At 44.2% G+C, this 115,343-nt stretch carries 68 protein-coding genes and 1 pseudogene (2 of these 69 running past the window's edge); 9 read left to right on the forward strand and 60 right to left on the reverse strand.

The genetic code is table 11. The annotated features are described in order from the left end of the window. The 20 genes and pseudogenes from AC4G47_RS14375 to AC4G47_RS14470 form a co-directional block, all read right to left on the reverse strand. Positions 1-11,675, reverse strand: partial view of an SDR family NAD(P)-dependent oxidoreductase gene (locus tag AC4G47_RS14375; protein ID WP_491106476.1) — the 5' portion only. 5,995 nt of this gene lie to the left of the window's left edge; the window shows 11,675 of its 17,670 coding nt (coding positions 1-11,675); it begins with the start codon at positions 11,673-11,675; its stop codon lies beyond the left edge, outside the window. A 41-nt stretch (positions 11,676-11,716) separates the two neighbouring features. Then, a complete protein-coding gene (locus AC4G47_RS14380) occupies positions 11,717-17,596 on the reverse strand; it encodes an SDR family NAD(P)-dependent oxidoreductase (RefSeq protein ID WP_491106478.1) in 5,880 nt (1,959 codons plus the stop codon). 35 nt (positions 17,597-17,631) lie between these two features. Then, the gene (locus tag AC4G47_RS14385; RefSeq protein ID WP_491106479.1) at positions 17,632-22,899 is read right to left on the reverse strand and encodes an SDR family NAD(P)-dependent oxidoreductase; all 5,268 of its coding nucleotides are present in this window, start codon (positions 22,897-22,899) and stop codon (positions 17,632-17,634) included. A 43-nt stretch (positions 22,900-22,942) separates the two neighbouring features. Then, a complete protein-coding gene (locus tag AC4G47_RS14390) occupies positions 22,943-24,184 on the reverse strand; it encodes an FAD-dependent oxidoreductase (protein WP_491106480.1) in 1,242 nt (413 codons plus the stop codon). A gap of 54 nt (positions 24,185-24,238) precedes the next feature. Beyond that, a complete protein-coding gene (gene fabD, locus AC4G47_RS14395) occupies positions 24,239-27,520 on the reverse strand; it encodes an ACP S-malonyltransferase (RefSeq protein WP_491106709.1) in 3,282 nt (1,093 codons plus the stop codon). An 874-nt stretch (positions 27,521-28,394) separates the two neighbouring features. Continuing rightward, a complete protein-coding gene (locus tag AC4G47_RS14400; protein WP_458122599.1) occupies positions 28,395-29,165 on the reverse strand; it encodes an ABC transporter permease in 771 nt (256 codons plus the stop codon). Further along, positions 29,165-29,923, reverse strand: coding sequence for an ABC transporter ATP-binding protein (locus AC4G47_RS14405; RefSeq protein ID WP_491106481.1), 759 nt, complete (start codon positions 29,921-29,923; stop codon positions 29,165-29,167). The genes AC4G47_RS14400 and AC4G47_RS14405 overlap by 1 nt, the downstream gene beginning before the upstream one ends. Before the next feature lie 15 nt (positions 29,924-29,938). Continuing rightward, positions 29,939-30,289, reverse strand: a complete 351-nt coding sequence (locus AC4G47_RS14410) for a DUF1048 domain-containing protein (protein ID WP_491106482.1) — start codon at positions 30,287-30,289, stop codon at positions 29,939-29,941. Between the two features lie 12 nt (positions 30,290-30,301). Continuing rightward, on the reverse strand, positions 30,302-30,649 hold the full coding sequence (locus tag AC4G47_RS14415; RefSeq protein ID WP_491106483.1) for a DUF1048 domain-containing protein: 348 nt from the start codon (positions 30,647-30,649) through the stop codon (positions 30,302-30,304). After that, positions 30,646-30,954 carry a PadR family transcriptional regulator gene (locus tag AC4G47_RS14420; RefSeq protein ID WP_458127258.1) on the reverse strand — a complete coding sequence of 103 codons (309 nt, stop codon included), beginning with the start codon at positions 30,952-30,954 and terminating at the stop codon, positions 30,646-30,648. The genes AC4G47_RS14415 and AC4G47_RS14420 overlap by 4 nt, the downstream gene beginning before the upstream one ends. Before the next feature lie 423 nt (positions 30,955-31,377). Then, a pseudogene (locus AC4G47_RS14425) lies at positions 31,378-32,956 on the reverse strand (APC family permease). Positions 32,957-33,039: 83 nt separating this feature from the next. Continuing rightward, positions 33,040-33,222 carry a hypothetical protein gene (locus AC4G47_RS14430; protein ID WP_491106484.1) on the reverse strand — a complete coding sequence of 61 codons (183 nt, stop codon included), beginning with the start codon at positions 33,220-33,222 and terminating at the stop codon, positions 33,040-33,042. 100 nt (positions 33,223-33,322) lie between these two features. Beyond that, on the reverse strand, positions 33,323-34,177 hold the full coding sequence (locus tag AC4G47_RS14435; RefSeq protein ID WP_491106485.1) for an SDR family oxidoreductase: 855 nt from the start codon (positions 34,175-34,177) through the stop codon (positions 33,323-33,325). An 11-nt stretch (positions 34,178-34,188) separates the two neighbouring features. Further along, the gene (gene uxuA, locus AC4G47_RS14440) at positions 34,189-35,229 is read right to left on the reverse strand and encodes a mannonate dehydratase (RefSeq protein ID WP_491106486.1); all 1,041 of its coding nucleotides are present in this window, start codon (positions 35,227-35,229) and stop codon (positions 34,189-34,191) included. Between the two features lie 19 nt (positions 35,230-35,248). Continuing rightward, positions 35,249-36,661 carry a glucuronate isomerase gene (gene uxaC / locus AC4G47_RS14445; protein WP_491106487.1) on the reverse strand — a complete coding sequence of 471 codons (1,413 nt, stop codon included), beginning with the start codon at positions 36,659-36,661 and terminating at the stop codon, positions 35,249-35,251. Positions 36,662-36,677: 16 nt separating this feature from the next. Next, a complete protein-coding gene (locus AC4G47_RS14450; RefSeq protein ID WP_491106488.1) occupies positions 36,678-37,691 on the reverse strand; it encodes a PfkB family carbohydrate kinase in 1,014 nt (337 codons plus the stop codon). Further along, positions 37,691-38,338, reverse strand: a complete 648-nt coding sequence (locus AC4G47_RS14455) for a bifunctional 2-keto-4-hydroxyglutarate aldolase/2-keto-3-deoxy-6-phosphogluconate aldolase (RefSeq protein ID WP_491106489.1) — start codon at positions 38,336-38,338, stop codon at positions 37,691-37,693. The genes AC4G47_RS14450 and AC4G47_RS14455 overlap by 1 nt, the downstream gene beginning before the upstream one ends. Before the next feature lie 37 nt (positions 38,339-38,375). After that, entirely contained in the window at positions 38,376-39,284 is a 909-nt protein-coding gene (locus tag AC4G47_RS14460) for an ROK family protein (protein WP_491106490.1), read from the reverse strand. A 24-nt stretch (positions 39,285-39,308) separates the two neighbouring features. Then, positions 39,309-41,096 (reverse strand): beta-glucuronidase, encoded by a 1,788-nt coding sequence (gene uidA / locus AC4G47_RS14465; RefSeq protein WP_491106491.1) that lies wholly within the window; start codon positions 41,094-41,096, stop codon positions 39,309-39,311. Positions 41,097-41,165: 69 nt separating this feature from the next. Beyond that, a complete protein-coding gene (locus AC4G47_RS14470) occupies positions 41,166-42,518 on the reverse strand; it encodes an MFS transporter (RefSeq protein WP_491106492.1) in 1,353 nt (450 codons plus the stop codon). A gap of 263 nt (positions 42,519-42,781) precedes the next feature. Here AC4G47_RS14470 and AC4G47_RS14475 point away from each other — a divergent pair, with 263 nt between their 5' ends. Beyond that, positions 42,782-44,011 (forward strand): helix-turn-helix domain-containing protein, encoded by a 1,230-nt coding sequence (locus tag AC4G47_RS14475; RefSeq protein WP_491106493.1) that lies wholly within the window; start codon positions 42,782-42,784, stop codon positions 44,009-44,011. Positions 44,012-44,118: 107 nt separating this feature from the next. Here AC4G47_RS14475 and AC4G47_RS14480 read toward each other — a convergent pair whose 3' ends face one another. The 3 genes from AC4G47_RS14480 to AC4G47_RS14490 all read right to left on the reverse strand — a co-directional run bounded on the left by AC4G47_RS14480 (position 44,119) and on the right by AC4G47_RS14490 (position 50,970). Continuing rightward, positions 44,119-44,682 carry a nitroreductase family protein gene (locus tag AC4G47_RS14480; protein ID WP_491106710.1) on the reverse strand — a complete coding sequence of 188 codons (564 nt, stop codon included), beginning with the start codon at positions 44,680-44,682 and terminating at the stop codon, positions 44,119-44,121. A gap of 374 nt (positions 44,683-45,056) precedes the next feature. Further along, positions 45,057-49,382, reverse strand: coding sequence for a putative Ig domain-containing protein (locus AC4G47_RS14485; protein WP_491106494.1), 4,326 nt, complete (start codon positions 49,380-49,382; stop codon positions 45,057-45,059). Positions 49,383-49,812: 430 nt separating this feature from the next. Beyond that, positions 49,813-50,970: a glycoside hydrolase family 88 protein gene (locus tag AC4G47_RS14490; RefSeq protein WP_491106495.1), complete on the reverse strand. Its 1,158-nt coding sequence runs from the start codon at positions 50,968-50,970 to the stop codon at positions 49,813-49,815. Between the two features lie 196 nt (positions 50,971-51,166). Between AC4G47_RS14490 and AC4G47_RS14495 the strand changes: the two genes are divergently transcribed. Together AC4G47_RS14495 and AC4G47_RS14500 are read left to right on the forward strand one after the other, a co-directional pair. Further along, entirely contained in the window at positions 51,167-52,063 is an 897-nt protein-coding gene (locus tag AC4G47_RS14495) for an AraC family transcriptional regulator (protein ID WP_491106496.1), read from the forward strand. Positions 52,064-52,200: 137 nt separating this feature from the next. After that, positions 52,201-52,998 (forward strand): DUF7402 domain-containing protein, encoded by a 798-nt coding sequence (locus AC4G47_RS14500; protein ID WP_491106497.1) that lies wholly within the window; start codon positions 52,201-52,203, stop codon positions 52,996-52,998. Positions 52,999-53,220: 222 nt separating this feature from the next. Here the strand turns inward: AC4G47_RS14500 and AC4G47_RS14505 are convergent, their stop codons facing one another. Continuing rightward, on the reverse strand, positions 53,221-55,125 hold the full coding sequence (locus AC4G47_RS14505) for a beta-L-arabinofuranosidase domain-containing protein (protein ID WP_491106498.1): 1,905 nt from the start codon (positions 55,123-55,125) through the stop codon (positions 53,221-53,223). 114 nt (positions 55,126-55,239) lie between these two features. Here AC4G47_RS14505 and AC4G47_RS14510 point away from each other — a divergent pair, with 114 nt between their 5' ends. Next, positions 55,240-56,103 (forward strand): AraC family transcriptional regulator, encoded by an 864-nt coding sequence (locus AC4G47_RS14510; protein WP_491106499.1) that lies wholly within the window; start codon positions 55,240-55,242, stop codon positions 56,101-56,103. Between the two features lie 96 nt (positions 56,104-56,199). Here the strand turns inward: AC4G47_RS14510 and AC4G47_RS14515 are convergent, their stop codons facing one another. Both AC4G47_RS14515 and AC4G47_RS14520 read right to left on the reverse strand, forming a co-directional pair. Continuing rightward, positions 56,200-56,811, reverse strand: a complete 612-nt coding sequence (locus AC4G47_RS14515; protein WP_491106500.1) for a GNAT family N-acetyltransferase — start codon at positions 56,809-56,811, stop codon at positions 56,200-56,202. 27 nt (positions 56,812-56,838) lie between these two features. Beyond that, positions 56,839-57,699 (reverse strand): DegV family protein, encoded by an 861-nt coding sequence (locus AC4G47_RS14520; RefSeq protein ID WP_491106711.1) that lies wholly within the window; start codon positions 57,697-57,699, stop codon positions 56,839-56,841. A gap of 142 nt (positions 57,700-57,841) precedes the next feature. On the opposite strand from AC4G47_RS14520, the gene AC4G47_RS14525 reads away from it, so the two are divergent. Next, the gene (locus AC4G47_RS14525) at positions 57,842-58,159 is read left to right on the forward strand and encodes a hypothetical protein (protein WP_491106712.1); all 318 of its coding nucleotides are present in this window, start codon (positions 57,842-57,844) and stop codon (positions 58,157-58,159) included. Between the two features lie 26 nt (positions 58,160-58,185). Here the strand turns inward: AC4G47_RS14525 and AC4G47_RS14530 are convergent, their stop codons facing one another. Together AC4G47_RS14530 and AC4G47_RS14535 are read right to left on the reverse strand one after the other, a co-directional pair. Beyond that, on the reverse strand, positions 58,186-59,241 hold the full coding sequence (locus AC4G47_RS14530; protein WP_491106501.1) for a Gfo/Idh/MocA family protein: 1,056 nt from the start codon (positions 59,239-59,241) through the stop codon (positions 58,186-58,188). Between the two features lie 82 nt (positions 59,242-59,323). After that, the gene (locus AC4G47_RS14535) at positions 59,324-61,609 is read right to left on the reverse strand and encodes a beta-glucosidase (protein ID WP_491106502.1); all 2,286 of its coding nucleotides are present in this window, start codon (positions 61,607-61,609) and stop codon (positions 59,324-59,326) included. A gap of 238 nt (positions 61,610-61,847) precedes the next feature. On the opposite strand from AC4G47_RS14535, the gene AC4G47_RS14540 reads away from it, so the two are divergent. Both AC4G47_RS14540 and AC4G47_RS14545 read left to right on the forward strand, forming a co-directional pair. Then, on the forward strand, positions 61,848-63,527 hold the full coding sequence (locus tag AC4G47_RS14540) for a sensor histidine kinase (protein ID WP_491106503.1): 1,680 nt from the start codon (positions 61,848-61,850) through the stop codon (positions 63,525-63,527). A gap of 3 nt (positions 63,528-63,530) precedes the next feature. Further along, complete coding sequence (locus AC4G47_RS14545; RefSeq protein WP_491106504.1) at positions 63,531-65,132, forward strand: response regulator transcription factor; 1,602 nt, start codon at positions 63,531-63,533, stop codon at positions 65,130-65,132. Between the two features lie 83 nt (positions 65,133-65,215). On the opposite strand, the gene AC4G47_RS14550 is transcribed toward AC4G47_RS14545, so the two are convergent. From AC4G47_RS14550 to AC4G47_RS14600, 11 genes are all read right to left on the reverse strand, one after another. After that, positions 65,216-68,584: a glycoside hydrolase family 3 C-terminal domain-containing protein gene (locus tag AC4G47_RS14550; protein WP_491106505.1), complete on the reverse strand. Its 3,369-nt coding sequence runs from the start codon at positions 68,582-68,584 to the stop codon at positions 65,216-65,218. 34 nt (positions 68,585-68,618) lie between these two features. Next, on the reverse strand, positions 68,619-69,527 hold the full coding sequence (locus tag AC4G47_RS14555; protein ID WP_491106506.1) for a nucleoside hydrolase: 909 nt from the start codon (positions 69,525-69,527) through the stop codon (positions 68,619-68,621). 65 nt (positions 69,528-69,592) lie between these two features. Continuing rightward, complete coding sequence (locus tag AC4G47_RS14560) at positions 69,593-72,223, reverse strand: glycosylhydrolase-like jelly roll fold domain-containing protein (protein ID WP_491106507.1); 2,631 nt, start codon at positions 72,221-72,223, stop codon at positions 69,593-69,595. A 283-nt stretch (positions 72,224-72,506) separates the two neighbouring features. Continuing rightward, positions 72,507-74,942: a glycoside hydrolase family 2 TIM barrel-domain containing protein gene (locus AC4G47_RS14565; protein ID WP_491106508.1), complete on the reverse strand. Its 2,436-nt coding sequence runs from the start codon at positions 74,940-74,942 to the stop codon at positions 72,507-72,509. A gap of 46 nt (positions 74,943-74,988) precedes the next feature. Next, entirely contained in the window at positions 74,989-76,101 is a 1,113-nt protein-coding gene (locus tag AC4G47_RS14570) for a glycoside hydrolase family 5 protein (protein ID WP_491106509.1), read from the reverse strand. Between the two features lie 141 nt (positions 76,102-76,242). Beyond that, on the reverse strand, positions 76,243-77,949 hold the full coding sequence (locus AC4G47_RS14575) for an extracellular solute-binding protein (RefSeq protein WP_491106510.1): 1,707 nt from the start codon (positions 77,947-77,949) through the stop codon (positions 76,243-76,245). Between the two features lie 51 nt (positions 77,950-78,000). Continuing rightward, positions 78,001-78,876, reverse strand: a complete 876-nt coding sequence (locus tag AC4G47_RS14580) for a carbohydrate ABC transporter permease (RefSeq protein ID WP_491106511.1) — start codon at positions 78,874-78,876, stop codon at positions 78,001-78,003. 12 nt (positions 78,877-78,888) lie between these two features. After that, positions 78,889-79,839, reverse strand: a complete 951-nt coding sequence (locus AC4G47_RS14585) for an ABC transporter permease (protein WP_491106512.1) — start codon at positions 79,837-79,839, stop codon at positions 78,889-78,891. A gap of 202 nt (positions 79,840-80,041) precedes the next feature. After that, positions 80,042-80,800: an SDR family oxidoreductase gene (locus AC4G47_RS14590; protein ID WP_491106513.1), complete on the reverse strand. Its 759-nt coding sequence runs from the start codon at positions 80,798-80,800 to the stop codon at positions 80,042-80,044. Between the two features lie 28 nt (positions 80,801-80,828). Beyond that, positions 80,829-82,058, reverse strand: a complete 1,230-nt coding sequence (locus AC4G47_RS14595; RefSeq protein ID WP_491106514.1) for a cytochrome P450 — start codon at positions 82,056-82,058, stop codon at positions 80,829-80,831. A gap of 34 nt (positions 82,059-82,092) precedes the next feature. Beyond that, positions 82,093-82,341 carry a ferredoxin gene (locus tag AC4G47_RS14600; protein WP_491106515.1) on the reverse strand — a complete coding sequence of 83 codons (249 nt, stop codon included), beginning with the start codon at positions 82,339-82,341 and terminating at the stop codon, positions 82,093-82,095. Between the two features lie 229 nt (positions 82,342-82,570). Between AC4G47_RS14600 and AC4G47_RS14605 the strand changes: the two genes are divergently transcribed. Continuing rightward, positions 82,571-83,137 carry a TetR/AcrR family transcriptional regulator gene (locus tag AC4G47_RS14605; protein ID WP_491106516.1) on the forward strand — a complete coding sequence of 189 codons (567 nt, stop codon included), beginning with the start codon at positions 82,571-82,573 and terminating at the stop codon, positions 83,135-83,137. A gap of 110 nt (positions 83,138-83,247) precedes the next feature. Here AC4G47_RS14605 and AC4G47_RS14610 read toward each other — a convergent pair whose 3' ends face one another. From AC4G47_RS14610 to AC4G47_RS14640, 7 genes are all read right to left on the reverse strand, one after another. Next, the gene (locus AC4G47_RS14610; RefSeq protein WP_491106517.1) at positions 83,248-83,562 is read right to left on the reverse strand and encodes a DMT family transporter; all 315 of its coding nucleotides are present in this window, start codon (positions 83,560-83,562) and stop codon (positions 83,248-83,250) included. Next, positions 83,559-83,906: a DMT family transporter gene (locus AC4G47_RS14615; RefSeq protein ID WP_491106518.1), complete on the reverse strand. Its 348-nt coding sequence runs from the start codon at positions 83,904-83,906 to the stop codon at positions 83,559-83,561. Before AC4G47_RS14615 ends, AC4G47_RS14610 begins: the two co-directional genes overlap by 4 nt. Before the next feature lie 1,059 nt (positions 83,907-84,965). Next, positions 84,966-85,538 carry a sugar O-acetyltransferase gene (locus AC4G47_RS14620; RefSeq protein WP_491106519.1) on the reverse strand — a complete coding sequence of 191 codons (573 nt, stop codon included), beginning with the start codon at positions 85,536-85,538 and terminating at the stop codon, positions 84,966-84,968. Between the two features lie 35 nt (positions 85,539-85,573). Beyond that, the gene (locus AC4G47_RS14625) at positions 85,574-86,755 is read right to left on the reverse strand and encodes an MFS transporter (RefSeq protein WP_491106520.1); all 1,182 of its coding nucleotides are present in this window, start codon (positions 86,753-86,755) and stop codon (positions 85,574-85,576) included. Positions 86,756-86,763: 8 nt separating this feature from the next. Then, entirely contained in the window at positions 86,764-87,798 is a 1,035-nt protein-coding gene (locus AC4G47_RS14630; RefSeq protein ID WP_491106521.1) for an ROK family protein, read from the reverse strand. Positions 87,799-88,035: 237 nt separating this feature from the next. After that, positions 88,036-89,469 carry a response regulator gene (locus AC4G47_RS14635; RefSeq protein WP_491106522.1) on the reverse strand — a complete coding sequence of 478 codons (1,434 nt, stop codon included), beginning with the start codon at positions 89,467-89,469 and terminating at the stop codon, positions 88,036-88,038. 63 nt (positions 89,470-89,532) lie between these two features. Beyond that, entirely contained in the window at positions 89,533-91,284 is a 1,752-nt protein-coding gene (locus AC4G47_RS14640) for a sensor histidine kinase (RefSeq protein WP_491106523.1), read from the reverse strand. A 178-nt stretch (positions 91,285-91,462) separates the two neighbouring features. On the opposite strand from AC4G47_RS14640, the gene AC4G47_RS14645 reads away from it, so the two are divergent. Next, complete coding sequence (locus AC4G47_RS14645) at positions 91,463-92,515, forward strand: right-handed parallel beta-helix repeat-containing protein (RefSeq protein WP_491106524.1); 1,053 nt, start codon at positions 91,463-91,465, stop codon at positions 92,513-92,515. Between the two features lie 143 nt (positions 92,516-92,658). On the opposite strand, the gene AC4G47_RS14650 is transcribed toward AC4G47_RS14645, so the two are convergent. The 14 genes from AC4G47_RS14650 to AC4G47_RS14715 form a co-directional block, all read right to left on the reverse strand. Further along, positions 92,659-93,729 (reverse strand): right-handed parallel beta-helix repeat-containing protein, encoded by a 1,071-nt coding sequence (locus AC4G47_RS14650; protein WP_491106525.1) that lies wholly within the window; start codon positions 93,727-93,729, stop codon positions 92,659-92,661. 146 nt (positions 93,730-93,875) lie between these two features. Continuing rightward, the gene (locus AC4G47_RS14655; RefSeq protein WP_491106526.1) at positions 93,876-95,465 is read right to left on the reverse strand and encodes a glycoside hydrolase family 43 protein; all 1,590 of its coding nucleotides are present in this window, start codon (positions 95,463-95,465) and stop codon (positions 93,876-93,878) included. Continuing rightward, complete coding sequence (locus AC4G47_RS14660) at positions 95,462-98,632, reverse strand: heparinase II/III domain-containing protein (protein ID WP_491106527.1); 3,171 nt, start codon at positions 98,630-98,632, stop codon at positions 95,462-95,464. The genes AC4G47_RS14655 and AC4G47_RS14660 overlap by 4 nt, the downstream gene beginning before the upstream one ends. A 34-nt stretch (positions 98,633-98,666) precedes the next feature. Then, the gene (locus AC4G47_RS14665; RefSeq protein WP_491106528.1) at positions 98,667-102,191 is read right to left on the reverse strand and encodes a COG1470 family protein; all 3,525 of its coding nucleotides are present in this window, start codon (positions 102,189-102,191) and stop codon (positions 98,667-98,669) included. 32 nt (positions 102,192-102,223) lie between these two features. After that, positions 102,224-103,927, reverse strand: coding sequence for an extracellular solute-binding protein (locus tag AC4G47_RS14670; protein WP_491106529.1), 1,704 nt, complete (start codon positions 103,925-103,927; stop codon positions 102,224-102,226). Positions 103,928-103,958: 31 nt separating this feature from the next. Then, positions 103,959-104,912 (reverse strand): carbohydrate ABC transporter permease, encoded by a 954-nt coding sequence (locus AC4G47_RS14675; protein ID WP_491106530.1) that lies wholly within the window; start codon positions 104,910-104,912, stop codon positions 103,959-103,961. Beyond that, complete coding sequence (locus AC4G47_RS14680) at positions 104,912-105,814, reverse strand: ABC transporter permease (protein WP_491106531.1); 903 nt, start codon at positions 105,812-105,814, stop codon at positions 104,912-104,914. Before AC4G47_RS14680 ends, AC4G47_RS14675 begins: the two co-directional genes overlap by 1 nt. Before the next feature lie 261 nt (positions 105,815-106,075). Further along, the gene (locus tag AC4G47_RS14685; RefSeq protein WP_186327937.1) at positions 106,076-106,912 is read right to left on the reverse strand and encodes a carbohydrate ABC transporter permease; all 837 of its coding nucleotides are present in this window, start codon (positions 106,910-106,912) and stop codon (positions 106,076-106,078) included. Position 106,913: 1 nt separating this feature from the next. Further along, positions 106,914-107,849 (reverse strand): carbohydrate ABC transporter permease, encoded by a 936-nt coding sequence (locus tag AC4G47_RS14690; RefSeq protein WP_440131306.1) that lies wholly within the window; start codon positions 107,847-107,849, stop codon positions 106,914-106,916. Between the two features lie 62 nt (positions 107,850-107,911). Continuing rightward, complete coding sequence (locus AC4G47_RS14695; RefSeq protein WP_491106532.1) at positions 107,912-109,225, reverse strand: ABC transporter substrate-binding protein; 1,314 nt, start codon at positions 109,223-109,225, stop codon at positions 107,912-107,914. Positions 109,226-109,404: 179 nt separating this feature from the next. Beyond that, positions 109,405-111,144, reverse strand: coding sequence for a cache domain-containing sensor histidine kinase (locus AC4G47_RS14700; RefSeq protein ID WP_491106533.1), 1,740 nt, complete (start codon positions 111,142-111,144; stop codon positions 109,405-109,407). A 23-nt stretch (positions 111,145-111,167) separates the two neighbouring features. Then, on the reverse strand, positions 111,168-112,778 hold the full coding sequence (locus AC4G47_RS14705) for a response regulator (protein ID WP_491106534.1): 1,611 nt from the start codon (positions 112,776-112,778) through the stop codon (positions 111,168-111,170). A 302-nt stretch (positions 112,779-113,080) separates the two neighbouring features. Then, positions 113,081-114,586: a glycoside hydrolase family 32 protein gene (locus AC4G47_RS14710; protein ID WP_491106535.1), complete on the reverse strand. Its 1,506-nt coding sequence runs from the start codon at positions 114,584-114,586 to the stop codon at positions 113,081-113,083. 11 nt (positions 114,587-114,597) lie between these two features. Beyond that, positions 114,598-115,343, reverse strand: partial view of an MFS transporter gene (locus AC4G47_RS14715; RefSeq protein WP_491106536.1) — the 3' portion only. Its footprint extends 490 nt past the window's final position; 746 of the gene's 1,236 nt are visible here — the last part of the coding sequence; its start codon lies off the right edge, out of view; its stop codon occupies positions 114,598-114,600.

Here is a 115,343-nt window from a genome sequence, read left to right on the forward strand (position 1 = left end):
TCCAACGCCCGCATGGCATCCTCAGGATGTATGGAGCCAATTCCCGACTGATTCAGTCTTTGCTTAAAAGCGGCAGGCACCTGACTGGCGATGCCGGTCTCAGCCCAGTAACCCCAATTCATCACTTTTACAGGGAATTTCCAGGATTGTGCTGCAGCACTCATGCCATCGATAAAGGCACATCCGGCGGCATATCCGGCTTGTCCAGCTGGTGTGGTGAACGAGCTCATGGAAGAGAAAAACAGCATGAAATCCAGAGGCTCCTGTCCAAAAATGTTCATCATGTTCATACTGGCATCCAGCTTGGATGACAATACATTGCGGAAATAATCTGGAGTCATCTGAGACAGACTTTGATCCATCAGACCTACGGCAGCATGCACGACCCCGTGAATGGCTGGCGCCAATGATCTGATCTGGCGGTATGCCTCCTGCAAGCTATGCTTGTCGGCTGCATCCGCAGAAATATACAGCGGTTCGGTTCCCAATTCGCCAAGGCGTCTGCATAGCTCTCCGATCCGTGCATCGACCGCTCTTCGGCCAATCCAGATAAGCCGCGCCTGATAGCGCCGAATCAGATATTCACTCCATGCTTCCCCAATGCCGCCCGCACCGCCAATAACGACATAGACGCCATTTTTTCTGAATGCTTCATGCGAGTCACCCATAGAGCAGACGTTCACAAGTATACTTTCATACCCTTTTCCATTCCGCCAGGCGCGCGTATTCCCATCCCATATCCCTGGAAAATGGCGTTCGGGATGCGCTCCGATGTCATGGACATCATCCACATCCAGATGGCAGACTCTCCAATCCGGCATTTCTTTGGCGAGGGTACCTGCCAGTCCGCTAATTCCGGCGTGCGCAGGATAGATCGTTTCTCCAGCCAATACGTTGCAGGCCCTCTCCGTTATAATGGTCAGATCGAGTCTGCGTGCATCGTAGCCCAGGTTCATCAAGACTTTAATGAGGAGAAATGTCTGAAACAATCCCTGGTTCTGCTCATTTATCACTTCCACAGCATGCTCCGGCCCCTGAACGATGCTTGAGGGCGGCACAATCCAGATCAGACGGCTGATTACGCCATGGCGTTTTAACTCGAGTTCTAGTTTTGTTTCTGGTACATTGCCTTCAACTGCAACAGGTCGCAGGCCGGGATGCCATTGCTGAATAACGTCCTGCTGCCTCGACGTCCCACCTACGATAATCCCCGAACCACCGAAAGATATGGGCATAGGTTGGGTTACATCGGGATTGGTCGATACTTCTCTCCAACTTGGCGCATAAGTCATCGCTCCCGAGAGTGGAATCTGTGTCAGTGTCTGCTTCTCCGAGGTGGCGTAAGCTATGGTTTCATACGGTATTGGCTTCGCAAATGTGTTGGACTCTTCCTGAATAACGCCGGATGGTTCCCCAGGGTACGGTCTGTGCAAAATCGTCAGCCCTATGAATTGCAGGACTATTTTTCCCTGGTCGTCACATAGATCGATCTGCACTTTGCTAGCCGTTCCGGAAGAATCCTGTTCCGGCAAAAGACGCACCCATGCCCAGACGGAATCCGGGCAGTCTCGATAGATTACAGCCTGATCCAAGGAAAAAGGTGTAACTCCCCCTTCCTTGAATTGCGGCAATCCGATGCATGCCTGTATAGCTGAATCCACCAGAGCCGGATGCAGACCGTACTCCTCAGCAGTGGATGCAAGAGATGGCGGCAGTTTCAATTGTGCGATGACTTGCCCCTCTCCAATATGAAGACGCTGAATCCCCTGATGACCCGGTCCATAAAACAGGCCGGACTGCTCAAAGAAACGGTAACATTCAGCAGCCGTCATCGTTTGTTTTCCGCATTGCAACAGTAAGGATTCCAGATCGATCGTTGGATAGGAAGCTGCTTGACGAGTGGACGTCGAAATCGTTCCTATCTGATGTACATTTCGTTTGGATGGTTCGGATTGTACGGTTCTCTGGTTGTTTTCCCCGCTGGTTATTTCATAACGGATCTCACCTGTGTCCAGCGGAGTCAATCCCAATTGCGCCTGGAGCCTGCTCGGTGTGACTGAATGCAGTTCCATCCCCAGCGGCACAGTCCAGTAGATGTCGCGAAAAACAATAACCCTGTCCTGCCGGGATGTATCTGTCGGAATAACCTGTTCCAGCGCTGCCCTGGCCATTTCGAGGCAGGCGGCCCCTGGCATGATTTTACGATTGTGAATGACATGATCGTTCAGAAAAAATTCCTGTCCGCTCCACTCTGAACTGAAACGAATCCCTTGCAGATCCGATGTATTTCGCTGGAGAAGCGGGTGAAGATAAGATGTCGGTACAGGTTGTCCCGATTTTTGCTCTTTCTGTTCAGGCACCCAATAACGTTTTGTGGCAAACGGATACGTGGGCAGACTGATTCGCTGGGGCGTCCTTCCCGTGTAACCTTCAGACCACGGAACCTCAAGCCCCTTCGCCCAAAGATCCAGCAGCTGTCCATACTTGCGTTTGCGGACCCAGCTTTTTACCGTTTCCTGCATATCTGCATCCTCTGCCAGTGCAGCGATGGAGGCTCTGTGGGACTTTATTTTGCCTCGATAGATGTTGTCAGCCTTCTGTGGATCATGAATATAAGCGTCCAGCCGGTCTTCTATTTCAGCAATGGAAGTTGCCACCAAAGCCAGTCGCTCTTCCATCGCCGCACGCCCTGTCTGAAGTGTGTACGCGAGCTGAGGCAGATGACGATCTTCATATCGTCCCGATTGCAACACCGCCAGCAATTGCCGAGCCTGTTCCTGAAGTCTTTCTTCGGTTTTGGCTGACAGTACGATGCATACCGAAGTAGCTTTGTTCATTGAGTCCCCGTGAGCTGGATGAAGGGTCCTATCAGAATTGGCTACCGATTCAACCGGAATATACTCTTCAAGCAGCACGTGTGCGTTTACGCCTCCGAATCCGAAGGAACTCACTCCTGCACGTCTTGGTAGCGTTCTGCCAGCAGAGTCATCGAGCGCTTCCCATGCTTTATTTTCATCGACGATGTAAAAAGGACTTCCTTCCAATTGAATGTAAGGGTTAGGTCTCTCATAATGAACTGTCTTCACGAGCGTTTTGTACTTCATTTGCAGCAGTACCTTAATGACCCCGGCAATGCCTGCAGCAAGCTCCAGATGTCCAATGTTGGTTTTGATGGAGCCCAGTCCGCAGGAGGATGAGGTTGTCAGATTGGGTTCCGCAGTTGCAAGAGTCTCCTGAAACGCGATCTTCAAGCCATTAATTTCAATGGGATCACCAAGAGGCGTGCCTGTTCCGTGAGCCTCAATGTATCCGATGGTAGAAGGGTGCACACCAGCCTTTGAATATACGGATTTAATCAAGTCGGCCTGTGCTCGCGGATTCGGTGCGGTGAGCGATGCAGCCCGTCCACCATGATTTTCATCCGTAGCACGAATCAGGCCATATATGTGGTCACCTGCTTGCTCAGCGGCCCGTAACCCTTTCAAAAATATCATGCCAACGCCTTCTCCGCGTACATATCCGTTAACCTCATCGGAGAACGTTTTACAACGTCCATCTGGACTCAGCATACCCGCTTTATTGAAACTGATATGATAGTCCGGGTCCAGAATGGTATTAACTCCACCCACGATAGCAGTATCACAGTCTCCATTTCGTATCGCCTGAACAGCCCTGTGAAGTGCCACCAGCGAACTGGAGCATGCCGTCTCCACGGGTTCACTTGGACCGTGTACATTCAGGAAAAAGCTCATTCGGTTAGGACCTACGGAAGCCACATGGCCTGTGGAAGTATATCCTTCGATTACGGTATCCGCCTGTGCCAACAGACGATGATACCCGCTGCTCGCAGTGCCAACAAAAATGCCCATTCGTGAACCGGACAAGCTTGGTGGTGCATAACCCGCATCTTCAATTGCTTTCCAGGCATACATCATCAAAAGCCGCTGCTGCGGGTCCATCAATTCCGCTTCACGCGGGGAAATGCCAAAGAAGCCAGGATCAAATTCGGCGACACCCTCCATAAATCCGCCCCATTTGATGTTGGTTTTGTTATGAGCCTGATCGGGATCTCCGTAATAGGCTCTCCAGTCCCACCGATCTGGTGGAATTTCTGAGATGCAATCCCGTCCCTGAAGCAGGTTATCCCATAATGCATCAATGTCCTTCGCCATCGGAAAACGGCCGCTCATGCCAATAATGGCGATGGGTTCCGTTGCCTTATGATTTTGATGATCGGATTCAGGCAGGCTGGCTTCTCGATGGCGTTCGGAGGATGATATTGAACCTCCCATTTGTTCTTTCTGCTCAGTGGAATCTTCCGTTTCCTTCGGAAATGGATATGGGTTACGGATCGAAAGCGAATCAGCCTGTTCCACCTGTCCGAGCAGATTAGAGGAGACACCTTCTGTTTCATTCTCCTGTGATGAGTCATCAGCATGCAGTCCCACGGTGTCAATGTGCTTCTCAGGCAAAAGTGTATCCCACTGTTTCGGATAGGCTCCGACAAGATGTCCTGTTAAAGACCTTAAGGTGGAGTGCTCAAAGAAAACAGTAGGTGTAAGTTTAAGCGCATAGTGCTCATTAAGAATACCGGCGAAATCGGTAAACGAAATGGAATCGAATCCATATTCGCCAAATTCGACATCTGGAAAGATGTCGGTCCGGTTTACCTGCAGCAACTCTGACATATGATCCGTTAAAGCGTCTTGGACTCTGGAAACGAGCAGCCGTTTTCGCTCATCTTCTGTCGGCCATGTTCGTTTTTGCGACTCAGGAATGTCGCTTGGGACGGCAACAGACGTCATGGATTGTGAAGGAGCTGTTGACACGTTCCATATCGACGGCTGATCCACCAAACCTGCGGAATCTGACATCACACCTGACAGAAATACGTCCGGTTCACCGTAAAAAGCCAGAACTTGGGATGAACCGCTGTTCATGGCCATATGCAGCAGTTTGATTCCGATCGAGGTGTCCATCGGGCGCATTCCCCATTGGCGGCGAATTTTCTGTTCCGCTGCTACCCCTGGTTGCATGCGTCCTTCCCTCCAGAGCGGCCAGTTGATTGCGAGCGTTGTGCCGTTACGCTGTCCGTTCCGAACCAGCACATCTCGGTATGTGGCGTAGGCATCCATAAAAGCATTCGCACAGGCGTAATCCGCTTGACCCGGATTGCCGGTCACAGCAGCGAGCGAAGAGAACAGGACAAAAAAATCGAGCGCCATGTGGGCGGTCGATTCATCGATCCATATCGTGCCGTCCACTTTGGGAGCTAAGACGGATCGAAGTTCTTTTGAATCTTTGAGCCGTAAGCCACGATCTTTCACGACACCTGCCGCATGAATAATGCCGTTCAGTTCACCGTAATCAGACTGAATTTCCTGTACCAGTCTCTGAACTGCTTCACGGGAGGTGATGTCCGCTTTCCTGTAAACTACGTGATTTCCGTTCAACTGAAGCTGTTGAAGATGGGCCTGCTGCTCGGCGTTTGGAGTCGAACGGCCGTTTAACAGAATCGTGGCATTCCTGATCTGATTGACAAGCGTACGTGTCAAAGCTAATCCGATTCCGCCGATGCCTCCGGTTATCAAATATACCCCACCGTCTTTCCAGGACAATGAATTGCCAGCGGAGTGAGCAGACAGCTCATGCCAGACTCTTGTCTGCCTGATGCCGGAAGCCGGATAGCGGGCAATTACGTTTTCTGAATGACGGCTCTCAGAAGCCATTTTATCGATCAGTTCTCCTGTTTGTATGGAGGAGTGCAGCTGAATGAGCTGACATGTCAACTGTCGATGCTCTCTAGAAGCCGTCAATAGCATTCCGCCAAGACCATTGAGCAGTCCGCCCTGTCCCTCTTCCTCGAAAGGAATAACGAGCTGAATAAGTGTGCTTCCGGTTTCCGTGTTCACCATTTGTCTAATTTCTTCGAGCAAGTGTGCAGCCGATTCTGTAAAAAATCTTGCAAGCGGGTGCAACAATGCATTATTTTGCTCAAATCGCTCTGCGGATGCAAATGTGTCCGTTGCCAGTCGCACGTAGCGAGCGTGAGGAAACGATTCACGCAATGAAGATAGCTGCCCTGTAAAATGATCCGAAATCAAGATCAGATGACTGTTGTACTTAGCGGTTGATTGGTCGGAAGAGATCTCAAGCGGCTTCCATTCCGGCGCCATTAGAATCGGCCTCACTTTTTCTTCCTTCTGTGTATCGAAATCTTTCTCCAGAACACGCGGCGTAAATCCGGTCATGCGTATACGTACCACTCCGTCCATGTCGCACAGATCTACATCCAGCTTGTGAATTTTGCTGTCTCGGCTGTTTCCTGAACTGTACGCGGCAACCGCCCACATCTCCGCTGTGCAGGGACCCAGAATATCCAACTGCTCCAGCGCAAACGGCAGCGCAGGCCTACCGGAGGCAGCCTGGTCCGTCACAATGCCGAGCAGATATCCGATGGTGACCTGAAGTGCCGAGTCCATTAAGCTGGGATGAAGAGTATATTCTTCACCCGAAGAGGTCAGGGATTGCGGGAGTGACAAGTGTGCTATGACACGATCCTGCCCAACATATACGGACTGTATCCCGCGTAAGCCCGGCCCAAGGACGATGCCAGTTTGAGCGGAGGCAGCGTAGAATGCTTCGGCATGGACCGGGCTGGGTGTGCAGGCCGCAAGTTCGGTTTGAATGTCCCGCTCCATCTGAACTGGAAAATTGGCAAGCATGACTTGGCCCTGACTGTATACCTGTTTATGTTGATCGCTTTCCTTTCCCTGCTCCTGACAAATTTCAAAGTGCATCGTTTCGTCTCCCTCTGTCTGCTCGACAGGACGAAAACGGATGGCATAGGAGGCTGATGTTTCATTCAGAATTAACGGGGCAGACCAGATCACGTTTCTCAAGCGAATCATCCTCGAATCCGAGAAATCACCCCATGCCGTATCTGCTGCAAAGCATACCCACTCCAAATGAGCTACACCCGGAAGCACCTTCATCCCCTTCACCAAGTGATCCTTGAAAAAGAATTCCTGACCGCTGAAAGTAGACGAATATTGCAATTGCTTTATACTGGATGTGTTTCTGTGAACCAGTGGATGCAGCACTGTTCCAAAAGCATGTTCGGCACTCGACGGCTGTTTAACCCGCTGAGTTTCTTCACGTGCCGGTACCCAGTAATCGTCCCCTGCAAAGGGGTAAGTCGGGAGCGGGATACGCCGTGCAGAGATTGGAAACAGCTCGTCGAAAGAAAGATCATAGCCCTGGACATACATTTCGCAGAGGGCTGACAAATGCTCCAGATAAACAGAGGAATCTTCCGTTTCCCGGCATTGCCGTATACATTCGGCGGCGTATCGCATCAACGAGGCGTTGCCACGTAGTTCGTTTCGATTAACGAATCCGCTGGTTACTGAACTGCTCTCCCCTTTTGCAAGCCACTCACTGAACTGATCTGCAAGCTGCTCTCCGTTGCGGGCAATGCAGATCATCCGATGGGCCAAGTGAGGTCTGCCTGTAAGTAAGGTATAACTCATGTGCAGACTTTCCGCTGCGGAGTTTTCCTTCGCATAGGATACAAGCTGCTCAGCTTGCTGACGTAATTGGTCCGCAGTACGTGCTGACAGTGCAATCAGATATCCGGGCCGCAGGTCGGAGCTGGCAGCCGGACGCGGGGGTGCCTCTTCAATGACCATATGGGCATTGGTTCCGCTGAATCCAAATGAACTGATCGCGGCCCTTCTCCTCTGGCCTTTTTCGGTGTCCCATGGCTTGGTCTCCGTATTGACATAAAAAGGGCTGTCGCCAAACGCAATGTTGGGATTAGCTTTTTCCATATGCAGCGAAGCTGGAATGTGCTTGTGACGCAAGGAAAGCAAAACCTTGATCAATCCGGCAATGCCCGCTGCGGTTGCCAGATGCCCGATATTGGTTTTGATGGAGCCCAGCGCACAGTATTGCTTCTGATCCGTATATGAGGAAAATGCGTTAGTGAGTGCCTGGAACTCGATCGGGTCCCCGAGCCGGGTTCCGGTTCCATGCGCCTCTACCAGCTGAATGCTGGCCGGATCGATACCGAAGCGATCATAAACCTGTTTCTCCAGAGCAGTCTGCGATTTGGCGCTTGGTGCAGTGATTCCGTTGGTCGTACCATCCTGATTGATGCCTGTTCCGCGAATTACGCCATGTATGTGATCTCCATCACGTACAGCATCACTGAGTCGTTTCAGCAGAACCGCTCCAGCTCCTTCTCCTGGCACAAAACCGTCTGCCCGTTCATCAAACGAATGACATCGCCCGGTGGTTGATAACATGCCGGCACGGTTGGCATCCATATAGAACTGGGGAGTCGATTGAATAAACACCCCGCCCGCAAGCGCCATTTCTGTTTCCCTCGCCCACAGTGACTGACACGCCAGATGAATCGCCACCAACGAGCTGGAGCAGGCGGTATCTACCGCAATGGCAGGACCTTTCAAATCGAGATAATAGGCAATCCTGGCTGGAATGATGGACCCGGCTTTCCCCCAGAACGACTGAGCCGGAGGCTGTTCACCCACCAGCTGTCCATAATCCATTTCCGTACAGCCTACGTATACGCCGCATTTACGACCCTGCATCGAGACGCCGGCATAACCGGCATCCTCGAACGTTCTCCAGGCTTCCTCCAGAAAAATCCGTTGCTGAGGGTCCATGTAGGCCGCTTCTTGCCCGGAAATGTTAAAAAAGAGTGGATCAAACGCTTGAATGTTATCCAAAAAGCTGCCCTGGTCGCAAAAGGAAACATCCGCTCCATAATGCTTGGCAAGATTCCAGCGCTGTTCGCGTTGGATCAGGTCATCTCCCTTTTCGAGATGCTCCCACAATTCCGCTACGTCGCGTGAACCCGCAAATCGGCCGCTCATCCCAATGATCGCCACCGGCTCATACGTTGTCAGCTCTTCGCTTTTGTTTCCTTCACTTTCAATCCGGACTCGGGTGGTGACATCAGCTGAATCAGCTGGAAGAGCGGCAGCGGCAGACTGATAGCGCATATATTCCGGCACGTTAATGACAATTTTTCCGATATTTTTTCGTTGATCCATGCAGCGGTAGGCTTCCTGCAATCTGTCCATCGGGAATGTCTGACCGATCAGGGGACGGATGACCCCTTCTTCTACCCAATGCATCATCTCTTGCCTGTATTCCGCGAGCATTTCGGGTTGCTCCATGCCCAGCTTGCGCAGATCCAGACTGTAGAAGCTCTGATTGTGATTGAGTCCCGAGAGGTTGACTGCATGGGCGCTTTTGAGAGCTGTCATCGCGATCTCGATGTATCTTCCGTTCCGCGCAAGACAGTTTAATCCTTTTTGCAGCGCCTCGCCTGGGAGGGTATTTAGAATGACATGTACCCCTTCTCCGTTCGTGAGCCGTTGTATTTCCTGTTCAAAGTCCGTAGTGGCATAGTTGATTACATAGCTGGCGCCCATTTCCCGCAAATAATCAAGCTTGTGTTGCATGCTGGCCGTGGCGAAAATTTCTGCACCAAGATGGCGGGCAAGCTGAATGGCTACAAGTCCGACACCTCCGGTTGCCGTTTGGATCAAGACCCGTTCGCCGGGTTGAATATTGGCTTTGCGGAAGGCGGCAATGACGGTCATGGCTACGACGGGCAGCGAGCAAGCTTCCTCATGAGTAAGCCGATCAGGTTTGGCAAACACTTGCTCTGCTTTACACGTAATGGCGGTGGCATGCGCTCCGAGAGAGGCATCTGCATAGAACACTACCTCATCGCCGGTTTTTACCGTTGTAACGGAGGCCCCTGTTTCGACTACAATACCTGCTGCCTCAAAGCCTGGTGTAAAAGGATACGGCGGCATGGTCGGATACAGACCCCGAATACAGAGCAAATCCCCAAAATTCAGGGAAAACGCTCTGACCGAAATGCGCACTTCGTCAGGTCGCAACTCCTGCACAAGGGTCTGATGAAGCTGAAGATCGTTGATCTCCGAGGGGCTTTCAATATGTGTCCGATAAAAATAAGAACCCGAAATTTTGACATTCATTTGAGTATTAGGTGCTTCCACGTTGCTGTTCGCAAAGGGAGTCGATTCATCATTGACAGATGTGGAAGGCAGTGATGTGCCCGGAAAAATGGTTGTCGTTTTATCTGATGCCATTGCAGCTACCGGTTCTGACCCCCAAGTCTGACTCTGAACAAGCAGCGATTCAATCGTTTTTCCGTATTCCTGTAAAATGTGTTCTGCCAGACGATCCACATTGTTATAGTCGAACAGCACGGTCGTTTGCAAGGTCAGTTTGCACTTCTGATTAAGCACGTTGACCAGATGGACGGCAATAATGGAATCGACGCCATAGTCCGAGAAGCTGCGATTGTTCTGGATTCTGGACTGCTCCATCTTCAGGTCCTCCGCGATGCTTTCACGGATCGCCTTTTTCACAAATTGTTCAGTCATCTCCGCGGTGATGATCCCATGATCCGCAGCGGGCTGCTCCTGTTCATCGAATGATTCGTTCTGGTGTACGATATCGGCAGGACGACTGGGTTGAAAAACGTTTTTAACAACAGGTGCAGAACCGTTAGCGCGAATGACGATACCGTCACTTTTGGCGGCAATGATGTGCTGTCCATAGCGGTCTGCCTGTGCTGACGGGTAATGAACGGAATGATAGCCTTCCCGCTGAAGCATCTTTCTCCAGTTTGCGGCTGACAACGCCGGACACCCCGGGATGCGGACATTCTCATCCTTGTACTGCCACCAACCCTCCAGCAGTCCGAAGGTCAGGTGATTTATTACGGTTTTGCGCGTAATCTCGTTTAACAGCAATTGTCCATCCTTTTTGAGTGATGCCTTGATCATGCGAAGTGTGTCTCGGATATCCGGGGTGGTATGCAGTACGTTGCTCGCAATAATGAGATCATACCTACCCGGTTCGATGCCTTGCTCGGTAAAAGGAATTTTCAAATCGGCAATTTTGTATGTCAAATAGGGTACCGAGGGGCCATACTGTTGTTCAGCATGCATAAGAAAGGCACGGGATATATCGGAATAACAGTATTCCTGTATCTTGTGTGCGACAGGTTTTAACTTTTCAAAAACGACTTCGCTTGTGCCTCCCGTACCGGCGCCGATTTCCAGAACGCTTATTTTCCTGTGTCCTGTTATCTCGGACGTAAATTCATTGATTACGCTCAGTGCCTGTTCCGCAAGAGTTCCGTTGAAATAATCGGCAATGGCATGATGTTTATAAATACCTTCAACCATATGCATCGACGAGTCGGGAAACATCACCTCGGTAGCGGCCCTATGTCCTTTGAGAATGTCCGGAAGAGCACGAATCATCGAATCGGCCAATCTCGCATAAGCGCGCACATCGGGATGCGAGATCCAGCCCGGAAGTCTGCGCTCCCATTCCTCCCAGGATAACCGGGCCCATGCCGCATTCTCTTCTAATTGGAGGCTTTCAACCGGACCAGGCAACTCCTGGGCATATTCGGCAAGCATCAGGCGACTTTCGATCAGCCATTTCTGATAGAATGGGCGGACCGTTTTTTCAAACACAAAATGTTCGTCCATACATCCCGCATTGTGCAGCTGCCCCCATAATAACCGAATAAGAAGCCGTTCGATGCTGCTCATCTGCTCCTGAACCGAATCCATATGTTCTGTAATGATCATCTACTACACTCCCTTTGCATATCGGTCAATGTGCACTTGATCTAACGATATACCGTTAACATTTGTTTTTCATTTAATACAAGCATTTCGGGTTTGCGGGTCATCTTGAGTATGACGGCCTGTTGCAGGGAACCTGACATTAGCCATTCCAGAATGGGATGGGCTTCCTCAGCTTCGATAGAACCAATGCCTTTCTGATGCATGCTTTGCCTTACCTGCTCAGATACGACCGAACCGACGCTGCCCCAATATCCCCAGTTGACCACTTTAATCCGTCCAGGCCATTTCCTGTTCATCTGCGAGGCCAGGGCATCGGCATAACAGCAGGCAGCTACATAGTTGCCCTGACCTGGCAGTTTCATCAAGGAGTTCAGCGAAGAGAAAAACAAGACAAAATCGGGTTGCTTCCGAAGCCGACTTATTAATGCATTCACTTGTTCACTAATTTGAACTTTGGCAGACAGCACGTTGTTGAAAGTCTCCTCATCCATACGCGCCAGGCTTCTGTCAGACAACACTAGTGCAGAGTGGATTATTCCATTCACCTGTCCAAACCGCTTTATGACAGACTCATAAGCCTGTTCCAGACGACCGGGGAGCGAAGCGTCTGCCTGGATATAAAGAGGCTCCGGCCCCAATAGGCCCAACTGTTCGATTTCACGGCGAATCTCGGGACTCATGGGGCTTCTTCCTAGCCAGATCACCTGGGCGTTGTAGGTCGCAATCATATAACGTGTCCAGACTTCGCCAATTCCTCCGGCTCCGCCAATAACCAAATAGACCCCTCCCTGCCGATAAGCGGCTAGTGGAACGGAATCGTATTCTACAGGCACTAATTCCTGACGATACCATTCCTGATCCCTCCACACATATGCGTTTCCGTGGGGGTCCGGGGTCATATCTTCAATAGCATCCATTGGGAGAATTTCGCCCCCATTCATATCAATGACGCGAATGGCCCAATGGGCATATTCCTTAGCAAGTGAACCCGTCAACCCATGAATAGCTGCCTGGTCCGGGTCGATGGTATCATCGAAGGAAAGCGCTTGAGCATTCGTTGTAATGACTGTGAGGTGAAGACTTCTGGAGCCGTATCCCAGGTGCAGAAGGCTTTTGACAAACCTGAAGAAACGAGTAAGTTCGGGTACGAAGCTTTCCTGTTCTTCCCTGATTGTTTCTGTCATGCGATTCTCGGACGGTCCAGGGCGACAAAGCCAGATCATATGATCGCAATCTCCTTCGGCCGCAAGCATATCCACCATCTGTGCCACAGATGGCTGTCTCGGAAAGACAATCTGCCGAAAAGCATCGTCTCTCGGGAAACGGATGTTCATGTCGGCATTTTCGCAGAGAATTAGAAGTCTTTCCGTCGGATACACCTCAGTGTTGGGAATGCCTTCATTTACTGATTGCTGCTCTAATGGGGCCCACACTGTTGTAAGAACAGCCAATTTAGCATCATTTTCGGCTGTTGCCGCTGCCGCCGACATGGTCAGATCTCGTGTCCAGGGCTCCAGTGCATGCAGATTATTTAAATGATCCCCGAACTGGTTAGTCAAGGCAGCTTCCTCTCCGGTCCAATCCTGCTGGGATTGGGGCGCTGCAGACCACTTCCGTAACGCCAAACCTTCAAACTTCGCGCAAATCAATCCATCCTCACTATAGAGCGTGAGGTCATAACGAGGCATGGAATTCCCAGGACCACTGCCCGCGGTATAACGGACTTCTACCCACATCACAGAAGAACATGGTCTGTAAATCTCCGCTTGTTGCAGTGCATATGGCAGCCAAGGCTCAGACGAAAGACCTTCTTCTTCCTGGCTCATATCCATAGCAAGTGCAAGACATGCCTGAAAAGCTGAATCTAGCATGGATGGGTGGAGTCCGTATTCCTCCAGGCTTTCTGTACCCGTCATGGGCATGACTAATCGTGCCATAACGCTGTGCTGTCCTGTATATAAATGTGAGATACAGCGGTGAGTGCTTCCATAAACCAGACCTATACGAGAAAAAAATCGATAACCTTTCTCAGATGGAACAATCTTGTTGCCATGACGCTCATGCCAATCAGCAGGTTGGAATAGAGGCGTGTCCCCTGTGGAGCGGATTAGGGAAACAAATCCTTGGCTGCATAATACAGATGGAGCCTCCGCTTTCGCATTGCTCGTAATTTCAAATCGGTATCCCTGCTGGTGTCGCTCGGCCTGCAATTCAAGATGTACAGACAACAGCTGATCCTCTACAGAAGCTGGATTCAGCCATACCAGATCATGCAGACGAATATGTTCGTTGCCGTTTTGCTGTCTGTTATGTTCTTCGGGCGGCAGGGAATGCCGCAGAGCTGCTGCAACCATCTCCAGATGAGCCGCTCCGGGTAATATGCTCACTCCTCTTACTTGATGATCACGCAGAAATGATTCTTTTCCGGTAAAACGTGAGCTAAACCGCTGACTGCCCAAATAACTGGTGTTTTTATGCAGCAGCGGATGCAGCCATTCTGTCTGGCTTGGCGCTACTGCGTTCGTGGTTTCAAAACCTTCATTCCCCGATGAGGAGGATAAAGAAGGTATCATGTAATGTTCTTCCGCAAAAGGGTATCCCGGCAGGCTGATTCGCCGTGGTTTAGCCGTTCCATACCACTGCTGCCAATCCAGCTTCATTCCCCGAACCCATTGCTCCAGAAGCCGAACCGTTTTTCGTTTGCTCATCCAGCTGGCTGCCAGTTCCTGCATATCGTCATCGTCTACAAGTCGATTGTCATTCCGTGCAAGATCGATCTCTCCGGTGAATATCTGTTCATGTGCCGTTTCCCCCTTGAGATACGCCTGCAATTTGCCTAGCATCTCCTTGATGGTATACGCCGTGAAAGCGCATCTGCATTCCATCTCTTCTCTTCCGGTTTGCAGGGTGTAGGCGATCCTTGCGAGATGTAAGTCCGTATAAGCGTTGTCCTGAACGGCTTGCGCAAGCTGTCTCACCTTTATCCTGAGGCGATCTTCGGTTTTTGCGGATAGAACGATCATTACCGGTGCATCGGAATCCCCTACCATCACCGATTTCTGGTCCACCTTGTTATCCATCCTATATTCTTCAAGAATGACATGAGCATTGGCGCCGCCTGCCCCGAATGAGGAGATACCCGCAATCCGTGGATATTCGCGCATGCCTTCAGGTGTATCCAGTACGGGACGAATCCATGGAGTCATGTGCTGCTGAACGTGAAATGGGGTTTGACTGAACCGGATATTCGGGTTGCTGCTCTCTGCATGCAGTGAAGGCACCAGGCAGCCGTGACGCATTTGCAACAATATTTTGCTGACCCCGGCGATGCCGGCTGCACTCTCGGCATGGCCGATGTTCGACTTCACCGAGCCGATTGCACAAAATTGTCTATCCGCTGTATGTTTCTCAAATGCCCTGCGCAAGCCTTCGATTTCAATCGGGTCACCCAGTGCAGTGCCAGTGCCATGTGCCTCAATATAACTGATGGTCCGGGCATCTACTCCAGATCGTGAGATGGCTTCGCTGATCACCTTTGCCTGCTGGCCGGGATTGGGCACGGTGTACCCTTTTGTTCTACCCGCTGCATTAATCATGCTTCCTTTAAGGATGCCGTAAATAAAATCCCCGTCGGCCTCCGCCAGATGAAGCGGCTTGAGCAGTAATGCACCAACACCTTCCCCGTCCACAAAACCGTTGGCTCCCTCTCCAAAAGGACTGCACTCGTTGTCTGGAGACAGCATGACTTTTTCGGACAACCTGACATAATGAACCGGGTCAACGATCAGATTCACACCGCCTGCGATGGCTAGGTCGCAGGTGCCGTTGCGCAGACTTTCCATTGCCAGGTGAATGGCCGTCAAGGAGGAAGAGCATGCAGTATCCACGGCCAGACTTGGCCCCGTGAAATTAAACGTGTAGGATACCCGATTAGCTATGGACCAAAAGGAAGCTCCCGTAGGATAGTTGCCATTCATTACGCCTGCGTATACACCGACTGTACCCGCATCGGCAAGAGCCTGAGGCGTATAGCCTGCATCTTCGATGGCAACATAGACCGTTTGCAGGAACTGCCGCTCCTGAGGGTCCATTTGTTCGGCCTCTTTAGGAGAAATATGGAAGAACAACGGATCAAAGTGATAGATACCACGAATAAATCCTCCCCACTTGCTATAAGACGTTCCTTTTTGTCCTTTCTCTGAATGATAGTGGGTTCTCCAATCCCAACGTTGCGAAGGTATTTCAGTAATGCAATTTTTGCCCTGCATCAAATTGTTCCAAAATTCAGCCATATCATCAGCCTGAGCGTAACGCCCGGCAAGCCCGATGATGGCTACTTCACCTGTTGCCTCAGATGGTCGTTGCTGCTTGTAACTATCAGTTAGGTGAGTGGCAGCTTCTGCCGAAAATTCACCAATATTCAGTTCAGGCTCTGTTATCGATTCCGTTAACCCGAGCATCGAGATCAGTTCAAACCTGCGCTTTTCCACAAAATGGTTGACCAGTGCGTCAAGGGTTGTATATTCAAAAAAGAGCACGCTGCTCACATGCTCTCCCATTTCCTTATTTAGCTGCTCAGTTAACTGAATGATGAGAATCGAATCCAGCCCATACATTTCTAGAGCTTCAGCGGGATCGATCTGCTCTGGTTCTACATCCAGAATGGCACCGATCATATTTTTTAAATACATCATGCATGTTTGTTTTAATTCCCTGTCATCTACAGCAGGCTCTTTCGGGGTTAACGCGTTTAAGGCTGGTTCTAGTTCTTGAACTGTAATAGTCTCTTGTGGCTGTAAAGGCTCTTGCCTTCCAGCTGTGGGCAGCATCTGAGCCGCTGATGAAAAGGTGTGTTTCTGCCGGACCATTCCGTCACTTGCTGCTCTTATAATTTGCTGGCCCAGTCCTTCGGCGGTAGATGCCGGAAATTGTACGTCAAAGTAACCCTCCAGCTCCAGTGCCGCTTTCCACTGATCCGGATGCAGCAGCGGCGTGCCGGGAATACGCACCTGTTCGTCTTCGAACAGCCACCACCCGGTCAGCAAGCCAAACGTGACGTGGTTAAACAGGGAATCCTCAATAATTTCGTTGATTAGCAGTTTACCTTTCAAGGTCAACAGCGCTTTGGCATTGCGCAAAGTATGGCGGATCTGACGTGTGGCGTGCAGTACATTGGTAGCCACAACCAGGTCATATCGTCCCGCTTCAATTCCCTGAGAATGCAAGGGCTCTTCAATATTGAGCAGACTATACGTAAGGTAGGGGTAATACGGCCCATATTGTTTCCTTGCATGCTGCAGAAAAGATTTGGAGACGTCCGTGTAACAGTATTCTTGAATAAGTTCACGGTAGGGCTCGAACTTTTGAAACAGCATGGAGCTTGTTCCTCCAGTTCCCGCGCCAATTTCAAGAATGCGGATCTTGCGATTGCCATGCCCGGGGAAATCCCTGATCAGCTCGATGGCTTCATCTGCAAGCAGTGCATTGAAATAATCTGCAATTGAATTTTGCTTGTATATTCCCTCCACTCTTGACATGGAGCCACCCGGAAACATGATCTCTGTTGCGGACTGTTTGCCTGTAACAATGTCGGGCAGCGCCCGGATCATCACGTCAGCGAGCTCCACCCTTGCTCTCATTCCCGGCTGCGTAATCCAGCGCTCCTTGTGCTCCTCCCAATCAGACCAAATGTTGGTACTTTCGAATTCACCGAGTTCCGGGTTACGCTGAAGAATACGAAGCGTGTGGTCCATCCATCGTTGGTATGCAGGAAGCACACCAGGATAAGAACAGTGCGAAGTTCCTGCCATCGTTCTAACATCTCCAAGCTGTTCCATCTGAACAATCAACACATGCATCAGTATCTGGTTTAATGAATTCCACAGCTTGTGCTGTAAGGATAACCGCTCATTATCTTGCATGATTTCGCCCTCCTGTTGGATTACACGTTTCATGCCTAATATACTGTCATGAATTCTTGCTCGCTGATCGCGTATGGCTTTGCCTCACCAATGATTTTGACCAGTCCCAGTTGAGGAAGTGAACTGGCCAGAAGCAGTTCTAGCGCAGTCATCGCTTCGGGAGGCTCAATCGAGCCAATGCCCTGTTTGGCCATCCGCTCACGATAAGCTGGAGAAGCCACCGTTCCGGTGCTTCCCCAATACCCCCAATTAATGGTTTTAACAGGGTATTGAAGACGACGATGAAGCCACTGGGCGAATGAGTCCTTGAATGTACACCCGGCCGTATAATTGCTTTGCCCGGCAGGTGTGGCAAACGCATTGATGGAGGAGAAAAACAGCATAAAATCAAGGGGTTCCTTCTCAAAGACCTCGAGCATTCCCGCGCATACGTTGACTTTTGCATATAATCCTTCATTGAATTGTGACAAGTCCATTTTCATTACACTGCTGTCTCTCAGTGCAATGGCAGCATGAATAACACCATGAATTGCTCCATGGCGTTGTTTGATTAACCTGTAAGCCTCATGCAAGGCCTCAGGACTGCCTGCATCTGCTGATATATATTCTGGAGCCGGACCAGTTAAAGCAAGCCTTTTCTGCTCTTTTGCAATATCGGGGTTGAGTGGTGTTCGTCCGATCCAAATGATCTGAGCGTTGTAGCGACTAATCATATACTCGCTCCAAACTTTACCCAATCCGCCAGCACCGCCTATAACGACATATACGCCGCAGCGACGATAAGCCGATTGCTGGATGGAGGGCAGCTTAACAGGCAGCAACTCGCAGCGATGCCACTGTTTGGCCCGATAGACAGTCAGATTGCTCCAAGTATTCTCAGGCACAATGGGTATGCCGCTCAGCGATGGCAGACTTCGATCTGCAAAATCCAGATCAACGACTCGGAACGTCCAGTTTTTGTATTCTTTGGCCAAAGAACCGAGAAAGCCATGTATGCTTGCATGGAGCGGATGCACTTCATCCTGCGCATGAATGGCTATGGCACTAAAAGTAACTACGGTCCATTGGAGAGGGATTCTGTCATACCCTAGCTGCAATAGACTTTTGACCAAACTGAATACAATAATCACGCCTTCCTGCTGGCTCTGAGTGATCGAGCGGGCATCCTTCCCTTCTGCGTTGCCTAACCCCGAGACCCACACCAGATGGTCAAACTGTCCGCAGTTTTCCAGTCTTTGGGCCGTTTGCTCCACAGTTTCGCCAGGCTTCAACAATATCAACGAAGCTCCCGGATAGTGCTGTCTAACCTCATCAAGGTATCCGCTCATCTCTACTGTCTCTGCAACAATGAGGGCCGTTCTGAGGCTCTCGAAAGAAATCCTGCTGTCTTTCTCCGATGGAAGCACGCTCCACACAGGAGCCAACAACTCTGTACCAGGTGGAAAATCTTCGTGCAAATCCCTCGTGATCGTTACCCGCTCCGCATCCTGCATCACTTGCTGCTGCCTCGTCTCTCCCGGCATGCTGCGGCACATGTAATTCCGAATCCGGACACAGACGGTTCCTTCAGCGTCCATTAGATCCATGTCCAGCCTCGCCACATTGCCTCCCATTGGACCACCATCACTGAAACGCACATGAACCCACATCTCCGCTGTACACGGTAACAAGCAATCCATTTCTTCCATATAAAAAGGAAGATTCGTTCCCTTCGCTTGATCCTGAAGGGTGGCGTTATCGTCAAGCAACAACATCGCTGTCTGCAAAGCCCCATCCATCAGGCTAGGATGCAGCGCATAATCGCCCAATGTATGCTCTATATGGGAAGGGATGTTCAGATGTGCCAGAGCCTGACCCGAACTGATGTACATTCGCTCAATCGCCTGATGACCTGGTCCATATTCCAGCCCTTGTTCTCGCAAGCAGCCATAGATGGTCTCATGATCCAACAAACTCTCCTCTCGCATTGCTGCAATCAGAGACGAAATATCAAGACGATCAACAGGGGCCAACGATTTCAAGGCGACGCGGCCTGTTCCGCAGCTTAGACGATTTGGGGATTCGCTTCCTTCCGTACTGATCTCATATCGCAGAATTCCCCGTTCCGTGTCTTCGTAATGTAGTCGAACGGATACCTCAACCGGACGATCATCCACGAAAATCGGACTTGTCCAGGCTGCATTCTTAATCTGGAACGCTTCAAAGGAGGATGAAGGCGATTGGTTTACACTGTGAAAAGCCATGCGGGCCATCTCCAGATAAGCCACACCTGGAAGTACCCGTTGTCCTCGAACCCGATGATCGTTGAGAAAGAATTCATGCCCTGTAAAGTCCGAACAGAATCTTGTGTCCTGATTACCCGAAAGGTTGCGGTGAAGCATTGGATGAAGCCGATCATGTTCTTTTTTGCTTTCCGTTTCTTGGAAGGAATCCTTCGCATTTCTACCAAAGTTGGCAGACCAACGGAATGTTTTTCTTTGAAATGCATAACGTGGCAACCGTACTTTCTGGTAAGGCTCCTCTTCCGCCAGCTGACGCATATCGAGCTCCATGCCGGACAGCCATAATCGCAGTACATTTTCGTGAAATGGTAATTCCAAGGTCACTTCCTCTGCTTCTTGTCCGGTCTGCTTCATCCAATCTGTGGCTTTTTCTGAATGAGGTTGAGGTATCTTACGATCCTTTTCATTTTCACTACTGGATTGAAGGAAGTCATGTAGAAATTGGACTGCGTTGTCCTTTCCACCTGTCCGCTGTTGGTGCTGACGAATAAGTGTGTATGCGCGTTCTGGCAGCATGAGTCCGGAATTCTGGTTCAACTGCGCTGTGATCCGTGAAAGATCATGATGTTCCCCTGTCTCGTGCAACAACATCTCGATAATGTCTCTCCGGGTAATAACCTTATCTGCCAGAAGATCAAGCAGCTCCTGTACAGCCGGAATGTCTGACTCTTCAGATACCTGAAGCTGCCACTTTCGTTTTACCCTGCGTAGCGCATCCATGACTGCAATGCATAACACAGCCGACATGGAACGGGAAGATTCGCTTGTACTGCTGCTGTTGGGCGTTGGTTGCAACTGCCATGGCATGGTTGTTCCCGTGCTCTTCTGCCATTCGTCATTCCATTCATTTATGTAGTTCCTGAACGTATACTGATGCGTGTATAAACGAAGCGCACGATTCATCAATTCGTCTCGGAACCCGTCGTAAGCCTGTTCCTCCACGATCCGTACAGATTGAATCAAATCATGTACATAGGAATCATCAAAAGCAAAGGGCATGATTGGGGAGGAGCTTCCCTCTTGCATGACAGGCCATATGGGGCTGCACAGTCTCACGTCTTCGGCACGCTTCTGCTTGAGCAGAACGGAGATCATATCTTCAACAGAAATGTGACCTCCAATGACCCATGCAATCAGCATGCCAATTCCTGTTCCCTGAACCCACCGAGGGGCAAAACCCAGTTGAATCAAGGAAGCAGCATGAACATATCCAGCTATAAAACAATACAGCTCTCGCCGGTCTTCATGCCACGTATCCTGATAATATCCTGCCATCAAGTCTTCCCATTCTTCCCTCATGCCGTTTGCTTTTAATGCTGCCTCGATTTGCCTTTCCGCCTTACGCAGTAATAACTGAGACGTATGTCCAGAGCATTTCAATTGGGCGTATCCCTCCCATGTGGGACTCTGAATGTTCAGATACCCTGCGGATGCTCCAATTTGCATGCTGCCGTAACAGTCGGAATTCAGCAATGTCCCGAGCTCTTCCTGGGTGTTAACCCATCCGCCAAATCGATATTTGAAATGCTCTCTGCCTTTAAGCAGCGACAGGCTGATGGCCCGTAGAGTATCTTCTGTATTGGAATGCCTGTCGAACCACTGCTGCCAATCTGCGACATGCTCCTGCAAGCTTGCTTCCGACTTGGCAGACAGCAGAAATAATCGGGATGGCTCTCTGGAATCCTGCTGGACGGATAGCTTGGAGGGAACATGTGGTTTGGGAGCAGGTTCGTAGTGTTCAACCACAACGTGGGCGTTTACACCTCCGAAACCGAATGAACTGATCCCTGCACGCAAAGGCTGCCCCTGTTCCCGACTGTGCCAAGTCTCTTGTTTTCGTGCAACCTCCAGGGGGGTACGCGAAAAAGGAATCATCGGATTCAGCGTTTTCACATGAAGAGTGGCCGGAATTTTCCGATGTTTCATCATCATCATCACTTTAATAAGACCAGCTATGCCCGCTGCACTCTCCAGATGACCGATGTTCGTTTTAACCGATCCGATCTTACAGAATGACCGATCCGGGGTATAGTGCCGAAATGCCTGGGTTAACGCCTCGACCTCAATCGGGTCCCCTAGCGAGGTACCAGTCCCGTGTGCTTCGATATAGGTAATGGTGCGAGGATCGATATCCGCAGCCTTCCACGCAGCTAAAATGACATCACGCTGTGCCTCCATGCGAGGTGCCGTAATGGATATACTTTTCCCCGTGTGGTTGACAGCAGAGCCTTTAATGATGCCATAAACCGTATTCCCTTGCTCAACGGCTTCCTCCAATCGCTGCAGAAGCAATACAGCGACCCCGTCTCCCGGGACGTATCCGTCCGCGCTCTGGTCAAATGTTTTGCACTGCCCTGTTGGGCTTAACATTCTTGATTGGGAAAAGGAAACATATTTGAGCGGGTCAAGATTCAAATTTACGGCAGAAGCCAAGGCATAATCACATTCTCCCAGAATCAGGGCGCGTCTCGCCTCGTGAATAGCCACGAGTGAGGAAGCGCAGGCCGCATTAATCGGCAGGCTCATTCCACTGAAATTAAACGCGTAGGATATCCGGTTCGCAAGCAAGCTCTCATAATTGCCAAGACAGGCATAACTGTCTGCCTGCGAGGCTTCCATTTGCTGCAAATAACCCGCTGTCATCACCCCGGTATAAACAGCTGTCACCTTCTGCTGAAGCTCCGACAGAGAAATGCCCGAATCCTCGATGCAATGCCATGTATCTTCGAGGAGCAAACGCTGCTGTGGGTCCATGCTCGCAGCCTCGCGCGGGGAAATGTTAAAAAAGCTGTGGTCAAAATCATATGCTCCTTCCACCACCCCGCACCATTTGCTTGAGGTTTTGCCTGCGTCATTCAAGTTTGGCGAATAAAACTGCTCCAAGTCCCAGCGTTCCGGGGGAATCTCGGAGATGGAATTGCGGCCTTGAATCAGGTTTTCCCAAAATGAATCATATCCGCTGGCTCCCGGGAAACGGCAGGCCATACCCACAACGGCAATTTCCGTCCTTTTGCTTCCCATCTGAATGTCTCCTCTCCTTTTGTATCCGCATACTGACCTTTCATCAAGGCTTCATAAGTCCCGCAAAGCGCAGCATGTGTGAGAATGACGGCGGTTTGTCACTGTATCCCGAAGTAGTAAGCATTTGTTCCTTCAGCAGATTGGGACACTTGCCGATTCGACGAAAAGCAGCATTGCGAAGCGTTACAAAAGCACGGTTCTTCACAAACCAGCAATAGGTATGAGCTGTGCTGTTGCGCTGGATGAGACGCACATATTTTCTTCTTTTTTTCTCATACAGGCGAAGCTGACTTTCCGAGCAGTTATCGGTAATGAGCGCTTCTTCCAACGTATTCGACAGTTCGACAGCACCCTGAATCGCCAGATTCATTCCCTGTCCCAGTGCCGGACTTAGAGCATGGCATGCATCTCCTAGCAGAACGGCGCCGTTAATCGCCCATTTTTCGGTATGCAGATAATAGGCCGGAATGGACTGAACCTGTTTGAAATCCATGATCTGCGATATTTCTTGCTGCAAGTGCGGACACAGGGACAGCAGCATGCCGCGCAACGACTCGATACCGTCCTCCCGGATGCGCTGCCATATATCCTTTCGCAAAGCGAGGTAGATCCGCAGCCTTTGGCCGGGCAAAGGAAAGACTCCGCAGCTTACACCTTCGCCAAAGAAAAAGCTGGCCTCTTCCCTGGTTTTTGTGACATCGTGAAAAGTAAAAGCAAACATTTTTGCCATCTTTTCCTCATAGGGATAAAGGTGATATTTAAGCCCCAGCTGATCACGAATTTTGGACTTGATGCCGTCTGACCCGACAAGGATTTTGCTGCCGATGCGTACTGTTTTGCCCGCCGAATCTGCTTCGATTCCGCTCACATAATGATCGGTGAACAACAGTTTGCCTGCGTTCATGCCGGGGTAGAAGCGTACATTGGGCATTTCCTCAATGGAATTAAACAGGCTTTGATGAATGTGGTGATGGTCCCCGTTCAGCGCATAACGCACAGGCATGTCCATTTCTTCATAGCTGCCCGTAAAACAGTTGACACCCCCAAGCGTGCCGTAGTTTACCCGTGCTACATGAGCGCAGTGTTTGGTTACTTCAGGAAGAACACCAAGCTTGTCCAACAGATCAATCGTTACCGGCTGAAGAAAGTCGCCTTTTGGAATGTTGGGAAATTGTTTTGAGCGTTCAATCAACACTACCTGTCGACCTTTTCTGCCCATGGCAAGTGCCAGCGCCACGCCTGCAATACCCGCCCCCACGATAAGCACTTCACTTTCAATATCCATTCGATTCCTCCTTATTGGCTTGTTTCACTGCTCATCTAATGGTGCTGGACCGTTTTATACCTGTTGAAGCAGGCTTTCGTTAAGCAGTTGGGCTGTTTCTTCCATTAATTTCTCTCCGATCAGGTGCACATGGCGCTGTGTCCAGGATTCAAGTGTTGTTCCTCGTACCCACTGATTAAAAGCACCGAGTGCCGGACCGCAATATACCTGAAAGTTCACCCTGTGCTGATGATTCTCATCCCCCTGAAGCGCCAGTTTGGCGGAGTGCTCCAGATACCATTTGAAGATAACGGCCATTCTGGCCTTGGGACTACGTTCAGCAAGTGCTTTCTCTTGGGTCGTAAGAGCGGATTCCATCTCCGCGTAAATGGTGTCAAAGCTCCTTTTGAAATACTGCTCCTGAAGCCTTGTTTTTGTTTTCTCATCAATCTCGTCGATGCTGTCATACTGGCGATACAGCTCATGTAATTTGTTAGCACGTGCAGGAAAATAAACCCCTTTCTTCAGCACCTGTACCTTGCCTCCCAGTTCAAACATGCCTGCTGCGGGCGCATATCCGGTATCCTGGACGTTGATTTGCTGAAGCAGTTCCTTTACGAGTTGGCTAGTATTGGCTTCGACTGTACATTGATTAATTGAGCCGGTCAGAATAAAGTCCGCCCCCATGACGAATACTGCCGCAGCCGCTTGGGGTGTACCAATACCTCCAGCTGCACCGACCCGGATTGCTTTGGCGTAGCCGTGTTTTTTCATCATCTGATTGCGCAGGGACAGCATGGCAGGCAGCAGGGTCATAGATACTGCACCATCGGTATATCCGGCACAGTCGGCTTCTGCACAGATGTCATCCGCCATCGGCAATTGCCGCGCCCATTGGGCCTGTTCAGCGGAAATGCGTCCTTCAGCCAGTAATTGGTCCAGCATATGTTGCGGAGGTGGACTCATAAACAGCTCTGCCACCTCTGGACGAGAGCATTTGGCGAGAAGAAGATGAGATGAAGCCACAGTACCATCGGATCTGCGATAGATTCCTTTGACCCGATAGTGGACAAGTGCTGGAGTCATGCCCAGAAATCCTTTTGCTTCGATCTTGTTCAGGCCCAATCTAAGCATTAACTCGATCATCTCTTCCTCGCGCTGAGGGTGGAGAGGATCATGAAGCACATTTAATCCCCAGCAATGTTGGACAGGCAATTCTTGGCGGATGGACATCACCGCCTCTTCCACCTCTTCAACGCGCAGTCCGCCTGTTCCGAGAAAGCCGACCATACCAGCTTTTGCAAGTGTTGTGATCATCGCCACAGATGAAATGCCGCCAAACATGCCTCCCGCAACGTACGCCAGCCTGGCACCATAATCCTGCCTGAATTCAGCGCTGCCCATCCGTTCAGATCGGAAACGCCGCGAACTGCTGAACGGATGGGCAGCGGTCTCAGACACTCGCAATGATTCATCCTTCGGTCCGTCCTTTATCACTGCGGGTGAAGCCGCAGGCGGTTCGACAGATAATTTCTCCACAAAAAGTGGCTGAGTCTGAGCCTGGACAGCCTTTACGAGTTTGCTTAGAGCCGTCCCGGGTCCTATCTGTACAATGTCGTTAACCCCTTTTCCCATCAGATATCGAATGGTATCGGTCCATTGCACAGAGGACGTCAACTGCTCCACCATGTTGTGTTGGAGATGATCGACTGTATAGGGTCTTGCCCCAACATTGGAAATAACGGATAGCGTCGGGGCAGCAAACTGAAATTGCTTGAGATATGCAGCAAATTGCTGCTTGGCTGCTTCCATATATCTGGAGTGAAATGCGCCGCTCACATTCAAGATGACGTAATTGGATGCACCTTCCTGCTCAAACACAGATTTCGCCTGGACTAGCAAGTCCTGCGGACCCGAAATAACGATCTGACTGGGACTGTTCATATTGGCGATATCCAAATGGTCAAGGCCATGCTGCGCAAGAATCTTACCCACCTCATCCGCCTGCAGCCCAATCACAGCAGCCATCCCACCGCCCTCTGACCTTCCCATTAATTCACCGCGGAACTGGACGATACGTAGTCCGGTTGCAAAATCAAACACGCCTGCAGCCAGTAACGCATTAAATTCACCCAAACTGTGTCCCGCAGCATAGTCCGGCTTCCCCTGTTGCTCAAGTTCCCTGTAGTACATCAGGGCATTGACGGTGTACAGGGCCGGCTGGGTGTATTCCGTTCGTTTGAGTCGGTCTCCGGGGTCCTCAAGACACAGCTCTCGTATGGAATATCCCAATATTTCATCTGCGGTGCGGACCAAGTCCGGATAATGATTCCAAACGTCGTGCCCCATGCCCTTGAACTGCGAGCCTTGCCCTGGAAATACATAAGCCCTCATGCTCTGCTCTCCCCTCTGAATGTTCATGGACGGCTGTTGATATTGCCTGGCCACGCTCTCCAATTGTTCCTTATCCCTGTAAAAGGGAGATAATAATACGACCGCCGCTGATGAAGATCGTTTGTCTGCAAGCCGCTTCACAAAACCTGCAAGCGTACCGCCCGGACTGATATCGATATAGTGATGCGGTCCGGCAGATTCAAGCTTTTGTATTGCTTCGCGAAAGAGAATTGGTTTTCGTGCAACCTGCCAGAAGTGATTTTGTGCAATTCGGGCAGCCTTCCCTCCAGTCATACAGGAGATTAACGGTATATGAGGGGCGGCAAATGTAAATGCCTGCAAATCCTCTGTGTATGCTGTCTCTGCCCTATCAATCCATTGAGAATGATAGGCAAAAGAAACCGGGAGCATCTGACTTAGCACAGCATGCGATGTGAGCCACTCCTGTGCTTTTGTCAGTGCATGCCCCGGTCCGGAAATAACAAAATGCCCGTCATAATTGACGGACACCAAGGTACAATATTCAATTTCCGGGAGTTGCGGATATAAAGATGCATCTCCCAATATCGCTAACATCGCACCAGAAGGGCAATGTTGCTCGAATCGTATTGCCTGCTTCATAACACAGCGCAAGCCATCTTGTACACTGAATACGCCCGCAATGGCAGCGGCGGCAAATTCCCCAAGGCTGTTGCCGAGGACGTAATCAGGTATCACACCACGAGTCAACAACGATTGGGCAAGTGCATATTCGACCATATAGATGGCGGGATGCGACAAAATCGTACGTTCGAAGCGGTCCTCATCGGTCGACGATTCGCCGTACATATACTGGACGATGGACTCGCCCCCGCATTCCAAAACCGTTTGATCCAGAGTGAGCATCGTTTCCCTGAACAATGCATCCTGCTCAAACAGCTCCTTCCCCATCCGCGGATACTGCGATCCTTGTCCAGAGAACATAAAAACAACGGAATCGCTCAGTCTGAGCACCTCCTTACAAGCGCATCAATAGACATATCAAATAAACTCCGTTATCCGATGATAAGGGACAGAGTGTTGTGATTAAACATAAAACTATCATCCTATGTGCATTTTCCTATCTTCAACGTGCCGAAACAACGATTGAATTAGTTGAAATGCTTGTTGAATATACTATACCCAATTTTGTAATTTTTGTAAATGATGGATTGTGTAAACAGAGGTATTGTATATCGTAAAATGATGAATCACATAGTAATATGAAAATAAATAGAGAAAAATGGTTTAATTTTGTTTCGGTTATCTTTCCATAAATAGGAGATATAGCTGGTTAAACGAATAGAAAACAATTAAATATATGACATTAAATGTAGTATTTTTCTGCTATAGTCGAACCACCCGTGCGGACCTCTCATTGAGTCAGATGTTCCATAACGATGTGAAACTGTCGTGTATTATGGTACATATTGAGGTTTGCGAACCGGTTTATTTCCCTGTACCGGATCGACTGAGCCGAATAACCGGAGCCACTCAGCCTTAGCCGGTAGTATATACCCATCGGGTATAGCACACTAATCTGCCCGTTAGCTGAAAAAAGCAGCCGATCACATGGATCAGCTGTTTTCTTGGCATTTGTTGAGTTATCGTTTTCCGTCAGTTGAATGAATATTTTACTTTCACAATTCCCGAATCCCCTCTTCTCCAATCAACAATTAAAAGTGGAGTAATGGAACATCACTTCACATCGACGGCCATGATCTCAACGAGTAAAACTGGTGGAGGTGCACTTTGACAGTGCGGAAGGCTCTTTACTTGATGTTTTTATTGACCACTAGCATTTTAATGCATACAAACATTAAGCTGCATACCGTTTGTATGCACGCGCCGCAAAGATATAAGCTACGAACATGATCCCGAGGCACCATGTCAGAGCGACCCATATGTCATTGCCCACCGGCTGTTCTGACAGCAGGGCGCGAATAGCTTCAACGATCGAGGTCACCGGCTGATTTTCAGCAAAGATCCGAACAACTTTCGGCATCGACTCGGTCGGGACAAACGCCGAGCTGATGAATGGCAGGAAGATCAAAGGATAGGAAAAGGCGCTCGCACCTTCCAACGTTTTTGCGGACAGTCCCGCAATGGCTGCGACCCAAGTCAGAGCCAGCGTAAACAGCACGAGTATACCTGCTACGGCAAACCAAGATAGCACCCCCGCCGAGGAACGAAATCCCATAATGAGCGCTACGAGAATGATGACTACAATAGAAATGACGTTGGATACCACCGAGGTTAGCACATGCCCCCACAGCACAGTGGAACGCGCAATCGGCATGGAGCGGAACCGCTCAATGATGCCCCGTTGCTTATCCATAAACAGACGATAAGCAACGTAAGCCACCCCGCTCGCAATAGCCATGAGCAGTATGCCAGGCAACAGGTAGTTCACATAGTTTTCCGTACCGGTTTCGATTGCGCCACCAAGCACATAGACGAACAGCAGCATCATTGCAATCGGGGTGATACAGACCGTGAGGATGGTATCCATACTGCGGAAAATATGGCGCATGGAACGACCAAGCATAACGCTCATATCGCTGAAGAAATGTTTTATTGTTGTCTCCATTAAAGGGCCTCCTTTTTACCGATGATTGCGAGGAATATTTCCTCTAAAGTTGGCTGTTTTTCAACATACTCTACCTTTGGGGATGGAAATAGCTTTTTTAGTTCCGTGAGCGTGCCGCCCGCGATAATCCTGCCCTCGTGCAGAATAGATATTTGGTCGGCAAGCTGCTCGGCTTCCTCTAAATACTGTGTGGTCAAAAATACCGTCGTGCCGCTGTCTGACAGTTCCTTTACAATCTTCCATACTTCGATACGTGCCTCCGGGTCAAGCCCAGTGGTTGGCTCGTCAAGGAAAATGATCTGCGGTTTACCCACAAGGCTCAAGGCGATGTCAAGCCTACGGCGCATACCACCCGAATACGTAGATGGCTTACGATTGGCGGCGTCGGTTAAGCCGAAACGTCTCAGCAAATCGTCCACAACTTGATGCGGATGATCCAGATGCCGCAGCTTGGCAATCATGATCAGATTTTCCCGTCCGGTCAATATCTCGTCTACAGCGGCAAATTGCCCGGTCAGACTGATCACTTGCCGCACATTTTTGGGTTTTGACACAACGTCAAATCCGTTCACGGTGGCGGTGCCTCCATCTGGTTTGAGCAAAGTGGTGAGGATTCTAATAATCGTCGTTTTGCCTGCGCCGTTAGAGCCAAGCAGGGCGAAAATTTCACCTTGCTTCACTTCAAAATCGACACCCTTAAGGACTTCTGTATCCTTGAATGACTTTCGCAGACCCTTCACTTCAATTGTGTTTTCCATCCCGAAGGCCTCCCTTTACTTTGTTTGATCCGTACCCTTTTTCATGGCCTTTCTAGCTTCTTGGTCAACAGATTCTTGATAAATGTCCGCATAAGTTTTTGAATCTTTGATTAGATCATCGCAAAAAGCCGCTACATCACTGCCTGTAACTTCGAGCACGCTTTTCCCCGAGAGCGCGCCCTCTTCAAAAAGATCGACAATTCCCGAGAGCAACCCCGTCCCGTTAGTTAGCTCAACAGGGCCGACTTTAAAGAGATATTTTTGAATCTCTTTATAAACAATCTGATAATCTTGCGGAAGTCCTTTGACACGCGCCACATGTGCTCGCCACTCTTTTTTTCCTTCAATAATATCTCGGATTTTCAATGTGCTCTCCTCCTATTTACCTAATTTTTTAACAACATTATTGTTGAGTTGCTCGCGCCATTTGTCCCGATAAGATTTTGCCCCTTCTTCGCCAGCCAGTGCAGAACAGAAGCCTTTGATATCGTCACCTAAAACCTCTTGGATACGCTGCCCATCCGCTGCGGTTTCTTCTAACAGGCCAAGCACACCGTCCAAAATTGGCATGAGGTTGCGTCCGGTAAAATCGGAGTGTGGCCAAAGATGGTCATTAATTTCTTTCCATGCCGCTTGATAATCCGCCGGCAGTTTTTTGACTCGCGCTTCAAAAGCTTTGAATTCTTTGGTCATGTCGTTTCCGGTGATTTTATCCCAAAAATTCATTGTTTTCTCTCCTTTAACTCGTTCATTTTTGATGATACGAATTCCCATTTTGCCCAGAACTTCCGCAGTTCCTCATGCCCTGCTTCATTGATGGCGAAAAACTTTCGCGGCGGTCCCATTTCGGAAGGCTTCTTGGTGGTTTCCACTAACTTGTTTTTCTCAAGCCGGATCAGGATCGTGTAAACCGTTCCCTCGACAACATCTGTGAAACCAAGGGCATTCAGTCGCCGCGTGATTTCGTAGCCGTATGTTTCTTGGCGGCTTATAATTTCAAGAACACAGCCCTCAAGCACGCCTTTGAGCATTTCCGTTAAATTTTCCAGCACAATCACCCTTTACTATTCTGTATGACTGGTATGCAGTGTTACTTACTACTGCTATAAAGTAACACGTAGTAGATGATAAGTCAATAGCCATTATGACTGACATGCATTTTACATTTTCAACTATTCTTCCCGCTAGCCTAATGAAGAAAAAAGTGAAATCAATTATTACTATTCGTTGTCGGAACAATTCTTGCCCTTTTCGGTTAATCGGTACAAGTTCTTGATCCTCGGCTCGAGGCTAGAACTTGTACCGATAAAATAAAAAAAGCCGCTATTTTAGCGACTTTCAATGGGGCTATGTTTGTTGTCCCGCGGTATGCCCGGTTCAATTTTGCTTGCTTCCTTCTACAATGACTTATAAGAACAACATCTGATACTTTTCTGTTTCAAAATGCTGCCATCCTATTTTTTTAAATGGTATGGGACTGTCGTGATAATCACATTTCTCCGGTAGAGCAGGTTAGCACGGATTAACAGGCTGGACTGATTGTGTAGAATGTTTTGCCATCCTTTTTTCGGAATAAATTGAGGTATAATAACCGTCACCTGATAATTAGATTCATTGGCCTTGCGTTGTACCGTATCAATGAATTTGGTGAGAGGGTGCAGAATACTCCGATAAGGAGAATAAAGGGTCACTAGCCGGATATCTGGTTGCCATGCTTTCCATTTCTTCTCAAAGTTCGCCTCATCTTCCCGTTCAAATTGAACATATACAGCTATAATTTGATGAGGAGACAGGGACTTGGCATAATTCAATGAATTCTCCACCACATGGGTAATACCAGCAACCGGGAGTATGACTACGTTACCCTCAATTGGGATTGCGGGCTCGCAAGACGTCAAACGAAGCTGGTCTGCGACAGCATCATAATGCTTACGAATACGGTAAAAGATCAGAATAATCAGTGGCAGAAAAATTAGCACTGACCACACTTGATTGAATTTGGTCAGGAAAAACATCATCGCTACAATAAAGCTGATTAAAGCAACCACTTTGTTTATTATAAATATTAAAACCCAACCTTGAGGCTTTTGTCGAATCCACTTCAGCAACATACCGGTCTGGGATAATGTAAATGGGATAAATACCCCCACCGCGTAAAGTGGAATTAGTTGCTCCGTCTTTCCCTCAAAAACAATGATGAGTATAATCGAAAGAACACCCAAGCTGATGATTCCATTCGAATAACCCAGCCGATCTCCCCTAACCGTAAACATTCGTGGGATATACTTGTCCTTCGCCAAGTTGACAGCCAGCAGAGGAAAAGCAGAATAACCGGTGTTCGCAGCCAAAATGAGAATCAAAGCTGTCGTTCCCTGAATAAAGAAATACATAAAGTTGCGTCCGAAGGTTTCCTCGGCAATTTGGGATACAACCGTAACATCCATCTTCGGACTGACTTCGTAGTAATAGGCCAATACGACAATTCCCGAGAACAACAAGGCCAACAGCGTACCCATGGCCATAAGCGTCTTGGCTGCATTGTTCGGTGCCGGGCTCTTGAAAATTAGGAATGGCGTTTGAAATGGCCTCTACCCCTGTCAAGGCAGAACTCCCTGAGGAAAAAGCCCGTAACAACAAGAACAAGCTTATACCGGCGACAGGAGTACCTATCGAAGTATGGAGTTCAAGAGAAACTTGACCTGTAATAATACGGTATAAGCCCATTCCAATCAGAATAAAAAGCGCAAGGACAAACAAGTAGACTGGGTAAGCAAGCACCGAAGCAGACTCAGTGACACCTCTAAGATTTAATAAGGTGATTAACACGACAAATACAATTGCAATAAGCACATTATAAGAGTGGAGACTTGGAAAGGCTGAAGTAATCGCATCTGTACCTGCTGACACACTAACAGCTACTGTAAGAATATAATCCACGAGTAGTGAACCTCCAGCTACGAGGCCAGCATACTTACCCAAATTTTCCTTGGAAACAACATAGGCCCCCCCACCCTGGGGGTATGCATATATAATTTGTCGATAACGTTCGCCTGGGACCCGAAAGTTTCAATGCTACAGTTTATTCCGATGATTAATAGCTATGAGTTAATTGAGGATCAACTTTTCTCTTTTGCTTGATTACACGTAATAAAGGGAAAGCTCATGAATTCATGAGCTTTCCCTTTATTTTTTAGCTTGTCTGATGGTTTTGGCGGGTGCTCTGCCCCAATTGCCTTCAAGTGATTTGCTATCTGTTCAGGTGTCCACACTACCGTTTTCACTTTGCGATAATCGATCATCAGCAGATCCTCCCCGATGGAATGCCTGTTGAATCCAATTTAGGATGCTCGCCCGCTAAATTAGCGACTTCAATGGGAATATGTTCTTGTTCTTCGACAATTAAACACCAGCATAAGAGGAAAAACCACCATCTATAGGTAGTACTACGCCAGTTACAAAACTAGCTGCTTGCTCACTAACTAGGAATAATAATCCGCCAATTAATTCTTCAGGCTCTCCAAATCTTTCCGTTGGTGTACTGTTAAGGATTTTCTGAGCTCTTGGCGTTGGGGTACCATCTTTATTGAATAATAATGCTTTATTCTGGTGGGTAACAAAAAAACCAGGTGCAATCGCATTGACCCGAATACCCGTTTTTGCAAAGTAAACCGACAGCCATTCGGTAAAGTTACTTATAGCTGCTTTCGCCCCACTATATGCTGGGATTTTCGTTAACGGTGTGTAAGCATTCATAGATGATATGTTAATAATGCAGGAGCCCTCTTTCTCCGTCATTGCTTTAGCGAATACTTGGGATGCAAGGAAAGTACCTCGAAAGTTAAGATCAAACACGGAGCTAATCCCTTCTTCTTCAAGATCAAAAAAAGTTTTCTGCTCCGGACTGCTATTTGCTTTCTCAACATCGTAAAATTCATCGTCTGTTGTTCCAAGCGGATGATTTCCACCTGCGTTGTTCACTAGAATATCACACGAGCCTAACTCTTTTTCTATAACTTGATTTGCTTTCTCAAGTGAATTTCGATTCAATACATTCGCACTTACACCAATTGCTTGTCCGCCTGCTGTAACAATATCTCGGGCTACCTTATTTACTGTTTCCTCGTTACGACCAAGAACCGCTACTTTTGCTCCACATTCAGCCAAAGCTTTGGAAAAATAAGAACCTAATACTCCGTTGCCTCCTGTGACAATTGCAACTTTATTTGATAAATCGACCTTGAAAGGAATTTCCAATTAGATCCCTCCTACATTTTATTGACAGCTTCCCATAATCCGGTAAGATATGTTGCGCCCAACGCACGATCATAAAGTCCGTAACCTGGTTTTCCTGTCTCTCCCCAAATCATTCGGCCGTGATCTGGGCGGATCGGTCCGGTATAATCAAAATCCTTCAGGGCCTGAATAACTTCATACATATCAATAGATCCGTATTCAGAGACATGAGCGGATTCCTGAAATGATCTTGGTCCAGTCAGCTTAACATTGCGTGCGTGCACAAAGTGAACACGGCCCTTTCGCCCGAAGTAACGAAGCATTTCAGGAAAATTGTTATTTGAGTTAGCGCCGAGCGAACCACTGCACATCGTTAATCCATTATAAGGACTGTCAACAAGAGAGATTAGTCGCTCTAAATTTTCTTTATTTGTAATAATTCGCGGCAGCCCAAAGATATTCCAAGGCGGATCATCCGGATGGATGGCCATCTTTACCCGGACTTCCTCAGCAATAGGAATGATTTCCTTCAGAAAATACTCAAGGTTTTCCCAGAGCCTTTCTTCATCCACATTTTTGTAATGTGCAAAGAGTCTGTCAAGGTCCTCTTTCTTATAACTCGTATCCCAGCCGGGCAGCGACAGCTCCCCAGTTAGAGGATTCATTTTTTCAATCACATCTTCTTCATATATTAATGCTGTTGAACCATCAGGCAAGACATAATCTAAAGATGAACGAGTCCAGTCAAATATAGGCATAAAATTATAACATACCAGCCCTATGCCGGCCTTGCTTAAGTTACGAAGCGTTTCTTTGTAATTTTCAATGTAATGATCTCGCGTCGGAAGGCCAATTTTGATATCCTCATGCACGGGAACACTTTCGATGACAGAAATAGATAGACCAGCTTCTTCAACGGCATGTTTCAGTTCCATAATTTTATCCAGTGGCCACGCTTCACCAACTGGAATATCGTAAATGGCGGTCACGATACCTTTCATACCTGGAATTTGCTTGATGTATTCAAGCGGAATGGAATCTGACTTTCCATACCAGCGAAAACTCATTTGCATGCTTATCCCTCTTCCTTCTTTAGACTTCGATCGTAAAATAGTTTTTGGCATTGGAATAACATATATTTTCGATTAGATCCTTCAGCAATTCCTGGTCGTTAGGGATTTCTCCTTCTTCGACCCATGACCCTATCAAATCACATAGAACTCTGCGGAAATATTCGTGCCTGCTGTAGGATAAGAAACTTCTTGAATCCGTCAGCATCCCTATGAAATGAGCAATCAAGGCTTGATCCGCTAAAGCGGTCAATTGGCGAAGGATGCCGCGTTTCGTATCATTAAACCACCAGCCGGAGCCAAATTGGATCTTGCCCGCAATCCCCGCTTCGGTTTGAAAATTCTGAATGGTGCTTCCAATCAAATCATTGTAAACCGGATTCAGATTATAAATAATGGTTTTTGGTAGAGAGTCTTCCAGATCTAGTGCATTAAGAAGGGCATTCAAAGGAACCGCCACTTGCCCTTGATCACTAATGGAGTCAAAACCGGCATCAGGTCCTAATCGATTGAACATTTTTTCGTTATTATTTCGAGCAGCTCCAAAGTGCAGCTGCATAGCCCAGCCTCTTTGTTTATAACACTTGGCTAAGAAGATTAGCACTGCCGTTTTGAATTTGGTTTCGTCCTCTTTTCCGATGCTGCTGCCCTTACGACCAGCTTGAAAAATGGGATCAAGCTCATCCTCCGCATACGTAGCGTAAGGAATTTCAGTTAGTCCATGATCGGCAATTCTCCCACCTTTCTCATGGAAATAATGAATTCTCTCTTCCAATGCAGTCAAGTAGTCAGCAAATGTTAAACATGGCTTTTGTACAGCTTCTTCAAGGTTATTTACAAATGCCCCAAATGTGTCCTTACTGATCTCCAATCCTTTGTCCGGACGAAAGGTTGGTAATACCTTCACATGAAAATCGGGCAGTTGTTTGATTCGATCATGATCATGCAGGTCATCTGTGGGGTCATCCGTTGTACAAATTACGTTTACATTGGAGCGTTTAATCAATTCCTGAACCGAAAATTCAGCCTGCTGCAGCTGATCATTACAAAGATGATAGATTTTCTCCCAATTACCTGCATGAAGCAGCTCTGTTATACCAAAATAATTTTTCAACTCGATGTGAGTCCAGTGATACAGCGCATTACCAACGGTATAAGGAACAGTTTGGGCCCACGCTTCAAACTTCTCCTGATCACTAGCGTCTCCCGTAATGTAATGTTCATCAATTCCATTCGATCTTAGTGCTCTCCATTTGTAATGATCACCTGAAAGCCACAGCTCTGTTATACTCTTGAATTTTTTATTTTCAGCGATTTCCTTCGCCGATAAGTGACAATGGTAATCAAATATTGGCATGTTTTCAGCATAACGATGGTATAACTCAGCGGCTGTTTTACTTTTCAGCAAGAAATTGTTATGAATAAATGATTCCATGATCACACCTCTTTTTTTAGCGCCCTATAGATAATGAGCCGTTTATGAATTTTTCGACATCATCAACCGAAACGATGCTGGCATCACCTTTAATCGTATGTTTTAGTGCGAAACAGCCTGTTGCAAACTCAATTGCTTGCTGCGGGAAAATATTATTGATTAATGAATAAATGATTCCAGCGGAAAAGGCATCTCCTGTCCCTACACGATCAATAATATCAACGTCAACCGGATTAGATTGATAAATCTTATCACCATCGAACAGCATGGCATGTACTCGATGATGATTCACGGACAATTGCTCCCGTTTCGTCATGGCCACATATTTGACGCCAAATTGTTTGTGAATTTCCTGCATAATCTCTTGGTATTCGCTCACGTTTGGCTGCTCGCTCAGGTTGTCCTTTAAGTCCTCTCCCTGTTCATTCAGAAGATGAAGCGGCTCAATGCCAATGCATACATCGACGTAATGGATCATTTCTGTCACTTTTTTACGGGCCGTGTCAAATGACCAAAGCGCGCTTCGATAGTTCAAATCACAGCTGGTGGTTAGTCCCATTTCTTTAGCTTTTATTAGTGCGTGTAGGGTTAGCTCAAACAAATCCTCATGAAGAGCCGGAGTGATCCCGCTGATATGAAACCAGTCCGCTTCAGCAAATATGCGATTGAAGTCGTATTCTTCTTTTTTCGATGCAGCAAACGCGGAGTCTTTTCTGTCATAAGTAACCGCGGAAGGTCTTACAGAGTATCCTGGTTCCAGAAAATAAATTCCCAACCTGCCTTCACCATAGAGCACATGATCCGTTAAAACGCCAAACCGATTTAACTGCTGTTTCGCACTCTTGCCCAATACATTCTCAGGCAGCTTGGTCACGAAAGAACTCGTTAATCCAAGTTGGGCCAGGGAAACGGCCACATTCGCTTCGCCACCTCCATAGACGGCGTCAAATGTATTTGTTTGTTCAATCTTTTGGTAGTCTGGCGGTGATAAACGCAGTAAAACTTCCCCCAAAGTGACCACCTTTGTCATTAAAATTCCCCCTTCAGAGAGCTCAGCTTATCCTTAAAGGCTTGGGCTACCCGCTGAACGGAAGTAAAGTCATTATTCCCAACTTCCTTAACAAGCGCACTCCCTATGCCAATCGCAAAAGCCCCATTCTCCTTCCATTGCTTTAGATTATCCAGGCTGACGCCACCCGATGGCATCATCTCAACATGAGGAATTGGGCCTTTCACGTCTTTGATAAAAGAAGGACCTAATAGACTTCCAGGGAAAAGTTTGACAACATCAACGCCAAAAGAAAGAGCCCCTAAAATATCTGTTACGGAGCCGCAACCCGGCAAGTAGGGTACGGAATAACGATTACACATCTTGGCGATTTCCCCATCCATATGAGGACTGACAATATAACGAGCTCCCTTTAAAACGGCAGCTCTTGCTGTTTCCGCATCCAAAACCGTACCAGCTCCGATAATCATGTCTGGATAACCCAGACGGACCAGATCTGCAATGGCTTCCTCTGCTCCAGGAGTAGAGAAGGTCACTTCTACCGAACGTATTCCGCCCGCAAAGGCTTGTTTAGAAATTTCAACTGCCTCATGTTTATTATTGCCGCGGACAACAGCTACCAAATATCCCTTATGCATCTCGCTAAGCACTTCAAACTTGGGTAACATGGATAATTCCCCTTTCATCGCGTTGTAACACCATAGATTAAAAAGCGGACATACTCTTCTCTTTACTTACAAAGAAATGATATAAAGCGCCATACAGATTGGCATCATTATGAAATTTACTTGAGACAACTTTAGGACGCGATGTATGAAGAGGATTGACTCTAATAATTTCATCAATCGCCCATTGAATTCTTTCCAGTACAATTTTCTGAATGCTAATGCCTCCACCGATTGCAAAAATTTCCGGGTCCAAAATATAACTTATATTCAATATTTGCGTCGCTAGGTGTAAACAGTATTCTTTAAAAATGGCGTCAGCTTCTTCATCCCGTTTATGAATATATTCAAATACGGCCTCCCCATCAGTAGGATTGTCCAGATTTTTAATATGGGCAATTCGTCTCACCATTTCGACAGCGGAGCACTCCAGGCCGAAATAGTCTGCTTTCTTTGCACTAGTATCCAGTCGGGTCATTATATAGCTCACTTCACCTGCAGATAAATGGAGTCCTCGGTGAATCTTTCCATCTATAATGATTGCCCCTCCGACTGCACTTCCAAGAACGAGAACAACAGAATCCTTATATCCCTTAACGCTTCCAAGCCATAACTCTGCCAACGCCGCGCATTTTGCATCATTCTCAATCGAGACTTCTTTACCATATTTATTTTCGATCTTTTCTTTTAAATTGACTTCATGTAAAAAGGGAAATGATCCACCATTTGAAATTAGACCTGTACTTACATCAATAGTTCCAGGGCAGCTAACAGCGATTCCTTTTATAGAGATTAAGTCATGTTCCTCGATAATCGTAAACAGCACTTTGTCGAAGTCTTCCAGATTCGTCCTCGGAGCAATGGATTTTCCTTTTGAAATAATTTCAGCTACCGAATCCATTAAGGCATATTTTATAAAGGTGCCCCCTATGTCAATAACTAGATACATAATGATCTCCTACTTCTTCATCCCTTAGTTCTTGTAATAAAAATCAGGTATAGTTGTCCACCGTCTTTTAAGTTCATGTGCGATGGCTTTAGGTTTACGATCACGAGTGAAAATACCCTTTTTATTTCCTTGTACACGAATGATTCCTTGGCTCGTTGCAAAATCAGCAAAGTTCCATACTTGTTCACCAACAAACTGTTGAAATTCATCAAATACTTCATGGTTCGCTTTATAAAAAGCTACCTGGTATTCCTCTGTGAACATAATGGGTTCGACATCGTGTAATCCAGCAACCGTGTCCGCTCCATATTCCGTCATCATGAATGGTTTGTCTGGACATCTTTTTAGCCATCCCTGGAATTCCGTGCGAAGTTGTTCTTTTGCTGATTCTAAGTCACCCCCATCGACATACCAGCCGTAATAACGATTAAAAGCAAGGACATCTATTAACTCCGCAACTTGATCCTTTTCAGGTGAGGATTCAATTTGAGTGACGATTGTAACAGGACGCTTTTGCGGGTCAAGGTCTCTGGTTAATTGAACTAGCGGTTCAAAATATTCATATGCTCCCCTTTCCTCTGAAGCAGGCTCATTTGCTATATTCCACATCACAACTGAAGGGTGGTTTTTGTCTCGTTGAATAAGCTCCCTGATAACCTCTTGATGATGTTCGAATGTATGAAGCTCGTCCCACGTGTTTTTAAGTTCTCCACCACGATGTAGCACCATCATGTTAAGGTGCATCCCCACCGCTGGTACTTCATCAATGACAACAAACCCTTCCCGATCTGCAAGCCTCATGATTTCTTCAGAATATGGATAGTGTGCGGTACGGAACGAATTCGCTCCCGACCATTTCATCAAGTTAAAATCCAAGATATTGGCGGCTTCATCAAACCCTCTTCCACGAAAAGGGGTATCTTCGTGTTTACCATAGCCTTTGAAATAGAACGGTTTATTGTTGATCAGGAATTTACTCTCCCTCACCTCAACGGTTCTCACACCAAATGGCTGTTCATAAACATCAATCGTTCCATTTTCATCTCCCAGTTCAATCCGAAGATTGTACAAGTAGGCATTCAGAGGCTCCCAAAGGGTAACGTTTGGAATCGTAAATGTACTGGATTTTCCTTCAGACTCTGCAACAAGTAAGCCCGATTCATCTACTACCTTTGCTTTGACAACGGCTGATCCATGTACATCAACAGCGTAGTGCACTGTACCATCCAGTTCAGTTACAATCGTGACATCCTTAACATACGTGGTCGGTGTTGTATATATTTTCACGGGGCGGTGCAAACCAGCATAGTTAAAGAAGTCAAAATTAGGATGGTTTCTAACAACTTTCCCAACACCAGGAACATGCTTCTCTGTTACAGAACCAACGGGTAATGTGGTCTTGTCCACAATATTATTCACCGCAACGGTTAATCGGTTTTCCCCTTTTTTTAAATAACGATTAATCTCCGCTTCGAAGGGTAAGAAACCTCCTTTGTGTTCTACAACGAATTCTCCATTCACATAGACTTTTGCAAAATGAGTGGCTGAACCAAACCGCAAAACCACTCGTTCCTCAGTAATCATATTGGGGATAGTAATATGACGCTCATACCACACCCAACCGACATGGTCACGGATCTTTGCACTCACTGCCATATCATTATATGAACCGGGAACTGCCATTGAGCTACCATCCTTCAATCGTTCCTCTTGCCAATTCTTTTCAAAACCGATGCCTGGATCCAACTTAAAGTTCCATATTCCACTGAGATCTATAATGTTACGTGTTTCGGTAAGTGTAGGATAAAGCATTTGATAGTCTCCTTTTTGATAGAATGTATGAAATGAAATTCTTACATTAAAAGCGATTTCATAACAATGTTAACGCTTTCTGTTTTCATCTACAGCGCTTGCAAGTTGAATTGTGCGTTTCTTGTTTAACGGATACAAAAAGGCAATACATATAAAAACTAATAAAAGTCCGATTGCGGGTGCTAATGTCGCTAATGAACGAATCCCATCCAGCGTCTTTGCGGTTTGTGCCTGAAGTTCAGGATTGTAGCCAACCGCTGCTACCGCTACGCCTCCGACGCCGCCAGCTACCGCCTGCCCTACTTTACGCGAAAAAGAATAAATAGAATAAATGGTCGCATCTTCTCTCAAACCCGTTATATGTTCATGATAATCAACTAAGTCCGTAATAAATGCCCAGCTTATTAAGTTGAAGAGACCATATCCGAACATCCCCAAGGCTACGATACTAATATATTGAATTGCTGACAGATTGGGCAGCAGATATAGAACAAAGTAAGTCATTGTCGCCAATAAAAATCCTGCAGAAGCTACTTCTTTCTTTCCGAATTTAGCTACCAAAGGTTTGACAAGCGGCATGCCTATTAATACCGTTGCTGACTGAACAAAGTTAAGAACACTAAGCAGCTGCGCATTACCAAAATAATCCTTAAACAAATAAGTATTCACTGTGCTCACTAACATTAAATTGACTAAGAAAATAAGTGATGCAATGAAAAAAACAATTAATGGTTTATTTTTAGCAATGCCTTTCAAGGTTTTTCCCAAATTCCCTTTCGGTTTGTGTTCTTCATCCAGGACGACCCGTTCAATGGTTAATTTATAACAAGCCATATAACTTGCAATCGACAAAATCCCGAGAATGACTGCTCCCATTAAGAAGCGATTGGCGTTAGCCTCATTATTCACAAACATAACTAGCGGACCAAAAACACCAACGATCAATTGAGCTAGTGTCGCTCCAAGCGATCGCCATGTAGATAGGGTTGTTCGTTCTACAGGGTCTTCTGTAATCACGGAAGCCATTGAACCGTATGGAATATTAACTGTGCTATACAACGTGCCCCACAGGATATAGGTTACGTAGGCGTATGCAAGATAAAATCCGTTGGACATTCCTGGTATGTGAACAAACATTAAAACCCCTGAAATGACAAGCGGGATAGACATTCTATATATCCAAGGTTTAAATTTTCCGTGCTGACTAGCTTTTCGAGTATCAATGAAGCGCCCCCAGGTGACATCTGCAATAGCGTCCCACAATCGAGCAAACAAAAATAATCCCCCTACTGCAGCAGGGTTAATATGAAATACATCAGTGTAATAAACCATCAAAAATGAAGACACTAAGGCAAAGAAAAAGTCATTTCCAAAATCACCAAACAAATATCCTAGCTTATCCCTGAATCCAAATGGACGCATAGAAACCCACCTCTTAATATATATTGGCCATAACCAGTTGCTTGCATGTAATAGAATGGATGATTTGATAACGCTTTAATAATTAAAAAAACGAATAATAATTTATGTTTTGTTGATCCCCTATTCCTCCTAAATTCAATTGTTGAAATCGATTTCATAAAAAAGTATAATCTCTCTTATCAGTTTGTTATGGTAAATTTCTCAGATAAAAAGTAATATTCACATTTAATTTCTTCTCTTTTATAAAAAAAGGAGGTTTTAACGTGCATAACTTCGAGCAAGAAGATATCGAATTTATATGTAACTTGGCACATAATATATATGGAATACCTATTTATTTTTTTAACAACAAAGATGAATTGGTTTATGAAGTAGCTTCGGATTCTCGGCATAACCCTATGTATACTTCCACCCCTGCCATTATTACAGACATATTTTCTGGAATGGGAGTTCAACCATTTCCGATCATTCGGGAAACCGTCTATCTTGAGAAGTTTTTCGCAATCAGTGTCCATTCTAATGATCATTGGAAAGGAACTATAGTGGTAGGTCCAGCCATTAATTTTAAGATGACCGAAGAGACAATTAATGTCACCTTAAGAGAACTGTTTACAAGAGGAAATAAAGAGGAAATGATTCATTATTACAATAATCTTGAAGTAATAAGCAATTTTAATTTTATTAATCTAAGTATGGTTATTTATTTTCTGCTCTATCAACAAAAGCTAGAGTTGGCCGACATCTTACTTAATAATGAAGGCTTCGATAAAGAAATGCTGGAGATCGAAAATCCGTACCCTCGCATTATTGATGGACGTCTTAATAATTTAATACACACAGGAATAGATAAAGAAAAGAAACTTTTAGATTTTATTCGGTTAGGGAGAAAAGATAAGGTATTAGAAACTTTTCATGCTATTCATAAACAAGGAAAAAAAAGCGTTTTATCAAAGACCAGTTTTTTGAGAAGTCAAAAGAACATAGCCATTTCCCTTATCACACTAACCACTAGAGCAGCAGTAGAGGGAGGATTGTATCAAGAAATTGCCTATAATCTTAGTGATTTGTATATTCTAAAAATGGAGGAATTAACGGAAAGTAGAGCAGTAGATGAATTAATTGAGGATGCCTTAATCGATTTTGCTGAACGAGTTGAAAATAGTAAAAAACACAAATACTCAAAGCCAATAAATGTTTGTCAAAACTTTATTTTCAACCATCTGAATGAGAACATTACGATTTCTCAACTAGCCGAATTAACTTCACTGAATCCAAATTATTTATCCAATCTTTTTAAAAAAGAAGTAGGAATTTCAATCCTTCAATTTATTCAAAAGACCAAAATAGAGGAAGCAAAAAATTTATTGGCTTATTCTAGTTATTCTTTATCAGAGATTTCTGCTCTCTTGAACTTTTATGATCAAAGTTATTTTGCGAAAGTTTTTAAAAAATTTTCTGGATGTACGCCTAAACAATTTATAAATCAAATATAAAAAACACGAACTTATACCAATAAAATAAAGCCGCTAAAATAGCGACTCCATGTTTTTATCCCCGACAGTTGTGGCTTACTAACAGTGACAAAGTTACAACATTTTCATTAACGTTTGGCCCAGCCTTTACCAGTTAGGAAATTTTTCATAAAGGTTCTTGGGTGACGAACAAAACTACCTACTGCTGACTCAGACCATGCTTTGATCTGTTGAGTCCCCACGCGAGTCGAATAATATAATTTAGTTGTTTCGTCATATTGTTTAATAATTTCTTTAGTATAATTGTTATATTTGTTTTCATGATAAATGGCCTCCAAAGGAAGCCTAGGCTTTAAGTCGTTGCGCTCATTTGGATATCCAACAACAACACCGAATACTGGGGCCACATACTCCGGAATATCTAACAAATCAGATATCCCAATAATACCGTCTCTAACCCCACCAATATAACATACGCCTAAGTCCATAGATTCAGCAGCAAGCACCAGGTTTTGAGCTGCTAACGTAGCATCAATTGCACCTAGTAGTATTGCATCTATACTTTCTATGGTACCCGAAATATCAATATTCAGATCTTTTGAAATTTGTTTATGACGATTTACATCAGCACAAAAAACAAAGAAATACCCACCTTCCGCGATAAATTTCTGACCGCCTGCCAGATCAGCTATTTTTAATTTTAGTCATAGTCAGTTACACCAATAATTGTATAAGCTTGTTGAAAACTTGCGGAGGAAGTTGCTTAAGCAGCCGTTACTAACTGCCTAATCTGTTCTTCAGTTAAAGCTTGATCTGTAAAAGATCGTACAGACATTCTTATCTGTACTGACTTAAATTGTTATCCTTAGTTTTATTATCGATGTACAAAAAAACCAAGTACCTGTCTCACAATGTGACAAGTACTTGGTTTTTACAGGTACCACATATATTTTTCTGAATTCAGGTATACAATACGCCCACATTGTCGAACTGATCTAGGGCAGCCTGCAGCAACAAGAGGTCTCCATTTTTGAATCGATAAATCCCCTGAATCCCTTTTAAAAAATTATGGCTTGATGTGTCCAGTCACGTTTACGATTAGCTTCCCCGTAGTCTTGTGGCCATTAGGCTGTGTTGCTTCGAAAACAATGATTTGTTTAGAACCGACATCCTTATCTCCAGGTCTCCAGCGAAGAGTGCGATTTTCAAAAGTTGCTCCTTGCGGCGATTTTTTTACAGTTACATTCAGACCGAAGCCGTCTACAGGCACAAGGGTCTCTACATCAAAAATAAATTCACGACCTCTGACTGCCTGCTGCGGTTTCAGATTGCTCAGTTGCACCTTCCAGTCTTGGCCATAATCAATACCTTGCTGGACTTCCTCCACCGTAATGTTGACCAGACGTGTCACGAGGGTTTCAGCAAACTGATAGGTAATGACTGCGTGGTACTCACCGGCATCCCCATCCTGCGTATGCCATGACCAGGTTCCATTCTGCCATTCTGCTGCTGGAGGGTAATCTCCAGTCACTTGGACCGAGGCCCCTTCCGCTTTGGGCAGGAATGAAGCCGTCTCACCTTCGCGTATGTGTATATCTCGGATCAGCGGAATGCGATCAAGGCTTTCTTTCACTTGAGTTGTCTCCGAAGCGGAAGTTCCAACGATCCATTCTTTCGTTTTCACCGATGGACTCGCATGATACGGGTCACTGGCTTGCACCTTAATCATGTATGAACCTGGTGTGGTGGGCACCCAACTCAGTTGTCCTTTTGTTTCATCCCACTGCGCTCCTTCCGGCAGTCCATGAATTTGATAGGTCACATTATCACCTTCCGGATCATATGCTCCCAAGTCTGCACGAATCTCTTTGCCTTTTTCATAAGGTGCCAGCACTTTATCATCACTTGTAATCTTGAGATTGGCTACATTGGCTGTATTAGACACCTCGTTCACCGTAGTCATTGCAACACCAGCATAAAGCTTGTCACCCATTTCGAATGTAATGGAAGGCTTTGATGTTTTTTGGTATGTCTTACCACCGTCCAGTGAAAATTCATAACGGATGGTACGGCCTGTTTTGATAAGTTTGTAATCGATGGGGACCTTCTTGTTGTTCATGTCTCCAGCCCAGTACCCGGTAATGCTTTCTCCCTGATTTGCCGTGTGACTAACCAACAGAATATTGTTATTATTCGGGAAGTGCCGAAGCTGGACATAGTTGGCTTTGGTCAGGTCCAGAGAGTCTGTCAGTAACAGTGAAAAGTATTCCTTATCTGTTTTGGTCGTTTCAAACGTTTCCAGCCTTCCTTCAATCTGGACATCTCCCGTAACTTCCTGATAAGCAAAAGTCGGTGAAAAATGATTGCTTCCTGCAGAGATGATTGCTACCGGAACACCCGAATCATCCAGATCAACCTGTCCCTTGGCTTGGCCTAAATGTTGGATCTGGTAATCCGGCTCCTCGCCCTTCAGTCCATTGGCGCGGAAGGTTGGCGGATTGTTTTTGTCATAATGAAATGTTACTTGATTAAGACCAGGCTCACGGGAGACCGTCAGAGCAACACTGGGCTGATCGATTAGCTTATAACCATTGAGCGCAGGAGCATTAAGGGTTACCACCTGTCCCGGAGAAGCTGGTATGGATTCCACCTTAAGCACCTTGTTGTCAGCGACAGACGTAACGGTTACATCGTATACAGGTTCCTCTCGCATAATCTCAAGTACGACAGTCTGTCTAGGTTGAACCTGGACCACAATATCCTGTTTCCCGGAAGCATGGTATACTTTTCCGCTGATCAGATCTTTCGCCTTCTTGATACCACGTGTATCTAAAAAGTATACTTTACCTGTTTGCCCTTTGCTGGCATCATCTTTGGACTGATTCATTCCTACGGCATATTTGCCATAACGAACTTCGCTGAATCCGTCAGCACGAGTATGCGTATACGTTTTACCTTCCGGATGGGTCTCCCCGTCCTCATAGGTATAGATTCCACCTTTACTGCTTGCCACAACATTGGCTAGTCGGTCTATTCGGTCTGTCGTAAAATGAATACGCGTAAAATTATTATATTGCCAATTTGCTCTTCGATAGTTGAAGGTAACATACACCTGATCTCCTTTATTCTTAAACACCACAGCTTGAGCATCCGGATCTGCCCATGCAAAATCAGGGTGTCCTTCCTCCATTGGAAGAAGCAATGATTCGCCCTTCTGCTGCATCTCCTGCTTGAGTTGTTCAGCTTGCTTATAGTAGTTCAGAATCTCTTGTAACTCGATTACTCGTGTATATACATGGGGTGTTCGATCTCGTACAATTTGCTGTTTTACCGTTTCGGCATAGGCGTGGTTATCCTCCATGTATTTGAGCAGGATACGAAGTGCTCCTGTGCTTCCACGCTTCAGAGCTGTATAGCCTCCGATTGGATAGGCGATTTTTTGACCGTTGGCCGCATTGCGGGATCCGCCATACATTTCACTGATCAATACGTTCACCCCATCCGCGGTGACGGAAGGACGAAGGAAATATTTTGCCGATTCGTAGGCTTTAAGCGATTGTTCTCCTAAGAGGTTCTCCACTTCCGGTGAACCTGCAGCACTCTCGGCATAGGCATTGATTACTTGAAGCAGAAGCAATCCATACTCTCCAGCCCAGCCTCCGTGGCTTGCACCCCCTTCCAGACCTCCCCCCTGATCGGAGAACCATTTCTCGCCATCGACCATTTCACCGAGTTTATATTTCAATTGATGCAGGTAGCGGCCTGAATCCTTCGCGTGATATTGCTCCTGCACATCTGAAGGCTGACTGATATGGCTAAGTGACATGCTGTCGAACATTAATTGTACAAGCCGGTTGGCATCATAGGCGAACCCAAAATCCTGATTCGCCGTTCCGGCGCGGGTACTTGGATTATAAAAGTCACCTTTTGCCGGGCTATACTGATAGTCACGAAGCTTGGCAAACATTTCAATATAAGCTGTCCGCCGAGGCGTATCTGCTGCGCCGTCCAGATCGTAATCCTCTTTTTCATCCAGGAATGCGGCATATCGTTGTTTGATGATCTCATCATCGCTATTCATAATATAATGATGCAACTGCAACAGCGTTTGCACCATGGCGTCAGTTCCAAGGGACAGAAGCGGCCAGGACTCTCCAGTTCCGCGTTTTCCACTGCCATCAAGTGCTGTACCTATCCACTGATAGGCATTCTGTCCTGTCGTGGGTACACACCATGCTCCTTGACTGTCTTGTGCACGTGCCATGAAATCGTACAACTTGAAGATCCGATCCAGCATTTCCTCACTTTGAAAAAATTCTCCTGACCACGGATTCATGTATGCGTTGGCGAATATTTCGGATGCCATCATCGGAGACCAATTTTGGAAATTGATTGCCGGACCAGTATATTTCTTGGCCCACGCCTCTCTGGACGTTCCATTAAATTTCGAGAGTTCAGCAAGCGGTGTATACGTGACTACAGCGCCTTCAAGAAAATCATTATTTTTTGTTTTGAACGCTTCATACTCCTGACCATAGATCTGCCAGGACATAATGAGTTCAAGCAGCTCCTTACTCTGACTCTGCAAATGACTATAGGCGTCCTTGTCTACATCAGATTGGGCTGGAGCCCCTACAGGCATCTCACCTGTAAAGTCATCATCAGGTGTATAGAACGGATTCGCATGGGTGGCGGCAGAATATATATATTTACTGTTCTCTTTCTGATGACCATACGAGTTATTTCCATATGCTGAAAATGTACCTGTGCTCATAATGCTCAGCCTGACGGTTCCATCTGCATGCACCATGTCTTTCGGAATAATATACGTATCATAGTAATATCTCCCCAGAAATGGTGCTCCGGCTTGATAGCCATTATCCAGTTCGGAGAACTCTCGCCCAAAATGCGGATTTAAAATGGAGTTGTCTCCATCGGGACCATATAACATTAAATTGCCACGGCCTTGCTGCGAGCCGCTAAGACGGATAGATAAATAGTTTTGTTTGGCTGGATCCGCTTTTAATGTGAATTCGAGCTTCCCGTCCAACGATAGATTCGGATCTGGAGAAGGTTCAATGTAACGATATGTCAGCCCATGTCCCAATCCACCTCCAGTTAACCTACCGTCTGTTCCTTTATATTCAGCCTCGGCCACATCATCCACACCTGATACACTTAATTTTTGCTCAAAATTGTGCGCTTCCTCAGAGATGTTATTCCCAAAATGAATAATATCAAGGGCGTTAGACTGGACTTTTAGTGCATTATTTTCGACCGGGGAAGCGATATTTCCTTGGACACTCCCCATAGGGCTTAGCAACGACCAAGTTAAGGTAAAGGCAAGGGTTAGCGAAAAGAACTTTTTGGATTTTGTATATTCGAATCTCACAATTTCTTCCTCCTTTTCAGACAAAAAAGTCTGTGTCCCGTTCCGTTAGAGCACTTGATTCATACCAGATGTGATGTTATCAGTGATCCCGTGACTTCAGTTTTGGACCATCCCCTCTCCTCAGCGTACAAGCACCAGAGAAATTGTTTCTTTACTGTTTCCTTATCGGTCAATGACAGCACCACCCACACATTAAAGCGTTTTCATTTTATCATGAGAGATATGTGAAAAGTTTCGTCAAATTTAACAAAAGTACCGTTCTGTTTCACTTGTAATGATGGGTTTAGAGACCTCTTGCAGAAGTAAAGCATTCCTTTCTTCGAAGCCATAATAGATCTATAAATTATTATTTATTTTCCCTAATTAGATAACATGATAAAAGGAAGCCAGATTAATAAGCTCCCTTTTATCATGTTATGAAGTTGACAGATCACCACAAATATAAGTCGTTTCCTTTCAATTTGAAAATGGCTTCCATAAAATAGTAGTCCCCATATATGATGGACTGGTGATGTTCTTTTGCATGATAGGCTGCTGAGCCATTTTTCAGGATGCAGTCACAGTCTCTGCTCCAGTCTGTCCGATGTTCATCCAGCGTCTTCAACAGCTTCAATGCTGCATTAAGATAAAGATCCTTTTCATGCTCGCCAACTGCTTTTGAAATCTCAATGAGTCCGCAAGCAGCAATGGCAGCTGCAGTTGAATCTTCATAGGCTGGTTCCTTCGGTTGTCTGAAATCAACAGGAATGATACCCGTCTCCGGAATGTTTGCGATAAAATAGTGTGCGATTTGCTTGGCAGTGTTCAGATAGTTCTCATTGCCTGTATGAATGTAACTCATCATGAAGCCGTACAATCCCCAGGTCTGGCCTCTGGTCCAGGATGAATTTTCTTCGTAACCCTGCCCGCCGTGCGTTTTGACAACGCCGCCTTGGAAAGGATCAAATTCTACAATATGATGTACAGAGCCATCAGGACGTACAAAGGTATTCATTACGGTATCCGCATGTTTGATTGCAATTTGTTTAAACCGAGGATCGCCCGTTTCTTCGGTAGCCCAGTATAAGAGCGGAATGTTAAACATGCAGTCGATAATCGCCCATCCTCGGGTGTCTTGTTCCTCCAAATCATTCCAGGCCCGAATGAACTCTCCCACTGGATTGTAACGACCTGCGAGTAAGTTAGCAGCATGTAGCGCTCTTTTTCGGGATTTTCGATTTTGAGTGATCTTGAAGTTTGCTACGCTGGTAGGCAACCACATAAACCCAACATCATGATGCAGACCAGAATACTGCTGAAGCCCTGCATCCAGTTTATCTTCAGAAATATTGGCGTACTCCTTATACTTTTCCTGACCCGTGACATGGTACATCTGCCACATCATGCCGCCCCAGAATCCATTGGTCCACCAATTGATGCCATCTGCGCTCGTGCTACTCGGATTGGACGTGGATCTATCATCATGTGAGCCATTAATAGTTGTATAAGGGATTTTATGTTTTGACTTTTCGCTAACCCAGTCCATTTTATCCGTAATTTTGCTAATAACGTCCTGTAACCATACATTGGATTTTTCTGCTGTCAGCATCGTTTATATCCCGCTTTCCATATAAAATAATGTTTATCCCACACCCTGTTTTCCTACTATTGAAGCGTTTTCAGTATATCATGTGGAAAATGTAAAAAGTTTAGCTCTGTATAACAAAAATCATGTTTTGTTTCACTTGTTATATTTGGATAAGGGGTGATACAATTTTATAAAACATGGAATATGGAGTGGTGTTATGGCACTCGGTTTTGAAGCAGTTCCTTTCAAAGGACAACCTATTATATATTCAGGCTCTCATGTGACAAGGAACCCTAGCATTGAATTCTATCATTGGCACCAGTGTTGTGAATTGCTGGTTGTGTACAGTGGTGCAGGCATCGTTGTGATGAATAACCAGACGTATAAGATCAAAAAAGGTATGATATTTGTGTTTCAACCCTTTGAAATTCATAAAGTATACGCCAAAATGACGGACGACTGTGTATACGAAAGAACGGTGATTCATTTGAATCACACCGTCATTGATCAGTATTTAAGCGCATTTCCACTTCGCCGGGAATGGTTTGACCTTTTATGTAATGCTAATAATCGCGAGCGGGCGTTTGATTTTAGTGACCATTGGGAGCTATTTATTCAGGTGTTTGGGGCGTACGAGCGAATCGCGCATACCGATCGCGGAGCTTCACAAGAGGAAATTACCGTTTTCATGCTTAGCTTGCTTAGTGCGATGGAGAATCTTATTATGCCTTCATTAGAGGCCCCATCATTGACACGGCGCAAAGAGGAATACTCGGAAACCATAATGAACTGGGTGGAAACTCATTATATGGAATCGGATATTTTGAACAAGCTGGCTCACGAACTGCATCTGACAAGATCTTATGTATCGCGATTATTTAAAAAAGAAACCGGCAGCAATCTGAGTGAATACTTGACCGCTAAACGAATTAAAGTTGCTGCGCATTTGCTGGAGAGCACGTCACTATCTGTGGAAACGATTAGCATTAGAATCGGTTTTCAAAATGTTTCCCACTTCATTTCCTGTTTTAAGAAGACCTACGATGTAACCCCATTAAAATATAGGGTGAACACTAAAAAAATCAGTGCAAAGGCTGCACTTCGCGAAGTGTAGAGATTTATCACTGTGAAACTAAACGGTATTTTTGTCAGATGAAGCTGGATTAATTGCGTTGGCATCATGTTACACTGAGAGTGGTCTACGTTTAATTTATCTTTGACCAGACTATATCTTTCAAATGGAGGTTACCTATGGTTCAGTTAACACTAAAAATTCAGAGTGAAGATGGAAGCATAATTGCAGAACATACGGATACAAGTCAGACTCATCTCGTATACGATCATCCGTACCAACCAGGAGATTCCATCCTACTCCGAAGTTCCAGGGCTAACGTTTATTTATATGTTCAGCTTGATGATGTCTTAAATTCTGATTTTGTATATCTGTCCGGGAATGAGTATCGCTTGAGCATTCCTTTTAATGAGAAGAAAACCTCCTACTCTCCCAAGTCATTCACGGGTAAGTTACATCTGTTGAGTGTTCGAGTTGCCTCTAATGAAGAAGTCAGTGCTTACAAGAATCTGGCGGCTAATTCACATGATCATCATACGAACTCCACGTTGTACCCCCATGCTTCAGCAAATGTAGAGACTCGCGGTGAGGCGGTGTTCGCTGCCCGAAACGCTATCAACGGTAATACAGTAACATATTCTCACGGAGAATGGCCGTTTGAATCATGGGGGATCAACCAACGAGCAGATGCAGCGTTTACACTTCATTTTGGACGGCTTGTAGAGATTGACCAGATTGTGTTGTTCCTGAGAGCCGACTATCCACATGATAACTATTGGAAGCAGGTGACTCTGTATTTTTCCGATGGGAGTTCTCATACAGCATCTCTTGTCAAATCCGGCAAAGCGCAGACTATTTTGCTGGAGTCTAAACGTGTAGTGGAATGGGTAAGACTTACCGAATTGATTCAATCGGATGATCCTGCATTGTTCCCGGCACTGACCCAATTCGAAGCGTACGGACGAGAAGTTCAATAACAAGCATATTTCGCTAGATGTTTATAAAAAGCCAGCACGATATCCACAACAAATATTCGCCTGATTCCTTTTAAAAGATTATGGATTGATCCGTCCAGTCACGTTTACGCTCTTTGGACACTCCCCATAGGGCTTAGCGGTGACCAAGTTAAGGTGAAGGCAAGAATACGACTCTGTTTCACTTTTAATGATAGGAGGCTTGTCTTTAGAATGTATTTGTTGCTACGTTTTTGCTGAGCTTTCTGATATTGACTTCAACGGAAAATAGATGGTGTATTGCTGATCCTTGATCTCGTATAAAGGAATAAAACGGATTCGCGGATTATCTCCCCACGTCCGGTAATAGCCCGTGTTCCACCAACTGTGATTGCGCTCTCGATCCGGTTTCAAGAAGGTTTCCGGTTGCGCTGTTCTTCCCCGGAGAACGCAATCTTCGCCCACCAGTCCTGCCAATACGATGGGGCCATCCAGAAAAGCGTACGTTCCTGATTCTCCTGGAAGTTCCTCCATCGTCAGCGATTTTGGAAGGGTGACCCGAATGATGTCTCCATCCATCCATGTTCGTTCCAGTTCTGCATAAGATGCCGCTGTCCACTCACCTTCAAAATCAGCGCCGTTTATTGCAATTTCTGCTCGCCCCTTCACCCACCATGGAAGGCGTAATACAAGACGAAATGCCGTATCTTGAGAAGACGTAATCTGAATTTCATAGATTAAACTTTCCGGCCGATGTTCGGGAATCGGGGGAACATGCACTTCTGTAATGGCCCTCATTCCTTCCACATTCCAGCCATGAAGTGGGTATACACCTTGTTGTCCATCCTGACGGATCGTCATACGAACAGTGCTGTCACCAAGAGTGGCCGTCATGGATGCAGGTAACCATTGTAGCACGGCGATGCCTTGCTCATCTTTCATAAATATTTCTTCGGTGTAGGATGCATTTGCTTGAATTAATGTCCCATGGCAGCACCAGAAATGTTGTGTAGGCGTCCCCCAATTTTTGGAACTTCCTGCTCCGATGCCTAGAAAGTATGAAATCATGCCGGTGCTGTCATGCTGGTGGGCCAGAACGCCATTGGTAAATCTTCGTTCCCAATAATCAGCGTACGCGATATCTCCTGTCCACCGAAGTAGCGTATGACTTAATCGCATCATGTTGTAATTTACACAATGTTCCTGCCCAACGCCCATACGGGTCAGATGACCTCGGGGCATCCACAGCTCGGCATCGTCCCCCGCTCCTGTGGCGACATAGCCCCGATCTGTAACGGCGCATGCCCAGAAAGCCTCGACAACCTTACGGTAACGTGCTTCTCCTGTAACTTCCCACGCTCTGGCTGCACCGAGAATCTCCGGAATTTGGGTATTTGCATGCTTGTTTGTGAGCACATCCTGGCCCTCCAGCAATGCATCAAAAAATCTCTTTCGTTCATACCGCTCGATCAGTTGACGATGTTTAGGGTCTCCGGTAATACCGTATAAATCCGCCCATACCTCTAACATGCCACCAGTCTCTATATCCAGCAGAGCATCCATTTGCTCGCGATCCAATTCACTGCTCCATTGATCAAACCACTCAGCCATGCCGTTGATAATTTCCAGCGCTTGCTCGTTCCCCGTAAACGAGTACATTTCTAATAGGCCCATCAGCAGCTTGTGCACTGTATAATGCGGTGCCCATACCCATTTGCCTTTGGCCGCCCGATACATATACGTTTCTGGGAAAGCGGCAAGCCAGCCGGTGCCAATTGCAGTTTGACACCGACTTAGTCCTTCAACGATCGCATCGGCTTTCGATTTGATAACCATATCCTTAGTCTGGGCATAGATACGGGCTGCTGCGGATAACCAATGTCCCATCATGTGTCCTCGCAATTCACAAGTCGGAGACTCCCATCCCCAATGCCAGTGCTCGGGACCATCCATTGAGGTCATTGTTACACTGGTTGTGCCTCCATTGCCACTGTAACTCCACAGGCCTGCTTCCAAATTAAAATTGCGTAGCAAATTTTCATTGGTGAGACTCATTACATAGGTTCTGTTCAAATCAAAGCGGCGGTGAAGTGGTCCTGCTTCCAATTGGATACTTCCAATTGGTAGTTCAGAGAAATGCGCTCGATTCATGATAACCCTCCTTTTTTTTATTCGACACTGCTAGTTTACAATGTTATTTTAAAAGGGAGAATGAAGAAAAATTCAGATTACATATAATTTATTTGTTTAAAAGGGGGAACTATCTTGGAGCACAATCTGTATATGCAGGCAGACCGTTTTCCTCTTGTCAGAGATGTGGGATGGAGCCAGACTGACAAATTGTATACACACCCGGATCGTGTACTGGAATATGACGTTTTTTTGTATGTTTCCCACGGCTCGATGCAAGTCATCGAAGAAGGAACAACATATGTGATCCAGAAAAATCATCATCTATTTCTCAAACGTGGATTGCATCACTGGGGGATGCCACTGACAGATCCGGGGACCTGCTGGTACTGGATTCATTTCAACATGCCTGACGATTCGGTGGAGCAGTACAGAGAACATTCGCCTATTCCTGAACTGGAGTATTACGGTCAGGAACACTATAATTATTGGATTCGGTTGCCAAAGCACGGAACATCCCATTTCCATTCGCGTTTGGCTGCAAGACTGGAGGCTTTGGTTGCAGATTATCGCACACCAGGATCGCACAGCATGACACATGTTAGTCTTCGTGCTTGTCAGCTGTTTCTTGAACTGCGACAGGCGATGGATGAAGGTTACCGTTCAGGCAAAACGGATACGATTGCCGGACGTGTGGTTACGTATTTGATGCACCACACCGAAGAAAACTTTGATTCAAGTCGACTTGCGCAGTATATGAACCTCAATTACAGTTATTTATCCGCTGCTTTCAAAGCACATACCGGGCAGACGATTGTGGACGTCCATACACGACTTCGTATAAATAAAGCTATGGAATGGATGCGGAACAGCACGTTGAATATCTCACAGATCAGTGCACAACTCGGGTATCAAAACCCTTTTTATTTCAGTAAAGTGTTCAAAAAAATAACCGGGGAGCCTCCTTCTTCGTACATGCGACATTTATACAAACCATGACCGAAAATGCGTTAAACGGTCAAAAAGCATAAAAAAGCGCAAGCTGAGGGTTTTTACACCGCTGTAGCTCGCACTTTGCTCACCGAATTAGGACTTTCAGTTTAGCTTTTTGACCATTCGATACAATGATACAGTAGGTTTCACTATTTCAGAGGTAATTTCATAGCCCAGTTTGGCGTATAGTTTGGCAGCAAGATGATTCTCTTTTTTGACTGTAAGGGAACTTAGGGGATACCCCTGTTTAATCGCCTGCTCTTCTGCATGCTGAATGAGTTGGGAGCCTATCCCCATGCCTCTGCTTTCAGGCATAGCTGCAAGAGTTGCGATATGATACTCTCCTTCGAATCCTTCCTTCAGTGTGAGTGTTGTGAATAAGGCTTTTGGATGCAGCAGATTGTAAGTGATCAGTCCTAGTTTTCGGTATGAAAACAGTTGTTTCGCCGTAGAGGAGGCCAATTTTTCCAGAACGGTAATGGGTAAACACGTTATCATTCCAAGCGATTGGTCACCCATTTTTGCTTCATAGGCAAATTCATGACTAAATCGATTGTTCTTAGACCTCCATAGCATTCTAAATGTCGCATCAGCAATGCTTTGCTTACTTGACCCCACAATAGAGTGTGCCATATCTCCAACTGCCATTAAATTGAGTTTGGCTCCAACATTGGAATGTGGATCGGCCTGCGAGATTGAGATGTCTGTCTTCATGTTGATCAATACTCCTTTCCAGTTCCCTCACAAATTCAAGTAGCTTATCGCAATGGTGTTCGGACCAGTATGTGAACCTATTACACACCCACCCTCAATAACTATCACTTCTTTAAAGTAAGCATGCTCAAGTATGCTAGTTCGAACTTTATCTGTCATTTTCTCCGCAACTGTTTGAGCAATGATCAAGAGATTGGGACAAATCTGATTTTTTTGAGTTGAAATTTTTTGTATAATGCTTTCCAAAGCCTTATCCATTTTGCCGCGATACTTTTGAACGGACCGTACCTCTCCATTAATGATATTTAATATTGGTCGCACCCTTAGCACATTACCAATAAGATGCTGCATACTACTAACGCGACCTCCTTTATGCAGATAGTCAAGTCTATCTACCAATACTTCAATCTTGACCTTTTCCCTCACATGCTCTATATCTGCCAACACCTCTTCAATCGTTTGACCCATTTCTATTGCACGTGCGGCACGAAGCGCTAACATGGCATAACTTGCTGATAAATGCATGGAGTCAATGATATGAATCCGTCCATCAGGGAACTCTTTAGCTGCAATATGTGCATTTTGATTGGAAGAAGATACTTTGGATGACATGCTAATATATAGAATTTGTTTACCTGCGAGAATCTCTGCTTCAAAGATTTGATAAAAGTCTGAAGGAGATGGAGCTGCTGTTTTAGGGATGACCCCTTCTTCCTCAGAACGACGATACAGTTCTGCTGGAGTTATCTCAATATTATCTTTGTAAGTTTGAGAACCCAATATTACATAAAGGGGCACAACAGTTATATTGTATTGCTGTAGCCATTGGTTCGATAGGTCAGCAGTGCTGTCGACTATCAGTTTAATAGTATGGTCTGTTCTCATCATATTCACCCTTTCAGCCTTCTATATCAAAATTAAACAATCATCGATCTCTGCGAACTGATATCCAGATTGTATGGAAGTATATAATAATATCAAATGATATAAAATTGTATCATTTGATATTATTATAAAACCACATTTTTTTATTTGCAACTTTAATCATTTTGTCGACGAAACTTTACTTGTTTATCCTTCCGGGATGACTGCGTTCGCTAAACAAGATGCTTGGATATGTTCCCTTATCGGAATTTCCTTAGGTGTACTTCTAATGCTTTTGTTCCTTGAGATAAACAACATAGACCCTAAAAAGTCATTTTTGCAATTATGTAAAGGGATTTTAGGCCCTGGGACGGGAAAAAAAGAAGTCGCTAATTTGGCGACCTCTTGGCCTCTTCCTAGGAAGGATCGAAGAAATTATGGATTTATGGTAGTGCCATTCAATGTGCCAACGTATTCTATATGAACAATGGCAGTCAGAAGAAGGAATCCTTATCTGATATTATTCCCCTCTTCATACAATTTAACGTTGTGGTTCGCCGCACTGTCATACGTATCAAATACTAATCGAAGCGTTTTTACATTATCCGAACCGCTGGTCTGGAACTCGGCACCTGTATTTAAACACTCAATAAAGTGGGTTTGGAGTTTACGGTGACTATCCTCGTAGTTTAGCTCTGTTCGTTCGGCATAAACCTTCTCCACGCCGGTGTTATCGATGATGGACAATCTTCCATTTTTATAAAGCTTGATGGTCGCTATATCCCCTTCGATGATGAGTTGTTCCTTATGATCTGGAAGTGTTTGCTTCGGCAAAGGTTCGCTCAGTTCGCGACGGGTTGCCCAGCTCATATCCATAAGACCAACATAATCCTTATATCCCAACATAACCATCCCGCTGTCTTCCCCGTTTGTGTAGGTGCTTATCTTGCTGGTCTCTGCATACAGACGCTCAGGCTCACCGAACAGAAAGCGCCAAGTATCGAACCAGTGAACACCCATTTCATAGAACAATAAATGAGGCATGTCCCTGAAAAAAGGTTGCGGCAGTTTCTGTTCCAGAGAAAATCTCGGGGAATAATAATCCGTATGAATATAACGAATCGTATTCAGTTTACCCACCGTATTTTTCTCCAGCAACTTTTTAATCAATTGGAATGGTTCAAGCCAGCGCCAATTCTCTGTCACCATCAAACGTACGCCTGCTTCTTCTGCAATTCGTACCATTTCCTCGGCTTCTTCAATGGAACGCGCAAATGGCTTTTGACACATGATATGTTTCCCTGCAGCAGCAGCCAGTTTCACTAGTTCCAAATGTGTGTCAGGTGGCGTGATTATATCCAGCACATCCAGATCTGCTTCTTTAAGCATAGTTTCGATATCCGAATACCGGAATGCTGGCGGAATGTTAAACCTGTCCGATTTGTCATTGAGTGCTACAGCATGGCGATCACAGATTCCAGTTATTTCGGTATCAGCAATGAACTGCCAAGCCTTAATATGTTTTTCTGACCAGTACCCCATACCTACGATACCGATTTTCCACATACCTTTCACCTCCTCAATAATAAAATTTCTAAGCAAAACCTAATGCTGAGCTTATCAGTTACCTTCTCTTTAGAAGACTTATTTATTTAATGATCTCCTCTTTTCGCTTCACTGCACTGTTGAGTTGTTCCAAAAGTAACTCAAGAGCTTCATCAGTGATCACACCAAATGCTAATAATGAGCGGAGAGGCATGTATCTTGCCAATGCTGCAAGCATTGTAGGGGATACTTCATCGGATGAAGTATCCGATTTTTGCGCCAAACCCTCCGTTTGGGCAAAGACTGGAGCTGTTTTTGGATTTGCCATCAACTCTCCCATTGTTGTATTACGGTGAATAACAGGAACGATCATGGTTGTAGATTCAATAACGAGATTTGCTGTCAATGGGATATTACGCGAGGAAGATCCGATCCCTATTTCATATTCTCCTGAATCCGCATTCCAATCATTTATCTCCATGTCATAATAAGCAAAGCTCCGTTTATCTAACATAAACGATACAATCTGTTCTTCATCAGGCTCAAGCGCTACCTTGACAAACCCTTTCAATTCTTTCTCCGGGCGGATAACTTTGGAAGCAATCGCTTTAACGTACAGTTGGACAATTTCCTTCCCATAACGTTTTCCGGTATTTTTGACTTTTAAGCTAACTTGAACGCTCTCTTGATCCGTTAATTGTTTTTTATCAATGACAAGATCTGAATACTCAAAAGTTGTGTAGCTTAACCCGTAACCGAATGGAAAGAGTGGTTCTATATCCTTCGCATCGTAGTAGCGGTACCCGACAAATATGCCTTCTCTATATTCCACACGGTCTCCTTCTCCAGGGAAGAAGGGATGTGAAGGGTTATGCTTCAAGTTCATAGGGAAGGTCTCTGCCAGCTTTCCACTAGGATTCGCGTCCCCGTAAAGCAGATCCGCAATGGCACCTCCTGCCGCTTGTCCCCCCAAATAAGCCTCAAGAACGGACTTTACCTGCCCAATCCATGGCATGACCACTGGAGAACCATTACTAAGAACTACCACGATATTCGGTTGTACAGCAGCTATGCGTTCAATCAATTCAATCTGGTTCTCTGGCAAATTTAAATGTGTTCGGTCGTAACCTTCAGATTCATAGGCATCCGGAAGTCCAAGGAAGACTACGGCTGACTCCGAAAATTCTGCAATTTCAACAGCTTCTTTCAGTAACATTTCATTATTATCGTCAGAATTTTGGTCATAACCCTTCGCAAAACGAATTTTGGATCCATCGCCGGCAGATTTCGCTATTTCTTCCAGTGGGCTATCAATCTTCGTTGGGTTAATATGCGAACTTCCTCCTCCTTGGTAGCGTACATGCTCTGCCATAGCACCTATAACGGCAATCCGGGACAGCTTTGAGAGAGGAAGGAGTTGGTCCTCGTTTTTGAGCAAGACCATGGTCTCTCTTGCCGTTTCACGAGCTAGCCTGTGATGTGCTTCCTTATCGATCACTACATTCATTTTTTTATTTTCTGAAGCTTTGAAAATAACTGTTAACAGTTCTTTTACTGTGTAATCAAGCGTTTCAAGTGATAAATTCCCGTTCCGTACTGCATCAATGATGTTCTTTTGACTGTATCCATTGCTTGTAGGCATTTCTAGGTTCATGCCTGCCGCAACACTATTCACAGCATCATTAACCGCACCCCAGTCGGAAACGACAAAGCCCTCGTGCCCCCATTCTTCTCTCAAAATTCCGGACAATAACGCTTTATTCTCAGAGCAATACGTCCCATTGACTTGATTATAGGCCGACATAACCGTCCAAGGCTGAGCTTTTTTTACTGCCATTTCGAATCCGGTTAGATAGATTTCCCTAAGCGTTCGTTCATCCAACACAGCATCCGTTGTCATTCGGCGGTGTTCCTGGTTATTGACGGCAAAATGCTTCAAGGAAGTTCCGACGCCCTGACTTTGGACACCGGAGATGTGAGCTGCGGCCATTTCACCAGTAAGATAGGGATCTTCAGAGAAATATTCAAAATTTCTTCCACACAACGGTGAGCGTTTTATATTTGCCCCAGGACCCAGCAGAATAGACACACCTTCCGCCTGGCTTTCTAAACCAAGGGCTTCACCTACTTTATGAATCAAATCTCCATTCCAAGAGCTGGCAAGTCCTACCGCGCTAGGAAAACAAGTTGCGGGTACACTCCCATTGACTCCCAGATGATCTGCATCTCCGCTCTGTTTCCGCAAACCATGAGGTCCGTCCGCCAACCAAATCGCCGGAATGCCCAACCTTTCGATTGCTTTTGTTGTCCAAAAATCTTGACCTGAACACATACCAGCCTTTTCTTCCAATGTCATTTCTGCAATAAGAATATCGAGATCTTTATGCATTGCAGTACCCTCCTAAATGTGCAGCTTATTCCTACCATTCCTTATACCAACTGAATAAAAATAAATATTCATTAAAAATTACTAGTAATCTAGAGTAATTATATAATCTGGCAATAACACTCGATATAACGGGTTACAAAGATGTATATCTCATTCTTAAGTTCCAGTTTTGTTGTATTGTAAACGGATACATATCCGGCTAAAATAAATAGGAGAATGCAGTAAAGGACTTGATGCCATGTTTACACAATATCGAACTTTCATTCATGCATTGGTGTTAATTTTACTTTCGACCACTCTGCTCACAATTCTGTATTTATATACAATAAATACAAGTATGTCTACTATTAAAGAGGAAATTCAAATCAATAATCTAAATCGATTACGGATTCTCGTGAATAATCTGGATAATAATGTCCAACAATTAAGTATGCTGAGCATTGCTATGGAAACAGATTCCAAAATGGAATTATTATCTTCTATTGACGTAATGAACGATTATGAAAGAGACCATTTGATTCAAGATCTCATGGAAAAAATGAAACTCCAAAGTTTCACAGAAGGTTGGTATAATCATATTTCCCTATACTCCCCACTAATTGGCCAGTGGATTAGCCCGTCATCGGATCAAAAGCCCCCCCCGTCTAATGATAATTTTGATCAATGGACGTTGGACCGAGCACACACCCTATTTACTCTAAGGAGGCCCCACGAGGGATATACGATCGAAGTGACGTTTCCACAAAACAATCTTCAGAAAATACTGGATTCTGCTAAAGTGGAAAATAATGACCCCTTTTTCTACCATCCGAATTTTCCAATCATTGAAAGTGGTTCATCCAACACCAATAGGATTGAAGAAATACTCCATAATCTCTCATCTACTGGGCTTGATCATTTGGAAGAAGGTAGTGTGGAGATATTAATTGCCAAAGAAAAATATATGGTCAACTATATGAAGTCGAGCACCTTGGGATGGTATTTAATAGACTATGTCCCGCTGGATCAAGCATTTCAGCCAATTACAAAGACCAAGAGATTTTTCTATTTGGCTTGCCTAGTGTTGGTGTTGACTAGTATAATCCATGCTTTATTTCTTTATCGAAAGGTTCAGGTCCCTATTCTTACTTTACTTAAAGGGGTTCGTCATTTGAAGAAAGGATCTTTTTCACACCGTATTGAGAAATCCAGTCGGAATGAATTCGATATTATATTTCAAAATTTCAATGAAATGGCAGAGCAAATTGAAGAACTAATCGAAAAAGTCTACAAAGAAAAAATTGTATCTAGAGAAGCCCAAGTCAAACAATTACAAGCTCAAATTAATCCACATTTTCTGTATAATTGTCTGTTTTTCATTAACAATATGAACCGTTTAGGTAATGAAGAAGCCATCACTGCCATGACAGAAAATCTGGCAGAATATTTCCGTTACACAACCAGGCTGAATGATCCGCTAACCACACTTGATAAAGAACTGGCTGTGGTGGGAAATTATCTTAGTATTCAGTGTTTACGGATGACTCGATTGCGTTACGAGATTCATCTTCCCGATTCAATGAAAGAACTTCTTGTGCCAAAGCTACTTATTCAACCCTTAGTGGAGAATAGTGTGATCCATGGAATAGAAAAAAAACAAGCCGCAACTTTTGTGCGAATTGAGTGTATCGAAAGCGGAGAACAGTATCGCCTTATCGTTGATGATGACGGAATTGGAATGACCACCGACGAAATTCATGAGCTGCTTTATCAAATCAAGCAACAGCTGGTAGATACAATGGGTTGCGCATTATGGAATATTCAGCAACGCATGGACATCTTTTTTAAAAAGCCAGCAGGCATCAATATAGATAAGAGCCCTTATGGTGGCTTACGTATCGAGTTGTATTGGCCTAAGAAGAATTTACTGGAGGAATGACATATGTATCAATTGATGATTGTAGATGACGAAACCTCGGTTGTTGAAAGTTTATCGTTGACGATCCCTTGGGAAGAATACGGAATCGAGGTGGTTCATAGTGCATATTCTGCCCAAGAGGCACTGCACATCGCTTCTAAACATGCAATTGATATTATTATTACAGACATTAGAATGCCAGAAATGGATGGCCTGGAGCTCATTGAACGTGTCAAGCATTTTTCTCGCAAGGTACGTGTTATTATCCTTTCAGGGCACGACGAGTTCGAATATGCCAAAAAAGCTATGAAGCTTGAAGTTTTAGATTATTTACTTAAGCCCATTAATTTTACTGAACTTATCCATTCGGTTCAAAAAGCCATTCAAGACATTGAAAATGAGTGGAAAGATATTAGTTCGCTTAATCGTATCCAACAGACTTTGCATGCTAATTTACCCTTATTGAGAAGCCAATTGTTGAATGATTTGTTAAACAATAAAAGTATTCCTCAAATATATCTTGAGGAGAGATTGTCTACTGTCGGTGTTTCATTCCGATTAGGCGATAGTTACTTGATGATGGTAATAAGAATGGAGGAAGATTTCTCCGGATATGAGCTACATTCCCTGTCACTGCTTGAATATGCCGTTACAAACATCGCTGAAGAAGTCTTCCTGGAACTATTCGATCTGTGGCACTGTATCACCGAACAAGGTTATTTAGTATTTTTGGTTAAAAGTCCTGACCAGCAGGCACTTAAAATGGTAGAATCATTGGCTCTCAAACTACAAAACCATGTCCAAAAGTTTCTGAGGGGCTCACTATCTATTTGTGTTAGCAAACCCGGTCAGTTTCCCGATGGCTTGCATGGCCTCTACCTGTCATCAGTGAACGCTATCAAGCGTAATATCGGTCACAACAAGAGTTTCTTTTTGACCCTTGAGCCGATAATTCAAGAGCCTCCACAAGAGCGAATTCTTGCTGAAATGCAAACTCCCCCACTGTTTCCCTTCCTATTGGATTCAGGCGATTGGGAAGAGGCTCTTGCCAAGATAGATCGAATTTTATCCATTAACAGCTCTGCCCATGAGTATACGCAAGATCAACTTTTTTCCATATTACTCTACCTTTCTTCTTCGTTTGCTCTACTCTTCATAACGGATAGCAATGAGATTAATGAAGAACTTAATGAAGAATTAACGCTGCTTCTTCGTAAAAAGGGTCATCTCTCAAAGCAACGCATTTACGAATGGGCTAAAAAAAACATGGCATGCTTAAAGCACAGAACTGTTGCCAATGTAAAGGATTCACACGATCAAATCGTAGCTCGGATTCGTACATTCATTCAAAAACAGCTTTCCTCTGGAATTTCGATACAAGATGCGGCCGATCATGTGGGCATGCATCCTGTGTATTTATCCAAAGTTTATAAAACAGTGACAGATGAAACGATAGGTGACTATATATATCGGATCCGGATGGAGCGTGCGGTTCAGTTTCTGAAGAATACGGACATGAAGGTGTCAGAAATTAGCAGTCAGCTTGGCTTCCTCGCGGTCCCTCATTTTATTAAGATTTTTAAAAAGGAATTCGGAACTACACCACAAGATTTCCGTAATCATTGATTGACCTTTCCATGAAGAACCTTCTGAAATCATCAGCAAAAAGACCGTTCTCCACGAACGGTCTTTTTTTGAATTTATAATTATTATGTCAGTTGAATACTGTCAACCCGGATATCTTCTTTATTAAATACGAGATACAAATCGGAAGTCCTGTCAACCTGAGATATTAAATCAGATTGAATCTCGATATATCCTAATTCGTGAAGAGTTGCACCACTTCCGTCATTGCTAGGTACCTTGTAAGTTACAGGTTGCGTTTCAGAGAATGACAATTGTGCTAAGGTTTCTCCATCGGATGAACCCAGTTTAATTATGATCGTGGATTCTTCATTTGTAGAAGCAACTCTTAGTTTAATGCCTCTTGCATGAGTCAGGTCAACATTGGGGATAGCAACCCATGAATCCATTCCAGCAGACATGACTGCGTAGTATTCACCTGAACAAGATATGGTTCTTTCTTTGGATACTTCGCGATAAACCAAATTATTCCCAGCGAATGCGTGCTCCCAGACATTTTTGGCTTTGGAAAGGTTGAGTTTCTCGATATGTGAACCTTCAACCGCGAGCACTCTCTCATGCTCAATTTCCTCAGCAGATTTGCCAATCATAACATCATAAACACCTGTTTCAACAACGTTTTGTTGGCTGACAATATCCCATATTGAAAAATTCTTAGGATTTACTAATAGGGTTACTGTTCGTGTTTGACCGGCAGGAAAAGCAGTCTTTGCAAACGCGGCCAGCTTTTTCTTGGGCACAAAGGCTCCGTACTTGCTGGATTTATTTCTCATATATAGTTGTACAACCTCTAAAGTGTCTATGGTACCCGTATTTGTGACGTCCACTTGTACACTAAAGCTTTCATTCGCATTTACTTTCAAGGGTACCTGGAAATTATCATATCTAAAGGTTGAGTAACTAAGTCCATATCCAAACGGATAAGTAACATCAGCATCTGTATACATATAAGTCATTTTCGTGGCTATGGGATCACCGTTATCCATGTCAATGGTATACCTTGATTCAACATCACTCAGGCTCATTGTACTTCCTTCCGGAATATTGTACGGATTGATTTTGGGGAAGGAAGACATATCCTTGTACCAAGTACTGGTCAAACGCCCTGTTGGAGCGTATTCGCCGTAAAGTACATCTGCGAGAGCCTTTCCATCATACTGACCACCGTAAGACTGATACAATATAGCGTCGACATCATCGTTATTCTGTATCTTCTCCATGGCTACTGGATAATTGGAAGCGATGACAACAACCGTTTTCTTACCTTTTGCCTTGAAAGCTGCAGCTGTACGGTCAACCAAGGTGTACATATCGTTGCCCATATCAAGGTACGCACGATCACTGCCTTCTCCCGAGTTGATCTGGGGACTTGCGCCAACAAATATAATCGCATAATCATTACGATCAGCCAACTGTGTTGCATTTGCTCCCGGCTGCTGCACAATATGTTCTTTAAATACAAATGAACTTTTATCACTGGCTTCTCTATATGTGTCTACCGGTGTATCAAACGTAACACGATCTGCAACACGCATATAAGCAGCCATGCTTTCGCCGACCTCAAAATCACCCAAGATCCCGCCACCCGTTGAAGACAAAGTCTTGTAAACAGCACCATCCACAGAACGATATGCATCCTCCGTAACTGTTGAATATCTAAATACGGAATCAACCGAACTATTTATATCTCCCGTAGCTATTGGCTTATCTGCGTTAATAGATGCACCACCAGTAGGACTAACCAAGGGTCTAAACCAAAAAGCGATTTCTTTGGACAAATATTTACCATTGGCTAAAGAAGAAAAACTATATGCATCCTGGCCCCAATCAATAACGGCAAATGCTTCATGATCGGTTACATATCCATCAGACTCCGGCAACCTATATTTATATACGGCATCTGCAACCGGTTTTGGGGTTGCTCCTGTTGTAACTAATCCATCTGATGAAGTTACCTTTGTGACAGTCAAAAAGGTATTATTATGCATGGATTGCAAAGCGATAATCCTTTCTCCAAAATCTACGGAAACATTGGATGAGCCTAATACGTCCTGGATAGCCGAAAGTCCTGTATGACCTGCTCCTTCTATCATCGACGTACTAGCAGCGTAAAAGCCTTTAAGTCTTACATCTGCCATAGGTCCTACTACGGCAGCTTTCGTATTTTTCTGTAGTGGAAGGGTGTTATTATTCTTAAGAAGTACAATTCCTTCATGTGCCGCTTGAAGTGCAATTTGCTGATTTTCGACTGTATTTTCGTTTTGTGGTTGCTTCATTAAATGATTATAGGGATAACCAATGGGATAACCCTCTTCATCCTTCATGTTAAAATAACCTATTCTAACCATCATCTCCAGGGTTGGGCGTACTGCCTCCTTTAGGGTGCTTGTATCAACCCCAAACAGTCCTCTAGCATAAGCTTCCAAACTTTGGGCCTTATTTGCGCTTCCAGGACTTCCATCAAAAATGAAGGTTCCTTCGGAAGAACCAATTTTGGCAAATAGCGCACTTTGATGCTGATTGTCAGGTATATATGTTGTATCAAATCCGTTGCCCATGCCTGTAACCATTGGATGCGGCGAATTAAAGTCCGTAATCATAAGTGTACTGAATGGATTAATTCTCTGAGCAAGCTTTATATCCGGTGAAATGGGGTTGGGAACCCCATTAGTCCTGCCATAAGAAGTCATAAAACCAATAATAGAACCATTTGTAAGCTGCTTCATAAACGGTGGTAACGTATACTCATACATTCCACGTGCGCTTATATAATAACTTCCCGTCATTCTGAACCATTCTGAAAAATAGTTCGGGTAGTGTTTACTTTGGAGAGCTGCTTTCAGATAAAAATCATTCGTTATATCATTATCTTTAACATTGACTCCACTTACTCCTGAAGCCCACTCACCAGCCATTTCACTCGTTAGCAAGGGGTCTTCTGCAAAACCTTCTTCAAAACGACCAACCAGAGGGTTTATACGTATATCTGCAATGGCTGTCCATATCAGTATTTCGTTTATTTGATCATTGGTAACAGAGCCGCGTTTCTCATTTCCAATCACTGTTCCAATTTTATGTGCAAGGTCGGTATTCCAGCTTTGACCTACCGTAATAGATGCAGGGAAATCAGTGTAAACACCTTGCACATGATCCCTTCCATTAACTTCTAAGGGCAACTCATAGCCTGCATCGACTTGAATTGAAATAAGCGGCTCTGAATCTTGCGCTCTGTTATCAGCTTTTCTGGGATTCGCCATGAGCATAAGATCTTCTATACACAGATCATTGTCCAAGATGTTATTTACAAAATCCTTCAAATATGAAGGATTTCCGTCAAAGATTGGTTTTCCAGAAGAGTCTCTAACCGGCACATAGCCAGAAGTTGTATCTGTTGAAGCATTTGCTTTTATCACATGAGTTAATTTATTCTCCATTAGTATTCCTCCTCGTAAAAATCAATATTTTTACCTACACTCCATACTGGAGAGCCAGCTTGGCGAACATATCTTCAAGCGTAAATCTTGGATCGACATAATGGTATACTCTAATCTGGTGGCTATTCGAATTGTGTAGGTATGACATGTCCTCCGAGAACTGTGGCGCTGGCTTCATCTCGTAGCCGAATTGATGATCATCAATCAGTAGACTGACCGCGGGAGAATCGCCGAGGCACCAGCTCTCGCCTTTGGGCCAGTCACCGTTCGGCATCATTTTTGCCACCCAGTCATTGTACTCAACAAGTTGATTGAAAAGATAACGCCCGATTTCTCCGTAAGGTCTAACCTTGAGTGCCAGCTCAGCGATCGTTACACGAATGGTGGAGTAGGCGGTTAGCGGTACCTGCCAGAGGTCTATGCTTGCTTGGAACACAACATTGGCCGCATTAATGTCGTTGTAGAGATTGAATTCCCCGCCTCCTTCCGGCCAGTGTCCGCCGCCGATCCAGATCGCTGTCAACCGGTCCGCAATGGAGGGTTCCATCAAGTAAGCCGATGCCAGGTCAGTTAAGGGTCCAAGGAAAACGACATACAGTGGAGTTGGATCATCCGATAGTGCTTCGCGAATGATTAACTCTGCACCTTCCGAAGGCTGCGGAGTGTGTTCGTCTGAGATACGATCTTGTGCACCTTTGAACACCGGAACCTGTTCATCGAGATCCATGAGGGAAAGCACTTTCTGAATTTCATCATAGCTATCCTGCATAGAGGTGGTCGATTTAAGATTACCGAAATGTGCAGCGATGAGCCCCTTGATGATAAACCGGGGTGTCAGCAGGGCATGCACAATTGCAAATTGATCATCGGCTTCATTCTTGGCATCCGTGTTCATGATCAATCGGATCTTCTTACTCTGCGGTACATCGTAAGGCAGCTTCATTGCTTTCATCACTCCTGAATTTAAATGTGGGTCTCTGTTGTTTCCGATTTTGAAATACTAGCCTGTCACTCACTGTACAACTGCACAGGTCCTAACAAACCACTGGGATCCAACTGCCCGAGACGAGAGAAGAAATCCGGTGTTTCGAACACCAGCGTATTGGTGATCTCAATGACAAGTTTATTTCGGCCTTCCCTGACCAACCCACTTAGGTTAAACCGATAAGGGGCAGATAAACGAATGCCAGCGGAGACATCATTCAGGTATACTTCTGCCGTCTCGAATGCTTCCCCAAGATCCAATACAGGCTGCATCCCGGATAAGGAAGACCAATCCAAATCATTCTCATAACGAATGGTTCCTGAAAAAGTAGGCAACATCCCGGATCTGCTGAGATCCGACAGATTGTCTAACTCTCTCCACGGGGAGAATGCTGGATACTGCTCGGAAGTTGCGATAGATACATTCCATGGGCCTTGGATGGCCTTCATCCGTTGGCCTGTTGACAACGGCTTGGATGCAGTCTCTATCCCATCAAGTGCCGGTCTGGCGATCACAATGATGGTTTCTGATTTCGGCAGATTGAGCCCAAGCAGAGAGCCGTCTCCTTCTTTTACACATTCCGTTTCCAGCACCTGATTAATATAGGCATCGTAGAACTGTACACAACCAGTGACCGGAAGCACCACTTCGGTATTGATATCCTTATCGGGATGTTCATTGAAGAACATAAAGACATTCATATCGGAATGTTTGACATGGTAACAGCGCAAGTACGGCTCATCACCCTTCACATGCACTTCATAGTATCCAGCCGACTTCAACCTGTCTGCAAGCTTATGAAGAGATACGATCTCTACCCGATCATTCGAGGTGAGACGGTCCAGCACATCACCAATGTTTCTCCCTTCACTCGATCGGCTTGGCAGGTTCTCTAAGAAGAAGACAGGAAGTCCCTGTTCCCCAAGTTGATTAATTCGGTACAATACATCGAGCGGGAGTGCTTCGCTATAAGGAATAATGAGACAATCAAAGGTTTCTTCATGTACATGGAGCTTGCTGTCATGCATACTGACTCCGTTGATAATCGTATCGCAAGGGAGAACATCACAATCGATTTGTTTTCTCATCAGTTCTTTAACAGGCTTGTGGAAATACATGAATTCACCGGACCATTCCGCTTCGGCATGATAGAGAACTGCCGCCGTTGCCACATGAGTGCCGCCTGAAAGGAGGTGGCTTAGACGATTTGTATATTGGTTCAAGAGCCGATAGTAACGGTATTGCGGGTTTTTTCCTTTGGCATACAAATGTGGTGGGCAATCCTGGTCCGGGTAATCCTTAGGGGAAAAGGCGTGCGGCACGAAATGGTTGACACCCCTTACGAGCATATGATCCGTCATCCATTTCATAAGCTTCAGGCCTGCAGCCCAACCATAAGCACCGAATACCTCCGCCAAAGTCCGGCCTTTCTTCTTTGGATCCAGATGGGCCAACGACACTGCCATCTTGGCCATACCATAATTGAAGAACTCCGTGTCACTCTCCCCTGCTGCCCCTTTAGTTGAGATATCGTCAAATCCAGGCTTCAACTGCCAGAGTACGACATCCAGACCGGACATGTCCTGTCCTCCAAGGGCTCGGTAGAAGTGGCCTGCACCGCTTCCGAGGCGGGCATGAACATTACTGTCTTCCAGTACGTGACCGATGTACTCCACCCCTCGCTCCCGGCACCAGTTACCAATTTGTTCAGTGAAGTTCTCCGCATAGAGCCTGCTCACCAGATCCATATACGTAAAGCGTATCCGTGATGTACTCTCGCCGCCCTTATGCCATAGAAGAGGCAGATACCGTTTGTAATCCGGACCAAATTCCTGTTCTAGCAGATCAAACATTTCCGTGCACCATGGAAGCGTAACGTCCTTCTTGCCAGGCTTGGAGTTGAAGTCCCAGGTATCTTTGTCGTTATAGAACCCCGGCTCATCGGAGAAGAATCCGGCCAAGGTATTGCCAAAGTCATTCGGGTACCTCTCATAGAAGGCTTCATGAACAGTGTTGATCAGAACTCGGACGGAGTCCGCAATGAGGTGGTTGATATAGTCCTTTTTCTCTGGATCTCCGCCATGTTCGGTTTCGATCAGTGAGAAGATCCGCCAATATCCCTCGGGTACATCCCAGAATAATTTCCCGTTCTCTACCTGCTCCGTCAGATCAACAGTCTCTTCCGTAAGTTCACCCGTGACAGAATCCCTCTTAACTGCGATAACTGCAAAACAGGTTCCTCCGTTACTAAAGCCTGGTACGTACGGCAAGGTGGATATTAAGAACGAAGAGTTGTTTCGCGGTCCGACCGCATCAATATGGTTTTCGTAAATAAAAAGACGGCGCAGTTCTCTTGCGGCTCCCTCCAAACGTCCTGCCGCATGCCCGGTCGGGAAATGGTCATCATCCAGAATCCATACACGCATGCCTCGCGTTCTCGCTTCTTCCATAATCACATCGATATCCTTCCACCATTTCGGCCCAAGAAAGTCCGGATGTGGTCTGGACTCAATGCATACTTCCTTAATTCCCGACTTGTAAATTCGGGCTATTTCTTCTCGAAGTACGTATTCTTCTTCTCCATGCTGCCAAAAGAAAGGCAAAATATAATTCTCTTCTGTTCCAGCTAATACTTCCCGAAGTCTTTTTGCCACTGTTAGTCCACTCCTATCCAAATCGAGTTGCCGTAGTCAGATACTTTACGTATGACCTCTGACTTTATTGTAAAAGTTGATATAAATGCATGATATAGTGAATTACAAAGATCCATATCTCATTCTAAAGTAGTAAATTTGAATTAGATAAACATTCTGGGAAGACACGACTTGCATGCTGAACAAACAAAAAAAACAGGATCGCTGCGAACGAGCAACTATCCTGTTGAAATCAATTGTTTATTGTTTGTTGTCCGAAGGGGACAAAATACATTACTTCACTTTAATGATCCTCACTTGCATAGATGTTAACCGTCTGGGACTTACATCCCTCTGCGCGGATTGTCACTGAGATATTGCCCACACCGGTCGGACGTACAACCGCTAGTGCTCTGCCTTCAAAGGTAGTACACTCCGTATCAAAGAAATTCCCTTCGGGGGTTGGGCTGGCGCTGCCGAACCCTTGTATAATGCCGGGGCCATCGACTTCTACAGCCACTTTCCGGTCTGCAGTGTCATACAGGGTACCATTCTGGTCTACCAGGCTGATCATAACAAACGATAAATCGCTATCGGAAGCAAGTATATTCGTGCGATCCGTCTCCGCCCTAAGAAAAACATTTCCGACAGCTGAGCGTAAGGTCATTCGGCCGCTCTCTTCTCCTCCGGAGTATGCGATCGCAACCAACTCTCCCGACTCATAAATGGTGTCGAACATCGCGATAAACCGGTTGGCCTCCCCTGCATCCGCCTTGCCTACCTTCCTGCCGTTCAGTAGAAGCTCCACTTCATCCGCACCCGTGTATACTTCCACCTTGACGGATTTTTCCTCGAAGCCGTTCCACGTCCAACTGGACACGGAATCGCTCCAGCTCCAAGCTGTCGATTTTGCTTTTTTTCCATAATGCTCAGGCCGGTGAACCGCAATATAGGGATCTTTTCGCAGGCCAAACACGATTTCACGATAATAAGATATCGGACGGCGGTTTCCGATAATGTCTATGTCCCCGCACCAACCGGTTAGCCAAGGATACAGCACTGGACTTTGACCAACCCCGTCTGAGTCGTATTCAATTCTTCCGACCCCGGCTTCCCCAAGGTAATCCCAGCCCGTCCAAGTAAAATCGCCGATCACATGACTGTTTTGTTTTACGATTTTCCAAATTTCATCAATCCGATTTGGAAAGGATTCCGTCCCTACAATAACACGGTTAGGAAACAACTCTTTGTCCATCTCGTATCGTGAATGCCCATAGTTATAACCTGCAACGTCCACGCAAGCGAACGACTCAGCCGTACGCTCCGCTGCTATATTACTGGTAATTGTCGAGTCGATTTGCTCCTGAAACCAATTCATTAAGGTATTGAGGTCAGTGTCTTTTTTGCTGTCTTGATTACCGCTATAAAGCCTTCTCAGAACTTCATCCCATGAGGATATCGCGAGTTGAATGGAATTGGTAACCAACCGAGTAGGATCAATGGCGCGTATTTTCTCCGTGATTTTACGTCCCCACGTCGAACCGGCAGGGCTACCTGTATCCGGAATTTCATTGCCGATGGAATACATGATCACGCTTGGATGGTTGAAATTCTTATCAACCATCAATTGAATGTCTTTCTCCCACCAAGTCGGAAAGTTAAGTGCGTAATCGAAGTCAGTCTTGGGAAAGGTCCACATGTCGAAGCTCTCGTCCATGACCAACATCCCCAACCGATCACAGGCATCGATAAGTGCCTTGCTCATCGGATGATGTGCGCTGCGCAGCGCGTTGAATCCCGCATTTTTGAGAATTTCAACACGACGCTCCTCAGCTCGACCAATCGTAGCGGCTCCGATCACTCCATTATCGTGATGGATACATGCTCCACGTAATTTAGCAGTCTCACCATTGATAATGAGTCCATTCCATGGATCAATGGTCAGTGAGCGAATGCCGAAGCTCGTGATTTCTTCATCCAGCATCTCGTCACCGGATGTCACCGTTGTTCTACACGTATACAGATTAGGCTGTTCTACGCTCCAAAGCCTCGGCTCCTTCACATACAGACGTTGGCGGAGTGTTGCTGAATCCCCCGCAAATATCGTGACTGGCGTTTCGTCTCGGGCGATGACGCTTCCGTTCGCATCCAAAATCTCGGTCAATACTTGCGCCGTAACAGTATTGACTCCTTCATTCTCGACGATCGTAGCGACACTGGCTACGGCGCGATCTTCACTGATATCCGGTGTGGAAACCTTTATGCCATCCAGCGAAATATGGACCAGATTGCCGATGATCAGCTTCGTATCCCGGTAGATGCCTGTTCCTGAATACCATCGGGAATCCTTATTGCTATGGGCGATGACCTTGATTTCATTCTCAACGCCATACTTCAGGTACGAGTCGGCTTTGACGTAGAAGTTGCTGTAACCGTAAGGATGCTGACTAGCAAAGTCGCCATTAATATATACCACTGCCTGGTTATAAACGCCCTCAAATTCAATCGTGACCCGTTTGTCGCGATACTCGGACGGAACAAAGAAACATTTCCTGTATTCGTAAGTACCCTCCGGATAAAAACCGACACTTCCTTTACCGCCGTCTTTGATCCTTTCCTTCTCTATCATAGCATCGTGTGGCAAAGCTACTGCTTTAGGCTGTTCTTTTCCATACCCGATATCTAAGAAGTTGGTTCTCGAACCTACCGTCCAATTATCATTAAAAGAAGTCCTTATCATACCGTCATCTCCTTCCCTATTAAAAGTCTCTCAAAATACTATATGATTAATATTTATCCGGCATCCAGCCCAGCTCGACGCATTTTCCCCAATCCCACGAGTCCCAGCCCTCCCATTCGGATCCCTGTCTTGTATCATGCAACTGCTTGTAGCTCCAGTAGAACCAGCCTTGTCCGTTTTCCCAGGCATGAAGGAATGCACTTGACAGTTTTTGTTGTACTTCTTTTTGCTCTTCAGAGCTCAAAGTCTTAAAGTTGCTCTCAATGGTGGATAGACACCATTCACCTACAATTACCGGGAAATATTCTTGCATCTCTGCTACGTCTTTCGCAAAATTATTGTAGATATAGGCAACGAATTCATCTACGTTCTTTGCTAAACCGGTATAAGCTGCCATTCTTAGATACATATGCGTATCAAGCACAACGTTTACGAATTCGGGTTCCCTCATAAAGTCCTTCCATTCGCGAAGCCGGAATCCATCATGGAATACAATGACCTTCTCTTCTGGAAGATGCTTTCTCATTCTTCTATACGCATCGATGTAGAAGCTTCTTAAAAACTCGCTCGTTACTGGACCCGATCCTTCCGATTCAACCTTGTCCACGGCAAGGTAATGATTTTTAGTTTGTGCCCACAATTCTGCATTAATAGGTTCATTGATGATTTCGATCCCCCACAGACCCTGTCGGTTTGAATATCGTTGAGCAAGACGTTCCAACACATTCAAGACGAACTTGACTCCTGCTGGATCGTAACTCCACTTGCAAACCCCGCAAATTCCGCCGTTATCAAAGCCATTTTGGCTTCCAGGCGCTGTATGCAGATCGATCAAGATCTGGAGATCGTGCCTCTCCGCCCAATCAAATGCTTTGTCGAGATATTCAATGCACCCAACATAAGGGTCAACATCGCCAAAAATAAAGTGAGGTATCGGAATTCTTACCGCATTCAATCCTTTATTGGCGATGTATGCAAAGTCGCGTTCAGTAATAAACGTGTTCCGGTGCTGTTTATAACGATCAAGTTTAATTTCATGTGGAAGAGTTCTGCATAACCAAGTCTCGTCCTCGCACTGTGTTCCCTCAAACATTGTCGGATTCATCCATTTCTCTAACACAAGCCAATTTCCTAGGTTAATGCCCTTTACTTTCTTCATATTAAATCAACCTCACTTTTATATAGAATGAAGATTAGTATGATTTTTGATAATTCGTGGTAAAATGTCCGTCCCCAAAGACGAGCATTTTACCACGGATAAACTGAAAGACTCAACTCAGAAGTGAACCTTCTTGTTACCTTACTTAACGGATTCGTACCATTCATTGACTTCTTCCGTAATATCATCTCCACCAGAAGATTTCCACTTTTCAACAAAGCTATCGAAAGCACTAGGATCTTGTTCCCCATAAATAATTTTGGTGTAGGTGTCCATTTGCATTTTGTTTAGTAATTCGTTCCTTGAGGTCATTTTTCGAGTCGTTGCACCTTGGAAATACTCTGGCACGTCTGCAGAGAGTTGTTCCGAAATCACTTTTAACGCATCGTAACTGTACGCATCTAATGGATTCTCGATGCCGCTTATTCCAGCTGTTAACATTACAGCGAGATCCTCGATTGTTGCTTCTTTACCCTCAATAAATTTGTTTTTGATTTCTCTGACTTTAGATTGGTATACGGGCACCCCAGGAAGTAAAAATTTGGTTGTAGTGATAAACCCGCCAGGGATATCCTCTGTTTTAGTGCTTGGTTTGCCATCTTTGATCACATAATCGTAACCTTCTTGAAATCCTTTGAATAAGGATAAATCTCGTTTGTCATAGATTGAATATAATGTATTCATATAATGGAAGAACGCTTGTAGAGATTCATCTGAAATATCCTTACTGATTAAGATTGCGCCATTGTAATCATTGCCAATCGTCCGCATGTTTTTCCCATTGATGCCTGCAGGGATTGGATATGGTCGAAATTCTGCTTTCGGGTCTGTTTGTACCATCATGGACCCTGGATAGCTCATGAGCCAGCTTTGCCCACCAACGATTCCAACTTTTGCGGCAGCAACATTTTGAACAATTGTATTGAAATTGTGGAGAGCAATATCGCTTGGTAGATACCCTTTTGTTTTCCAATCACTCATTTTCTCAAGTGCCATTTTTATACCAGGCTGAACAGAGCCGTATTGAAGTTTACCATCCTCTCCCGGGTACCATCTCTCGGGAATCGCTCCAAACATTCCAAAAATCCATGACGTATCACCTATGGGCGAACCCAGCATCTGTGTGCCGGATGTTACATAATCCAAGGCAAGGGTATCTTTCTTACCATTTCCGTCCGGGTCCTGATTGGTGAAAGCATCCATGACAGATTCCAGTTCTTCAATTGTTGTAGGCGCTTTCAATTTTAATTTGTCCAACCAATCCTGACGTACCCACATTACAGATTGTGTTCCGAAGTTGTCGTAGATAATTGGCAAAGCTAGCTTTTGCCCTTCTTGGGTGAATGGTAACCAGGCCGACGGTACTTCACTCATCGCTGCTTTATAAGTGGGGGATGCATATTTCTCAAATGCTTCGCCTACATCCAATAATTTGCCTGACTTTAAAAATGTATTGATTGTATCAGCGCTATTTGCTACAAACACATCCGGTAATCGTTCTCCTGATGATAACAAGAGTTTAAGCTTGGTATCGTACGCATCGCCATTCATTGGTGCAGTCCATAAGGTTTTAATATCTACACCCAACTCTTCTTTAGCCCATTGATAATGAACATTGTTTTCGATAGTTTCTCCGTTTTTGAATACCATCGTGGGGTCTTCACCCCGAACTATATTTAGTGTGACGGGGAGATCCATCTTCCCGTTAACGATACTGACTTTTGTGTTCTTCTCACCATTTTCATTTCCCTTGTTGCTCGCGTCGTTTCCACCTGTACAACCCAATAGCAAACTAAAACATAAAGTAGTTATGATTGTGGTTGAAATAGCCCGTTTTGTATTTTTCACTTTTCTAGAACCCCCTAGTAGTATGATCGTAAGTACAAGTATGGATCGAATTTACTCTTTTACTGCACCAATGACAATGCCTTGTGTGAAAAATTTCTGAAGGACCGGATAAATAAGCAAGATTGGAAGAGCACCAATCAGAACTTGAGCAGCATTTAACGAACGTGGATTGTATTTAGCTGCCTCATCCGCATTACTTGCATCAATAATGGGTTCTGAGAGGGCAGCTTTTAGAAAAGTACTAAGCGGCACATTATCGGATTTCATATAAATCTGCCCCATTAACCATTCATTCCAGTCCATTACAATCATAAACATCCCTACAGTTGCCAGCACAGGAAGTGATAACGGCAGGAATAACTTCGTGAATACTCTCCAGTGATTAGCGCCATCGATAAAGGCTGCTTCTTCAAGTTCCTTTGGCAGTGCCTTGAAAAAATTCATGATAAGAATTAAATAAAATGTGTTGACCAAAGTCGGAAGTACAAGTGCCCATACGGTATTATAAAGACCTAGCTTTGTTACCCACAGATAAGTAGGAATCATACCACCATTAAACAGCATCGATACTACAAAGAATCCAACAAAAAATTTATAACCCGCAATTCCGTTCCGCCCACCTTCTTTCGACATTACATATGCAGCAGAACAATTTATCAATAATCCCAAAATCAAACTCAAACCGGTCCTTTGCAATGAGATCCCGACGGAACCGATCATATTTGGATCACTAAGTACCTTTGAATATGAATTAAAATTCCAACCTATGGGCCAAAATGTCACATCGTTTGATGCCACAGCCGAACTGGAACTAAACGATATTGCAAGCACATGAAGGAGTGGAAATAGGCAAACAATGGCTAGAAAAATCATAAGACTATAATTGAATCTGTGAAACCAACGTTCCGAAATTGAACTCGTATTCATATGCCTCACTCCCTAAAAAATTTTGTACCCCGCGACTTTATAAGCTAAGCGGTAACCGCCGATGATTAAGAAGAGTCCAACTATTGATTTGAACACACCAATAGCTGTTCCGAAACTGTAATTCCCTCCGATTAGACCCACACGATAAACAAAGGTATCAATAATATCGCCTTTTTCGTAAACAAGCGGATTGTATAGGTTAAATATCTGATCAAAACCAGCACTTAGAACTTGACTTAAAGACAATATGAGAACTACACAAATGGTTGGGATGAGAGAAGGTAAAGTGATATGAAGCATTTGTTTCAACTTACCGGCTCCATCCAGTTGAGCAGCTTCGTATAGTGCTGGATTGATACCTGCTAAAGCAGCAAGAAAAATTATGGATCCGTATCCAAATTCTTTCCATATATCCGTAGTTATCACAGTAGCCAAAAACCAATTATTATCTCCCAAAAAGAAGATAGGTTCAAATCCTAAAAAAATGATGAACTGATTAATCAAACCGTGATCAGGATTAAGAAGCTCAATGAATACGCCCCCAAGAACAACCCAAGATAAAAAGTGTGGCAGGAAAACAAAGGTTTGAACAACATTTCGAGTGAACTTATGTCTCACTTCATTCAATAGCATTGCAAATCCAAGTGTAGTGATGATACTAAAAACGAGTTTCAATACAGAAATCCTTAAAGTATTCCATATGACTTGCACACTGTCAGGATACTCAAATAAAAATCTGAATTGATCCAGACCTACCCACTCGGACTTCATGATTCCCAAGTGAGGTTCGTATTCTTGAAAAGCCATCACAATCCCGCCCATTGGAATATAAACAAAAACAAACACTAACATGACGGCTGGAAGCAACATTAAATATAATTGCCAACTATCATTTCTTCGGACAATTTTTGTTATCTTGGTTTTTGTGCGAACGCCATGTTTCATTGTACTTGCTGTCTCCATATGCTCCTCCTGTAATATGTTGTTGTCATGTCCCTATTATAAAATCGAGTATTTAAGCTAGATATAGTGCAATACAAAGATGGATATCTCTTTCTAAAGTTAGAATTTGTATTGGAATTTTTATTGATCATTATGATCTATTAATGTATTGCAAAAAGACTGCTCCCCTACGAAGGGAACAGTCTTTAAGATCGTTTTACTGTTAATACGCCGTCCATCCGGCATCTGCTGTAATGGTTGTGCCATTAACAAAGCTTGATTCATCGGAGGCTAGAAACAAAGCTACTTTCGCGATATCTTCCGGTTCTCCTATTGCTGGGTTAATTTCCATTCCGATTTGAGCACGTTCTGCACCGAATGGACTAACCGCGGTGAGAGTAGCAGCAATGTTTGTTTTAACACCTCCAGGTGCGACAGCATTACACCGGATACCAAGCTTTGCGTATTGAAAGCCAACATTCTTGGTCAGCCCGATCACTGCATGTTTGGATGCCGTGTATGCTGCTCCAGCACGAGATCCAAATAAGCCGCCTGCTGAGGCTATGTTGACAATAACACCGCCTTTCCTCTCCGTAAAAATAGGTAGCACCTTACGTATCGTCCGCATGGGGCCAGTTGTGTTGACAGCAAAAACCTTCTCCCATAACTCATCTGTAACCTCTCCCGCAGGGACAAAGTTGTCCATTATACCAGCATTATTCACCAGAATGTCGACTGTTCCGTACCGTTCCATCGTTTTATCGATCAGTAGCTGAACGTCACTCTCCAATGTAATGTTGGCAGACACCGCCAGTGCATGTCCACCTCTTGCCTCAATATCCATAACTACTTTCTGCGCATTTTCCAAATTCACATCAGAGACAACGACTTTAGCCCCTTCTGCTGCAAAAAGTTCTGCTATCGCCTGTCCCATGCCCGATGCTGCACCCGTTACAATTGCTACCTTTTCGGTAAGTTTCATTCCAAATCCTCCCATTCTGATGGCTAGTTTACTGAAAAACAGTCATTGGTAAATGAGTTAGAGACTGTCCAGGAGCTGAAGCAGTTAAATTTTTCTCAAGTTCGAAACCCTGTACAGGGTTAATACGAGAAAACTTTTTTAAGAATGCTTCTAATGCAAACTTCATTTCTAATCGAGCAAGCGGAGCACCTAAACAGAAATGTGGCCCATTTCCGAAAGTAACATGTTTTTTATTATTGGAACGATGAATGTCTACAGCAAAGGGATTTTCAAATATAGTCTCATCCATATTCGATGCACTCATCCATGCGATAACTACATCCCCTTTTTTTAATGATGTTCCTAGTAAGTTATTATCTTGTTTTACCGTACGATGCATTTTAGAAATTTGAAAACGATATCTGAGCATTTCTTCAATCGCATTGGGGACTAAGTTTAAATTACCTTTTAGTTCTCCATATATTGAATCATTATCGTAGAGTAGTGAGTAGAACGTGTTAGCTATAGCATGACTGGTTGTTTCGACTCCTGCACCCAAAAGCAGCATGGTTGCCTGTACAATTTCATGATCAGTAAACTTTTCGCCGTCTACTTGAACTTGAATTAAGTCTGAGATAATATCATCAGTCAAATTCGAACGTTTGTGAATGACAATAGGGTAGAGATATTGGAAATATTCAGTTGCAGCTTGTTGTTTTTGGGCTTCAATATCTTCCAGCCTTTCTTTGTCGTAAGGTTGGAAAAGGATATCGACCCATTTTTTAAATTGAAGTCTGTCTTTAATGGGTACTCCAAATAAATCGGAAATAACTATACTAGGTAAAGGTGATGCTAAAGCTTCAATAATATCAATTGTAGAGTTATCCTGTATGTCTTCCACAAGTTCATGTGCAATTTGTTGAATACGAGGTTCCCAATTTTTTAAGCTGCGAGGAGTAAAAGCCGCTGCTAATAACGAACGACTCTTTTTGTGCTGTGGCGGATCCATAGCGGAAACACTTGTGATTGACTTAGATTTTTCTTTGTAATTATCACCAACAAATATTGTTGTTCTAGGCCCTTCACTCGAAAAGACTTCATAATTGCTTAATACTAGCTTGACGTCTTCATACTTGAAGACATTCCATGTATTTGTTTTACTATGAAAATAAACTCGATCCTTATAAAGCATCTCTTTATACCAATGGATAGGAAAAAATTCTTCAGCTCTTGATTTGAAATTAGGGATTTCTCTAACGGGGATTACTTCTTGATTCATAAAATTGATTCCTCCTTTTTATGAGAGTGCTCATTCATTCAAATTTATAAGGATCTCCATCAAATGCTTCATCCGAAATTTTAATTGAATCTGTTGGACACCCTTCATAAGCATCTCTAAGATCATCTTCCAATGCATCTGGTATGTTCACTGTGCCTTGATTAGAGTCCAAAGACACAAAGGCGATCCCTTCTTCATCGTAATCATAGATCTCCGGAGCTGCTGCTCCACAGGCACCGCAAGCAATACAGGTTTCTTTATCGACAATGGTATATTTCGACATCATTAATCACCTCAGATCGCAGTTCATGCATTAATTAGGATAATCCTTGAATAGTACACAGCGTGTTCTAAAAGGTTATGCGGTCACGGCAGACCCTCCAATCCAATGTTTTATATTCCATATAATTGTTAAATTAGTATAATAAACAATATACATCTGTAGATTAAATGAGGTAAGAATCAATTTTATGTATTTATATAGATAAAGAAACAATAAGGAGATATTGTAGATGAAAATGAATGAGAAAACCGTTGATTTGAGAGTGAAAAGGACACACAAATTATTATCGATAGCGCTTATCGACTTGTTAAGTCATAGAGGATGTACCTTTGGTTCTATAACTGTAAATCAAATATGCGAATTGGCAATGGTACATCGAACAACGTTTTACAAGCATTTTTCAGACAAATTTGCCCTTCTGTCCTTTACCATGGCACAGCTCATGAAGGATTATTTGGAGATGAGTGCAGATGAAAGGATGAAAAAACCGATGCAAAGCCTTTTTAAAATGTCAGACACAAGATTAATAGAGAACCTCTTGCGTAATCAAAAAAATGATAAATTATTTTATAATTTTTCGAGCAAGTATCTAAAGGAGTTAATTATTGAGGATTTTGTGGACTTGAAAAATAAAGGACGAGAATATCCCTTACCCATTGAACTGATGGCAGAATTCCACTCGGGTGTGATCAGTTCACTTGTCACATGGTGGAGCAATCAGGACGAAAAAGTTTCTTTAAAGCAATTGGACAAATATTATGACCAAATGATAAATAAGGAGATATTTTTGGATTAGGAGGATTCTCGTAGAGACATAAATCAAGATACCGAGTTAAGCAAAAGATAAATAACCGTATCTTTCACAATAACTATTGCGAAGGATACGGTTATTTATCTATAAGGCATCTATGATACTAATTTCAGCCCAACAATACTCACAATAATTCCAAAAACCATAGCTAGTTTTTTTACATTTTTAGGTTCATTAAATACATACATCCCTAATAAAACACTTCCTGAAGCGCCAATACCAGTCCAAATTCCGTAGCCAATGCTAATTGGAATATCTCTTAAGGACAAGGATAGAAAGATGAAACTTAGTCCCAAAAACAGAGCGAACAACAATGTATGCTTTAATTTGGTGAATCCCTCTGAATATTTCAAGAAAATTACACCGCCAACTTCAAATAAACCTGCTAAAATTAAGAAAATCCAACTCATGATCTAACACCTACTTCTTTCTTTGGTTCATTAGAAACGAATTTTAAACCGATGATGCAACAAATTAGTGTTAAGACTAAAATGATTTTGAGTGCACTCACTTTGTCTCCTAAAAAAATCATTCCAGCCAGTGCAGTACCGAAGGATCCAAGTCCTGTAAAAACAGCATAGGCTGTAGATACAGGAAGGGCTTTTATAGACTTTGCGAAGAAATAGAAGCTTCCAACCATTAAAATTACAGTGGGTATTACGATTTCTATTTTAGTAAATCCATCTGAAAATGATAAACCTAAAGCCCAACCTACTTCTAAAATACCTCCAAGAATAAGAAACAACCAAGCCATAAAAATTCTCCTCACTATCATTAATTGAAAATATTTGTTTCTCGTATTACATCACGTGATTGTTACTCTTCTTTATGTTAAAATATTGTGCTGTCGGCTCGTGAGATTCAGCCCAGGCATCCTTGACATATTTGTCTTTCTTTCTGTAAATGCCTGAGCCAGTCTTCAGCTCCCTCTAACCCAACATTTGATCTGGTACGACGCTTTCAAAACATTTTTACAGCTAAGGCCATTTGGCTGGCATTACCACACACATAAAGTTCCCCTGTAGGTCCATAAGCTGGTTGTTCTATATCTGAACTGACTGTCGCTTCACCTTGAAGTACCCACATGTTCCCTCGGATGCCTGCAAATTGTTCGTCTATGAACCGAGGCACACTCAGATACGTTCCGGACCAACTTCGACCATCACAACCGAACACGGCATACCGTAAACTTTACTTTGTATGAACTCAATTGTTTTCAAATTCGATGAACCCAGTGGCATTATGGGGTGCCTTGCCAAGCCCGTTCCTCATCTCAAAAGGTGTACACGTACGCATGGACCGATACTCGAGCAGGATTTCCGAACAGTTCTGGTCGGAACAATTCTGCATCCTTTCGCCGGTTGTAGGATCACGATGAAGCAAAGTAAGAAGAGAAGTTGGAGCTCAGGAAGTACTTTCTTTTCTCTTGCGAAAAAATGAGACTTAAATAGATATAATGATAGTACTTTGTATCATTTGATAAATATATACTATAACATATTTTTTTTATTTGCAACTTTAACTATTGAATCACGAAAATATACTGAGTATAAAGGGGATGGTTTTTGAAGAATTAGGATTTAATCAGTATCATTAACTCAATCAGCCCTATCGCTATTATTAGGCAAAGTATCTAGATTTTCCATAAAAGCAGAAAAGTCGCTAAAATAGCGACTTTTGACAGGAATATGAGCTTGTCTTTGACAACAACTTTTTGAGTTTAGTAACTAAACAACGATTTCCTCTGAAAGTATGTGAGACAGTTGCGGTTTATAGGATCAATAATCTTTGGACTTTGGATTTAATCAAAGATTTAAAAAGCATTAGTTTCTTCGATTTGTTTAATTACTCTCGCCGGGTTGCCGCCAACCACCACGTTGTCTGGAACGTCCTTAGTCACAACTGCTCCGGAAGCAACTACGACATTATTACCAATCGTCACACCTGGATTGATAATAGCTCGGCCACCAACCCATACATTATTTCCAATCTTTACTGGCTTACCATATTCCGGTCCTTTATTTCTTTCCATTGGATCCAGTGGGTGTGTAGCGGTGTACACATGAACACCTGGTCCGAACATACAATTATTCCCGATTATAACTTCACATACATCCAGGATTGTACAATCAAAGTTGGTATAAAAATGTTCACCCACATGAATATTATAACCGTAGTCAAAACGAATATTGGGTTCCATACCTAGGTTTTCCCCTGTGGAACCGAGCAATTTCTTGAGTATTTCTAATCTCATTTCATCATCCGTTTCAGTGGTCTGATTATACATGCGCGTCATGCGTCTGGCATATGCGCGATCACGTGTAAGTTCAGGATCCCAAGACTTATACAATTCTCCATCAAGCATCTTTTGTTTTTCTGTTTTCATAGTCGTTTGTTTCCTTCCTTATTATAAAATTTAACTTATAGTGGTTTGGCTGCTTTAGACAGAAAGCCAGAAACCATTGTGCCAATAAGTACAAATATAAGTGCATTTAGTAATCCGAAATGTTCACCAAGAAAACCAAGCAGAGGAGGACCCACCAAAGATGCAATATAGCCAGTGGTTGCCACGGCTCCTACTCTTGCTACTGCATCTTTAGGATTGTCACCGGCTGCTGAAAGACCCACAGGAAAACCGAGTGATGTACCCAGTCCCCATAAGATAGCCCCTATAGAAGCAACGATAAAGTGCTGACCCCATATCACAAGGACTAAACCCAGTGTAGCGGAAACGGCACAACTCAATAGCACTCTAACCCTTCCATAGCGATCAAGTATTCTTCCGCCGGCAAAGCGCCCAATGGTCATAGCAGCCACAAACAGACCATACACAAATGAGCCTGTTGTAGAATTAACACCGTAACCATCTACGATGGAAAGGGGTAACCAATCGTTTGCAGCTCCTTCGGCAAATGCCATACCCAAGACAATAATTCCTATAAACATTGTCCGCTTTTCGCTCCACACCTTGAATTGCTGCTTGATACCTGAGCGCTTGGGCATCTCTGTATTCGTTACTTCTTTTCCACTTGACTCAGGCAGGTATCGTTGCCCATACACTACTGCGAAGAGCATGATTAAAGACAGAATGGTGAAATGAACGGCGATCTGCAGATGGACTGCTTCAGCCAAGGCACCTAGAGCAGCGCCAACGAGTGTTCCTACACTAAAAAATCCATGAAAAGCTGGTAACAACGTTTTATTTAAAGCTTTCTCGACTACGGATCCTTCAACAGATAAAGCCACTTCCGCAAGTCCATAACCACATCCAAAAATGATTAAACTTCCCATAACAAATGGAACCGAAGTAAGAGCAACACCAAATCCTAGTGCAACGAATCCAAAAGTTATTAATAAAGAACCTGCCAATATGGCCAAACGAGCTCCTTTTCGAGCGATAAAGGAGGCAGCTGTCAGGAGACCAACGAGTGAACCTGAAGCCATGGCAAATATAATAATTCCCATCTCTGAAGTCGAGACTTGAAGCAAATCCCGGATAGCGGGTGTCCGTGAGACCCAAGATGCAAATGACATTCCCGGTAATGCAAAGAGTAAAAATAACACATTGCGCGTGATTTTTGGATTATTTATGTTGGATGTCAAATTACGCTTTACCTCCTCTTCTCTACTAGCTGCAGTGAATAAGAGAGGCTTTCCAATGTCATTTTAATTAATCCACACATATAATCCTCATCTGGATTTTCGAGTAGTATCAAATGGGGCATATGTAACTCGGGAATATACTTCAGACATTCATTCCGGATCAGCTCCACATCTCCCGGCTTCAATAGATCACCTGTCAAAGCAATCGTTTCAGGGTTCATTACAGCGATTAAGCTCGATACGCCCCGTGCTGCTAGCGGATGGAATGTGTCTCGCTTATGGAGCTTTCTAAACTGCTCATCATGTGACATTTCCAACGGTAGAAAGGCAATTTCTCCAGCAAAACGAGAGTTTCCCCGATGAATGTGCCCATCAATCATGATCCCTGCCCCTGGTAGAGAACCTTCAATAAATGTCGTAACGACTAGAGAGTTTCTCTCATTGTATCCCTGTCTCTGATAAAGTCCGTAAACCGTTAGATTCATGTCATTATCTATTACAATTTCAACCTCATGCTTTCGCTGAATGCAGTCTGCTAAATTGACATTGATCAGATTAGAAATGTCACAGGTATTAATCACCCCTTGATGTACTGCACCTGGAACACCAATTCCTATGGCCTGTATACGGGGATATTTCAATATGAGTCTATCGACCAAATCAGATATCTTTCCTTCATTCATCTGTTCTACTTGCTGAGAGCCTTCTTCCAATGACTCCCCAGACAGATTAACGACGCTGTACGTTAGAGAATGGAGCGTTACTCCAGCTCTGATAATAATGCAGGCAATATTAGCAAAGTCCACATTATACCTGTAAATTTGCGCAGGTCGGCCTCCGTTCGATTCTTCTAAATCCAACTGAATGAGTTCACCCGTGCTAAGGAGTTCATGGAGTATATTACGACATGTGGCTATGCTCAAACCGGTTGCCTCTGCGACCATGGACTTGGTTCCCTGTCTCATGTCTTTCAGTGTTTCTCGTACCAGTTCCTGGTTCATCTTTTTGACACGCATTGTATTGTTAATAATATGATCTACCATTTTTCACCACCTCCACTCATATTTGATAATACTTACGTTAAGTATTAACATAATGCACAAACGTTATTTTGTCCACAGCTTTGTGTTTAATCGATCAATGTGGCAATGGTTTATGCTTCTGATTTAACGTATGAACTGCAAGACAGCCTGTCAGTCTTCTGGAAACTACAAGTCAGCCGATCGATGTGATTGCTTCTGCGATTGGCTTCAACACGGCTGAGCTTGTGTTTGTTAATGCTACTCACAATGAGTTCTGCGATATTCCTTTGGTGTGACACCGAACGTTTTTTTAAATAGCGAGCTAAAATAGGAAGTATTCGGAATACCTACCGCTTCCCCAATCTGGGTGACCTTATCCGAGCTGGTTAGCAACAGCTCTCTTGCTTTTTCCATTCGATAACTGGCAAGGTAATCGTTAAAGTATAAGCTTGTGGAATGGCGAAACAGATTGCCCAGATAATTCGGACTTAAGTAAACTCTCTCTGCCAGCGAACGCAGGTTAATATCTTGATGATATTCTTGCTCAACGATATTCATCACCAACTGCACAATAGTCGTTTCAGGTAGTTGGCGCTTCTCTTCTGCTCTTTCGGTCCATTCCAGAAGCCAATGGCTAAGGGCTGGCTTTATCTTATGGAAACGGTCCTGATTCTGTAGAGAAATCTTTAGCTCCCAAAGTGACGTTTTCATCTCTTGGAAATCTGCGAAGTCTTGTGCTATTCGCGTCACAATCCACACTAAGAATTCTTCTATATAAGCCGGATCAACGCCCGAATACTGTCTCAAATAGTGCATGATGCGTTGGACTGTTATCTCAACCTTGGTTCTTTCGAAACAAATGATCGCGGATCGGATCGCATCTGCCAACTTAACTGCTTCCTGCTTGAGTTCAGTATGGTGTGTCATCCATTGACCACGTCGTCTGACAATATGTTCATAATCAAGCTCTTTTAGCTCCCAGTAGGTACCGATATGACTGGACAGTACCGCCTCGTTATAACTTAGAAATATTTCCTCAGGTTGATCGACACGACTACCCGCATAACAGGATTCAAAGTCAGCAAAATCCGGACAACCACAAAATGGTTCTTTCTCACTGCGGGGATACCGGGCGATGCCTACTTGGACACCTTCATAATATTCCAGAAGCCACAGGTCTTGAATACTGCAACTATGCTTCTGTTGTTTGCCGAGCGAGAACACTTGGAAGGTGTAATCCCTTAGTTGCTCACAGTGTTCCTTGTTCCCTCCAAGTACATCGAGAAACTGTTGTTTGGCATTCTCTCGTTGGTGATTCTCATTGCTTTCAGCTGTAATCTGTTCCAGCAAAAGACGCAGCTCCGGTTCATCAATCGGTTTAAGTAAGTAGTCATCTACTCTTGATTTGAACGCTTGTTGAGCATAGGAAAAATCACTGTATGCTGACAATAGAATAATTCTGACCTTTTTATTGATTCCCCGTATTTTTTCAGCCAGCTCAATACCGCTCATAACGGGCATCTTGATATCTGTCAGTACAATATCTGGATTCACGGCTTGGTACAATTCGTATCCTTCCTGGCCGTTCGCCGCAGTTCCGACAATTTCAATGCCGTAATCTCCACTCCAGTCTATGAAGTCAATCATGCCTTCACGGCCAATTCGTTCATCGTCGACTATAATCATCTTCATTGCGATGGATTCCTCCTTGGATGAATAAGACTCATATCCCAATCTGAATAAAGCAGAAAATGGCTACGTAATCCTATTTTTTGGTAACTTAATTGTCGTCACCGATCCTGATTGAATCACACTTTGGAAATCGAATACCGCTTCGTCACCATAGTAGGTGTGGAGGGTTCTTTTAATGGAACGTAAAGAAAAACCGTTGTCACTATCGAAGCTCATTCCGCTGTTAATATGCCGAACAACCTCCTCCTCTGCCCCAATACCATCATCAATTATGCGGATCACTAAGTAGTCTTGCTCCTCCCGGATCAGCAAAAGTACTTTCCCTTTCTCTTGGGGTAGAACACCGTGCTCCACTGCATTTTCGACAATTGGTTGCAACATATTGCGGATTATCCGATAACCACCGATAGGAGCTTCAACTCGCATCTCGTATTCCATCTGGTCAACGAAACGAGAACGCTGGATTTCCAGGTAATGTCCAATCATTTCAATCTCTTTTTCCAATAACGTGTAGGTCTCGCCCTTACCAAGAGCCAGACGGTAATAACGGGCAAATAATTTGGATATGCGTTCCGTTTCCTGTGCTTTTTCCCTGCGAGCCGTCCAAGAGATAAGAGCTAATGTGTTGTATAAAAAATGTTGTCGGATCTGCGATTGGAACGCATCCATCTCGGCTTCACGTTTCTGCTGTTCAGTCTCACGTATTGTTGTAATCTGTTCTTCAATTTTGCCCATCATCTTATTGAAACGGTTTGCCAATAGGCCGAATTCATCCAATCTTTCAATCATAATCTGAGGTGTCGCTTTGTTCTCACTGTAACCACTCATTACGCTAACAAGCTGCTTGAGGGGCCGTAGTAAGTAATCTGTCAGGAATAAAATCATAAGTGCAAGGATCAAAATAGGGATGAGTAGGATAAAAAAGCTGATACGCAAGTACTCTGCCAAATCGATTTGAAAATTTTCCTTAGGAATAATCGACAACAGCAACCAGTCTGTATCCATAAGCCTGGCGGATTGAGTCATTATTGGATCCCCATTCGATTTTTGGATCACTATATTATCCACCTCAGGCACACTTGCGACAAATCCGCTGCCAACAACAGAACGACTCGTCATCAGCTGATTTGTATACAAGGCTTCGCCAGCAGGATCTACTACAAACATCTGTACGCTGTCTGCTGTGGGCACCAGATCAGCAATTGACTGGAACATAACGTCCGGGTCGATTATAACATCGACCCACCCGCGGATTCCCGATGTCTTGCCGCTTGCACTAAGCGGCAGCCGGTAATATAGATCTACCACACCGTTTGCATCGGCCGAATTCCAGCCGACGGTTGAACGAGGGGCGGCAGTCACTTTATCAAATAAAACAAGATCTAAATTTGGTTTACTCGAATAGGAGCTTCGAGAGATAGAGAACGTATGATCTTCCAGGTGCACTTGAATCTCGCGAATATAACTGGTCTGCGTAATAATATTGCGAAATGTACGCATACAGTCGAACTGGAAATCGACATTGGCACTATCATATTGAAAGAAACGCACCGCATACTTACGCATGTATTGCTGAAAATCCTCACTTGTCAACAACAAATTTGCTGCAGACATGACGCTCTTCATCGAATTTTCAATATTCCCCTTATTTTGAGAGACATACTTACCAACCAGCATCTCCCCTTGCTCTTCTACCAGATCTGCTGAATTGCTAAACAAATACGTATTGGAAAACGTGAATTGTACAAGCATTACAAGTGAGCATAGGCACACAAATTTCCAACGCAGCTTCAATTTCGTCCATATTGCTTTCATACGGAACCCCTTCCGACTTACATGAATATCCACAATCAAAAAAAATCTAATCCTTAAGTCCTTTGTTATGTGGGTATAAAGTTGCAAATATAAGAAAAGTAGTAATCTTTGCTGATATCCAGTCGATAATTAAATCTGATATCATCAATAACATTATAGAAAGAGTGAGAAATATTTTATGAAAAGATTTACTCCAAGGAAGACGTATTACAAAGTATTGGTATGGTTGCTTATTATGACTGTAGGATACTCTGGGACTTACTCCGTCGTACACGCTGAAGCTGAAGAATCAGATATGATAACGGAGAAGCCAACCTTGCTTCACGCAAAAGATGTTTCAGTACGAGCAAATGCCTCTGAATCTGAAATCCAATCTGCCATAAATAGTGTTTCTACCGCAGGTGGTGGCACAGTTACTTTAGCCAATGGTACATACAAGATTTCAACACCGATATTTTTAAAAAGTAACGTAGCTCTTGTTGGAGCTGGTAAGGGTAAGACTGTACTGCAAATAAGCGCCAATCTTGGCGCGAATGGAGTATTGACGGCCAATAATGCTAATCCGGCTGTTAACGTTATTGTAAAAAATCTAACCGTGGATGGTTTGAAGCCAAATGATCCTAATGTAGAATCTGATGTATCTGCTGTTACGAACTACGGTATTTTGCTCGAAGGAGAAAGTTATATCAATAACAAGGTTCTGTTTGATAACATCGAAATAAAAAACACGAATATGGGTCTTCACATCAAAGGTTCGACAAACATTACTGTTCAAAATAGCGAAATTCATGATAATGGCGGGTATTATAATTTTTGGCACAATGTCTATTTAAGAAGAGTAAGTAAAGTGTTAATTACAAATTGTGAAATATATAACTCACATACAGGAAATGGGGTTAATATCTCATACTCTGAATATGTAACGATAAATGACTCAGAAATTTACGATAATTATTTTCGCGGAGTTCGGGTAGCTGACAGCATTCATATGGATACGATTAATAATGTTGTATATGGCAACAAGACAGGAGACGGGATTATCTATAATAGTGAATTTACTGGCGTCTCAAACTTCACAATCAGTGGGAATAATGTATCGGATAACTATGGATATGGGATATTTACGAATGGTTTCAGCTCAAATGGTGACGTTATTTCCAACATTGATGGCGGAGGGAACGCTAAAGGATATATTCAGAATTATGGAAAAGAGATCAATATACAAAAATAAAGCGTACTGAGATGTCAAAGATCTTACTTCTTGGGTCCATAGTACAGCGCGTATAAAACTCCGGAAAGCAACGTTTAAGTGCTATCGATGTAATTGAACGTTGCCTTCCGGAAGTTTAATATAATTCCGACAGGAATGTTGAGCTACTGAATAATTATATTGCTTCCGCTAATTAAACTAAACCCTTTTGTGTTTCCACCGCCATCTATATTGGATTTCACTTCACCGTTTGAAGAATCACTACTCACAAATATTCCATATCCTCCATTATTCCTCACTGTATTACCTTTAATTTGGAAAGATGTAACACCCGTGATTTCACCTATATATACAATTCCATCCCCCGTTACATTTCCATAAACATCGTTGTTAATCACATTAATATGACTGCTATCTGAAGCGCGAATACCTCGAAATGCATTATCGTACACCTGGCACGAATCAATTGTAATATTATCAGAATACGAAATGTTAATACCGTTCCCAGAACTAGATTCACTTAACTCCGTATTTTTAACCAATACGTTAGACACTCTTCTTAAATACAGATTATGCCAATATTTATTCAGTCCCCCATTGTTATTAATAATACTGTCTTGTATTGTCAAATTCGTAGTGCCTTTGAAGTGAACTCCCATTTCGCTATTCGTTACTTTTATGTTACTTAGCATAATACGGTTGTTTGTTCCGTTTTCACCCTGAACCAAGATACCATAATTCCTGAGAGCGGTTGGATTACTGTCTGGATCTGTGAAGGTATTCGCGTCTATTGTAAGGTTTTTGATTGTAACATTGCTCAAACCGCCGTCTGGTCTGTTCAGCACTCCATATCCTCCAAGATTAATTCCAGCACTTAGTTTTAATATCGTGTTGTCTCTTCCTGCCCCTACAAGAGAAACATTACTTTTTAAAGTAACTGAACCTGTAAGAATATAGGTGCCAGACTGGAATATCACTTTTCCACCGCCACTTGAATTTACATGGTCTATAGCTTCCTGGATAGCACTAGTAGAAGCACCTGGAGCAATCGATATGTTGCTGATATTCATCTGTGTTACTGGTTCCGGAAGAGAAACATTAGCCTGAGCTTTCACGGGAAATGCCATCCATAACATTACAAACGATAAAAATAGGGGGAGAATAATAGCTCCCTTTCCCTTCTGAATGACACTACTTTTTGACGAGTGTACCGTGAAAAGTTTATCTTTTTGCATACAAAAACCTCCAATTTATAATTTTGGTAGCTTGGATCAAAAAGACAAAGGTAAAATCAGATCCGGCAATCTGAAAGCGTATTCAAATATAATGCGCAGAATAACGAAATAACCCAAATAATTAATCAGATTAAATCAGATTTTAATTACTCCGTAAGTTCTTTATATTCAAAAAAATCAAAATAAGCGGGTTGGGACTGCTGATCCAGATCCTGTGCACAAAGACAAGCATATGCACCCGTGAATCCAAGTTTGCCACCATGTTCATCCGAGAGCGTACCAAAATCAAGCGGAGTACAGAGTGGTGTCCACTTCAACCCATTAGGAGAGGCATAGAAAACGATATCTCTTCCCGAAATATCCACTCTTAAATAATAAACATCCCAATCTTTTACGGAAATTTGCATTGAAGAAATTTCTTCATATTTTCCGCCTGCACAACATACAACTCCCAGGCTTTTTCCTCGGATTTCATCTGAAGTAACTCGAAGATAGTAGTAATCCCGTTCGTCATAGTACAGGACCAATCCTGCCATTTGCATAAAGTTCTCAGGTTCAAACTCCATACATGTAGATATTGAACATGCAAAGTGTTGAATCGGGCATCCTATCATGCTCTGTTCGAATAACGATGACAACGATTCCCGACCTCGCAGTCTCAAATAACCGGGTCTTTCACTTAGACTTATCCATGACTCGTCAAAAGGAACCCGCAAGCTTTGATACTGTAATCCAATTGTGTCACCACTAAAATCATCATATTCTGGTAAAGCAGCAAACGGATGACTAGGCAATTCAGGGGCTGGCACAGTCAAAGCAGGTAATTTACCTTCGTGAGATAGTCGGAGCCATCCATCAGGTGTCCACTCACATCGCTGAATCGCTGTTTCTCTTCCTAGCGGGTTCAAATTTGCTGTGCCGGGAATCGGACGTGTGCATAGATGAGCCATATACCACTCCCCAGTTTGCGTCTCAACCAAGGAGCCGTGCCCAGCTTGCTGAAAAGGAAAAGTCAGGTCATGAGCTGTTGTCATGATCGGATAATTGGGGTCAGTCTCATAAGGGCCAGTAAGCGTGCTACTACGCGCCATGGTAACCATATGATTAACGCCAGTGCCGCCCTCTGCAATCAGAAGATAGTATAATCCATCTTTCTTGTAAAGCTGTGGGCCCTCAGTTATGCCTGTCGGAGTCCCTTTATATAGTTCATGAACAGGACCCGTAAGTTTCCCGATTTCCTGATGATATTCCTGCATAACAATACCAGAGAAGTTATTGTGATTTTTGCGAAAGTCCCATCGCATGTTCAACATCCATTTACGGCCATCGCTATCATGAAATAGAAAAGGATCGAAGCCGCTACCATTTAGCCGTACTGGAGTACTCCACGGCCCTTGAATATTCGTTGCAGTAATTAAATAATTATGAAGATCCTTATAAACACTATGACGTGCTTTTACATCTGTAAAAATCAAATAGTAGATACCGTTATCATATGAAAGTGCTGGAGCCCAGATTGAAGCTGAGCTTCCGTTGCCTCTCAGGTCAACCTGTGAAGATTCCGTCAAAACACGAGTTAACAGCTGCCAATTAACCAAATCTCGAGAGTGATGAATTTCTACTCCGGGAAACCATTCAAAAGTGGATGTCGCGATGTAATAATTGTCTTCTACTCGAATGAACGATGGGTCTGGATGACAACCCTTTAAGATCGGGTTTACAATTTGTCTGGTCATTGATTTCCTCCATAATAACTATTTAAAATATCCCTTTGCCCACCATTCCTGAAATTGAAGGACGCATCCAGACAAACGTGGTAATCATCTGTCACTAAACTTATGCTACCATCTGTCTCTTGGACTACACTCAGTTTCTTGCGCCCCTTCTCCTTGGGGTAGAGAACCGTCACAAATCCTTGCTGGGCATCTGCAATTGCACGAATATAATCCATCCTGCCAGCTTCTTCCCGATCATAGAATCGGGTACATCGACCTTGATCCAGAGTGATCGATTCCACAGGGCTCAGAAAAACGGTCTCCAAATCAACTTCATATGCCCCTTCTGAATACACTCGACCCCCATCTATCCAGGATTGCGTCGCTGCAACTGGAAGGTTGAATAGCACCTTGCCTTCGAAGTTCACGATCTCATCACGGATAATGTACAGTTCCGGCTCACGGATATATGTTACATGCCGGATGTGGATACCTTCACCCTCGGGGTTAGTAATTTCAATGGTTATGGATTCCTTTTCGCTCCCCAATTGAACATCCAGTACTCGGCTGGTTTTCGGCACATCCACCCAGCCGCGCTCCAGACTGTAAGTACCTGCCGAAAGGTTAATCATACTGTCATCATGTCGTGACAACGACCTTTGTCTCGTAGCGAATTGGACGCAGGCATGTGAATAGGAGCTGATATGCCAGTTGGTGCTGGTGTCAAAGTACCCTTCAATTCCCGAGTCCATCACCAATGGAACCGAGTTTTTGTAGAGCACAAACGAACCTTGATCCAGATGCCCATGGGCCACTGGCTCCGGACTGGACATTATGGCAAAATAACTATGCTTTGGAGTACCGAAGCCTTTGCGGAAAATATAGATACCTGCGTTCGAAAAGGTACTTGTTGACTCCAAATGCAGGTTTTTTTTTGACGTATAGCGGTCTTCCTGAAACAGTAGATTCTCCAATACAACGGACTCACCCCAGAGCTTCTTGAAGGGTCGCCCAGCTGCCGTCCAGGTATGAAACATTCGGTCCGCCAAACTTCGGTCAATCTCCGCAATTACAGGTAGGTATGTTGCAAAGTAGCCAAATTCCTCACCTCCACCTAAGACGTGGTCACCAAAGGGTGGTGTGCCGATTCGTCCAGCAAAATACTGATAGCCTGGTGTCTGCACTTCGACGGCATAACTGAACATCCGGAGAAGTGGCGTCGTCCGGAACCAATCTTCACCTGTTATGTTCTTAAGTACCAGAGCATATCCGGCAAAACGCTCCAGTGCGGCATGATGATACCGGATAGACTCTGGCCAGGAGCCATCAGGATTCACATTCAGTTCCAATTGGGCTTTCAGGATGGTGTTCGCATTGTTCAGCCAGGTTTGGCGATTGGGAAAATCGCTCAGCACCATCATCATCAATCCAGTTCCGGCACACATGTCCGTCTGCCAGTTACTGCATCCACGCTGCGCTTCGTATGGTGTCCATTCTGTTCGATCTCTCAAATCAAGTAAATACCGGAGCATGTATTCGACCAAATCATAGAATCGCTCTTTCTCACCGACATTGAAGACATTTGCTGAACGAATCAGGGAGTAACTTACAGCGATTACGCTCAGTAGTCGTCCTCCTTGTACGGCCCCGTAACTGTCGCTTCCCTCTGGTCGTAGATTTGTGACAAGCCAATGTTCTGCGCCCTGGCAGAAATCATGTAAAGTATAGAGCATGGCCCGCTTCGTCTTCTCCGCATAGGATGTATCTCCAGTCATGACGTATCGGATCGCATCGCATTGCATGGGCAATGGAAACCTTCCACCAGTCAAGGAGGACTTACGATTGAAGGCATATACGAACTCTCCGACGGGTTCACCTTGTTCATTCATATACGAGATAAGAACCTTAAGCCCTTTCTTCAACTTGCCGTCCAGCTTCGCACCGAATGTCAGTGTGCAGCGCATTCCACCTTCGACGTCAAATAACTGATCGTATCTCCAGGATCCCTCGTCATTGGCAGTAGGATTGCACATGTAAAGTGATCGTCTCGGAAGATTTTCAGCGCTCCGGGCCATTTGTGACGATGGATTAGTTGCTTCTGAAAAGCGTTTTCCACCACCGTTATATGGGTACTCGGTTTCCCACTTTAGCACTGGCTGTCCCTTTAGGACTTCGGCTTTCCAGTGGCTTGGGCTCATACTACCTTCATCAAAGCCGCCGTTCCTGATTCCGAGACTACTACCACTTGCCGTGAGAATTTCTATGTCATCAATCCATACATGTCCAAGCCCCTCCTGTTCGTTGTCCTCGGCAGACAAAAGGAAAGATATGTCTGCCTTCAACGCACCTGCAGGCACTCTAAAATTGACTATTTTGTCCGTATAACTCCACAGATAGAAATGACGGTTCAACTCATCATAATTGCTGTTGTCCTTCATAATGTCCGAAACGACTCTCTCCAGATCTGCCAGATTATAGAGTTCAGTCCAACTTTCGATCTCCTTATAGTGCTCACGAATACGTGGATTGGACCGGATTGAGGATTTTAATTCATCCATAGCCTTGGCACTCAGGTAAAGCGAAGACCCTGGTTCAACATCTGTGCGCAGCCGTCGCGAATGACGGAAAGTCCTAAGCTGATTGAAGACAATCACGATCTTTCTAGCCAGAACTTCTCCACTCTCTTCAGGGTCGAAACGTTCTGTCTCCTTTCGTAATTCATCTATTGAATGCAGCAACTGACTGCCCGCCTGGGTTCCATATTCACCGATTCCTTCCCCAAGCACTGCCCTGCTTAATAGCTCTTGGGCGGTTTTCATAATATTTACAGCTTTTAATGGCAGTGCATTGGCCCCTTCATACAGCATATCCTGCTTTTCAAACCACTCCAGTGCGGGCTCCAGACCATACCAACTATATACCTTTCCTTCTTCTGCAAATGGAGGAACCATTGTATATCTTTTTGTCGCAAACTGAATCGCTTCCTCCTGCCGTGGAATTAGAAATTCCCGGTTCCGTGAGAAGGGTAACTTGACTCGGTCATCCAAAGCCAGTTTCGCTTGGTGTAGTAAGTCTTTCAGTGCGATTTGGGTACCTTCAGTAAAAAATTCTCTCCTACTCTGAAGCAGGTTTTCCGCCCGGCAGGTGAGTTGATGGAGTCTATCACGATAGTTGTAATCTGATGTCATCCTCTCATGCCTTCTTTCTTCATTGGAATCTTGATTATTTATTAATGGCTATCTCCCTGCGAAGTAGTTGTCCTTCCATATCTGTTTCGATAATCTCTACCACTGGTTCTGCTATTGCATCATCCAAACTGGAGATACGGATGATCTGAGTTCTTCCATCAGCAAGAACAACCTGAGCCTCATCGGCTGAATGGGCTACAGCTAATACAATCATTGGCTGGTCCTCATATGGCTCAATCAACGTTATGAACCTCGCATTACGACCCACACTCCGTGTACTTAACATTTTACGTCTAAGAGTCTCATCACCAAGAGGATAATCACTCCCAATCGAAGTTACCAGACGTTTAGCTTGAATTGCACTCAGATCCAGGCGGATGATACCCTCGTGCTCCGTATCAAGCGGATTCGCCGGAATCGCACGATCGAACTGTTTTACAGCAATTTTGACTGGTCCACCGAAGTAATCAACTCCTGTCCCATTACCTGGATTAGTGTTTTCCGTGATTAATGGGAGATCACTAAGGTATATCTTGTGTCCCGACTCCGTTTCAATATAAGGATCACCCCAAAAAATGCTTGGCTCCGACGTCTTCGGTAATCCATTGTCGCCAACACCTTCTTCCGTCTTCACTCTCAGTTCCAGCGTGGTCACCCCTTCAATTCCCAGATCAAGATCTTCTCGCCCAAGAATCCATGCGCCGAATTTGCCACTTGTAAGCACTCTTCCGTCTCCTCTAATTTCATAAAAAAGCCGCTTATCGACCTTATTCAGTTCGGGGAGATTTCCTACAATGATCTCTGGTTGAGGCGGCCACAGCGAATAATGATCCATGATGAGTGGGCCGTCAACATTATGCTCGGTCCGATTGCCTCGATTGTCATAGCCTTGACCGAATCCCATCTCAAAATGTGCCTTTACTGGCCCTTTCATGTCATACCACTCACAGTCTGTTATAAGCTGTGCACCACCTCGCGAATCAGAGTCAAACTGGTCAGTTTGCTTTCTTAAATGTTGGCTTTCTCCTTCGATGTGCATCAATCCCTTGCAATGGAACAGGCAATCGTATTCATGATCCTGGTCACCGGAAACATAATCAAAAAGTACAATATAGTCATCTGTCACCACCGTTAACCTGCGTTGGAGAATCGGCTCCGTATATTCGGTTCGCTTCGTGTACTCTGGTTCAGGTTCAGGAATCGGCATATAACGACCTTCTGACCAGGTTCGTTCACCAAACGTGTTCTCATCATCCACTCTCCAGCCACCGTATGGAGGATAAGACCATCTCGCTGTATTCTCAACAGCACATGCCTGGAAGACACTGCCGCTGTGGAACAGGAGGCGTTTACCCTCAGCGGGGTCCTGCTGCTTGCGATCCACCACCACCATATTATGGGTAATGGAAGACTGAACATAAAATTTATACATAAAGGTGTGGTAGCTGTACCAAATGCTCTCAGGATTGTAAAAGCTGCGGCCGTATCGCATGATAGACAACAGGCTGACCCGATCATAGTGACCGTGGGCGCCCCCATGAATACCGTACTTTACAACAGCCTGAATCTGTTCTCTTGGTTCTCTGTCCCTCGTTTGGGATCGAAGTACGGCTACTCCTGACGTATCTGCATATGCTGATTTAAGGTAAGGTTTGGCTTGGCTGGTCTGAATATTAGGAACGGCGTACAGCAAATCTCGATCCTCCAGCTTGCAGCTCAAGACAATATCAGCATACTCCGGTTGCCGATACACATAGTAGGCTAAATCATAACGACCATCCATATATCCTCTTACTGATATACCGAGCAGCTTCGTTTCTGTCGAATCATTAATACCAAACACCACTCCACGGTAATCAGCAAATGGAAGTAGACTGTCCCACAGTTGTCGGATTGAACGGTAATTCAATCTTCTTGGCCCCCAAATATCAAGACACAATCCATCCTTTTCAGGTTTGTTGTTGCCGGGTATAATCTGGTCATGATATTGGGAAGGAAGCCAGGTTTCCGCCAAATTCAAACCCCACGGTCTGCAGCTCTGTACAACCTCGGTGAAGAGTCCCGCAACCATCATGTTGTATCCAACAGAACACTCGTACCACCAGCCATCGTCGAGTGTACCCTTCGACAGATGATCTTCGAAGCCCCCTATGCCATACAGAAAGCGATTCATGCGTTCCAGATCCTGTAGTGCCTGACTACAGTATAATGCTCCAATCATCTCGGAGACCGTCCAGTTCGACAAGTCGCCTATAGTTAAAGACCAATCGATTAGATCCATAAACAAGCGGAACGAATGCTTTATATGTGCATGATCTTCATCTGTTAACAGTCCAGAATCGGCAAGCAGATCATATACAACCGCCGTATGCTTGAAAAATTCCCCTTCATGTACCAGTTCCTGATGGCATGCCTGATACGTAACGGGATATCCATGTGCTGGATCGACGGTTGCCCGCAAAAACTGAATAGCTTTATTGGCTATATCTGCTCTACCCGTAAGCTTCCATACAATGGCCGCATTCTCGGCCTCAAAAGCGTGATGACTGTGAAACAGAAAAGGTCCAGAGTTGGCTTCAGGTACTTTCCAACGTTCCGCTCGATTTTCATACAGATCCTTCAACTCTCTAACCCAATCATACTCTCGAATGTTTTGTCGTACTTCGTCCCATCCGGACTCGGTATGTTTGATGTACGGATGTGGCAATTCACGCAACGTCGTAAGTGTGAGCGTTTCCGCCTGCTCACCATGTCCGCCGGGCACAAACTTTAGTTTCTGAATCTCGTATCCACCGGGGGCTATTTCCTCCGGCACCTCCACGTACACACTGATTTCCCTATTGTCCCATGGCTGTAGCACACAATCCTCTGGTTCTACTCTAACTTTCATTGTTTCCCAGCCGTACTTCTCCCGAGACAGGATAACCGGTTGGGCTTCCCCCGTACAATTGTGCAGGTTAATACTGTAATGAGCTGTTTCACCTGCAACAACCGATTGTGAATAACACGTGGTGTTCACATATACCAAAGGTCTGCGCACGAATTGGATTTTGCGGACTAAGATGGGTTCTCGCGTTTCAAGATCCCTCCAATTTGCAGTTAATCTTACGGAGCGAACAAACTTCCATTTGCCGGCTAATGCCTTGTAATCATCAAATAGATTCAGAGGAAATACGATCCCATTGTTTCCGCTTTCATTAGTGATTACTAACGCTCGAGCGGACACATATTCGATTTCTTCCGGCATTGGGCTATTATTTTTGAGTAAGCCTATTTCCACTCTCATCTCCAGTGTCTCACGTATAGGCAACTCTGTGACCAATTCCAACCTGTGCCAATCGCGCAAATCAACACTGTAATCGTTACGGTCCACAAATCCATGGGTAGCCCAATGATTTTCCAGATACACACCAGGATACTGAAGAGTTAAGGATTTACCTGGACAAAGATCCCATGATTTTTTTGCTGTTGCTGCAATTACCTGTTCTGAGGATTGATCATTTTTCTCAATAACTTGATCCCATGCCATCAAATTTATGGCTGTTATCGTTTTAGTCATGTGGATACCTCTCCCGTTCTATCTTTTCACTTTCATTTCGCAGTTTTACGTGCTTCGAACCAGACTTGGACCGCCTTCACTTCAAAATCTACGCACTCTTCATAGCCCAAATCCTTCGCTTTTTGGAGCAGCTCTATTTTTAAAGATTCAAATTCTGCATCGCTTTTGGCGTATATCATCTTCCAAGACAGTTCTTTAATCACCTCACCGACTTGATCGCGTTTAACGGCTAATTGATCGTCGTACTTGAAATTGGGAACATTCACAATAGAATAGGAAGCCAGCATATTATTTTGAATCAAATGTTGTTTTACAGATAGCGCACCCTTATAATGCTTAGTCCAGTTTTGGTCCAGCAGGCTGGCATTATCTTTAAGATAGGATGTCCACGTCGTCTTATTCATGGGTGCCTTCAGAATTGGACTTACTGTATTCTCATCAATTGCGGGACCATTAAACATATATTTAAAGGTATCTCCTATCTTGCCTCCGCCGTATTCTGCAGGGACAGCTGCATCCGCAGGTTGCTTGCCAATATCCGTTAAGATCGGTTCACCCTTTTCATTCAGGTCCCAGAATAGTCCTTTAGGTCCCAAGTGATATGCCACTGCTCCTTCATCCGAATATAGGAAATCGAGCAGCTTGATGGATTCTTCCTTATTCTTCGTATTGGAGGAGATTGCCCAGAACCATCGGCTACCCACTGTGGAAGTTTTGGCTTCAGATACTTTAAGATTCGTGAAGGGAATTCGTTTGTACCCTTTGCCCTCCTTAACCAAGTCAGGATTCATAGGATTAAAATTTAAATTTCCCAAATAACCGTACATCCAAATCGCCGATTGACCTTTATTCGCTTTGGCGATATAGTCCTCCCACGTTTGGGAGACGGAGTCCTCATCCAGCATGCCATTCTGATAGAACTTGTTGAACCACTGAAGTGTTTTGAGGTAATAGCTATTGTCGTCTAACAGTTTTTCGATTTTATCCTCCGTACCATGTGGCATGATGAAATCATAGTTGTTCACTCCATCCGTGGATGTATATCCATATGAAGGCGCAACTTGTTTAGCCATATTGACGGAACGTCCATCCCACTCACTAAATAAAGATAATCCATGGAATTTATCCCCACTTTCGGTTACCGGATGTGCCTTGACCATTTTCTCAATCACATCATAATAGTCCCAATAATCATTGATCTCTGGCATTCCCAACTCCTCTAAGTAATCAAATCGTAGAGATGGAACTGAAACGGGATCGATTTGCGTTACTTCATTGGCATTGGACACCCCTGTTGGGATACCATATATGCCTCCAAAGTTACTTTCCATTCGATTGACTGCTTCACTGAATCGGGAGATATTGGGCAAATTTGGCATCTCATCTTTCAGGTCCAAAAGTCCGCCCGCATCAATAGCCTTTTTGAAATCATCCGACGAACTAAACACTACCAAATCCCCAAGATCTCCAGTGGCGAGTTTCGTTTCAAAGCGGGAGGAGCCTCCGACGCTGTTTGGCATTACATTCAAAGATATATTTAATTTATCTTTCATATACTTGCCCATGTAACCACCAACAGATCCTTCATAGGTACCAGACTCTGTATATATGGATAGATCTGTTGTATCCGTATCCTTACTGGATGATGGATTTGTGCTGCAGCCAACTACAGTTGCAATCAACAGTAAGGAAACTACACCGAGTATTCCTGCTTTTTGAAGCATTTTCTTGTTCATATTAACCTCCCAATTGAGTGAAATAGAATGATTATCCTTTTACAGCACCGATCATAATACCTTTTACAAAAAAACGTTGGAAGAAGGGGTATACCATAAAAATGGGAATAACCACAATCATCGTGACTGTCAGTTTTATAGATTCCGCTGTCTGAATACTCGCTCCCACATCTTCTGCCGACATGCTTCCGGAATTCACTGCATTGGCGAGTGCAGTTGCTTGACTAAGATACCGGTAAAGTACATATTGCAGTGTGTGCAGATCATCATTAGTGACGTAAAGTACTGTATCCATGAAGTTATTCCATTGTCCCACAGCCGAAAAGATGGCTAAGGTAGCCAATATAGGAAGCATTAAAGGCAGCACGATTCGAAAAAATACGATGCCTATTCCTGCTCCATCCATTTCAGCGGATTCCTGCAATTCATCTGGAACGCTGGACTCCACATAGGTTTTGACCAGGATCATATTGTACGCTGACACCATACCTGGAAGGATGTACACCAAGAAATTATTGAGTAAACCCAACTGGTTATACAGCAGATATACGGGAATAATACCGCCACTGATATACATGGTGGTGATAAAATATCGATAAACGTACTTGCGTAACCACATCTTGCGCTGAGTCATCATAAAGCCGAGAAAGGCGGAAACCAGCACGGTTAGGAACGTACCTAGTATCGTTCTTGATGCACTTATAAGTAGCGCTTGATATATATTGGGAATTTTCAACACTTGCAAGTAGTTGTCAATATGAATGCCTTGTGGCCAGAAAAGGATAAGCCCTTTTGCACTTAACGTGTTATCGCTAATCGTATTGATGAAAATATAATAGAAAGGATATACACATAACAGCATAAATAGGATAAAGAATGTATAGTTGGCTACGCTAAAGACTTTCTCCCCAATGGTAAGACTGCCTGCTCTATGCGGACGAAGCGAATTACGTCGAAGCTTCACATCTGTTTGCCCCATGCTCATTAGAAAATCGACTCTCCTCTCAGTGTCTTGGACAGTCGGTTTACACTGAACAGAAGCACTAAGCTTACTAGGGTTTTCAAGATACTGATAACGGTGGCCAATGAGAAGTTACCTTTTAACAACCCAATGTTATACGTATACAGATCAAGAACCTCGATGGAGCTTTTATTCATTGCGTTGGCGAATACAAAAAATTGATCCATGCCCGTATTGATCATGTTCGCTACGGCAAGCATTAATAACACGAAGAACGTTGGCAATAATCCTGGAACGGTAATGTGCCAGACACTGTGGAAGCGACCAGCCCCATCAATTTTCGCGGCTTCATATAAGTCTTGGGGAATGCCATTGATGGCCGCTAAATAGAGTATGGAGCTCCAACCGAGTCCTTTCCAGATCTCCAAGGCAATCATCTTGATCCAGATATGATCCGAACTGGCTAGAAAATTAATCGGTTTTGATATGAATCCGGTGTTCAGGAGGATATTGTTTACGACACCGTTGTCAACAGATAGTAGTGCGAACACAATAGAATATACGAGTACCCAACTAATAAAGTGTGGTATAGTCGTGAGTGTTTGAACAATTTTCCTCATCTTGGTGCTGCGGATTTCATACAGCAAGATCGCAAATGCCATAGGCAGGATTGAAGCGATCAGACTAAGAAAACTCATGCCGAAGGTATTCTTCAACACCCTGAGCACCTCGTAAAATTGCTGTTTTGAATATACCATCATTTTGAACCATTTCAGACCTACAAAGTCCATTTGGAAAATGGAACGCCCCGGACGATAGTCTACAAAGGCATATAACCAACCCCATAAAGGCATGTAAGCGAATACAAACACAAAAATCATAAATGGTAATACTAGAAAGAACAGTTTGTATTTGGTTGCAAGCAAGTATTCTCCACTCCTTCCTGTAGTAAATGTTTCTCTGTTGAGACTGAATTAATTACTCTCGATTAAGGTTGTAATCGCTTTCTTTACGTTTTTATTTTATCATTCACTTTTGCTTTCTTTTTGTTAAAAATCAACAATTTGTTTGTTTAACAACACAGTTTCAATTCAGACACAAATGAGCAGAAGAATCTTTTTACTTAGAAAAAAAGCCGCTAAATTAGCGACTTTAAGTGTATATTTGTTGGCCTGCATAGCTAGGAATCATCCCTTGGTCGCCCCGGCAGAGATCCCCTTCACAAAGAACCTTTGCAGACCAATGAAGACAATCAATACTGGTATGACTGACAGGGCAGTACCTGCAAATATCATGTCCCATCTGGAGGAGAATTCGCCGATATAGCGATAAATCTCTACAACCATTGTTTTGGGTTCTCCTGAAGGAAGAACGAGCATGGGCATAAGAAAATCGTTCCAGATTCCCAAGCCGTTTAGAATAATCATACTGGCTGTAACGGGTCCAAGTAGCGGGAATACAATTCTCCAAAAAATTCTGTACCGACTGCAGCCATCAATCTCAGCAGCTTCTTCAATTTCTTTGGGGATCCCTTTTACAAAACTGGTATAAAGCAAGCATCCGAATCCTATTGCTCCAGCGATATAAACGAATATAGGTCCGGCTAGGCTGCCATAAAGCCCAAGCAGCTTTAATTCTTTAAATAAAGGAATCATGTAAGCTTGAAAGGGAATCATCATTCCTGCAAGAAAATATATAAATACAAAATTAGTCCATTTGGCGTTACGTCTTTCAATCGCATACCCTGCCATGGGGATGATCAAAATTTGCATCACGATGGAAACGACGGTCAGGATCAGACTGTTGACAATGGCTCTTGGGAAATCTGTTTCTGTCAACAGATACTTGAAATTTTCTAGATAAAGCGAAGTTGGAAAAGACAGAGCATTCCGCATAATTTCGCCATTGCTTTTAAAGGCAGACATCAAGTTAAAGAAAATGGGGAAAAAGAAAAGGATGGCAACCAACAGGATAATTACGAAGAACATAACTTCCGTTAGTTTTTTACGTGTCTGCATGCTCATATCAATACTGCACCTCCCTTTTGCGCAGAATTTTCACTTGAATCAACGTGATAATTAAAATAATTATAAATAATACAATAGCAAGCGCAGTACCGAAGCCCTGCCTCAGCTCACCAAAACCTACCTTGTAGATAATATAGGTGAGGGTTTCTGTAGCGAATCCCGGTCCCCCGTCGGTCATGACCGCAATCTGATCGAATATTTTGAGTGCGCTGATCATGGATAGGACCATACATACGGTGAGCGATCCTGCAAGCAATGGAAAAGTGATAAAGCGGAATTGTTGCCAGCCATTTGCCCCATCTATGTTTGCTGCTTCGGACAGTTCGGCTGGTATCCCTTGAAGCCCAGCCAAATAAATGATCATGTAGTATCCTGCACCTTTCCAAACGGTAGACAAAATAATAGACAACATCGCAAACTTGGGATCTCCCAGCCAATCCACTGTCCAGCTTCCAAGTCCGATGGCATTCATAATTTGATTCACCACACCAAAGTTGTAATTCAGGATCATGGCCCATACAAATCCCATAACAATTCCACTGAGCAAGGTTGGAAAGTAAAATATGCTACGAAACAAGTTCTTAAACCAACGTACCTTGTCAACCATGAGGGCCATGGCAATGGCCGCAATGTTCTCCAAAATTACAAGACTAACCGTCATGATTAGTGTATTTTTAAGTGCATTATGCACACGCGGGCTATTCCAAATTTCAATAAAGTTAGCAAAACCAATAAAGCGTATATCCTCACTTATGCCATCCCATGAGGTGAAACTAAGATAAAAGCTTCCAAGAGTAGGTACGATAACAAACAGCGTGTATAGAATTAGCGATGGTAATATGAATACGATAGCAAATGGATGGTGCTTTCTTTTTAGTTTTGGTACCGGTGCGGGTATCATTTGCTCTCTCTTAGAAGAAGTAGATGCTCCCATTACTATTCACTCCTTTCTTATACAATGGAGAACCACTCAGAAGTGGTCCTCCAGAGTTTTACTTACATGGAATTCGCCTTGACCTGGCTATCGTATTCCGTATCTACCTGCTCCATATAGTTTTTCACATCTCCATCGTTTAGGACCATTTCTTGCATCTTTTTGTAAAACCAATTACGGAATTGCGGTGGTATTAAGTTCTCTCCCCACCAATTGTTAATAGCCAAAGATTTCGTTACCTTTGAATTATTCATCAGATCTAAAGCCGACTGCATGGCTTCTCCCGTCTCATACGTGACTTTTTCTTTTGTAGAGGGGATTCCGTTGACACTTGCGAGGTACTTAGAGTATTGACTCGGTTCGAAGAAGAAACGAATGAATTTCTTAATCGCTTCTGTCTTCTCCGGATTCTTGGCGGCTTCAGCAGACAACGACCAGCCAGCTGGTGATGGAAGCCCAATAATATTCACATTTCCCTCACGGTCCGGAACCGCATAGAAACCGTATTCAAAGCTGGGATCAGCCTCCTCTATTTGCGAGAACATCCAGGTACCGGAGTAAAGCTGCGCTGTTTTTCCAGAGATCAGGAAGGAAACCGTTTGGTTGTCTGGTGTGCTTAGCCAGCCCTTATCGACGTAGTTTCTGAATAGTTCCTTGTAATCTGTCATAGCCTGTACAACGTTGGCATCGGCGAAATGGACTTCATTTGCTGTTTTTTTGGAATTCCAGTCAGGGTCTTTTGCGTACACGTCATCAATAAGGAATTTATTTATCCAGAATCCCATATGAAAGATATCTTTGCCTCCAACCACTAGTGGTGTTATACCGGAGGTTTTCAATTTCTCCTGAATGGCAATGAATTCGTCATATGTTGTTGGAAGGTTCGTAATTCCAGCATCTGCATAAGCTTTTTTGCTATATATAATGCCTTGCGGTACATTCAGCGCTATAGGTGCGTTCCATATCTTACCGTCCACTTCTGGTGGTGAATCGAATAAATCCACCAGTTCAGAAGGCAACTCAACGATTTTACCTGCATCCGCAAAAATTTCCGTATCTCTCATCTCAACAAGATCGGGAAACTCACCGACTGCATCCTTTGTCTTTAACCAATCCAGATAGGAGTTACTTGTATTCTCACTCATGTCCTTGATCTCAATATCCGGGTTGGCCTCCGTGAATTTTTGAATGGAATCTGCCAACGCTTTTTTCACAGCTGGATCACCTGGAGCATAACCGATGGTGAAGCTAACTTTGTCTCCGCTGCCTATAGAGTTGCTCTCATTTGAATCAGGACTACTGTCTGTACAAGCTCCTAGTGTCATCGTTGCGGCAAGCAATAAAGCGGTTAGTCTGAATTTTGATTTTTTCAACATAGCTTTTTTAGACCCCCTTGAGTATGTGTAGGTTGAAATGAGCGGCTTCTTGTTGGTAAGCGTTTTCGTTATAAGAATAGCATCTGTGCGTTGTTGCTTGTATGAACTTTTTTAAGCCTTATGTGCAGGGAATTTAAGATTAAAAAAAGCGGATGAGTTCATCCGCTCTTAAGGAATTGTTATTCAGCAACAGGGAAGCAGAGCCGGACTGATGTCCCTACATGTTCCTGGCTTCTCACAGACAGTCCATATTCTTTCCCATACATGGACCTAATTCTCTCGTGTACATTTCTCAATCCTACAGATTTGGTCGGGGGAGCGGAAGAATCTAAATTACTGTGTAATTGTCTTAGCGTGTCGTTATCCATTCCTACACCATTATCATAAATGGTAATCTCCAGATTTTCCCCACGTCTTTCTACGGATATTCTAACGGCCCCCTTTTTTTTCTGGCGGAGTCCGTGCTGAATTGCATTTTCGACGATTGGCTGTAAACTTAACTTTAAAATCGGCCATTCCAACCGAACGTCAGCTGCAATATCGCACTCAAGGACATATCTGTTTTCATAGCGAACAGATATGATGTAAAAATAATCATGTAAATGTTCAAGTTCCCGGGACAAGCCTACACGATCTTCACCGTAATCAATGACATATTTCAACTGATTGGATAAGGCATGAATCATGTCGGCGACTTCCTCCGCTTCCTTGTCCACTGCATTCATGCGAATGACCTCCAAGGTGTTGTACAGATAGTGAGGTCTAATCTGGCTTTTGAGCGCATTCAGTTCGGTTTGCTTTTGTTTGATTTGGGCTACATAAGCTTCATCGATATGCACGCGCAAACGCTCTACCATCCGGTTGAATCCAAGGGTCAATCTTCCTATCTCATCGTTGCTGTTGACGGGAAGTCGGGTATCCAGGTTTCCGGACTCTACGACCGTCATTTGCTGTATCAGTTTACGAATTGGAGCAGCGAGTCGTCGAGAGAACCAGGTGGCCATGACAATTGATACTATCGAACAAATGAGTATTGCCAGATATACAGTAGCACGGGCCGAGAAAAGCTGTTCGAACAGCCCTGCTCTATGTATAATAGCTACCAGCTGACTGTTCACAAAAGGGATATCTTCACGAAGCACCAGCATTTCATTATCTTTGCTCTTCGATAAAAATTCATCCATCGTTCGATTAGGTTGATTGCTGAAATACATCTGATCTTGGTCATTGACCAAAATCAATTCATCTTGCGCTCCGAGGGAAAGTTCATTTAAAAACTGCTTGAACATGGTCGTATCAATGTCCAGAAACAATGTGCCTACCACTTTATACTCCTCACCAAGGCGTCCGGAGGTATCAATCAGATTACGTGCAAGAGTAAACACTTCGCGCTTGGATCCGATAAAATAATCATCATGATGCGTCGGGAATATCATCGCCTTTGAAGGCTGACTGCGCATTTTTTCTTTCCATTTCCTGATCGGAAGCAGTTCATTCGTGAGGCCCCTGTTCTCTCTTTCCTGGGAATAGATTTGGCCGTCTGACGCGCGCACAAAATAAGCACCCGTTATATATTTGTCGCTAAACACCAGTGTCTTTAAAAAGGAATCAATAGGAATTGAATTGATTTGCTCCAACTCATTTACATTGAATGTCTGATTCTGGTTGATATGTTCAGATAACCCCTCATAACGTACGTTATACATAAGTTTGGAAATATCGTTGTATTGCTGAAAAGCTGAGTTCAGATTGTAACTCATATACATAATCATCTGTTGCTGATTACTAGTTGTATAGCGTTCCACATAGCTCGAAAATATTTGTACGGAAAAATAGCTGAGTGCAAAAAGTGGAATCAGACCGACCAAAATAAAGGAAGCTGAGAATCTAACAAATACGCTTTTGGATAATGAGCGCATAAAATAAACACCTTCCTTATTTGTTATGGTTTATGCCGACGGAAGGACTGTCGATACTCTTGCGGAACCTTGCCATATTTTTTCTTAAACATATCACTGAAGTGCCTCACATTGTTGTAGCCTACACGATCAGCAATCTCATAAACCAAGAGATTCGTTTCAATAAGAAGCTTTAACGCGTGATTCATCCTAACCTCTGTGACATAGTTTTTAAAGTTTTGACCAGTATGCTTTTTAAAAAAACTGCTAAAATAATACGAGTTCATATAGACTTGGGCAGCCATAGATTCCAGTGTGATATTACTGGCATAGTTCCTTTCAATATAAGATTTGACTTTAGTAAGCAGGGTGCTTTCTTTTCCTGACATCTTACTCGCAAGATGTTGGAGCATTTCATATAAAACCACATCAACTTCGTTAGCTACATCTGCATAGGAAGGACAATCCGTCAGTTTTTCGAGTAGTGCACCTTGATGGACATTTAGGATCTCTATCTTTCCGCCGAACTTTTCCAAGTTCTGATTTAAAGATAATATAGCTTTGTATACCCCAGTAATTGTCTGAGTTTTGTTATCTCCCGCTTGCATCCTAATTCGTTCAAGCAACTCTCGAGTCAACAGATGAATCTGGTCCTTTTCTTGGTTAACCAACGCTTCTATTAAATGTGATTCAAGATCCGCCATAGATCTAGGCACCAAAGTGGTCCCAGAGAGTTGTTCCCCAGATCGTATCACCTGATTGGTTCCTGAGAAATATTTTAGATTAAGCGCTTTCAATGCAGTGCGATAGGATTCTTCTGCTTCTTCCATACCTGTCATACTCTGCCCAACACCACACGATACACTTAACTTCAAATAGCTGTGAATTTTGTGACGGAGGTCGTGTGCCAGATGAAATGCATAGTCTCTCTCTTCATGCTGGACTAGAAGTGTATATAATCCTTCTTTTTGAATCAGCAATCCCTTGGCTGTGTTCTGTCCCTGATCCAATGTCTCTCTAATAATGTTGGATAATGCAAAGTTCACCAAATTACGTTCACGTTCTTCCCACTTAGAACTTTCAGCATGTTCATCCATTTCCAATACACAGACAGTAATAAAGCGGCTTATGGCAATGGCTCCCAATTGTGACAGCTCGTTAATGGTCTTCAAATCACCGTCAAGTAAACCATCAAGAAGCTGTTCTATTGTTCTCGATCTATTTTTCTTCTCATAGTAATTTAGCATCATTTTATTTTGCTCACCATTGGTTTCTTCCCGAATAATTGAAGCTGCTTTTTCGACAACCCTTTCGAGTTGATTTTTATTTATAGGTTTCACCAGATAATCCAGTGCGCCTAACTGTATAGCTTGACGAGCATAACCAAATTCTTGAAAGGCACTGATAAATATAACTTTTCCCTGAAACCCCTGTTCATTCAGCTCGGTTATTACATCTATACCGCTTCCCCCTGGCATGCTAATATCACTGATTATAAGCTGTGGTTCATGCCTGTGTATCAGATCTCGAAGTTCATTCCCGTCATTGGCTTCACCCACAATCATGAACCCGAGCTGTTCCCATGATATTAATTTTTTTAGGCCCCGTAATATGACGGGTTCATCGTCTGCTAGCAGTAGTTTTAGTTTATTCATAGAAAAACCCCTTCCTAGATTTCCTGAGGGTATAGGCAACCGTTTATCTATAAAGAGTATACTGATCAATACACCATGGGCAAGACCTATGTCTGACTTTGCTACATGTGTCTTTCATATGTTACCTTTTTTTGAAGAAGTGTATGTTGAAGTTACCAATGTTCTTAAAATTCCTGCATATTATTCTAAAAATCACAACATACTCTCGGGTACTAATCTCCATATAATGATTTTTACAACTGCATCGTGAAAAAGCCGCTAAAATTAGCGACTTTTATGGGTCTATGATATTGTCCTCGAGGTTAGTTAGCCTCCTTTGCATTGTGTTGATCAACTAGCCAAATATCTTTTAACTCCCAGCATGTGAGCCCATTAACATAGACATCTCCGCCTCCCGTTATGACTTCTATACCTAACAGTTTCTCACTTGTATAGATGCGACTTGTCATCGTAGCTTGTCCTTCATTCGCAAATATTTCAATGGATGAGCGATCCAGATATATTTGCAATGTCAGCTGCCCCTCAGTTTTGAAGGCTGTTTGCCGGACTCCATCCGTCTTTTTACCTGATTTGGAACAATTAAGTTTGAGTTTCTGATCCGGGATAGAATAAGTGATAACCGTTTCTTCCTGTCCTGTTCCACGAAGCTTCAAACCTACCAGGTCTGCAGTTGACTTTGTGAGATCGAACACAACTTTGACTTCAAGCAGATCTGCCTCAACGTTCTCGAAGTAACTTTCACGAATAGTACCATTTTGGTACAAAACATGTTTACTCTGACGAAGTAACTTCATTTCTTCCACAGGATTCATAAGCACTTTATTATTTTCGTCCAACGTAATTACACGCGGGATCGTCATTGCTCCGCACCATCCGTCCCCTTTCGTAGGCATATCCGATTCCCACATATCCATCCAACCCATTGCAATACGCCGACCTTGATCATCTAAAAACGTTTGAACTGCATAAAAGTCGTGACCATTGTCCAACTCAAGAAACTCTCCATGTTTATATTCATTACGTTCATAATTATATTCGCCAACATAGTACCCCGTCTGGAATAAGTTATTGTACTTATCCCCTTGCGCGTTAATACCTTGAGGGGAGAACATGAATATATGCTTACCGTTCAGTTCAAAGAAATCAGGACACTCCCACATGAAGCCCATATTCTTATCTCCCTGAAGAAGCACACCCTGATAGGTCCAAGTTTTGAGATCAGGAGATGAATATAGAATTACCCGCGGTAGTTCTTCTTTTGTGCTATTGCCCAGAATCATGTACCATGTATCCTCATTCTTCCACACTTTTGGATCACGGAAATGCTGAGAGCTATCTGTCGGAGGCTCAGCGATTACGGGATTCTCTTTTAATTTCGTGAAATGAATACCATCAGTACTTACGGCCACATTTTGGTTTTGGCTGAAGATATTATTTGGTTGGTCAATATATTGATGACCTGTATAGATCAGTGTCAGTTCACCGTTATTATCTACTGCACTTCCTGAGAAACAGCCATCAAGGTCACACCCATCTCCAGGTGCTAAAGCAATTGGACAATGCTCCCAATGTACGAGATCTCTACTCTTCACGTGACCCCAATGCATTGGGCCCCAGTTCTCATCATATGGATGATGTTGATAGAATACGTGGTATTCTCCGTTAAATTGAATTAATCCGTTTGGATCATTAATCCAATTTGCTGGTGCCATAATATGATACCCTAAGCGATACCGTTTGTTCATTTTTGCTGCTGACTGTTTTAAAGCTTCCTCAGCTTGTTTCGTATTATTGCTATATATCTTCATTTCTTTTCCTCCTATGCTGTTTTAATGTGTGTGTTAGGTTTGGGATTCAGCTTTTTCGGTTCTCTCTTCAAGGTGAAAATCGAAATTGTTGTGAAAGCAAATACGAAGATACCCATAATCACGTACGTATTTGCAAAGCCTCTAATGTCATAAAACACTCCAGCGATTGGTGACAAGATTGAAGCTCCTACCTGACTCGTAAACTGATAGCCCACCAGATACAAAATTGAAGACAAACGCGTATCGAAATTAGCAGCCAAGTACTTAAATACGGAGATCAGCATAATTGGCAGTTCCAATGCATGAATCAACTTCATAGCTGAGATACCGTAGGGTCCAATTATTAATCCAGAACCCATAATTCTGAAAGCCATCAAGTACCCTGCGAAAATGAGACCTTTTTTTGCACCAATTTTATTCACAACGAAGGGAGCTAAAAACATCATCCCTGCTTCCAGAAAAACTTGGAAGGAATTTAAGTAGCCGTAAACTTGATTGCCTAACGCAACCGATGAAAATGTCGATGAGAAGTAAATCGGGAACTGTTGGTCATACACATTATAGATACACGTTACACCAAAGACGTATAAAATAAAGAACCATAAATGCTTATTTGCAAACATACTGCCGACTTGCTTAAAGCTAACGGATTCTGCCCGCTCCTTCTCTGAATCAGTCATTTCAACTTTAATTGTCATCATAATGACAAACAGAACGACGGCTGAAACTGATGCAATCCAGAAGTTAATATTGGGGT

It is taken from the genome of Paenibacillus sp. Negev47, assembly GCF_058313655.1.

Coding starts and splice junctions, on each gene's coding strand:
- AC4G47_RS14380 (WP_491106478.1), bottom strand. CDS start 17,596: ATGCAAGATAATGAGCGGTTATCCTTACAGCACAAGCTGTGGAATTCA.
- AC4G47_RS14385 (WP_491106479.1), bottom strand. CDS start 22,899: ATGGGAAGCAAAAGGACGGAAATTGCCGTTGTGGGTATGGCCTGCCGT.
- AC4G47_RS14390 (WP_491106480.1), bottom strand. CDS start 24,184: ATGGATATTGAAAGTGAAGTGCTTATCGTGGGGGCGGGTATTGCAGGC.
- fabD (WP_491106709.1), bottom strand. CDS start 27,520: ATGTTCTCTGGACAAGGATCGCAGTATCCGCGGATGGGGAAGGAGCTG.
- AC4G47_RS14400 (WP_458122599.1), bottom strand. CDS start 29,165: ATGGAGACAACAATAAAACATTTCTTCAGCGATATGAGCGTTATGCTT.
- AC4G47_RS14405 (WP_491106481.1), bottom strand. CDS start 29,923: ATGGAAAACACAATTGAAGTGAAGGGTCTGCGAAAGTCATTCAAGGAT.
- AC4G47_RS14415 (WP_491106483.1), bottom strand. CDS start 30,649: ATGAATTTTTGGGATAAAATCACCGGAAACGACATGACCAAAGAATTC.
- AC4G47_RS14420 (WP_458127258.1), bottom strand. CDS start 30,954: ATGCTCAAAGGCGTGCTTGAGGGCTGTGTTCTTGAAATTATAAGCCGC.
- AC4G47_RS14430 (WP_491106484.1), bottom strand. CDS start 33,222: ATGATCGATTATCGCAAAGTGAAAACGGTAGTGTGGACACCTGAACAG.
- uxuA (WP_491106486.1), bottom strand. CDS start 35,229: ATGCAAATGAGTTTTCGCTGGTATGGAAAGTCAGATTCCATTCCGCTT.
- uxaC (WP_491106487.1), bottom strand. CDS start 36,661: ATGGAATCATTTATTCATAACAATTTCTTGCTGAAAAGTAAAACAGCC.
- AC4G47_RS14450 (WP_491106488.1), bottom strand. CDS start 37,691: ATGACAAAGGTGGTCACTTTGGGGGAAGTTTTACTGCGTTTATCACCG.
- AC4G47_RS14455 (WP_491106489.1), bottom strand. CDS start 38,338: ATGTTACCCAAGTTTGAAGTGCTTAGCGAGATGCATAAGGGATATTTG.
- AC4G47_RS14460 (WP_491106490.1), bottom strand. CDS start 39,284: ATGTATCTAGTTATTGACATAGGGGGCACCTTTATAAAATATGCCTTA.
- uidA (WP_491106491.1), bottom strand. CDS start 41,096: ATGCTTTATCCTACACTTACCGAAACACGTAACATTATAGATCTCAGT.
- AC4G47_RS14470 (WP_491106492.1), bottom strand. CDS start 42,518: ATGCGTCCATTTGGATTCAGGGATAAGCTAGGATATTTGTTTGGTGAT.
- AC4G47_RS14490 (WP_491106495.1), bottom strand. CDS start 50,970: ATGCTGACAGCAGAAAAATCCAATGTATGGTTACAGGACGTTATTAGC.
- AC4G47_RS14495 (WP_491106496.1), top strand. CDS start 51,167: ATGGCACTCGGTTTTGAAGCAGTTCCTTTCAAAGGACAACCTATTATA.
- AC4G47_RS14500 (WP_491106497.1), top strand. CDS start 52,201: ATGGTTCAGTTAACACTAAAAATTCAGAGTGAAGATGGAAGCATAATT.
- AC4G47_RS14505 (WP_491106498.1), bottom strand. CDS start 55,125: ATGAATCGAGCGCATTTCTCTGAACTACCAATTGGAAGTATCCAATTG.
- AC4G47_RS14515 (WP_491106500.1), bottom strand. CDS start 56,811: ATGAAGACAGACATCTCAATCTCGCAGGCCGATCCACATTCCAATGTT.
- AC4G47_RS14520 (WP_491106711.1), bottom strand. CDS start 57,699: ATGATGAGAACAGACCATACTATTAAACTGATAGTCGACAGCACTGCT.
- AC4G47_RS14530 (WP_491106501.1), bottom strand. CDS start 59,241: ATGTGGAAAATCGGTATCGTAGGTATGGGGTACTGGTCAGAAAAACAT.
- AC4G47_RS14535 (WP_491106502.1), bottom strand. CDS start 61,609: ATGCATAAAGATCTCGATATTCTTATTGCAGAAATGACATTGGAAGAA.
- AC4G47_RS14540 (WP_491106503.1), top strand. CDS start 61,848: ATGTTTACACAATATCGAACTTTCATTCATGCATTGGTGTTAATTTTA.
- AC4G47_RS14545 (WP_491106504.1), top strand. CDS start 63,531: ATGTATCAATTGATGATTGTAGATGACGAAACCTCGGTTGTTGAAAGT.
- AC4G47_RS14550 (WP_491106505.1), bottom strand. CDS start 68,584: ATGGAGAATAAATTAACTCATGTGATAAAAGCAAATGCTTCAACAGAT.
- AC4G47_RS14555 (WP_491106506.1), bottom strand. CDS start 69,527: ATGAAGCTGCCTTACGATGTACCGCAGAGTAAGAAGATCCGATTGATC.
- AC4G47_RS14565 (WP_491106508.1), bottom strand. CDS start 74,942: ATGATAAGGACTTCTTTTAATGATAATTGGACGGTAGGTTCGAGAACC.
- AC4G47_RS14570 (WP_491106509.1), bottom strand. CDS start 76,101: ATGAAGAAAGTAAAGGGCATTAACCTAGGAAATTGGCTTGTGTTAGAG.
- AC4G47_RS14580 (WP_491106511.1), bottom strand. CDS start 78,876: ATGAATACGAGTTCAATTTCGGAACGTTGGTTTCACAGATTCAATTAT.
- AC4G47_RS14585 (WP_491106512.1), bottom strand. CDS start 79,839: ATGGAGACAGCAAGTACAATGAAACATGGCGTTCGCACAAAAACCAAG.
- AC4G47_RS14590 (WP_491106513.1), bottom strand. CDS start 80,800: ATGAAACTTACCGAAAAGGTAGCAATTGTAACGGGTGCAGCATCGGGC.
- AC4G47_RS14595 (WP_491106514.1), bottom strand. CDS start 82,058: ATGAATCAAGAAGTAATCCCCGTTAGAGAAATCCCTAATTTCAAATCA.
- AC4G47_RS14600 (WP_491106515.1), bottom strand. CDS start 82,341: ATGTCGAAATATACCATTGTCGATAAAGAAACCTGTATTGCTTGCGGT.
- AC4G47_RS14605 (WP_491106516.1), top strand. CDS start 82,571: ATGAAAATGAATGAGAAAACCGTTGATTTGAGAGTGAAAAGGACACAC.
- AC4G47_RS14610 (WP_491106517.1), bottom strand. CDS start 83,562: ATGAGTTGGATTTTCTTAATTTTAGCAGGTTTATTTGAAGTTGGCGGT.
- AC4G47_RS14615 (WP_491106518.1), bottom strand. CDS start 83,906: ATGGCTTGGTTGTTTCTTATTCTTGGAGGTATTTTAGAAGTAGGTTGG.
- AC4G47_RS14620 (WP_491106519.1), bottom strand. CDS start 85,538: ATGAAAACAGAAAAACAAAAGATGCTTGATGGAGAATTGTATAAGTCT.
- AC4G47_RS14630 (WP_491106521.1), bottom strand. CDS start 87,798: ATGGTAGATCATATTATTAACAATACAATGCGTGTCAAAAAGATGAAC.
- AC4G47_RS14635 (WP_491106522.1), bottom strand. CDS start 89,469: ATGAAGATGATTATAGTCGACGATGAACGAATTGGCCGTGAAGGCATG.
- AC4G47_RS14640 (WP_491106523.1), bottom strand. CDS start 91,284: ATGAAAGCAATATGGACGAAATTGAAGCTGCGTTGGAAATTTGTGTGC.
- AC4G47_RS14645 (WP_491106524.1), top strand. CDS start 91,463: ATGAAAAGATTTACTCCAAGGAAGACGTATTACAAAGTATTGGTATGG.
- AC4G47_RS14650 (WP_491106525.1), bottom strand. CDS start 93,729: ATGCAAAAAGATAAACTTTTCACGGTACACTCGTCAAAAAGTAGTGTC.
- AC4G47_RS14655 (WP_491106526.1), bottom strand. CDS start 95,465: ATGACCAGACAAATTGTAAACCCGATCTTAAAGGGTTGTCATCCAGAC.
- AC4G47_RS14660 (WP_491106527.1), bottom strand. CDS start 98,632: ATGACATCAGATTACAACTATCGTGATAGACTCCATCAACTCACCTGC.
- AC4G47_RS14665 (WP_491106528.1), bottom strand. CDS start 102,191: ATGACTAAAACGATAACAGCCATAAATTTGATGGCATGGGATCAAGTT.
- AC4G47_RS14670 (WP_491106529.1), bottom strand. CDS start 103,927: ATGAACAAGAAAATGCTTCAAAAAGCAGGAATACTCGGTGTAGTTTCC.
- AC4G47_RS14675 (WP_491106530.1), bottom strand. CDS start 104,912: ATGAGCATGGGGCAAACAGATGTGAAGCTTCGACGTAATTCGCTTCGT.
- AC4G47_RS14685 (WP_186327937.1), bottom strand. CDS start 106,912: ATGAGCATGCAGACACGTAAAAAACTAACGGAAGTTATGTTCTTCGTA.
- AC4G47_RS14690 (WP_440131306.1), bottom strand. CDS start 107,849: ATGGGAGCATCTACTTCTTCTAAGAGAGAGCAAATGATACCCGCACCG.
- AC4G47_RS14695 (WP_491106532.1), bottom strand. CDS start 109,225: ATGTTGAAAAAATCAAAATTCAGACTAACCGCTTTATTGCTTGCCGCA.
- AC4G47_RS14700 (WP_491106533.1), bottom strand. CDS start 111,144: ATGCGCTCATTATCCAAAAGCGTATTTGTTAGATTCTCAGCTTCCTTT.
- AC4G47_RS14705 (WP_491106534.1), bottom strand. CDS start 112,778: ATGAATAAACTAAAACTACTGCTAGCAGACGATGAACCCGTCATATTA.
- AC4G47_RS14710 (WP_491106535.1), bottom strand. CDS start 114,586: ATGAAGATATATAGCAATAATACGAAACAAGCTGAGGAAGCTTTAAAA.